Source organism: Koromonas soli, from assembly GCF_059726265.1.
Genome location: NZ_AP040872.1, coordinates 2,872,352 through 2,987,694 on the forward strand (window position 1 = coordinate 2,872,352; position 115,343 = coordinate 2,987,694).

General features: G+C 55.9%; 77 protein-coding genes and 2 tRNA genes (2 of these 79 running past the window's edge). 40 read left to right on the plus strand and 39 right to left on the minus strand.

The annotated features are described in order from the left end of the window. Positions 1-142, minus strand: the 5' end (the start) of a protein-coding gene (locus AC6IY8_RS12635; RefSeq protein ID WP_497774853.1) for a threonine aldolase family protein. Its footprint begins 911 nt before the window's first position; the window shows 142 of its 1,053 coding nt (coding positions 1-142); its start codon is at positions 140-142; the stop codon falls past the left edge of the window. Positions 143-182: 40 nt separating this feature from the next. Continuing rightward, positions 183-1,373 carry a radical SAM family heme chaperone HemW gene (hemW, locus tag AC6IY8_RS12640; protein WP_497774854.1) on the minus strand — a complete coding sequence of 397 codons (1,191 nt, stop codon included), beginning with the start codon at positions 1,371-1,373 and terminating at the stop codon, positions 183-185. A gap of 106 nt (positions 1,374-1,479) precedes the next feature. On the opposite strand from hemW, the gene AC6IY8_RS12645 reads away from it, so the two are divergent. From AC6IY8_RS12645 to AC6IY8_RS12655, 3 genes are all read left to right on the plus strand, one after another. Further along, positions 1,480-3,384 (plus strand): ABC transporter ATP-binding protein, encoded by a 1,905-nt coding sequence (locus tag AC6IY8_RS12645; protein WP_497774855.1) that lies wholly within the window; start codon positions 1,480-1,482, stop codon positions 3,382-3,384. Between the two features lie 48 nt (positions 3,385-3,432). Then, positions 3,433-4,632, plus strand: a complete 1,200-nt coding sequence (gene lpxB / locus AC6IY8_RS12650) for a lipid-A-disaccharide synthase (RefSeq protein ID WP_497774856.1) — start codon at positions 3,433-3,435, stop codon at positions 4,630-4,632. Between the two features lie 98 nt (positions 4,633-4,730). Further along, a complete protein-coding gene (locus tag AC6IY8_RS12655; protein WP_497774857.1) occupies positions 4,731-6,851 on the plus strand; it encodes a M1 family aminopeptidase in 2,121 nt (706 codons plus the stop codon). Positions 6,852-6,922: 71 nt separating this feature from the next. On the opposite strand, the gene AC6IY8_RS12660 is transcribed toward AC6IY8_RS12655, so the two are convergent. Together AC6IY8_RS12660 and AC6IY8_RS12665 are read right to left on the minus strand one after the other, a co-directional pair. Next, entirely contained in the window at positions 6,923-7,486 is a 564-nt protein-coding gene (locus AC6IY8_RS12660) for a 3-hydroxyacyl-CoA dehydrogenase NAD-binding domain-containing protein (protein WP_497774858.1), read from the minus strand. Next, positions 7,486-7,665, minus strand: coding sequence for a hypothetical protein (locus AC6IY8_RS12665; RefSeq protein WP_497774859.1), 180 nt, complete (start codon positions 7,663-7,665; stop codon positions 7,486-7,488). The genes AC6IY8_RS12660 and AC6IY8_RS12665 overlap by 1 nt, the downstream gene beginning before the upstream one ends. 239 nt (positions 7,666-7,904) lie before the next feature. Here AC6IY8_RS12665 and treY point away from each other — a divergent pair, with 239 nt between their 5' ends. Beyond that, complete coding sequence (gene treY, locus AC6IY8_RS12670) at positions 7,905-10,883, plus strand: malto-oligosyltrehalose synthase (protein WP_497774860.1); 2,979 nt, start codon at positions 7,905-7,907, stop codon at positions 10,881-10,883. On the opposite strand, the gene malQ is transcribed toward treY, so the two are convergent. Beyond that, the gene (gene malQ / locus AC6IY8_RS12675; RefSeq protein ID WP_497774861.1) at positions 10,833-12,374 is read right to left on the minus strand and encodes a 4-alpha-glucanotransferase; all 1,542 of its coding nucleotides are present in this window, start codon (positions 12,372-12,374) and stop codon (positions 10,833-10,835) included. The two genes, treY and malQ, sit on opposite strands and share 51 nt — an antisense overlap. Before the next feature lie 128 nt (positions 12,375-12,502). Then, positions 12,503-14,467 (minus strand): peptidyl-prolyl cis-trans isomerase, encoded by a 1,965-nt coding sequence (locus AC6IY8_RS12680; RefSeq protein WP_497774862.1) that lies wholly within the window; start codon positions 14,465-14,467, stop codon positions 12,503-12,505. A gap of 205 nt (positions 14,468-14,672) precedes the next feature. On the opposite strand from AC6IY8_RS12680, the gene AC6IY8_RS12685 reads away from it, so the two are divergent. Together AC6IY8_RS12685 and AC6IY8_RS12690 are read left to right on the plus strand one after the other, a co-directional pair. Continuing rightward, on the plus strand, positions 14,673-15,704 hold the full coding sequence (locus AC6IY8_RS12685) for a radical SAM protein (RefSeq protein ID WP_497774863.1): 1,032 nt from the start codon (positions 14,673-14,675) through the stop codon (positions 15,702-15,704). 244 nt (positions 15,705-15,948) lie between these two features. After that, a tRNA-Lys gene (locus AC6IY8_RS12690) sits at positions 15,949-16,024 on the plus strand. A 205-nt stretch (positions 16,025-16,229) separates the two neighbouring features. Here AC6IY8_RS12690 and AC6IY8_RS12695 read toward each other — a convergent pair. From AC6IY8_RS12695 to AC6IY8_RS12770, 16 genes are all read right to left on the minus strand, one after another. Next, positions 16,230-18,134: a polysaccharide biosynthesis protein gene (locus AC6IY8_RS12695; protein ID WP_497774864.1), complete on the minus strand. Its 1,905-nt coding sequence runs from the start codon at positions 18,132-18,134 to the stop codon at positions 16,230-16,232. A gap of 84 nt (positions 18,135-18,218) precedes the next feature. Next, a complete protein-coding gene (locus tag AC6IY8_RS12700; RefSeq protein ID WP_497774866.1) occupies positions 18,219-19,448 on the minus strand; it encodes a DegT/DnrJ/EryC1/StrS family aminotransferase in 1,230 nt (409 codons plus the stop codon). A gap of 86 nt (positions 19,449-19,534) precedes the next feature. Further along, positions 19,535-20,188, minus strand: a complete 654-nt coding sequence (locus tag AC6IY8_RS12705) for an LbetaH domain-containing protein (protein ID WP_497774867.1) — start codon at positions 20,186-20,188, stop codon at positions 19,535-19,537. Between the two features lie 12 nt (positions 20,189-20,200). After that, positions 20,201-20,857, minus strand: a complete 657-nt coding sequence (locus tag AC6IY8_RS12710) for a sugar transferase (protein WP_497774868.1) — start codon at positions 20,855-20,857, stop codon at positions 20,201-20,203. Further along, a complete protein-coding gene (locus AC6IY8_RS12715) occupies positions 20,857-21,981 on the minus strand; it encodes a glycosyltransferase family 4 protein (RefSeq protein WP_497774869.1) in 1,125 nt (374 codons plus the stop codon). Before AC6IY8_RS12715 ends, AC6IY8_RS12710 begins: the two co-directional genes overlap by 1 nt. A 52-nt stretch (positions 21,982-22,033) precedes the next feature. Then, the gene (locus tag AC6IY8_RS12720) at positions 22,034-22,600 is read right to left on the minus strand and encodes a glycosyltransferase family 4 protein (protein WP_497774871.1); all 567 of its coding nucleotides are present in this window, start codon (positions 22,598-22,600) and stop codon (positions 22,034-22,036) included. 629 nt (positions 22,601-23,229) lie between these two features. After that, positions 23,230-24,714, minus strand: coding sequence for an O-antigen polysaccharide polymerase Wzy (gene wzy / locus AC6IY8_RS12725; protein ID WP_497774872.1), 1,485 nt, complete (start codon positions 24,712-24,714; stop codon positions 23,230-23,232). After that, positions 24,715-25,851, minus strand: a complete 1,137-nt coding sequence (locus AC6IY8_RS12730) for a glycosyltransferase family 1 protein (RefSeq protein WP_497774874.1) — start codon at positions 25,849-25,851, stop codon at positions 24,715-24,717. It lies immediately after the preceding gene. Next, positions 25,818-27,086, minus strand: coding sequence for a lipopolysaccharide biosynthesis protein (locus AC6IY8_RS12735; protein ID WP_497774875.1), 1,269 nt, complete (start codon positions 27,084-27,086; stop codon positions 25,818-25,820). The genes AC6IY8_RS12730 and AC6IY8_RS12735 overlap by 34 nt, the downstream gene beginning before the upstream one ends. Then, positions 27,079-28,356 carry a GumC family protein gene (locus AC6IY8_RS12740; protein ID WP_497774876.1) on the minus strand — a complete coding sequence of 426 codons (1,278 nt, stop codon included), beginning with the start codon at positions 28,354-28,356 and terminating at the stop codon, positions 27,079-27,081. The genes AC6IY8_RS12735 and AC6IY8_RS12740 overlap by 8 nt, the downstream gene beginning before the upstream one ends. A gap of 11 nt (positions 28,357-28,367) precedes the next feature. Beyond that, positions 28,368-30,458, minus strand: a complete 2,091-nt coding sequence (locus AC6IY8_RS12745) for an SLBB domain-containing protein (protein ID WP_497774877.1) — start codon at positions 30,456-30,458, stop codon at positions 28,368-28,370. A 496-nt stretch (positions 30,459-30,954) separates the two neighbouring features. After that, positions 30,955-35,382, minus strand: a complete 4,428-nt coding sequence (locus AC6IY8_RS12750; protein WP_497774878.1) for a hypothetical protein — start codon at positions 35,380-35,382, stop codon at positions 30,955-30,957. 868 nt (positions 35,383-36,250) lie between these two features. Beyond that, positions 36,251-37,249 (minus strand): 4-hydroxythreonine-4-phosphate dehydrogenase PdxA, encoded by a 999-nt coding sequence (gene pdxA / locus AC6IY8_RS12755; protein WP_497774879.1) that lies wholly within the window; start codon positions 37,247-37,249, stop codon positions 36,251-36,253. Between the two features lie 9 nt (positions 37,250-37,258). Further along, entirely contained in the window at positions 37,259-38,497 is a 1,239-nt protein-coding gene (locus AC6IY8_RS12760) for a four-carbon acid sugar kinase family protein (RefSeq protein ID WP_497774880.1), read from the minus strand. A 105-nt stretch (positions 38,498-38,602) separates the two neighbouring features. Then, on the minus strand, positions 38,603-39,907 hold the full coding sequence (locus AC6IY8_RS12765) for a nickel-dependent lactate racemase family protein (protein WP_497774881.1): 1,305 nt from the start codon (positions 39,905-39,907) through the stop codon (positions 38,603-38,605). Further along, positions 39,907-40,926: a 2-keto-3-deoxygluconate permease gene (locus tag AC6IY8_RS12770; RefSeq protein WP_497774882.1), complete on the minus strand. Its 1,020-nt coding sequence runs from the start codon at positions 40,924-40,926 to the stop codon at positions 39,907-39,909. The genes AC6IY8_RS12765 and AC6IY8_RS12770 overlap by 1 nt, the downstream gene beginning before the upstream one ends. 475 nt (positions 40,927-41,401) lie before the next feature. Between AC6IY8_RS12770 and AC6IY8_RS12775 the strand changes: the two genes are divergently transcribed. The 14 genes from AC6IY8_RS12775 to AC6IY8_RS12840 all read left to right on the plus strand — a co-directional run bounded on the left by AC6IY8_RS12775 (position 41,402) and on the right by AC6IY8_RS12840 (position 58,759). Continuing rightward, on the plus strand, positions 41,402-42,769 hold the full coding sequence (locus AC6IY8_RS12775; RefSeq protein ID WP_497774883.1) for a sigma-54 interaction domain-containing protein: 1,368 nt from the start codon (positions 41,402-41,404) through the stop codon (positions 42,767-42,769). 287 nt (positions 42,770-43,056) lie between these two features. Further along, positions 43,057-44,505 (plus strand): form I ribulose bisphosphate carboxylase large subunit, encoded by a 1,449-nt coding sequence (locus AC6IY8_RS12780; protein WP_497774884.1) that lies wholly within the window; start codon positions 43,057-43,059, stop codon positions 44,503-44,505. A 17-nt stretch (positions 44,506-44,522) separates the two neighbouring features. Beyond that, the gene (locus AC6IY8_RS12785) at positions 44,523-44,933 is read left to right on the plus strand and encodes a ribulose bisphosphate carboxylase small subunit (protein WP_497774885.1); all 411 of its coding nucleotides are present in this window, start codon (positions 44,523-44,525) and stop codon (positions 44,931-44,933) included. A 15-nt stretch (positions 44,934-44,948) separates the two neighbouring features. Further along, complete coding sequence (locus AC6IY8_RS12790; protein ID WP_497774887.1) at positions 44,949-45,875, plus strand: AAA family ATPase; 927 nt, start codon at positions 44,949-44,951, stop codon at positions 45,873-45,875. A 63-nt stretch (positions 45,876-45,938) separates the two neighbouring features. Next, on the plus strand, positions 45,939-46,958 hold the full coding sequence (locus AC6IY8_RS12795; RefSeq protein WP_497774888.1) for a phosphoribulokinase: 1,020 nt from the start codon (positions 45,939-45,941) through the stop codon (positions 46,956-46,958). 115 nt (positions 46,959-47,073) lie between these two features. After that, entirely contained in the window at positions 47,074-48,753 is a 1,680-nt protein-coding gene (locus AC6IY8_RS12800; protein ID WP_497774889.1) for an FAD-dependent oxidoreductase, read from the plus strand. A gap of 118 nt (positions 48,754-48,871) precedes the next feature. Continuing rightward, positions 48,872-50,482 (plus strand): DHA2 family efflux MFS transporter permease subunit, encoded by a 1,611-nt coding sequence (locus AC6IY8_RS12805; protein WP_497774891.1) that lies wholly within the window; start codon positions 48,872-48,874, stop codon positions 50,480-50,482. Positions 50,483-50,741: 259 nt separating this feature from the next. Next, entirely contained in the window at positions 50,742-51,197 is a 456-nt protein-coding gene (locus AC6IY8_RS12810; RefSeq protein ID WP_497774892.1) for a hydrogenase iron-sulfur subunit, read from the plus strand. 4 nt (positions 51,198-51,201) lie between these two features. Further along, positions 51,202-52,074 carry a hypothetical protein gene (locus AC6IY8_RS12815; protein ID WP_497774894.1) on the plus strand — a complete coding sequence of 291 codons (873 nt, stop codon included), beginning with the start codon at positions 51,202-51,204 and terminating at the stop codon, positions 52,072-52,074. Further along, positions 52,071-53,141: a 4Fe-4S dicluster domain-containing protein gene (locus tag AC6IY8_RS12820; RefSeq protein ID WP_497774895.1), complete on the plus strand. Its 1,071-nt coding sequence runs from the start codon at positions 52,071-52,073 to the stop codon at positions 53,139-53,141. The genes AC6IY8_RS12815 and AC6IY8_RS12820 overlap by 4 nt, the downstream gene beginning before the upstream one ends. After that, positions 53,138-53,968 (plus strand): FAD/NAD(P)-binding protein, encoded by an 831-nt coding sequence (locus AC6IY8_RS12825; RefSeq protein ID WP_497774896.1) that lies wholly within the window; start codon positions 53,138-53,140, stop codon positions 53,966-53,968. Before AC6IY8_RS12820 ends, AC6IY8_RS12825 begins: the two co-directional genes overlap by 4 nt. 34 nt (positions 53,969-54,002) lie before the next feature. Continuing rightward, positions 54,003-55,823: an FAD-dependent oxidoreductase gene (locus AC6IY8_RS12830; protein ID WP_497774897.1), complete on the plus strand. Its 1,821-nt coding sequence runs from the start codon at positions 54,003-54,005 to the stop codon at positions 55,821-55,823. Positions 55,824-55,870: 47 nt separating this feature from the next. Beyond that, positions 55,871-57,022, plus strand: coding sequence for a 4Fe-4S dicluster domain-containing protein (locus AC6IY8_RS12835; protein ID WP_497774899.1), 1,152 nt, complete (start codon positions 55,871-55,873; stop codon positions 57,020-57,022). 15 nt (positions 57,023-57,037) lie between these two features. Then, a complete protein-coding gene (locus tag AC6IY8_RS12840) occupies positions 57,038-58,759 on the plus strand; it encodes a CoB--CoM heterodisulfide reductase iron-sulfur subunit A family protein (RefSeq protein ID WP_497774901.1) in 1,722 nt (573 codons plus the stop codon). Between the two features lie 36 nt (positions 58,760-58,795). On the opposite strand, the gene AC6IY8_RS12845 is transcribed toward AC6IY8_RS12840, so the two are convergent. Continuing rightward, positions 58,796-59,602, minus strand: coding sequence for an NUDIX hydrolase (locus AC6IY8_RS12845; RefSeq protein WP_497774903.1), 807 nt, complete (start codon positions 59,600-59,602; stop codon positions 58,796-58,798). A 533-nt stretch (positions 59,603-60,135) separates the two neighbouring features. Here AC6IY8_RS12845 and AC6IY8_RS12850 point away from each other — a divergent pair. The 7 genes from AC6IY8_RS12850 (at position 60,136) to AC6IY8_RS12880 (ending at position 71,037) form a co-directional block, all read left to right on the plus strand. Beyond that, positions 60,136-62,418, plus strand: a complete 2,283-nt coding sequence (locus tag AC6IY8_RS12850; RefSeq protein WP_497774904.1) for a chemotaxis protein CheW — start codon at positions 60,136-60,138, stop codon at positions 62,416-62,418. Next, entirely contained in the window at positions 62,415-62,870 is a 456-nt protein-coding gene (locus AC6IY8_RS12855) for a chemotaxis protein CheW (RefSeq protein ID WP_497774905.1), read from the plus strand. Before AC6IY8_RS12850 ends, AC6IY8_RS12855 begins: the two co-directional genes overlap by 4 nt. A 32-nt stretch (positions 62,871-62,902) precedes the next feature. Continuing rightward, positions 62,903-65,359, plus strand: a complete 2,457-nt coding sequence (locus tag AC6IY8_RS12860) for a methyl-accepting chemotaxis protein (RefSeq protein WP_497774906.1) — start codon at positions 62,903-62,905, stop codon at positions 65,357-65,359. 73 nt (positions 65,360-65,432) lie between these two features. After that, complete coding sequence (locus AC6IY8_RS12865; protein WP_497774907.1) at positions 65,433-65,798, plus strand: response regulator; 366 nt, start codon at positions 65,433-65,435, stop codon at positions 65,796-65,798. Further along, positions 65,795-66,955, plus strand: coding sequence for a protein-glutamate methylesterase/protein-glutamine glutaminase (locus tag AC6IY8_RS12870; protein ID WP_497774909.1), 1,161 nt, complete (start codon positions 65,795-65,797; stop codon positions 66,953-66,955). The genes AC6IY8_RS12865 and AC6IY8_RS12870 overlap by 4 nt, the downstream gene beginning before the upstream one ends. Beyond that, positions 66,945-67,766: a CheR family methyltransferase gene (locus AC6IY8_RS12875; RefSeq protein WP_497774910.1), complete on the plus strand. Its 822-nt coding sequence runs from the start codon at positions 66,945-66,947 to the stop codon at positions 67,764-67,766. The genes AC6IY8_RS12870 and AC6IY8_RS12875 overlap by 11 nt, the downstream gene beginning before the upstream one ends. Before the next feature lie 319 nt (positions 67,767-68,085). Beyond that, a complete protein-coding gene (locus AC6IY8_RS12880) occupies positions 68,086-71,037 on the plus strand; it encodes a beta strand repeat-containing protein (protein WP_497774911.1) in 2,952 nt (983 codons plus the stop codon). Between the two features lie 66 nt (positions 71,038-71,103). On the opposite strand, the gene AC6IY8_RS12885 is transcribed toward AC6IY8_RS12880, so the two are convergent. After that, positions 71,104-71,403, minus strand: a complete 300-nt coding sequence (locus tag AC6IY8_RS12885) for a YciI-like protein (protein WP_497774913.1) — start codon at positions 71,401-71,403, stop codon at positions 71,104-71,106. A 49-nt stretch (positions 71,404-71,452) separates the two neighbouring features. After that, positions 71,453-71,662 (minus strand): hypothetical protein, encoded by a 210-nt coding sequence (locus AC6IY8_RS12890; protein ID WP_497774914.1) that lies wholly within the window; start codon positions 71,660-71,662, stop codon positions 71,453-71,455. A gap of 347 nt (positions 71,663-72,009) precedes the next feature. Between AC6IY8_RS12890 and AC6IY8_RS12895 the strand changes: the two genes are divergently transcribed. Both AC6IY8_RS12895 and AC6IY8_RS12900 read left to right on the plus strand, forming a co-directional pair. Next, positions 72,010-72,492 carry a CcdC family protein gene (locus AC6IY8_RS12895; RefSeq protein ID WP_497774915.1) on the plus strand — a complete coding sequence of 161 codons (483 nt, stop codon included), beginning with the start codon at positions 72,010-72,012 and terminating at the stop codon, positions 72,490-72,492. 182 nt (positions 72,493-72,674) lie between these two features. Further along, entirely contained in the window at positions 72,675-74,459 is a 1,785-nt protein-coding gene (locus tag AC6IY8_RS12900) for a glycoside hydrolase family 2 protein (RefSeq protein WP_497774917.1), read from the plus strand. Between the two features lie 59 nt (positions 74,460-74,518). Here the strand turns inward: AC6IY8_RS12900 and AC6IY8_RS12905 are convergent, their stop codons facing one another. Both AC6IY8_RS12905 and AC6IY8_RS12910 read right to left on the minus strand, forming a co-directional pair. After that, positions 74,519-75,565 (minus strand): NAD(P)-dependent alcohol dehydrogenase, encoded by a 1,047-nt coding sequence (locus tag AC6IY8_RS12905; protein ID WP_497774918.1) that lies wholly within the window; start codon positions 75,563-75,565, stop codon positions 74,519-74,521. A gap of 102 nt (positions 75,566-75,667) precedes the next feature. After that, positions 75,668-76,435 (minus strand): Crp/Fnr family transcriptional regulator, encoded by a 768-nt coding sequence (locus tag AC6IY8_RS12910; RefSeq protein ID WP_497774919.1) that lies wholly within the window; start codon positions 76,433-76,435, stop codon positions 75,668-75,670. A 7-nt stretch (positions 76,436-76,442) separates the two neighbouring features. On the opposite strand from AC6IY8_RS12910, the gene AC6IY8_RS12915 reads away from it, so the two are divergent. Both AC6IY8_RS12915 and poxB read left to right on the plus strand, forming a co-directional pair. Further along, on the plus strand, positions 76,443-77,186 hold the full coding sequence (locus AC6IY8_RS12915) for an SRPBCC family protein (protein ID WP_497774921.1): 744 nt from the start codon (positions 76,443-76,445) through the stop codon (positions 77,184-77,186). An 88-nt stretch (positions 77,187-77,274) separates the two neighbouring features. After that, the gene (poxB, locus tag AC6IY8_RS12920) at positions 77,275-78,999 is read left to right on the plus strand and encodes a ubiquinone-dependent pyruvate dehydrogenase (RefSeq protein WP_497774923.1); all 1,725 of its coding nucleotides are present in this window, start codon (positions 77,275-77,277) and stop codon (positions 78,997-78,999) included. A 14-nt stretch (positions 79,000-79,013) separates the two neighbouring features. Here the strand turns inward: poxB and AC6IY8_RS12925 are convergent, their stop codons facing one another. Next, positions 79,014-80,147 (minus strand): pyridoxal phosphate-dependent aminotransferase, encoded by a 1,134-nt coding sequence (locus tag AC6IY8_RS12925; RefSeq protein WP_497774925.1) that lies wholly within the window; start codon positions 80,145-80,147, stop codon positions 79,014-79,016. A 187-nt stretch (positions 80,148-80,334) separates the two neighbouring features. On the opposite strand from AC6IY8_RS12925, the gene AC6IY8_RS12930 reads away from it, so the two are divergent. The 7 genes from AC6IY8_RS12930 to selD all read left to right on the plus strand — a co-directional run bounded on the left by AC6IY8_RS12930 (position 80,335) and on the right by selD (position 89,218). Beyond that, positions 80,335-80,916: a hypothetical protein gene (locus AC6IY8_RS12930; protein WP_497774927.1), complete on the plus strand. Its 582-nt coding sequence runs from the start codon at positions 80,335-80,337 to the stop codon at positions 80,914-80,916. Between the two features lie 12 nt (positions 80,917-80,928). Then, a complete protein-coding gene (locus AC6IY8_RS12935) occupies positions 80,929-83,604 on the plus strand; it encodes a molybdopterin-dependent oxidoreductase (RefSeq protein ID WP_497774928.1) in 2,676 nt (891 codons plus the stop codon). Beyond that, a complete protein-coding gene (locus AC6IY8_RS12940) occupies positions 83,601-84,449 on the plus strand; it encodes a 4Fe-4S dicluster domain-containing protein (protein WP_497774929.1) in 849 nt (282 codons plus the stop codon). Before AC6IY8_RS12935 ends, AC6IY8_RS12940 begins: the two co-directional genes overlap by 4 nt. A 2-nt stretch (positions 84,450-84,451) precedes the next feature. Continuing rightward, on the plus strand, positions 84,452-85,468 hold the full coding sequence (gene nrfD / locus AC6IY8_RS12945) for an NrfD/PsrC family molybdoenzyme membrane anchor subunit (RefSeq protein WP_497774930.1): 1,017 nt from the start codon (positions 84,452-84,454) through the stop codon (positions 85,466-85,468). Positions 85,469-85,580: 112 nt separating this feature from the next. Next, a complete protein-coding gene (selA, locus tag AC6IY8_RS12950; protein ID WP_497774931.1) occupies positions 85,581-87,029 on the plus strand; it encodes an L-seryl-tRNA(Sec) selenium transferase in 1,449 nt (482 codons plus the stop codon). Further along, positions 87,026-88,120: a transglutaminase-like domain-containing protein gene (locus AC6IY8_RS12955; RefSeq protein ID WP_497774932.1), complete on the plus strand. Its 1,095-nt coding sequence runs from the start codon at positions 87,026-87,028 to the stop codon at positions 88,118-88,120. The genes selA and AC6IY8_RS12955 overlap by 4 nt, the downstream gene beginning before the upstream one ends. Before the next feature lie 51 nt (positions 88,121-88,171). Continuing rightward, positions 88,172-89,218 carry a selenide, water dikinase SelD gene (gene selD, locus AC6IY8_RS12960; RefSeq protein WP_497778631.1) on the plus strand — a complete coding sequence of 349 codons (1,047 nt, stop codon included), beginning with the start codon at positions 88,172-88,174 and terminating at the stop codon, positions 89,216-89,218. A gap of 2 nt (positions 89,219-89,220) precedes the next feature. On the opposite strand, the gene AC6IY8_RS12965 is transcribed toward selD, so the two are convergent. From AC6IY8_RS12965 to AC6IY8_RS12975, 3 genes are read right to left on the minus strand one after another with little or no spacing between them, the layout of a single operon-like run. Continuing rightward, on the minus strand, positions 89,221-89,493 hold the full coding sequence (locus tag AC6IY8_RS12965; RefSeq protein ID WP_497774934.1) for a hypothetical protein: 273 nt from the start codon (positions 89,491-89,493) through the stop codon (positions 89,221-89,223). An 18-nt stretch (positions 89,494-89,511) separates the two neighbouring features. Then, positions 89,512-93,075 carry a BadF/BadG/BcrA/BcrD ATPase family protein gene (locus AC6IY8_RS12970; RefSeq protein ID WP_497774936.1) on the minus strand — a complete coding sequence of 1,188 codons (3,564 nt, stop codon included), beginning with the start codon at positions 93,073-93,075 and terminating at the stop codon, positions 89,512-89,514. Between the two features lie 48 nt (positions 93,076-93,123). Then, the gene (locus AC6IY8_RS12975) at positions 93,124-94,923 is read right to left on the minus strand and encodes a hypothetical protein (protein ID WP_497774938.1); all 1,800 of its coding nucleotides are present in this window, start codon (positions 94,921-94,923) and stop codon (positions 93,124-93,126) included. Between the two features lie 293 nt (positions 94,924-95,216). On the opposite strand from AC6IY8_RS12975, the gene AC6IY8_RS12980 reads away from it, so the two are divergent. Further along, a tRNA-Sec gene (locus tag AC6IY8_RS12980) sits at positions 95,217-95,315 on the plus strand. 74 nt (positions 95,316-95,389) lie between these two features. Beyond that, the gene (selB, locus tag AC6IY8_RS12985) at positions 95,390-97,285 is read left to right on the plus strand and encodes a selenocysteine-specific translation elongation factor (protein ID WP_497774940.1); all 1,896 of its coding nucleotides are present in this window, start codon (positions 95,390-95,392) and stop codon (positions 97,283-97,285) included. A 67-nt stretch (positions 97,286-97,352) separates the two neighbouring features. Here the strand turns inward: selB and AC6IY8_RS12990 are convergent, their stop codons facing one another. The 8 genes from AC6IY8_RS12990 to AC6IY8_RS13025 all read right to left on the minus strand — a co-directional run. Further along, positions 97,353-99,797, minus strand: a complete 2,445-nt coding sequence (locus AC6IY8_RS12990) for a glycoside hydrolase family 94 protein (RefSeq protein ID WP_497774943.1) — start codon at positions 99,795-99,797, stop codon at positions 97,353-97,355. 20 nt (positions 99,798-99,817) lie between these two features. Further along, on the minus strand, positions 99,818-101,725 hold the full coding sequence (locus AC6IY8_RS12995) for a sodium:solute symporter family protein (RefSeq protein ID WP_497774945.1): 1,908 nt from the start codon (positions 101,723-101,725) through the stop codon (positions 99,818-99,820). Positions 101,726-101,785: 60 nt separating this feature from the next. After that, complete coding sequence (locus tag AC6IY8_RS13000) at positions 101,786-104,245, minus strand: glycoside hydrolase family 44 protein (RefSeq protein ID WP_497774946.1); 2,460 nt, start codon at positions 104,243-104,245, stop codon at positions 101,786-101,788. A gap of 29 nt (positions 104,246-104,274) precedes the next feature. After that, entirely contained in the window at positions 104,275-105,264 is a 990-nt protein-coding gene (locus AC6IY8_RS13005; RefSeq protein WP_497774947.1) for an endo-1,4-beta-xylanase, read from the minus strand. A gap of 115 nt (positions 105,265-105,379) precedes the next feature. Further along, complete coding sequence (locus AC6IY8_RS13010; RefSeq protein WP_497774949.1) at positions 105,380-106,891, minus strand: hypothetical protein; 1,512 nt, start codon at positions 106,889-106,891, stop codon at positions 105,380-105,382. 102 nt (positions 106,892-106,993) lie between these two features. Continuing rightward, positions 106,994-110,740: a TonB-dependent receptor gene (locus tag AC6IY8_RS13015; RefSeq protein ID WP_497774952.1), complete on the minus strand. Its 3,747-nt coding sequence runs from the start codon at positions 110,738-110,740 to the stop codon at positions 106,994-106,996. Further along, a complete protein-coding gene (locus tag AC6IY8_RS13020) occupies positions 110,740-114,210 on the minus strand; it encodes an Ig-like domain repeat protein (RefSeq protein WP_497774954.1) in 3,471 nt (1,156 codons plus the stop codon). The genes AC6IY8_RS13015 and AC6IY8_RS13020 overlap by 1 nt, the downstream gene beginning before the upstream one ends. Positions 114,211-114,763: 553 nt before the next feature. Then, a protein-coding gene (locus AC6IY8_RS13025; protein WP_497774955.1) for an alpha/beta hydrolase fold domain-containing protein crosses the window boundary here: on the minus strand, positions 114,764-115,343 show its 3' portion. Its footprint extends 362 nt past the window's final position; 580 of the gene's 942 nt are visible here — the last part of the coding sequence; the start codon falls outside the window, past its right edge; it ends in the stop codon at positions 114,764-114,766.

Genomic DNA, 115,343 nt, shown 5'->3' on the forward strand with positions numbered 1-115,343 from the left:
CGGCGCGCGACTCCAGGCGATTGACCGTTGGGTCCTCGCTATAAACATCGTCGCCAACTTCGGCGGATGCCATAGCGCGACGCATCTCGTCGCTGGGCAGGGTTACGGTATCGCTGCGAAGATCGATGCAAGGTGTACTCATGAGTGCTCCCAAAAAGATGTGGAATAGATCAGTTTAAACGCTAGTCGCGCAGGAATGCAGTGAAGACTTCATTGGAAAGCAATCGCCCACGTGGTGTGAGACGCACACGGCCATCGCCCGAAGTGAGCAATCCTCTCTCTACAAGCGCAGAAATGGTGGGCCGATAAGATTCGAGAGCATCAGGGCCGAAGTCGCGTTCGATGGCCGCCAACTCTACTCCACGATTCATGCGAAGACCGAGGAACCAGGTTTCTTCCAACGCCTGTTGCCCGCTGATGAGCGTGCGCTCGGGAGCACCTCCGGTGAGCAGGGCATCAAGCGAGTCTGGGGTGGCGAGGCGCACGGCGCGATGAGGATCGGACCCGGTCGGCGTGGCGAACATGGAATGCGCATCGACGCCGAATCCGAAATAGGGCAGGCGCTGCCAGTACCGCAGATTGTTGCGCGACCCGTGGCCGGAGCGTGCGAAGTTGGATATTTCATACTGGGTTACACCAGAGGCGTTCAGGCGTTCGCAGGCGCGCTCGTAAAGCGCAACTGTCAACTCCTCGTCGGGCACGTGGTGGGCGTGGTAGCGCGTGCCACCCGCGATGAGTTCGCGGCCAAGGCGCGAGTCATCGTCGATTTCGAGCATGTAAACACTCACATGCGGAACATCGAGCGATAGAACAACGTCGAGCGACTGCTCCCAGCTTTCTATTGTCTGGTACGGAAGTCCGGAGATCAGGTCGATGCTGATTTCGCGAATGCCAGCACGTCGAAGGCGCTCAACGTCGCGGATTGCAATGTCTCGGGTGTGCAGGCGCCCAACCGAACGGGTCTCCTGATCGGCAAACGACTGAACGCCGAGCGAGACGCGATTGATGCCGAAGCGAAGCAGAACATTAAGAACTTCGTCGGAGAGCGTCCCCGGGGCGACCTCGACCGTGAACTCGGCAGTGTTGGACGCCTCGAAGGTATTTGCAATAGCGGTGAAGAGGCGCTCGAGTTGATCGGGAGCAAGGACGCTTGGAGTTCCTCCGCCGAGATACACGGAATCGAGAACCGGATCAAACTTTGACCCTATTGCCGCTGTGAGCGCTGGAGCATTGCCGATTTCGCGTTCGAGGTGTGCAATGTAGCGGTCGAACCGTTCGCGCGAGAAAACGCCCGAGGCAAAGTTGCAGAACGAGCATTTCGTCCGGCAGAACGGGACGGAAACGTAAATGGCGGAATGGACTTCGGAGGTCATGCCCTGCTCAAGTGTATCGCCGTCGCACATCTTGGCCCAGCGCGCAGGATTCGAGAACCAGGCGGTGAAGCGCGAACGGCGCAGCTTCCATCTAAAATAGGAGAACATGGCCGCAGAGGAAGAAGTACTAGGTAAAGCTTACGACCGCCGGATTGTGCGCCGGTTAATTGGGTATCTAAGCCCTTACTCGCTGCAAGTCGCGGTGGCGCTGATCGCTATCGTCCTGAAAGCAGGGGCTGACGTCCTTGGGCCCTACCTGACGAAGGTCGCTATCGATAAGTACCTGTCGTCGCACGCTGGCGGGCACACGTTCCTTGACCGCTTCCTGAGCGCGGAGCCGATGGTCGGAATTGCCCAGATCGGCGGAATGTTCCTGGGCGTGCTGCTGCTGGGGTTCCTGTTTGAATACACGCAGACATACCTGATGCAATGGACCGGTCAGAAGGTAATGTTCGATCTGCGGAGCCAGATCTATCGCCATCTGCAACGGATGGATATCTCGTTTTTCGACAAGAATCCGGTAGGTCGGCTGGTGACACGCGTAACGACCGACGTAGATGCCCTGAACGAAATGTTCACCTCAGGCGTGGTGTCGATTGTCGAGGACGTCTTTGTTCTGGCTGGAATCCTGTGGGTGATGCTGTCGATGAGCTGGCGGCTGGCTTTGATCGCCTTCCTTGTGCTGCCGATCATCATCATTGCGACTCAGATTTTCCGCAAGGCGGTGCGCGACAGCTATCGGCGCATTCGCGTGGCGATTGCTCGTATCAACTCGTTTTTGCAGGAGCATATCAGCGGCATCATCCCTCTGCAGTTGTTCAACCGCGAGCGCAAATCGTACGAGGAGTTTGAAGCTGTAAACGAGCAGCACATGACCGCGTTCAAGGACGCAATCCTGGCTTATGCGCTGTACTATCCGATTGTTGAAACGCTATCGTCGATCGCAATCGCCTGCGTGCTCTGGTATGGCGGTCATAGCGTGCTGTCGGGGGTGACAACGCTTGGCGTGCTGGTGGCCTTCATGCAGTATGCGCAGAGGTTCTTCCGTCCCATCCAGGACCTGAGCGAGAAATTCAATATTCTTCAGTCGGCCATGGCCGCTGGAGAGAGGATTTTCAAGCTGCTGGACACCGAGGCGAAGATTCAGTCTCCCGAGGCGGCTAAGGAACCGCAGGGCCCGGGACGAATCGAGTTCGACGACGTGTGGTTTGCCTATCGGCACATTCCGGTCGAGAAAGACGGGAAAGCCGTGCCGGGCGAGGAATGGGACTGGGTGCTGCGCGGTGTGTCATTCACCCTGGAGCCAGGCGAAACCGTCGCGATCGTAGGTCATACGGGAGCAGGAAAAACCACGCTCATCTCACTGCTGCTGCGCTTCTATGACGTGCAGAAGGGCGCGGTGCGAATCGACGGTGTGGATGTTCGCGAGATGAATTTGCAGGAATTGCGGCGACGGTGCGGAGTGGTGCTACAGGATCCGTTCCTCTTCAGCGGCACGATTGCAGACAACATCAAGCTCGGCTCGGCGCACGTAACAAGAGAAGCCGTGGAGCGCGCGGCGGAGGAAGTAAACGTCGCAGACTTCATCCAATCGCTGCCCGAGGGATTCGATACGCCATTGCAGGAGCGCGGAAACACGCTCTCGACCGGCCAGAAGCAGCTCGTTTCGTTTGCGCGGGCGCTGGCACATAATCCGCGAATCCTGATCCTGGATGAGGCGACCTCGAGTGTGGATACCGAGACCGAATTCCGCGTGCGTGACGCACTGACGAGGCTCGTGGAGGGCCGCACATCGCTGATCATCGCCCACAGGCTATCAACCATCCAGCGGGCTGACAAGATTATCGTGATGCACAAGGGCAAGGTCCGCGAAATGGGCACGCATCAGCAGTTGCTTGCGATGAAGGGCGTTTACTGGAAGCTCTACCAGTTGCAGTACAAGGATCAGGAGCTGGGTGCGGCAATGAGCGCCGCCCCCGTACAGACGGCTCCGGAGGCGGGTGCTGACTAGCCTGGCACTCTCCTCAACGCTCCGCGCCTGATATTCTGGTCGGCGCACATGTCCAACGAAATAAATCCTGATTTGCGGCGAAACCTGCGCGTGCTGATCTCGGCCGGAGAGGCTTCCGGCGAGATGTATGGGGCGCAGTTGATCGCTGCGCTGCGCCGTTTGCACCCCGGGGCCGTCGATTGCTTCGGCATGGGCGGCGAGCGCATGCGCGAGGCGGCATGCGAACTGGTGGTGGATGCCCGGGATGTGGCCGTCGTTGGACTGTTCGAGGTATTGAGCCACCTGCCCGGAATTTACCGTCAATTTCATAAGCTACTGGCGGAGGTGGACCGGAAACGCCCCGATGTGGCGGTGCTGATCGACTTCCCCGACTGGAATTTGAGGCTGGCAAAGGAACTGCACCGGCGCGGGATTCGCGTCGTGTACTACGTGAGCCCTCAGCTTTGGGCGTGGCGCAAGGGGCGTTTGCAGCTCGTGCAGCGTTATATCTCGGAAATGCTGGTCATATTTCCCTTCGAGCGCGAGTTCTATGCAGAGCATGGCGTCGAGGTCGAGTTCGTCGGACATCCCCTAAGCGAGTTGGAGCCGCCTACAGTGACGCGCGATGATTTTGCCGCGCGCTGGGGACTGGATCGCTCGCGGGAGTGGATTGCCCTCTTGCCCGGGAGCCGACGCAAAGAGTTGCGGTTAAATCTTCCCGCTATGCTGGGGGCGGCGGAGCGATTGGGCGATGGATTTCAATACGTGATGCCGGTGGCCAGCACGCTCGACAAGCATTGGGTCGAGGAGCAGATTCTCCTTCATAAGCGGAAAGTAAGAATTAAGCTGACCGACGATGCTCGGGCAAGTTTGTTGCATTCACGGGTCGGAATCGTCGCAAGTGGCACGGCCACGGTGGAGGCCGCGCTAATTGGGACGCCATTTGTCATGGTGTACCGCGTCGCCGGGCTCACGTGGACTCTTGGCAGGCACCTGGTAAAACTTCCGCATTTCGGCATGGTGAACCTCGTCGCTGGCCGGAGGGTGGTTCCGGAACTGATTCAGGACGGATTTACGCCGGAGAGCGTGGAGCGCGAAGTCCGCACATTGCTGGCAGATGGCGAGCCTAGGAATAACATGATGTTGGCGCTGGCCGAGGTACGGGCAAAGCTGCGCGGCGAGTTGGGCGCGGACGATGAATCAGCAGGCAAGCAGGTGACTTCTGCGGACCGAGCCGCACAGGCGGTATTACGTGTTGCGGAATTGTGATCCTAAAGTGAAAACCGTAGGTAATTCGGAGAAGCCGCCCAACATCTTTTATAGGATTTTTTACATCAACTAGAGTTGTGCTACTCAGCAGGAGCGATATGGCAATGCGATTGGCAGGACGGGCGGTAAGGCGAACCGTTCTAGCGACCTTGATGGGACTGATTTGCCTGGCGACGACGGCGGTGAGCGCCGCTGAGAAACCGAGGATCCAGGCAGAGGATTACACGATCGAGGCCAAGGTATCTCCGCAGTCGCACAAGCTCTCGGCGCGCGCAAAGGTCAAGTTTGTCGCGCTCGATGACATCAGCATCGCTACTTTCGAACTGCACAATGCGCTACGCGTGACCCAGGTGATGGACGATAAGGGTAACGCCCTGCCCGTGGAGCGCGTATCGCAGGATTCGACAGTGCGAGTGTCGCTGCCGAATGGAATGAGCAAGGGGCAAGAATCGACGCTAACCTTTGACTACGAAGGAAACGTTACCTCGGCCGATGACAGCCCCGTCCCGGGCCTGAAGCTTGCCTATGTGGGAGACCCGATCACTTATCTGCTGTACTCGGGGCGCTGGTTCCCGGTGACCAACTACGGAATTGACCGCTTTACGGCGCGGTTAAAGATTTCGGCCCCTCAGGAATACGCAGTGATCGCCAGCGGAGGCGCGGGCAGCGCTCCGACCACTGCCGAAACGGCAGCGGCCAAGACCCCGAGCGAAAGCGAACCGGACACGCCAAAACTGAAAACACGCGAGACCAAGCCTCCGGCAAAGAAAGCAAAGACCGCGGCCACAGCCAATGCATCTTCCCCGGCCAAGTCGGAACCCGGGATGAAGACGACAAGCTTCACATGGACGAACCCAAGCTTCCCGGGAACCGTGGTGATCGGTAAGTTCGTGGATACACCGGTCAGTGAAGCCGGCATGACGGTGCACGTGTTTTTCCTGAAGGACAAGCAGGAGTTCGCACAGCAGTATGGTGAGACGGCGGCGAAAGAGCTGGGATTTTTCATCACCATTTACGGCGTGCCGATCAGCTCGGAGCTGAAGCTGGTGCAACTGCCGGATGATTCCGTGCCCACCGCGTGGGCTCCGGAGATGGTGGGGATTGCGGCACGCAACATCAACGCCAAGGTGAATTATCGTCTGCTGGCCAACGCCGTGGCGCACCAGTGGTTTGGAACCATCGTAAGCCCGGCAACGCGCAACGATTGGTGGATTCAGGACGGTGGCGCGCGCTACAGCGAGAGCCGCTATATCGAATACGCTGCGGGAACCGCCGGCGCGCAGGAAGCCGTGAAGGACATGGCAGTGGGCGCACTCGCCTATGACAGCGTCCCGCTGGGGCAGATCGGCACACTGGATACGTTCGACCCGGTGTTCCAGTCGATGGCTAACGACAAAGGCGGCATGGTGTACCACATGCTTCGCTGGGTGATGGGCGAACAGAAGTTCGACAAATCCATGCGCACGCTGTTCCAGACCTATGCGGGCAAGCCGGTGGGACTCAAGGACCTGAAGAAAGTGACCGAGGACGTTCAAGGTGAGCAGTTGACCTGGTTCTACTCGCAGTGGCTGGACTCGACGGGCGCGCCGGAGTTCAAGAACAAATACACGGTTTTCCGCGTGCAGAAGGGCTTTCGTGTGGTGGGACAGGTAAAGCAGGACCTAGACCTGTTCCGCATGCCGGTGCAGTTGAAGATCGATACTGACGGCAAAACGGAAGACAAGACCATCGACGTTGTGGGGACGGACTCAAGCTACACGATTGAGACTTTCGGCAAACCGCGCCGCATCACCATCGATCCGAACAACTGGGTGCTGAAGAATTCGGGCGATCTGAAGCTGCGCACGGCCATTATGCGCGGACAACAGCTGGTGCAGCAGGGAAATCTTGCCGAATCGCTGAAAGAGTTCCAGAAGGCAATCGAGGAGAACAAGAATAGTTCGCTGGCGCACTATCGCATTGCTGAAGTCTTCTACCTGCAAAAGAACTACCAGGCGGCGGCCAACGCATACCGCGATTCGTTGAATGGCGATGGCGAGCCGAAATGGACCGAAGTTTGGAGTCACATTCAGCTTGGAAAAATCTTCGATATCACAGGACAGCGTCAGCGAGCATTGGGCGAATACAAGCAAGCTTTGCAGACAAACGACAACACGCAGGGAGCACTCGACGAAGCCCGCAACTATATGGCCACGGCTTTCGAGAGAAAAGAGCAGTAGCCAACGCTAGATGAAGATGAAAAGCCGCGCTTTCCACAGCGCGGCTTTCTTATTTGTCGATGCAACTGAGCTCAAACACCGGCAGCCGAGATTTCCTCTCCCGTAATCGTGTAAGTGGATGCCATTCGCGCTGCAAGTTCCTTAGCAACCTCCATGGCGCGTTCGCTAGTAAAGGCCGAGCGATTGATCTCCGCATGATCGCCAGAGAAATACATACCCACGATGGAATCCGCCTTGGCGGAGGTGTCCGTCAGATCGAGCATGCGGCAGTTACTGACAATGACCGTGTTAGGAAGACAGATGCGGTCGAGCAAGCAGAACATCTCCAGCTTGGACTCCAGTTCGTCAGGCCCGGTTTCCATCACGATACGCGCCTGCCGAGCCGCATCCTCAATTGTGGTGACGCAATCGATGCGTGAGTATGCAGCCTCTGCCACCTGCTGCGGCAAGGCGCCGGAGCTCACGTCCTGTTCGAGTGTCTGCCGTATCTCGCGCCGCGCCGCCTCCAGGGACATAGGAAAGAGATCTTCGAGAACCACATGATATCCGGCTACTGCCGCGCGACGGGCCAAGGCCCGTCCCGTTTTACCCGCACCGATTACCGCGATGGTCTCCGCATTGGGAGCCGACATCATTATTTCTCCAACTGTTCGACCATCTTGGTGAAGTTCGGGTCAGAGTTGCGCATGTATTCAGCCAACTTTTTGCGCTCATCGGGCGTGATGAAGCCGCTGCCGACCACAATGCGCCGAAGAGTTGTTGCGATGTCGTCCACGTAATTCATCATTCGAATCAGTTCACCGCTTTGAGCCATGATGCCTCCTGAAAAGTTGGTTGTGCTTTGAATTTCGAAAGCGCAGCAAACCAGTATTGTCTGCGTTCGCAGCGAGTTCGTCAAAGGGGGTTCGCGGACGCAGCAACACACACCAGCGCAGTCGCCGCATCTAATCGAATCGGATGCAAGTTTCGCGAACTCCGAACGGCCTCAAGATGCGCTTACAGACACTTCCCTCCTCTGAAACGGCGAATGATACTTTGGAGTTCCTGCGGCAAGTGGCAGAAGGCCAGCGAGGTATCCGGCCGGGGTCTGCCTATCGTCTCCAGTTCAATCACAGCTTCCGATTCGTGGACGCAATTCGCCTGATTCCCTATCTGCACCGCCTCGGAGTCACCACGCTATACGCCTCGCCGATATTGGCCGCACGCGCCGGCAGCATGCACGGTTACGACATCACAGACCACAATCGAATCAATCCCGAGATCGGCACGGAAGAAGAACTGCAGCAGATGCTGGCGGAGCTTCGCGACAACGGGATGAGTCTGCTGCTGGATGTGGTGCCGAACCACATGGGGGTCGGCTACGGGGCGAATTTGTGGTGGCGCGATGTGCTCGAGAATGGCCGCGCTTCTGAATATGCGAACTTCTTCGACATCGACTGGAATCCCCTGAAGCCGGAGCTGCGCAACAAGGTGCTGCTCCCGGTGCTTGGGAACCAGTACGGTGAGGAACTTGAGGCCGGTCGGATTTGCCTGGTGTACGGCAACGGAAGCTTTGCAATCCATTACTACGACAAGGTTCTGCCGATCGATCCGCAAACGATTCCACTGATTTTCCGCAGCATGGGAGAGCTGCGGCAGCCGGAGGACACGGGGCGCGAGCTACTGGCCTTACTGGCAGCATTTGGAGAGCTGCCTCCACACAGCATTCCTGAGCCAGAGCGCACGGCGAGACGCCAGCGCGAGATGCCATACCTGCTGCGACGTTTTGAGGACCTTGTCGAGCGCTCGCAGCCGGTGCGTGATTTTGTAAAGGCGGCGGTGGAGCGCATCAACGGCAAGCCGGGAGATCCACACAGCTTTGACGCGCTGCATGAATTGCTGGAAGCCCAGGTGTATCGTCTCGCGCACTGGCGGGTCTCAGCGGAAGAGATCAACTATCGTCGGTTTTTCGATGTGAATGATCTTATCGGGCTGCGAATGGAGGACCCGCAGGTATTCGCTGCGACGCAAAAGCTGATTCGGCGACTGCTGGCGGAAGATGCGGTGATTGGGCTGCGGATTGACCATCCGGATGGAATGTTTAACCCGCCGCAATATTTCATGCGTCTGCAGATGCTGTTTGCGGCGGCGAAGCTCTATGGCGCAACGCCCGTCGGAGAGCTGGCCGAGAACGGAATCGAGATCAGTGTTCAGAATGCTTTTGGGCAGTTCACGATAAAACCAGGGCAGGAACCGTTCTATGTCGTAGTCGAGAAGATCCTCGAACCCGGAGAGTCGCTGCCGCGTGAATGGCCGGTAAGTGGCACCGTAGGATACGAGTTCGCCAACGCGGTGAACGGAATCTTCATCGATGCGCGCAATCGAAAGAGCTTTACAAACCTGTACCACCGTCTGATTGGCGAAACGCTGAGCCTTAATCGGCTGATCTACCAGGCGAAGAAGCTTGTGATGCTGACGGCGCTCTCGAGCGAGGTCAACGTGCTGAGCCATATGCTTGACGAGATCAGCTCGACAAATCGGCGGGCACGCGACTTCACGCGCAAGGTGCTGCGCGATGCAATCCGAGAAACCATTGCCTGCTTCCCCGTGTATCGCACCTATGTCGATGAACGCGGCAACATCAGCGAGCGCGACCGCGGGTTCATTGCAGAAGCAATCAATCGCGCGAAACGAATGAACGGCTCCATGGCGCCGCAAGTGTTCGAGTTCCTGCAGGACATTCTGCTATTGCGCGAGGACAGCGGTGGCACACCCATCCACGGCTATCGCAAGCAACTGTATTTCTCGTTGAAATTCCAGCAACTGACAGGGCCGGTGATGGCCAAGGGTCTGGAGGACACGGTCTGCTACGTTTACAACCGCTTCATCTCCGTCAATGAGGTTGGGGGCAATCCAGGCTCTTTTGGGGTGAGCGTCCAGGATTTCCATCGCGGCAACCGGGAGCGTGCATCGGTGTGGCCGCACGCGCTGCTTACCACCTCAACGCACGACACCAAGCGAAGCGAAGACGTGCGGATGCGTCTGGACGTGCTCAGCGAGATGCCGCGTCCGTGGGCCGCACAAGTCATGCGCTGGCGGCGAATCAATCGCGCAAAGCGCAAGACGATTGAAGGCGGCCAGATCGTGCCTGATAACAACGAGGAATATTTCCTGTATCAAACGCTGGCAGGAACGTGGCCGATGCCGAGGAAAGCGTCGTTCACGCCGGGCGACTGGGGCCTGAGCGGCGAGGAGAAAGCGACCTACATCAGTCGCATTCAGCAATACATGGAAAAGGCCGTCCACGAAGGAAAGATCAATCTGAGCTGGATCAATCCGAACCAGGATTACACGGATGCGCTACGCACCTTCATCGAGCGCATCCTGACACCTGGCACCGAGGCGAAGCCTAATAACTTCCTGCGATTGATGCGCGAATTCATTCCGCGGCTGGCGTGGTTCGGGGTGATGAACTCGCTCTCACAGACTGCACTGAAATTAACGTCGCCGGGTGTTCCCGACATCTACCAGGGTCAGGAATTGTTCGATTTCAGCCTGGTCGATCCTGATAACCGGCGACCGGTAAATTTCGATGCAATTCAGAAACGTCTTGACGAACTGGAGAATGGAATCGCCGGGCCGCAACTGATCCGGGAGATGATCGACAACTGGACTGACGGCAGGCTGAAGCTGTGGACCACTCACCGCATTTTGCGCCAGCGATGCCAGAGCGATGAACTGTTCCGGCACGGCGACTACATTGGCTTAACGACCGAAGGGACGCGCCGCGAGCACGTAGTCTCCTTTGCGAGAAATCACAAGCAGAACCTCGCATTGGTTGCCGTTCCGCGGCTGACGTTCACCATGCTGAGCGGAGAGCCCAGGCTCGTGACCGCTGAAGACTGGGGAAACACAAGAGTGTGCGTTCCCCAGGAGTTCAATGGCCGCGAGCTGGTAAACGTGCTCACAGGCGAGAAAGTAACGGTTGAAGACGGCGCAATTCTATGCAGCAAAATCCTCGCCAGCTTCCCAGTGGCTCTGCTGGTCAACTAGCGGACGCCGGTCTGTAACCTCGGCAAGCGTCGAGAGCTTCTGCGCCAGCTCCTGCTTCAAAGCACCACTCGAATAGCGCCATGACCAGTTGCCGTTTCCCTGGCTGGGGACGTTCATGCGAGCCTCAGTTCCGAGGCTGAGAACATCCTGCAGAGGAACCACGCACAGATTGGCCGTGGAGCTTTGCGCCAGGCGAATCATGGCCCAGTTGACACCATCACTCGATTCTCCGAGCAGCGAGGATGCAAATCTGCGTTCGTTTTCCGAGCAGCTCTTCCACCAGCCCAGCGTGGTGTCGTTGTCGTGAGTTCCGGTGTAAGCAACCGTGTTGGGAGCGTAACGATGCGGCAGGTAAATATGTGCGCCGGGATCGCCAAACCCAAATTGCAGCACTCGCATGCCGGGCATTTGCAGGCGGTCGCGAAGAGCGTACACATCGGGCGTGATCATGCCCAGGTCTTCGGCAATAAATGGCAGATCGCCAAGTTGTTCGCGCAGTTCTCGGAATAGATCGTCGCTTGGGCCATCTACCCATCGGCCATGAACGGCGGTGGGCTCGTTGTTTGGAATTTCCCAATACTGCTGGAACCCGCGGAAGTGGTCGAGACGAATGATGTCGCAGCTCTGCAGCGCCCAGCGCATGCGCTGCACCCACCAGTCGTAGCCTCCCTGTTTCAACTCCCACCAGCGATAAAGCGGATTACCCCACCGCTGTCCCGTTTCGGAGAATGCGTCCGGTGGAACGCCGGCAACGCACTCGGGCTCAAGCGTCTCGGCATTGAGCTGGAAGATCTCGGGATGAGTCCATACATCGGCGGAATCGTAGCTAACGAAAATTGCAACATCGCCAATGACTTTTACGCCTTTGCGGCGGCAGTGAGCATGTAATGCGCGCCACTGTTCGAAAAACGCGAACTGCAAGAAACGAGCGCGATCGAGTTCGTCACGCAGCTCTTCGCGGATGCCTGCGATTGCCTGCGGGTCGCGGTGGGCGAGCTCGTACGGCCATGTGTTCCAGCTCCGCTGCTGGTGACGCAAGCGGAGTGCGTCGAACAACACATAGTCCTCAAGCCACCACGAGTTCTCGGCGACGAAGCGATCGAAACGGGCGCGGTGTTCGCCAGTCGCATTGCGCAGAAAACTTGCCGCAGCTTCCTGCAGCAACGGCACCTTTTGTTCGATCACCTTTAGATAATCAACACGGCCTTCGGGCTTCGAAAGCGAGCGAACACGCTCGTGGGAGGTGTATCCCCGCTCGGCGAGGCGCTCGAGGCTGATGAGCAGCACGTTGCCGGCGAAGGCCGACGTGGACGAATAAGGCGAATTTCCAATGCCCACAGGGTTCAGCGGCAGTATCTGCCAGAGGCCCTGATGCGCGGAGGCAAGGAAATCGACAAACTCGTATGCCGCCGGACCGAGGTCGCCGATGCCGCCGTGCGAGGGGAAAGATGTGGGGTGCAGTAGGATGCCAGAGCTTCTCTTGTCGAGCATGGGTTCCAGAGTCTTGAAATTCAGCAGCTGAAGTTTCGTTTAGTAGGATGCGCAGACAGAGTACGCGGTCCAAACATAAAAGGGGGGAGAGTCGCCCCTCCCCACAGTTTGCATAAGTGTAGTTGGTTTTAATCCTTGAGTGTGCTGATCTGTTCCATCTTCTTCTTGTCGATCACGATGCGCCCTTCCTTTTCGAGACGGTCGCGCAATGCGGAAACGAAGACTTCTTCCGCTTCAGCACGCTTGCGTTCGAGCAGCGAGGCCTTGATGCGATCTTTGATGGAATCAAATTCAGCGTCCGAGGGCTGCTGCTTTTCGAGCAGCGCGACGACAATGCCCTTCTGACCAAGATTGATCGCCTGGCTGATGTCTCCTGGCTTCATTTCGAATACCTGCGGAGCCGACGACGATACCGAACCAATATCGGGCACCTGACCGTCAGGAGCAACCAGATCACTGGTCTTTACCGTGGCACCAACTGCCTTGGCAGCCTCGCGCAGATTGTGGCTGGCATGAGCCTTATCGCTGAGCTCCTGCATCTTCTGTCCGAGCATTGCCTGGGCCTTCTGCGATTTCAACTGCGCCGAGATGCGATCCTTTACCTGATCGAAGCTCGGCGTAGCGGGCGGCTTCACTTCAGTAACCTGAACTACAGCCGTTCCCTTCGGAAGAGGAACCGCCGTAGCCGGAGCGTTGGGCTTCAGACCGAACACCGCATCCATGAACTGCGGAGCGGCACCGATCGCGGGCACAGCGTCGTTGCGAGTAACGTAACCTGTCTCCTGAACCTGCAGACCATTGCTCGCGGCAGCCTTATCGAGGCCGCCCGACTTGGCCTGGTTCTCAACCGTGCGAGCCAGTTGCTCGGCTGCCTTCTGGTTCTTCTGTGCTGCGACGACCGGCTCAATTTCCGAGCGCACTTCGTCAAACGAACGCGCGTGGGCCGTAACCTTGTCATCTACGCGAATGATTTCGTAACCATAGGTCGTGGTGATGAGGTCGGAGGTCTGCCCTTTATTCAAGCCGAAGGCGACCTTCTCGATTTCCGGCGCAGTGCCAGAGCCCTGAATCAACTGCCCCACGGAACCGCCCTGGTTGGCAGTCGCCGTGTCGTCCGAGTACTTCTTTGCGAGCGCCGCGAAGTCAGCGCCCTTCTTCAGCTGATTCAGCACATCCTGCGCCTTCGCCTTGGCGGCCTCGGCCTGCTTCGCATCCACCTGACCATTGGGTCCGGGCAGCGGCAACTTAACAAGGATGTGGCGAACTTTCACTGACTCAGGAACGCGGAAATCGGAAGAGTGCTGGCGATAATAGCCTTGCAGCTCGTCATTCGATGGCTTCGCCGGATTGGGCAGGCGCGATGCGTCCACCACAACGTACTTGAACCTGCGCTGCTCGGGGATCAGATTCGCAAACTGCTGCTGATTCTTCTCGTAGAAGGCATGAAGTTCAGCATCATCAACTTTGACCGACTTTTCGAGATCGGATATGCTCAACACCGCATAATCGAACTTAACCTTGGTCTTGAATCTCAAGAAGGCATCGTGCACTTCAGAATTCGAAACGAACACGCCTGCGCCGATGACCGAACGTACTTTCCGCATCGTCAGCTGATTGCGTAGCTCCTGTTCAAACTGAGGCACGCTCATGTTGAACTGCGAGGCGATCAGATCGCGATACTGGTCAGCACCGATGAAGTTTCCATTAGGATAAAGAGCCTGCGACAGGCCGCCGTGCTGCATCTCATAGCGCAGATCGTCGTCGGTGGCTTCAAGCTTCAGCCGCTTTGCCTCGCGCAGGTAGATCTTCTGCAACACGACCGCATCGACGGCCTGGGGCATGATGTACGGCTTGAACTGCTCAGGGAAGTGGCGCTGTTGCATGATATTGCGCGCTACCTGGTCAACTTCCTGAATGGTGACATCCTGGCCGTCAACTTTGGCGACCGAATTTGCGCTAACTCCGCGGCCACTAACGTCGTTGAGGATACCGCCAGGGACAAGGGTGACAACCATCATGATGCAGACGATGGAGAGGAAGCCGACGAGAAGCACTCTTTGAACGCGGCCTTTTGTTTGTAGGAATCGAATCATCTTCCAACTGGCTCCGGATATTTGAAGGGCGAATACAGATTATAAACCAGCAGGTTGCATCGGTCCGCATCTCTTATAAACAGAACAAATCAACCCCGGAGTTACCGCCCAATGAGCAAGGTTGCGCTTCGATGCCTGAATTGCCCCTTCTAACGTGCACGACTTTGCCTGTGAGCGGGAACGCGTGGTGTAATGAAATTGACCTATGTCCCAGAAGAAACAGGGGTTTCGTCGTAACTTGATAGCCGCGAAACGGCGCCTGCGTGAGTTGGGCATGATCGCCCATGGATTAGTGGATACCAACCACGTTGTGATGGCGCACATCATCCCCATGCGGCGATGCAATCTCGCCTGCGCGTACTGCAACGAATTCGACGCGACCAGCAAGCCTGTTCCGCTTGAGACTATGTACCAGCGCCTCGATCAACTGGCCCGTCTCGGCACCTCGATCGTCACCATCAGCGGCGGCGAACCCATCTTGCATCCTGATCTCGACGACATCATCCGCCGCATCCGTAAGAACGGCATGATCGCCGGCATGATCACCAATGGCTATTTGCTGACCGCCGAGCGCATCGAGCGACTCAACAAAGCGGGACTCGATCACATGCAGATCTCGATCGACAACGTGATGCCGGACGACGTCTCGAAGAAAAGCCTGAAGGTTCTGGACAAGAAGCTGCAATTGCTGAGCGAGCACGCTGAATTTCACGTGAACATCAACAGCGTCGTTGGTGGCGGCATTCACAATCCACACGATGCACTTGTAGTAGGTCGTAGAGCGCGCCAACTTGGTTTTACATCGACCATCGGGATCATCCACGACGGAGATGGTCAGTTGCGTCCGCTGAACGGCGACGAACGTGAAGTGTTCTTCAAGATGCACAACCTCACGCGCCGCAATTATTCGCGGTTCAATTGGTTCCAGAACAACATTGCGAACGGAAAACCCAATGACTGGCGTTGTCGCGCAGGAGCACGTTATATATACATCTGCGAAGACGGCCTAGTGCATTACTGCTCGCAACAGCGCGGTTATCCCGGCGTTCCCTTAATGCAGTACACCAAGGCCGACGTGCAACGCGAGTTCCGCACTGCCAAAGGCTGCGCGCCGAACTGCACAGTCAGCTGCGTTCATCAGGTGAGCTACATCGATTTCTGGAGAGCACCCCAGACCTTACAGCCGCAGCCGCGATCCAGCGACGTGGGTGAGCTGATTCAGATTCAGAGCGACTAGCCGACGGAGAGTATCTGGTAAAGGCAGACTTGAACCCATAGCTGCTGAAAAGCTGGCGTGAGAGTTTTGGCTGTTCACGCTGTGGATCAAAAAAGCAGCATCTTTCCACAGCTAGTACTTGCGAACGCGTTGCACGATCTAAACACGTTTGCTAATATCAAAAACGTTCCTGAGCCAATCAGTAACGCTGTACAAGTCGGTCCAACGCAACCTCACTCGTTCGGTCCGCTGCAACATTCCAGAAGGGCGCGTAGCTCAATTGGCAGAGCAACTGACTCTTAATCAGTAGGTTGAAGGTTCGATTCCTTCCGCGCTCACCACCTTTTCATCACCGCCATGTCATACTCTACTTGGAGCGAGCCTACTACTTGTGTCAGTGGCGAAGTTTGCTGATACCGGTGAGCCTTCCGCATTCGGCCAGATGCAGTGACTTGGTCGTGCGAGGCTGGGCGGCTCTCACCTGCAGTTCTGCTTCTCTTCCCTTGACGTGAGTGTGTCTTCTACCCTCCATTGAACGCTGAAAGCTCATACCTCAGCCACGCCGCAAGCAGCTGCGTACGCGCGAGGCGTTCTATACTTTAAGCTCATCTCTGGAGGAGTAACCGGCTGTTCTGTGATCGGTTCACCAGTTTCGAACACATATTCTGGGACTATTTCATGAACCTTGCTACGAATTGAGAACTCAGAACCAGATTCCACGAGTAATCTCAACTGCTGAAGCTGGAGGAGCAGTTGCGGCCAGCTCGTGATTGTTCCGCGTGCGCGCATGACTTTGGAATTTGTAGTCTCAAGACGCGCTTCATCGCCGTAGAACAATTCCTCGTAAAGTTTCTCTCCAGGACGAAGTCCGGTAAATACAATTTCAATGGTTTCGTCTGGTTTACCAGATAGCTCGATTAGGGTCTTTGCCAAATCAAGAATGCGGATCGGTTCTCCCATGTCAAGAACAAGCAGGTCTCCGTGCTCTCCGACTTCAAACGTCTGGAGCACAAGAGACACGGCTTCGGGAATCGTCATGAAATATCGGCTGATCTCCGGATGTGTGATGGTGACGCGACCTGTGGTGCGAATCTGTTCTGTAAAGATTGGCACGACGCTCCCCTGAGAACCTAGTACATTGCCAAATCGCACCGAACAGGACCGCATGAACTTGGACGGCCTAGCTGCGACGATGAGTTCTCCGAGGCGTTTAGTACAACCCATCAGGCTAGTCGGATTCACCGCTTTATCCGACGAGATCAGCAGAAACTCTTCACAGCCGCACTCGTCTGCGATCTCCAGCAGAAGGAGTAATCCGAATACGTTGTTTCGTATCGCTTCTTGCACGTTGTCTTCGACCAGCGGCACGTGCTTATACGCGGCCGCATGAAAGATGATGCGAACACCGTCTTGTTCAATGATGCTGCGCATGCGTGAGCCATCTGTAATGTCGGCAATAACGAACCGTGTCTCCACTTTCGAGGACGCAATAGACTGTTGCAGGTAGAAAAGTGGAGTTTCCGCCTGGTCCACGCAAACGAGCTTTGCGGGCAAGTAGTGTAGAAGCTGATGACACAGTTCGGCGCCGATTGAGCCAGCTGCCCCAGTTACCATAACAACCTTTCCGGCAATCGCTTTGCGTACTGAATCGAGATCGAAAGTAACTGGAGTTCTGCCGAGCAGGTCCTCGAGTCTTACCTCTCGCAGCTGATCCGGGCTTACCCTGCCATTGATCAGGTCGGCTAAACTGGGGATCCTGCGGAACGGCAAGCCGGTTTTGTGGCAGCTCGCGGAAATGCGACGCATTTGCTCGCGCGTTGCGGTTGGTATCGCAATCAAGAGTTCGTCTGGATTGCGGCGTTCCGCGATAGAGGGCAGATCGTCAACTGTGCCTTCTACACGTACTCCGTGCAACATAACGCCTGCCTTGGATGGATTGTCGTCCACTAAGGCACTCACGGTATACCCATTTCTGCGTAACTCTGAAATCAGCATTGAGGCGGCGCAACCAGCGCCGATTACAATCACCCTTTTGGGATTGAACTTGCGAGAATGGTTGGTCACTGACTGGAGCACGGTCCGCGACATCATCCGCACCCCACATAGCGTGCCTGTGGTGAGGATCAGTTCAAGGATGTAGACGGAAAGCGGAAACGACTCTTGACCCAATACCCAGCGCTCTACGATGAAAAAAGCCAATGTTCCTGTGATAGCTGCTTTCGTGACATCTACAGCATCATTGATTCCTGTATAACGCCAGTAGCCATGAAACAAACTGAATCGCGCCATGGCGCTGAATCGATACAGAATGAGAATAGGTATCGCAGAAATTAATACCGTAAGATGCGGCAGTTTGAAATCGAACCGAAGAAGCCATGCGACCGCGACAGAACAAACGATCAGCATGAGTTGCAGAAAGACGATCAGATAAGTGCGCAACTTTAGGAACACTGCCAACTCCTTACAACCGGTACGAATACAACCGTAGCCGCCGCATAGAAAAACGTGTGCCAATCAACCATTAAGAGCCATCCATTAGGGTCTGGCGAAGCCGTGAGCAACTGAAAACATCGAGTTTCGCGTGGCCTCAGAGACAACAGTTTCTACCGCCGAGCAGGTCGCTTCGATTTGCTCCTGCGACAATGTCGGGTGGACAAGGAACATCATGCTGGTCTGCCCGAGTTCACGCGCGCAGGGGAGAGGCTGCGTCGGCCGCCACTCAGCCGGAAAAGCCTTTTCCAAGTAGATTTCACTGCATGTTCCGCTGAAGCACGGAATTCCGATGGCATTAATGCCCTCGATAATACGGTCGCGAGTCCAACCTGCTCTTAAAAGCTCTGGCCTGATGAATACATAGAACTTATAAAAGGCGTGCTCGACGTACTCGGGAGGAGTGGTTACCCGTAATGCCGGGAGTGCTTGGAAGCGTTCGGCCAGAGTGCGCGAGAATCTTCGGCGCGTCGCGAGCCAGCCAGGAAGCTTACCGAGAGCAATCCTTCCAACTGCAGATTGCACCTCCGATAATCGCCAGTTCGTTCCAAAGGATTGATGCAGCCAGCGAAAGCCGGGAGCGTGATCACGGTTGTAAACTGCGTCGTAGCTCTTGCCATGATCTTTGAAGGACCATGCGGCGTTCCACACGTTTACGTCATTGGTGGTGACCATGCCGCCCTCACCAGCGGTGGTCATGATCTTGTCTTGGCAAAACGAGAACGCAGCAACGTCGCCGATGGATCCTACGGGGCGGCCTTTGTAAGTGGCGCCGTGAGCCTGCGCGCAATCCTCCACTACTTTCAGGTTTCGTTCGCGCGCTAATTGCATGATTTCATCCATCTCGCAAGGCCACCCTGCAAGATGTACGGCTATGATCGCTTTCGTGCGCGGGGTGAGCGCCTTTCGTATGCTTTCCGCGTAGATGTTCTGACTTTCTCTGCTCACATCCGCAAACACCGGACGAGCGCCCAGCATCACAGCGCAACTAGCAGACGCGATGAAAGTGCGACTGGTGGTAATCACTTCATCCCCGGCTTTGATGTCCAATGCACGCAATGCGCATTCCAGGGCTACGGTGCCATTCGCTACAGCGATGGCGTACCGGCATCTTACGTAGTCTGCGAATTCCTTCTCGAACTGACGCCCTTCCTGGCCAGTCCAATAGTTCACGTTTCCTGACTGGAGTACACGAACAGCGGCTTCAACTTCGTCCTGCGAGAAGAACGGCCAAGGCCCAAACGGCAGTGCGGTATTTTTCGTCGCGATACTCATTCCATCATCCTTTTCTCTCGCATGATTCTGCTGGAGCACTACTCCCGGCTGCACGCAGCAACCGCTCCACGCTGCTCAGCTAGGCTTCACTTCTGCACATAGAGAGGCCTCGCGGGTACTCCAATCACAGTTGCATTCGGTTCGACATTGCGCGTGACCACGGAACCAGCACCCACTGTGGCGTTATCGCCAATGCTGAGGTACTGCAAGATTTGAGATCCAGTACCGATCAACGCACCTCTTCCAATCTCAACCCCGCCGGAGACGTTTACAGATGGATTGAGCACGCTTCCCTGCCCGATCTTCGCCTCGTGCCCTAGCGTGCACAAATGTCCAACCAGGGCGAAAGCTTCGACGACGAGATTGACAGTACCGACGACTCCCGAGCAGATGATTGCGCCTTCTTCAACACAGCAGGTTTCGCGGTCAAAGTGAACCGAAGGATGCATCAGCACCGGATAGTCAAGTTCGGGGAATTCGGCCTTCAGTTGCTGCGCGACGTCTCGTCTGGCTGCGGGTGTTCCTATTCCAATTGCCAGTGCGTCCACGCTATTGCGCTTAAGCCAGTTGTAGTCACCCAGAACCGGACTGTCCCTCGGGCCTAATCGGTTCCGATCACTAACGATGTAGCCAGCGAATTCGAACCTCTCCTGGGCTCCGGGATGGGTGCCTATCTCCGACAACAGCCAGCGTATTTCGCGTGCACATCCACCCGCGCCAATGATTGCGATGCTTCTCATAATTTCCCTTCCTCATGCCTCTCGCGTAAACGAGGTGTCGCCAGGGAATTCTTCGGCGGTCACACTTCCAGGTTGCGAGATTCCCTTGCGGGTCACGACCATTCCGAGCGTCTTGCTTAAAATGAGAATGTCCAGGCAGAGATTCCAATTGTCGACGTACCACACATCCATCCTGAATTTCTCTTCCCAACTAATTGCGTTACGTCCGCACACCTGAGCCCATCCAGTGATGCCGGGTACTACCTCATGGCGGCGGGCCTGCTCCGGCGAATAACGTGTGAGGTACTGCATCAGCAACGGACGTGGCCCAACAAGGCTCATGTCGCCACGCAAAACATTCCAGAGTTGCGGTAACTCATCGATGCTGAATGACCGCAACAATCTTCCCAGCGCCGTTAGTCGCTGTGCATCGCCAAGCAGCACTCCGTCTGAGTTTCTGATCTCTCGCATGGTTCGGAACTTATAAATCGTGAACGGAATCCCATGGAGGCCCGGACGTAGCTGCCGGAAAAGAATCGGGCGGCCTAGCATCAAGCGGATCGCGAGAGCCGAAGCAGCCCACACTGGGGAGAACATTGCGAGCAGGATGGCGGCAATGGTGCGGTCCAATGTGGACTTTACCAGCTTGCGCCAGCCGCAATGCCGAGATTTCCCTAAGTCTCTGCTCACTATAGAAGTCCGTTGTAGATGTTGTCGTGATAGCTGAGAACGTTCTGAATGTCGTATCGTGATGCTGCCCTGCGACCGACTTCTCCGAGTTGAACCCGCAAATCACTATCTTCGGCAAGCCTGGTCATCGCATTCGCGAGATCATCGATGTTTCCCGCTGGGTACAACAAACCACATCCATGCCGCAAAAGATCGCGTGTCCCTCGTATGTCAGAGCCGATCACTGGCTTACCCGCAGCCATGGATTCCAGAATGCATCGCGGAAGTCCCTCGCGCAGCGACGCCAGAACAACCACGTCTGCCAGGCGCAACAGCGCAGGGATATCTTTTCGATAACCCAAGAAACGGACTCGCTTTGCGATGCCTAACTTTGTCGCTAAGGCTCGCATCGGCTCGAGTAGATTTCCAACACCGACCAAAAGGAGCGTAGCGCGTGCGCGGCACGCAGCGAATGCACGGAGGACGTCAGAGTGCCGCTTGTTCGCATTGAATTCGGCAATTTGCAGAAAGATGGTACCCGTGCCGCCGTCCAAGCACATTTCGTCTCGAAGGCTCTCATGCTGTTCCGGATTTGCGCTTTGCGCGAACTGCGGGATGTTGAGACCAATGCCAGGGACCAGATGAATTTGACTGGTAGAGACGAGATTAAGCATTCTGGCGGCTTCGAAGTCCTCGCGATTGATGGTAATGAGGAGATCTGTCCAGTTCCCGGCGAACTTTTCAAGTGCGAGGTAAGGCAAGTTTTGAATGCGAGAGCGGCCACCATGGAAATGAAAGCCGTGCGCCGTATAGACGATCTTGGGGCGCCTGCGATGATTCCGTAAAGCGGCGCGTAATACGAACCCGGCAATCGGAGTGTGAACGTGTACGATATCGTAGTCATTTTCGGCCACGATGGATCGAACTTGTTTCATTGAGGACAGTATGCCGACAATGTTCGCGGGATTGCGCGACCAATCTACATTCCACGTCTTATCAAAGGCTCCCACCCACTCTTCGCCGCCGGAAATTCCGGAGGCAAGCGCGTCCACACGCCACCCCTTGCTCCGGTAGTGTCTGCCGAAAGGCAGCAGAAACGACCAGATCGTCGTGTGAACGGTAGCGGCGATGAGAAGTCTTGGCATACAGTTTCAACTCTTTTAGTCTGTTCTGGCCTTGCCACACACGCTTGCTTAACTACTTGCCTTGCAATCCAGATCTCCAGGTCAGTGCTCTTTCGGTTTCACAACGTACCATTCGGTAAAACGCCAATCGCTTCCCTGCGAGTGCGGCCTCTTCGTACTCATGCGCCTTCTCCAGATTCTGGCGCGACATAATAGATAAGCGCTCTGCATCATCGATAATCTGCTGGATCTTCGCCGCCAGAGCCTCAGCATTGCCGACTGGGCAAAGGTATTGCCGATCCAGTAGTTCAGGAATGCCGCCAACATCGGTCGCGATGCATGGAAGGGCACGGCCCATCGCCTCGACCATCGCTCGCGGCAGGCCTTCCTGAAATGAGGGCATGACAAACAAGTCCGCACCGTCAAGCTCCTGAGTGAGTGCAGCTCTGCCCTGCACATGTCCAGCGAAGCGGATGCGGTCGCGAACATTCTTTCGAATCGCTCTCTGCTCGGTAGCAGTCCGAACGGGCCCATCCCCGACAAGAACCAGGTCAAAATCGAATCCCCGTGAACTACATATCTGCATCGCATCCACAAGGATGTCGTGCCCTTTGTATCCTGCGAATGCGGCGACGTTCACGATTGTCCTTCTTGCGGACCTTGTGTACGTTCGAGGAGCGAGAGCAAGAGAGTTTGCGGGCAACACCACGTCCGAGACACCAGTCGAAAATCCTTTACAGGGATATCGTTTTTGCAGATAAGACCGCGTGACATAGCAAACAGCGCAGGCTGCGACACACTGGCGTCGAAGAGTGTTCCTTAACAAGCGTCGGAATACAGGACGCAGCGTATGCCGCACCGCGCCCGGTTGAAATGTATCCCAAGGATCCCCGAGTACCTCTAAGGCGAAGGGATACTTGCGCTTGTGCAGTTCACGGTGCAGCACCGTGCCAATGCCACCCGGTCCGAGAAGGATGACGGCTGGGTGTTCCTTCAGAGTTTCAAGTCCGACCTTTAAAATTTTCCGCCGATTGCGCACAAACCCTGCAAAGCCTTGCCAGTTGGGCAGCGGCAGAACTCGAACTCGTGATCCCTCGATAGTGCTTGCGTGGTTGCACTCATCAACGTCTTGCACCCGGGACAGGATGGAGACGGAGTCAAATACGTTCAAATAGCGCGCTTGAAAATAGTCGTAATCGTACGCTCTGTCGGAGAAAATCCGCCCGTGAGGGCAGCGAAGAAATCTCTGATCGTAAGGAAGGAGTAGTTTCACTGCGCCACCTCAGTAAGACCGGTAACAGGATGGCTGGTATCGTCAAATGCAGCTAAAAACTTGATGCAAGCCAACCCCAGAAGGACTGTGACGGCGCAAAAGATCGATTCAAGATAAAGCGTTCGAAAGTCAATGCGGTTGACGTTGATAGCTTCCTGCAACAGTGTGGAAGAAAACAGAATGCCGGCAAGTGAGGCCCGGCGCACATATCCAAGCACCAAAAACATAAGCGACCAACCCGCCATCATGATGGGTACGCCGACAACGCCGAAGTTCTCATAAGCTTCCGCAACTGGGCTATACCCCCATCCGGGAGGAAACGGATTCCCGGGGCTCATCGCCTCGGAAAGGACATCGGACGGTGCCGTGGACTTGTTCCCCGGATAAAGAGCCTTCGGTATAAAAGTGGGCAGAGTGTTGAAATAAGATGAGCCGATCCTAAGTGAAGAATGCGTCGCTGTGGCTTGGAGAACCGCGACATACGGCCCTGCTAACTCAGTGTTTTCAGGCAAAAACCAGTTACTGACTTTTACCTTCCCGGACTGTGCAACGACCTCGCTGAAGGAGGAGTCGCGGATATACTCCACACCGATCCCGCGCACTTGGCCAATCACAACGCCCAGGATAATCAGCGCACAAAGGGTACCGAGTGTCTTCTTATTCAAGGACAGTAGGCGCGGGCGAAGTAAGCTTAAAGTTCCAGCTACCGCTAGTAGCATCTGCAACATTATGCGTCGATCACTCTGCATGGTGAGAAGGAACATCCAGACACAGACGACGCCCCACGCCAAAGCTCTCTTTCTTCGCGAAGCTTTGCTCCCAAGAAATAGCAGGGGTAAGCCTGTGACCGCAAAGGAACCGAAGGGCAAGCTAATAACATCGCGTTCCAGTTGGAACCTCTGTACCCGATCAAGCGCAAGCAGGGCGGAGAGACCACCCATCTGGTGTGCGTGGACAGAGTACATCGCAAATGCAACCAGCGAGAAAACGACACCAATCTGAAACACATGCACTCGCATCACTGCATCAACCGCAGCGTCGCGAATAACTCGCATCTCGTTTTTCCTGAAAAGCCATGCGAGGACAATCCCAAACGCTCCAAGAGCGCTAAGAGCGGAGGCATGAAGCAGTGTCTCGCTAGTGATAGTGATCGGATACGGAAAATCACTGGGCTCGAGGAATGCGTACCGCATCAGCAGAATGCCGTTATACGCGCAATATACTCCTGAAAAAAGAGCGAATGGGTGAACAGCCGAGCCGTAGCGAGCAGTACGCACCGCTACCACAACTGTGGGAACAGCAGAGAATAAGCTGGCCCCAAACAGCAGCTTGTTAGGAGCGAAAACAAGACATCCGATGAAAGTGACAAGACAGAAGGCATAACTCAGGGAACACCAAACCACATCAGAAATACGCGCCGCCGTCGGCGCGTAGGTCGCGCTGCCGATTCGGCTGGAAAGAGAGATGTGATGATGTTCCATTTATCCATTCCATCCCGAATACAGTTTGCACAGACGATCGACAGATGCTTCAATCGTGAAACTTTCAGGGAAGGACCATTCCTTTCCTGTGCGGCTTGAAGTCAATATCGAGGCGGCCCACTCTGCGGGAGAGCTGTCCAGCGGCAATGACCTCACCGCTCCGTCCACAACGGAGGCTTGGCTGGTGACCGTCTCGGAAACAACGCACGGCAGCCCCGCCGCTTGTGCCTCCAGAAGAACTAAAGGCAGCCCCTCATAGAGCGAAGGCAAGAGGAAGACATCCATTGCACCACGCATAAGTTTCGGGACATCGCTACGAAGGCCGAGAAATCTCACGTAAGAGCCAAGCCCCAGACGACGGACTTCCGTCTCTATTTCGGGCCGAAGAGGCCCATCTCCTACGAGCAACAGCACAGTGTGCGGTTTTCGAGCTACGAGTTCGGCGACAATGTCCAGCATCAGGCGGTGATTCTTCTGATGACTAAACCTGGCCACATTGCCCACGACAAAACTCTTGTCCGCGATGCCGAGAGAACGTCTGATTTCAACCGGGTCCACCTCGGAGAGAAATGGCTTCGCATCGATTCCGAGGAACGAAATCGAATATTTTGAACTCCGGTTCCATTCCTTTCCGAAAAGGTCCGAGGCGGCGAGATCACTCACTGCAACGCCATAGGTTGCGCACTTACAGATGAGTTCCGTCATCATCAACAGGTAGGCTTGACGAGCGTGGGAGCGCCCTTCTTCTACTGATCTGGTATGGCAGTGGCTATGCGCGATTCTGCATGGCACTCCCATCACACCTGCCAGCGCCAACACGTATCCGCTGAAGTGGTGTACATGACTGTGGATAACATCGTAAGGTCCATGCTCGTGCAGCACGCGGAAGAAATTGATCGCATAACGCGCTGGATCCGACGGTGATAAGCATGGCAAGATGCGCGCGCCCATCGCACGCACCTCTTGATCGTAGGAGCAAGGATCAGATGTGTGCACGAGAAAATCGAATTCATACTTAGTGCGGTCTATATGACGCATTGCCTGCACCAACCAGGTCTCGACACCTCCTTGATTGAGTCCACCTAAAACGTGGAGAATACGCACTAGCGAGCCTCCATCGAACGGAGGATGCGCCACAACACAAGAGCAAAAGCCAGCAGATTGAGAAGAGACGAGACCAGTAAGGCGTTAGCAGCTCCGAGCATGCCGAATCGTGGAATCCAAATGAAGGAGAGTATGCCGGTCGAAAGCGTGCAAACGGCGGTGATTGGCATCTGTACAGCAAAGCAACGGGCGGCGGTCACCCCGTATCCGAGAAATGAGACAATTGCCCCCACACCGGCGGTGGCGACCATTACTACGAAAACATTTAGGTAAGGCGAGTACTCCGGACGATACACCCATGTAAGCAAGGGTGAGCCGAATACAATCGCCGCCGGAATACCTACAATCAAGATCGGAGTCGCGATGCAGACCAACTTCGTCATCATCCTGATGAACTCACTTCGATCATGCAGGACAGCCAACACAGATAAGCGAGTGGTCGCGGACTGCCCAAGAGCATTCACGACCAGGTTCAGTGCTACGAGAAGATACGCAAGAGAGGCGAAAATGCCCAACTCGCTTTTTCCCATGTACCGTTCCAAAACATAGCGGGGAAGATTTACATTCAGAGACATCAATGCGAGGGTGATGCCTAGTGGGGCGCTAAGCCATGCCAGTTTATGGAGCCGCATGCCTCGGAGTGCAAAGAATGGTGCACCTGCTTTGAGTAGAGCTCGGGCACAACGCACATCGTAAACGAGCAGCATGATCGTCCAAACTGCAATCAACGCCATTAAAGCCGCAATCAAGCTCTGCGAGGTTCTAAAAACGATCCCAAACGCCGCTGCGGAAAACACTCCACGCAGAATCAAGCTTTTTGAGACCTGATCGAGGCGCTCCTGTCTTTGCAGAAATCCAGCAATGACATCGCTCATGGATTCAATGAGCTTGGAAATTCCTACGAGGATGAGAACGTATCCAGTCAACCGATCTGAGCCATATTGGAAGCTGATCAGCACGACCGCGAGAAGACCTACCAGCGAAGCCATGAGACGTAAGCCGAAATAGTCCGCGAACTCGAACTCCGCTGTCACGTCGGTGGCCTGAACTCCGCGTAACTGCAGGTTAGTAAACATGAATATTGGAGCAGCAACAGCGAGGCCGAGTGCTAATTGTCCAACCAATGCGGCGCTTCCAAGCTTGGCGAGCATCGAGAGCATGCTCCACTGACAAATCGCATAAATCACGTTGCCGGCCAAGGTCCAACTGAAGTTGCAGCGCAACGATGGCGCTGTTACAACCTCGTTGATGGCCACCGAATCAGTCACGCTTGGTCTCCGAAGCAAATCGGGGAGACAGCGATGAATACAACGTCTGGAGTAGTCGCGCGCGAGTGGGGTCGCTCATCGACTGACGCAGCAACCTCTGGGCTGCGATGATAGCAATTGCAGACACAAAACCTAATGCCGCGCAGAGCAATACAATAAGCGCTCGCTTGGGTGAAGATTTCCGGTCAGGTTCGGTGGCAGAATCCACCACCTGAATAAGTGCGGCGTCTTTGACTTCGTCCAGTCTAGCTGCCTCGAGTTGTTTTGCTAGAAGCTGATATACGTTTTCAGCGAACTTCAGATCGCGAACCCTGCGCATGTAATCGATGCCCGCATCTGGCATCTTGCCCATCGGAACTTCGAACTGAGTGTCACCGTTGGTTCGCTCCATCTTGGCAAGCTGATTACGAAGAACATTGAGTTCGCGCTGGACCATCTGAATATCGAGGTTTTTATCCGTGGCATACGCCTTGGTAGCATTTAGTTCTGCCTCCTTCACCACGATCTGAGCGCGTAACGTCGCCATTCCCTCAAGAACGGCTTTAGCCTGTCCATCCATCTGCACAAGTCCCGTCTTCTGCTGCATTTCTTTCAGCGCAAATTCGGCGTGTGACAGATCATCCTTCGCCTTTTCCAGTTGACCCTCAAAGAAGATTCGTCGTTGTGAAGCTTCGGTTACTGCAAGCACCTGCGTGAGATTTCGAAGTTCTTGAACGTAGGCATTCGCGATATGGGCAGCTCTGCTCCGGTCCTTGTCCGTTACAGAAATGGTGATCAAGCCCTCTTTTGACGACGCAATCTCGCTCCAGTCTTCAAGGTCCTTGCGAGCAGTCGTCAGATCTCTGTCACGATAGACTTTCTGAAGCTCGAATCGATTGATAAGCGAATCTTCTATGGTTCGGCTTTTCAATATTCCTATGTAAATGTCATTCGGGTTTTTTAAGCCAAGCTCTTTTGCCGCCACCGAGGGCAAAGAGTTGCCACCCGCTGCACTGGTTAATTGACTGAGAACCATTGCGGCCGATGATTGCGCCTGTTGTGGAGGGAGTATTCGGGTTGTGGCCGAGTATCGATTGGGAAGGATCGCAGCTATCACCAGGCCGAGCACGGCTGCCGCCGTGGTTATCTTCGCAATAGTTCGCTTCTTGCTTACTAACTCGAGAAGTAATTCCAGCGAAGAATAGTCCGGTTCCGTTCTCCTGTTATTCATCAGCGAAGATGAATCCAATACTAACGTCACTGTTCCCGTGTTTTTGGTATCGACAGTCATTTTGCTTACTCTTATTGTCCCAACACCTTGGCCGCCGCTGCCCCCAAAGCGAATTGGCCAAAGATCTGCGACCAATCACGTAGTCCACGCAGGAATCCGTAGCTGAAATCTTTATGCGGCACCAGGATGGCGTCGCCCGGCATTAGGCGCATCGCTTCGAGCTTTGTAGCCCAGGGACCACTATGATTTGTTTTCGCCAGTACCGAGCCATCAGCGCGGATCAAAAACATCCTGCTTGTATCTGCGTCTCGCGTCGGTCCACCGGCTTTGGCAAGGTATTGAGAAACCGTGGCGCGATCGTGGTATATGAGAGCATTCTCGTTATTCACCGCACCGAATACTTCCACGGTTCCGCCCCGGCTGGGTATGCGAATCACGTCATGATCTTCGAGCGGCAGCGGAGGAAGAGCGTCGATGGTGTGCGCCTCCGGGTTAATATCGAGAACGATCCGTCCTGTCGGGACCACTTGAGATAGCCTTTCAAGGTAGGCCTTCTGCTCGGAAATCCAGCTCTGCTCCGCTGCAATATCCTCGGCCGTCGCATTTGGGATACGCTTCGCCATTCTGGCGGAAAGCTCTGATTCCAAGCGAGTGGTCATTCGCTTCAGCTTTGCCTCCTGGTCCAAGCGTGTGGACTCCCGCCGGAGATCAGCAGCGTAGAGATAGGAGTGAGTCGTAAGACCACCGGCCAGATTAATCACATCGCGCAAGTTTTGGTCTGGGGTGACACGGTACAGTCCTGGAGCGTTTACTTCTCCTTCAACTCGAACGTAGCGGTTCTGCTTCTCCACAGATACTGGAATATCGGCCTGCGAGAAGATCGTCACTACATCGCGGGGCTTAAGAACAAGGTTCGCAGATGAGGAGGGATCGGCAATTGCCTGCCCGAGAGCGAAGGTGAGCAAATCCGTCGTAAGATCGTCTGGATTCAAGCGGGAAATCACTGCATAGTCCCAGTTGATTTCGGAAGGGTTTCTTTTGAAATCCGTGGGAGCAACTACGTCTTTCGAGGCGAAGAGGCTCTGGTCGTTTACGACTAGGGCATTCTGATTATTCCAGTAAGAGCGTGATATTAAGGCTTCCCGTGAAGGAATCAGATCGGAAATTCGCATCCCTTCATGCCACGAATATCGGCCCGGCTGGGCGGCGGCTCCACGTAAAGTAACCGCGTTCTCAAAGCGAGGGGACACCGGAAAGATCCGCACCATATCGCCGTCGCGGAGCACGCGGCCACGCCCCTCTTGCAATGTAAATTCGGCAACTTCACGCTCGCGGCGGGAGGCAATCCCTTCAATTGTGAGGCGCTGAGCTCCAGCAACACTGCTCAATCCGCCCGCAAAACGAAGTGCCTGGTCGAGCGTAGTTCCATCGCGAAGTTCGAAGATAGCGGAGTTATTTACGCTACCCCAGATCGCAATCCGAGGCCCCACTGGGGGAATGTATACAACATCTCCCTGCTGCAACTGAGCATCATTCGACTTATCGCCGAAAACTAACAGGTCGTATAGATCAAGTTGCGTCACCAACTTGCCATTGCGCTTGAGTTGAACTTCACGCATGGACCCTATGGAGGAAGGTCCACCAGAGGCGAAGAGCGCGTTAACTAATGTGCTCATGGAGCTAACGGTGTAAGTGCCCGGCTTGCGTACATTTCCCAGCAGGAAGATCTGGACTGAACGGAGCTGACCAATGGTGACGTTCAGGTCGAAATCTTTGAATTGTGCTGAAATCGAGGACTTCAGATACTTGGCTAATTGCTCATATCGAAGACCAGCCACATTCTGCGCCCCGACTTTCGGGAGATAAACCTGACCATTTCGGTCGACAACCACTTTTGCATCAAGGTCGATGGAGCCCCACGCCCTCACCAAGAGTTCGTCGCCGGGCCCGATAACGTAATCGGCCGGAACGGGCACTCGATCGACAGGCGCGAAGGTCGAAGGAACACCCTGAAATAGCTCATTACCGAAGATTGGCAGTAGCTTGCCAGCGGAGGACTCCACAAGTGCCTCAAATTCCGTCTTGGACTCGGTGGGCGGCACGCGTGGCTGTTCAATTTCAGTCCGCTTTGTAGGTTCTACCTTCGCGTCATTCTTTTCCACCAGGACGTTACTGGACTGAGCCTCTACTGAGGCCTGGCAACGACCCTCTGCACAGCGTCTGTCCTGCTTTGGCGTGATCAGTGTGCTTTGGGCTAATGCGCAGCCACAAAGACAGAGCGCTAGTAAGAATGTGTTAAATGATTTCATGAACTCTTTACAAAGCTTCGGTCCCTGTGAGGTCAAGCTAACTGCATAACGAGAGACGTCGAGCTTGAGGCATTTTGTTGGACGAAGTTAAGCGATATGTTTCCCTGAGTACATGGGGACTTCTACTTAGGACGATTGCTATTTCCACCGTGAGTACAACCAATCAAAAGCTAGCCATTCCGCCCACGTTCTAGTACGGAAACGATCTTATTGAACTAAGGCGGACGCATTTCGGCGGGGAGCCAGACATCATCTGGGTAAGCTAACGCTCGCCATGAACGTGAAAAGTCAAAAGTGAAGCGGCACACGGCAATGCCTGCCGTGTGCCGCTTCGATGGCTCTCCAAGACTTAGAAAGCTGTATAGGTGTAGTCAGTGAATGTGTACGCTCCGTTTATCAGGCTGAATAGGCGCACATACACAGTTCCACCGGTGATCGGAAGATTGGTAGCTGTTGCAGAGCTAACCCCAGGTCCTCCAAACGTATCCAGATCATTTCCGCCTGGCGTAGTTCCGATCCAGAGCCACTGCTGCGTACTGCTTCCCGGAGTCCAGGTGAACGTCGCCGTCGCTCCCGGCAACGTGGTTCCCGGAGTAGGAGAAGCAATTGCCGCAGGCGTAACTCCCGTGGAGGCAGTGTAGGTGTAATCAGTTGTAACGTAAGCTCCGTTTACCAGCGAATACAAGCGCACGTAAACGGTGCTGCCGTTTGTAGGCAGGTTAGTTGCCGTTGCTGAGCTAACTCCAGGACCGCCGAACGTATCCAGGTCGTTAGCACCCAACGTAGTACCTATCCAGAGCCACTGCTGCGTGCTGCTTCCCGCTGTCCAGGTGAACGTTGCCGTCGGACCGGGCAGAACACTCCCTGCTGCCGGCGACACGATGCTCGCGGGCGTAGGGCCCGCAGCTACGTAGGTGTAGTCGTTGAATACGTAAGCTCCGTTTACCACCGAATACAGACGGACGTAAACGGTACTGCTGTTCGTTGGCAGGTTTGTTGCGGTCCCTGAGGTAATGCCAGGGCCACCAAACGTGTCGAGATTGTTGCCACCCAATGTGGTTCCGATCCAGAGCCACTGCTGCGTGCTGCCTCCGGCAGTCCAGGTAAACGTCGCCGTTGCGCCGGGCAACACACTACCGGCGGTCGGTGAAACGATGCTGGCAGGTGTGGAGCTTGCGGCTGTGTAAGTGTAATCAGTGGATACAAACGCGCCGTTAACGAGCGAATACAAACGCACATACACAGTGTTGCCATTTGTAGGCAGGTTAGTCGGAGTAGCGGAGCTCACGCCCGGGCCACCGAAGGTGTCCAGATCGTTTGCACCAATGCTGGTTCCAATCCAGACCCATTGTTCGGTGCTGCTTCCCGCAGTCCAGGTGAACGTCGCCGTCGAACCGGGTAAAACAGTTCCGGGCGTCGGCGATACGATCGATGCCGGAACATTTGTCGGCTGGTAGGTATACGTATAGTCGCGATTTGTAGTTGAGGTTGGTGAGAACTGCACGACGAGCCGCACGTAGATGGTTGCTCCGAGTGCGGGTGTCGAGCTTAGCGTAACAGCCTGCGAACCGCCCGTTAACCAGGTGGCACCGCTGTCATACAGATCGCTTCCTCCGACGGTCGTGCCGACAAGCAGCCTGAATCCCGTGGTTCCTACTCCGCGCGTCCAGGTGAAGTTGATCGAAGTGGAACCGAGTGCCGATCCTGGCCAGGGATTCGTGATGTCTCCCGGCGCCGTTCCCGTACGCGAAGCGTTCGGGTAGACGACGATAGGACGCATCATGTCATTTTCTTCGTGACCAAGGATATGGCAGTGCCACACGTATTCCCAACCGAAGTCAGGCAGCTGACCGACTACTCCTGCCAGTTGACCGACAGCATTGTTGGTGTCATACCCAACGACTCCCAAGGGATACGTGTTTGGCGGAGCGGGCGTGCTGGTTGCTCTTGGAGTGTTGGCATCAACGTAGGTCGTGCCCGCCGCTACGTAGCTGGTGAGCGCGTTACCGGTTGCCGGGTCTACCAACCCATTACCTGTAGAGCGCGCATCGGAGTTCAGATCCGTGGAGCGTTCCGGCATGGATGGGTCAACGTACCCGCCCCTGTTCGCCACATATTTGCGGCTGGACGGAATAGAGAACGGCAGAGTGGGAAGCACCGGCTTCATCGCGACGACGATGTCTTCCAGAGGGTTCATACGCACAGTTTCTTTCCAGCCTGACTCGTTCGGGTCTGGCGGACGTATGCTTCCATCCCAACCAACGCGATTAATCACCTGTACGTTGAACAGATGGAAGTGCACGAAGTGCGTATCGACTCCGTTGTGCGTAATCTTCCAAAGTTGGCTGTCGCCGTCATTCATGATTTCGGTTGCAGGGTCCAGGAAGCCCATAGGAATCGTGGTCTGCGTGACGAAATTCGTGAATGGCAACTCAACGCCCAGGGTGGCATTCATGCGGCCATAGTTGAGTTCGAACAGCTCCTGGATCGTCTTCGGCTGCATGGGAACAGTAACGTCAGACTTTGCATCCACCGACGTAACCTTGTCTCCGTTGCCGTTCAGAAGTCCCGAACCGCCAGGAAGTGGCGTGAATGAAATCGGCGACGGGGCGTTGTAGGTCAACCCTGTGGCGCTAATCGCGGCGTATGTATCGGGCAGCGTGTTGCCGAATCCGGCTCCGTACACCGACTCTGGAACGATCGGGGCAGGTTGAGACGCAGCATATGCCAGCGGCAAGATCGATTCCAGAGATGCCAGATCGAACGCCGGGCCAGCTGAGCCCGAAATGCGGAACTGCATTACAGTGCGAGTGTTCGGACCGTAGCCAGGCATGGTGGTTGGTGCACCGCCCGTATCGGTCTGATCCGGATCACCCGTGTAATAGTCGAGTCGTGAATCGAATGCCGGGACAGGAGCCGGCGCGTCGTTGTAGAGGATAAGGTTGGTGCAGCCCGCGGGAGCCTGCGAAAAATCAACGATAATATCGGCGCGCTCAGCAGGTCCAAGCAACAGAGCATGCGTGGAGACATTGAGAACGGTGATGCTCCTGCGGCCATATTCGTAGTTGATCGGCATTGCAGGGATCACTACAGGTTTCGGAAGGAAGCCGCCTTCGTTTCCGATTTGAATCATCGGAGGTCCAGCAGTGGCAGGATCAGGAACGCCACCATCTCTTCCGTCGGTAGGCCAATCCGTCGGGAAGCCAGGTGTTGTCGTTGCCGCAACCATCTTGACTTCCGTAGGAGCGTTCGGGTCGGCGCAGAAAAGAGACAGGTTAAGGGCGCGATCGTCAGAAGCATTCAGAACGCGGAAACGATATGGTTGGGGAGCTACGGTTAGATATGGATACGCAGCGCCGTTCACGACCATAGTATCCATAAAGGCTTCGGGCGTCGCCGATGGATTCGGCAAGCTCGGAATCTGCTTCGGCTGTTCCGGTGTAGCGGTGTCCGAAACGTAGTATGGGTTCGCCTTCAAACCGGCAGGAGGATTCGTCAAAGAGCCGCCCTGAGGGTTGACGCCACTTAAGGAGGCCGGATCCACCGGAGGCCAGAACCACGGTCCCCAATCCCACCTTCCGAATGGGTTGACGCCCTGTGCTGCAGGTGCGGAATTCTGGTTCGGATTGTAGACGTGCGGATACCAGAGATCGCCGGGCAGTCCCCAATTTGCAGTATCCCAGGTCGGATCCTGCGCCGCGAGCTGGCCCTGATTCACCTGACCATCGACAGGAAAAGTTCCTAGAAGGTTGGTATAAGTTCCAGAGTTATTCGGTACAAAGGTCTTGTCCTGAATAATAAGTGGAATGCCATAGTGGTAAACACCACCAAGGTCGGGGATAACCTTCTTTGCGGAAGGATTGACACCCGTTACATTCGTGCCTGAGATCAAGTCTTCTTCGTATTGATCGGTGAGAAGATAACCCGCCGCTTCACCAGCATAGACATTCAGTCTTGTCGTGCCGGCGCTGTGGTCGTGGTAGAACATCAGACGCGAGCTCTGCTGGTTGGTGTAGAAATACGTTCCCATCCCATCGTTCGCAGTGCCCGGCACCTTTCCAAGTCCCGTTCCAATCATGTCTGGAACGTTCTGAAAAGTAGCCCCCTTGCGATACGGGCTGGCATCATTGGCCGGAGTAATCCACTGGTAAGGAGTGCCGTCACTAATCCATGGAGTCGCGCCACCATGAAGGTGCAGAACCGCGCGATTGTCCGAGTACATGCCTCCGGAGGGGCCCATTCCTGCGCCCATAAAGCTGCGGTCAATGGGAAGGAAGAACTTGTTTGTTCCTAAGAGGTTGGTGAACTTTACGCGAACTGGAACGTCCCTCTTCGCGATGATGATGGGTCCAAGGTAGTGATAATTCCCATCCGCACCGGGAGCAAGGTCCTTGTAGCCACGAACTCTAGTAGCCTTCGGCAAGTCACGATGGAACTGCCAGGTGCTATCGACAACTCCGATCTGGTAAAGGTCCGATCCAGGGAATGCGGATGTGTTCTTTGTCGCAATTGAGATATAAGACTGCGGCCCAAGGGTGCTCGCGTTAGCGGGACCCACGCCCGGCAGAGAATCAACAAACTTGCGAATGCCACCGCCGGTTACAACTCCGTTAACAACCGTGGGAAGTGGGCTGTTTGCGTAATTGCCATATAAGCCAAAATAATCCGTCTGACAACCGGGATTCGGAACCGGCTTTCCTGTTGAGTCTGTACAAGACTGCGCTGAAGCGTAAGCGGTCGAGAGCAAAAGGGCGAGTGTAACTATGAATTTCTTCATCGTTGCGCTCCCACTGTGCCAACTCGGGAGGCACGTCCAGTCGAACGACGAAGTTCTGCATAACGTGCAGCGGCTGCCCGGCGTTGCTCTTTAGTTACCCCTCTAAGCTTGTTCGGTTGGGGATTTCCGTGATTTTTTGTTATAACTGGTTCGTTACTCTGTGACTTAACAGCGTTGTCTTGCGCAAATAACGTGTTACTAATCAAGGTAACAACCAGCAGGAGAAAGAGTATTCTTGAGGATATCCGCTGGACCACGATATTCTCCTTCCGAATAGACAGAATCTAGAACACAGGTGTTTCAGGAGGGTGTGTCGACGCCTAAGTACGAGCCTCGACTAACTTCAATCTGCCGCCAGATGCGCCAGAACCGCTGTGCAACTCGAAACTTATCAGAGTTCCTCTTTTTTCGATAAAGAAAAATCTACTTAGAACGCAGGTAATCGAGTTATCACACTCTGGTTAGCCTTTGCCCAATGGGTAGAAAGATGGGTTGCGTTGGGGAGTACAGATCGTTGAGTTTACCTTTGCAATTAGTTACTTAGGCTGGAAAGAGATCGCATCTGCTAGACAGCGTGAGCGCACTGCACCCTCACCATCAAATATGAAAAGTAACTCATGCGATCCAGATAATAAAACTTACCGATCGCTGACAAACAAATGAGTACCGCCGCGATGGGAGATTGGCTCCGGACGGCAACTCCGAGTAACACGCCAACGCATCTTGTTTTCGCTCTGCCTTCCGGGCGGAGGGCAGAGCGTATATCTAGTGGCTTGGAGTTCGAGGAAGTGCGTGTTACCGGCGAAGGTTGCACTCTTATTTGCCGCGGGATGGCTTCGCTGAATTGCTTACGCTCTACTGACCCTCCTCAGTCGTGTTGCTTTGGAGCGAGTTCTATAGCTTGGCGCAGGGCTTCAAGCATACTGCGCTCATCTGCTTTGCCTGTGCCGGCGATATCGAACGCAGTGCCGTGATCGACTGACGTGCGAACGACCGGAAGTCCAACCGTGATGTTGACTCCCGCTTCGATGCCGAGAACTTTGATTGGTCCGTGTCCCTGATCGTGATACATGGCGACAACGCAATCGAAGTCTCCGCGCGAAGCGCGGTAGAAGAGCGTATCGGCGGGCAGTGGTCCTTCGACATTCCAATGGCGAGCGGTGCAGTTGCGAATGGCGGGCTCAATCTTCTCTTCTTCTTCGCCTCGGCCGAAAAGCCCATGCTCGCCGCTGTGCGGATTGATGGCGCAGACGCCGATTCGCGGATTATGGATTCCAGCTTTTACCAGCGTTTGATAAGCGCGCTCGATGGTGCGTTCTACGAGGCCGGGGTTGATCTTCGCTATCGCATCAAGCAGTCCTATGTGCGTTGTCACGTGGATGACGCGCAGCTTTGGAGCCGTGAGCAGCATGGAAACTTCTGGAGTGCCGGTGAGGTGCGCGAGCATTTCAGTGTGTCCGGGAAACTTGTGTCCGGCAGCATGCAGCGCTTCCTTATTAAGTGGAGCGGTGCAAATCGCGTCGGCCTCATGCGTCATAGCCAACCGCGCGGCGCACTCAATGAACCGAAAGGCAGCTTCTCCGGCAGCGGCCGAGAGCTTGCCAAATGGCAGATCGGCAGGAACGACCGCTATGTTAATCACGTCCACGGTGCCGGATTGGTAGATCCCTTCGGCTGGTGTTCCGACTTCATGCAGAAGGAGAGAAGTACCCACGATTTCTCCTGCACGGCGAAGCCGGTTGAGATCACCGATAACGACAGGGCGGCATCGCTCATAAAGCTCGGAGTGAGCAAGGCTCTTCATGATGATCTCGGGGCCTACTCCGGCTGGGTCTCCCATGGTGATGGCAATGATTGGAAGTGACATAAATCGATCCTAACAGCGAAGGCGCTGGAGGCTACGGCACAGGCTTTGAGCGTCGCCGAAAGCACCGGCCTTGGTGACGACAGGAATGGAGACCGCGCCTATCGTGACACCCAGGGGCATGCCCGGCTCAACCTCATCCGACAAGCGTATGCTGTGCACCCCGAGCCGCGAGAGTAGCGCGTAAACTGTGTCTCCGCCTGTGGCGACTAGCGCGCCAAAGCTGCCGGACGCACAGACAAATTCAGAAAGACGCGCGGCAAGAGTAGTGCCGCTGGAGAGATCGGGATGCTCGGCCAGTTCAAGTTCGAGCAAAACGTCTTGGCAGCTGGAGAGATGATGTGCTAGTTTTTGCGAACCCATTTGCCATTCCCGGGCAGTAGATCCAGCGAAAAGTGCCGCGGGTGAGATCACGACGTGACTCACGAGTCCTGATTCGGCAAGCGTGCGTGCCTGCTCGCGCGAGGCCCCAGCCAGCGATCCGACAACGAGGAGTATGCTCTTGCCCGCAAGGTGCGGTACGGCAACGGGTGTTGCGTCCGAGCGTTCTTCGAGTTGTGCAAGGGCAGATGCGAGTCCGGCGGAGCCGACGTAGACAACGCTGTCCGCAAGCGGAAGCGACGCTAAGGCGAGCGTGGCGAGGTCACCTTCGCTCTTGACATCGCAGATAACAGCGTCAAGCCCACGCGTGTAAGCAGCCTCAAGCTGTGCACGAACGACTTCTGCTCCCTGCGCCAGCAGAGACATGGGCAACACCTCGGAGGTTAGTCCGGCACTGGCGAAAGCTTCTGGAAGATATGCGGTGGCGTAAGTATGATCGCGCTCCCAAAGAGCAGTCTGCTCGAGCGGAATACCCTGTACATGGATGCGCCCGTCGATAGTGACACGCCCCATACCAGGAAAGGCGGGAGCAATGATAGCGAGACGACGGCGCGTGCCGGTTTGTGCTGGAGCGAACGCAAGCAGAGCGGCGAGTTCAGCGGCGGGATGTCCGCGAAGCGTGGAATCGATCTTCTTATACAGACGCAGCCCTGGGCGGAAGTGGGCAGCGAGAACCTCGACCTGCCGCGCACCTGCTTCTTTGGCAGAGAGACTGCGGGTCGAGGAGTCAACCGAGAGTACAACAGCGTTGGTGGCTTCGCAGTGCTTGTCCCAAGCGACAACCGATTCGATCCCGCGCTTTGCGAATGCGATCGCGCAATCGGCGGAGCCAGTCAGATCATCGGCAATGATGAGCCATCGTTCTCTCATCGGGATCCCGGGAGGCATTCAATTCAGCGAAAACAAATTCGGAACAGAAGCAAAACACCCACATTTGCCAGTCACGGCAAATGTGGGCGCAGAATCAACGCTTGGCTAGTCGGCCGAAGCGCCTTGCGCGGCATAGACCGGCACGACGTAAGGGCCTTCGGGGACAACCGCCACAGCAGAATCACCATGCTCTTTCACGCTCTGGCGAACCGCCTCTTCGATCGATTCGATCAGCTCGACTCCGGTGATGCGACGCTCTTCCTTGGTGAGTCCGGTGGTGTATAGCTTGACCGACCCGAGGCGCATTGGCTTGAGCTGCATTTCGGTCTGCCATTCGTCCACCTCGGCGAAGGTCTTGGCCTGCAGCATCTCAAGGAAGCGATCGGGACCCATCTCAATGAGTTTCTCCTGAGCCTGTCGAAACTCGGGCGAGCCGAATCCTTCAGAGCACTCGGAGGCGATGATGAGCGTGCCGCCCGGCTCCAGGATATCCATGGGCGTGACCATCCCTTTGACCGTCTGATAGTACGTCTTGTCCAGAGGATATCCGGCGGAAGATGTGAGCACCGTGTGGAACCGACGTGTTACCGGAACTGCCGTCGATGAGGTGACGAACTTCACTGCGTCAAGGTGGCTGGCCTTAATCTCTCCGAAATTTACGTACACCAGCGAGCGGTCCTCATCCAGCACGGTATTGAGCGAGTATATTTCGCCAATCTTGGCGCAGATTTCAAGCTGCTCTTCGTGTAACGGATTGCCGACGAGATTGCACTGTATGGCCTTCGGATCTTCCATGAACTTCGCGGCGTGGAAGGTGCGAATCGTTTCCTGATGCGCCACTCCGGGAGCGATCACCTTGCGTCCACCGGACCATCCGGCCATGAAGTGAGGCTCGACCAGCCCGGTCGCAATGCGCAGATCTGCATTGACGAAGCGGCGGTCAATTTTGATTGGAGTGCCCCGGCTGGTGCGCCCCATGTCAACGTGGTCTTCATCGTTACGAGCGAAGTGATTAGCTACGTTGACGGTCTTCAGCACCCAGCTATCGCCGACGAGTTCTTCGAGCTCGGCGCCTTCGCTTGGCCGATGCAGCCCGGTCGCGACGATGACATTGATATTGGCAGCAGGCATTCCTGCGGCCATGAGATCTTCAATCATCGGGCGCAGGAAGAGCTTGTTTGGCACCGGGCGCGTGATGTCGCAAATAAGAATGCAGGCGCTCTTGCGACCCTTGGCAAGCTCGCCAAAGGGCTTAGCCATTACGGGATGATCGAGCGCATGACGAACCGCCTTGGGCTCATCATCGATCTTGGGTAACGACAATTTGCGAATAACCGTGGGCGTGACATCTGCGGGCAGTGACACTTCCAACTGTTTGCGACCAAATGCGACTTCGACTTTGTTCTCCATCAGTGTTGCTCCTGCATTGCCACAGTAGCGGTCTGCGCCTGCAGCAACTGCTCTCGTTCCATATCCTTCGGATTACCAAACTTGCTGGCGACAAACGCAGTCGCCATGGGTACTAGGATGGCGGTAATCACTACAGAAGCGGCCACAAGAATGGTAGCGCTCTTAGCGGCTTCGGCGTATGCAGGATTGGCCGCGCCAATGATGGCCGGAACGGCGGCGGCATTGCCAGCGGTGCTGGCGGCGGCGACTCCGGCAACCCCGGTTCCACCCGTAAGGCGATCGACGAAGAACAATGCTACACCCGTAATCACTACAACGCCCACGCCAACTCCCAGACCGAGCAGGCCAGCCATCCAAACCTTGCGAAGATCGAGCGCTGCGCCAAGTCCAAAGGCAAAGAACGGAATGAGCACCAACGACGCGCGGCCAAAAAACTCACGCAACTCACCGTCGAGATTGCCGAGCAGCATACCGACGAGTAGGGGAAGAATCGCACCCAGCATGGTAGGCCAGGGGAATGCGGATAATCCGGCAACTCCGAGAGTCACCATCGTGAGAAACGGGCCGGATTCGAGCGACATCACAGAATAGGCGCCCACATCCTTTGAACTGCCGTATTCACCCATGAGCGCACAGTAGAGACCACCATTGGTGTCATTGAATGCCGCGACAATGGCCAGCGTGGAAAGCCCCATGAAGATGCCGCTGTGAATTGGCGCCTCGTGAAGCAGGTGGCCGAAGATAATTCCGAAAACTGCGCCAATCGCTATTTTCGTTCCGAAGAGAGAGCCGCCCTTCTTCAGCACGTAAGGCGTGGCTTGTACATCAATGCTGGCACCCATGCAGACGAAGAAGGCTGCAAGAATCGGCATTCCATTAAAGATGTATCCCGTAAAAGACCCAAAGAACTTTGGAGTATTCGGAAAGAACGTGTTGATGATTGCGCCGGTGAGGAGAGGAACTACCATCATGCCACCGGGAACCTTCTCGATGGCCCGCTTAATCGGAATCTGTTTCACGTAATTTAACCTTCCAGGCCCTTAAACTCTGAATTTGAAGGGTGAGTTGTTCTTGCGCTTTCTTGGACGTACCTGCCCTGCGGCAAATGCGAGTGGAAATCTGACGGGTGACATTCGATGTTGAAGCACGGAATATGTCGTGTCAACAAAAGTTCGCAGCACTGAAAATCTTTAGCAGAGCCGCACCACTATGGTGCCATCCGACAATCGGAGGCTCCCATCAGCAACGCAGGTTGATTGCTCATGTTCTACTCCAGCGGTGAATTTCGGACAACGAAGAAATTCTCTCAACAGCACCCGAAAACACCCTACTTCCAACCCCTGATCACGTAGCCCGAAAGCAATCTGGGACATCTCGAAGTTCCATGATCTTTGCGGAAAGTAGAAAACGAGCAGCCCGGTGACACCTCGTTCGTTCCTACCTCAGCCGACATGCAGCTATGTTGCCGCGATTGACATCACAATCAGCGGCGTTATGACTGAGATCATCCTTATCGGCGCTGGCAATGGCGGCAAGAGGCTGGTCGAACTGTTCTGCGCAGATCCGGCAGTAAAGATCTTAGCGGTAGTAGATAAGAACGATCGCGCACCGGGAATTGTCCTTGCACGCGAAATGGGCATACCTGTTGCGACTGGCTACAAGAAGCTGCTGGCTGGCACACGGGCTGACCTCATCATTGACGTCACGGGCGACCCTGCGGTGGCGAGAGAGTTATGTGCCATCAAGCCCGAGCACACGGAAGTGATCGGATGCAATGCTGCGTTGTTCTTGTGGAACCTGATCGAGGCGCGCAAGCAGACCGAGGCACTCGAACGTAAATATCAGCTCGCAATGCGCGAACTGGAGGCGCATTCCGATAGCGAGTTCATCATCGGGACGAATCCGAAGATGAAAGAAATATCAAACCTGATTGCGAAGGTCGCACCTACACCTACCACGGTTCTTATCCGCGGCGAGAGCGGAACAGGCAAAGAGCTTGTAGCCCGTGCGATCCATCGCGCAAGCAATGTTAGAAGCCAGCCCTTCGTTACTCTCAATTGCACCGCACTTTCCCCTTCCCTTCTGGAGAGCGAATTGTTCGGATACAAGCGCGGCGCATTCACCGGCGCTTTTGCAGACAGAAAAGGTTTGTTCGAAAAAGCACATGGCGGGACGATGTTGCTCGACGAAGTCGGTGATATGTCCGTTGAGACACAGGCTAAGCTGTTGCGAACGCTTCAGACCGGCGAAATACGCGCTGTCGGCGATGTTCACACAAAGCAGGTTTCCGTGCGGATCATCGCTGCTACCAATCGTGACATCGAAAAGGCAATCCGCGATGGTGCCTTTCGCGAAGACCTCTTCTATCGGATCAACACATTCACGATTACCTTGCCTCCACTGCGTGAACGGCTTGAGGACATTCCCTTTCTCGCCGAGTATTTTTTGCAACGCGCAAGGGCGAAGGTGAACAAGCGTGTGGACTCAATCTCGGCCGAAGCCATGAACCTGTTGCGGAGCTACTCGTGGCCGGGAAATTTGCGGGAGTTGGAAAACATCATTGAGCGCGCCGTCGTCCTCAGCTCGACACAGACGATCGATCCCGAACACTTGCCCTTGCATGTGCAAGACGTGAGCGCCGAAAAGACCACGCTCGGATTCAAGCCAGGAAAATCGCAGGTCATCGAGACATTCGAACGTCAGGCAATCCAGAACTACCTGTTGCGAGCGGAGGGCAATATCTCCCGCGCAGCGCTACTGGCTCACATACCCAGGCGAACCTTTCATCGCCTCCTCGCCAAGTATCATCTGCATGCGAGTGAGATGAAGCACCATAGTGACACTGGTGGCACACACCTGTGACCTCTATGTCCCACTACTGCAATGTGAACAATTGAATCGCCCTCAGGGCCAGCAGTTCAGAATCTTCATCACTCCAAACATAGTGGTGGGACACACGTGGCACACCCCATTTGCTTCCCAAAACACATCTATCGCGAACGCGCTTCCCAATCGCTTCAGTAACTCATTCCATTGACAACAGCTTGCATGCAGTTTCTGTGTGCAGGAAAGGCGCACGTGTGCCGTGGCATCTCGCTTGCCTTATGAATGGCAGACACTGGCGTGGCCAGTGATGTTGAGGAGAGAGCATGGCAACGATGGACACATCGCGCAAGAAGGCACGTTGGGCAGCAGGCGTTACTCCGTACGCTGAGATGGGATATTTCAATACAAACTACGAACCCAAACCGACCGATGTCTTGTGCGCGTTTCGGTTTGTACCGCAGGACACGGTAGAGCCAATCGAAGCAGCGGCGGCCGTTGCCGGTGAATCCTCGACTGCGACGTGGACTGTGGTGTGGACCGACCGGCTCACGCCTTACCAGAATTACCAGGCGAAGTGTTATCGCGTAGATCCCGTCCCCGGAACAGATCAGTACATCGCATACATCGCCTACGACCTCGATCTCTTCGAGGAAGGCTCGATCGCAAACCTCACGTCTTCGATCATCGGAAATGTATTTGCGTTCAAGGCACTGAAATCGTTACGCCTGGAAGACATGCGCATCCCGCCACACTATACGAAGACCTTCCAGGGACCTCCGCACGGCATCGTGATGGAGCGCGAGTATCTGAATAAGTTTGGTCGCCCATTGCTCGGTGCTACGGTGAAACCGAAATTGGGGCTCTCCGCCAAGAACTATGGTCGCGTCGTGTACGAGGCTCTGCGCGGAGGACTCGACTTCACCAAGGACGACGAAAATATTAACAGCCAGCCATTCATGCGCTGGCGCGATCGATTCCTGTTCTGCATGGAAGCAGTGAATCGCGCCATGGCCTCCACGGGCGAGATCAAGGGTCACTACCTCAACGTGACCGCTGCAACCATGGAAGAGATGTATGAACGCGCCGACTTCGCAAAAGAGCTTGGCAGTGTGATTGTGATGATCGATCTCACCATCGGCTATACGGCAATCCAGTCGATGGCAAAGTGGGCGCGGCGCAACGGCGTCATTCTTCATCTTCATCGCGCAGGACACGGAACCTACACACGTCAGAAGTTGCATGGAGTCAGCTTCCGCGTGATCGCCAAGTGGATGCGACTTGCCGGAGTCGATCACCTTCACGCTGGCACCGTTGTCGGGAAACTCGAAGGCGATCCCAATGCTGTTCGCGGCTACTACAACACTCTCCGATGTAACACAATTGAAGCCGATCCCATGCAGGGACTCTTCTTCGAACAGGACTGGGCTTCCATGCCTGCTGTCATGCCTGTTGCATCCGGCGGCATTCACGCCGGTCAGATGCATCAACTGCTGCACTATCTTGGCGAGGACTGCATCCTGCAGTTCGGCGGAGGAACCATCGGTCATCCCGACGGCATTGCGCAGGGCGCCACGGCCAATCGCGTTGCAACTGAAGTCATGATCCAGGCACGCAACGAGGGGCGCGACTATCTGTACGAAGGTCCGGAGATTCTCGACCGCGCTGCGCGCTGGTGCCCTGAGTTGCGCAAGGCGCTCGAAACCTGGCGCGAGGTCACCTTCGACTTCCAATCCACTGACGTTCCTGACGCAGTCGGCACGCTAACACTGTAGAGCTATCGCGGAGGAAGATGATGCGCATTACCCAGGGAACATTCTCGTATCTACCGGACTTCAAGGATGAACAGATCCTTGCCCAATTGAAGTATTGCATTGAAAACGAATGGGCCATCTCGATCGAGCACACCGATGACCCGCATCCCCGCAATTCCTATTGGGAGATGTGGAATCTGCCTATGTTCGACAGCAAGGACGCGCTGACCGTACTGGCTGCTGTAAAGGAATGCCGAAAGGAATTTCCGAATCACTACATCAAGGTGAACGGATTTGATAGCAGCAAGGGTCGGCAAACCACGGCGCTGAGTTTCATTGTGAATCGACCTTTGAGTGAGCCTGGGTTCCGTCTGGAACGCAATGAAGGGGCCGATCGGCGCGTGCAATACAGCATTCATCACCGTCACGAAATCGTGATGGAATCCTAAGAGCACCGGACAGATATGGAAACTACACAGACAGGAGAAGTGTGCCCAGTGAGCGAGACGCTGGAGTGCATCGATGTTGGAGCAGCACAACGTGATTCAAATCTCGATGAAATCCTGAATGAGATGGATCGCGAACTCGTGGGCTTGCAATCGGTGAAGGGCTACATACGACGGCTGTCGTCGCTGCTGCTGGTGGCCCGACTGCGGGAGAAGGTAGGGCTCGCGACTCAACGTCCAACGTTGCACATGAGTTTCACCGGCAATCCGGGCACAGGCAAGACAACGGTTGCGAAGCGCATGGGAACGATTCTGCATCACCTTGGATTTCTTCGCCGTGGTCATCTTGTCGTCGCAACGCGCGACGATCTTGTTGGGCAGTTCGTGGGCCATACGGCACCGAAGACGAAGGAGATGATCAAGAAAGCCACGGGTGGCGTCCTCTTCATCGATGAGGCGTATTACCTGCATCGGCCAGAGAATGAGCGCGATTACGGGCAGGAAGCTATCGAGATGCTGTTGCAGGCCATGGAGGATCTGCGCGACGACCTGGTGGTAATCCTTGCGGGTTATCCCGACCGCATGGCCGGCCTGTTTCGTAATAACCCCGGCTTCCGCTCTCGCGTTGCGCACCATATCAGTTTCCCGGATTACTCCGCAGAGGAGCTGCTTGTCGTCGGCGAGGCGATGTTGGCCGAACAGAATTACGAGTTGGACGAAGACTCCAGGCAGGCATTTGTTGAATATTTACAAATGCGAATGAATCAGCCGCACTTTGCCAACGCGCGCAGCGTGCGCAACGCCATCGATCGCGCCAAGTTACGACAGGCGGGCAGAATCGTTCAACAAGGCGGCTGTATTCCACGTCAGGAGCTGATGCGCATCTCGGCCGAAGACATTCGCCAGAGCCGCGTATTTCAAGGCGGAATCGAAGTGGCAAACTAATTGATAGCCATTGCAACTGCTCCCGGGCGGTTGCAAATGTTCATCGAGTGTAAGGAGTCCGTGATGAGAAAGCGACCAATCGTGCTGGGGATCATCGGCGACAGTGCTGCCGGTAAAACGACCGTAACGCAGGGCCTCACGCGCCTGCTCGGACCGGAACGGGTAACCCACATCTGCGCAGATGACTACCACAAGTTTGATCGCGCAGAACGTGCGGTTCGCGGCATCACGCCCCTTCATCCCGACTGCAATTATCTGGACATCCTCGAGTTGCATCTTGAGCGGGCGCACTACGGCGAGCCAATGCTCAAGCCCGTGTACGACCATCGCACGGGATCTCTGGTAAGGCCTGAATACGTGCAACCGCGCGAGTTTGTCATCGTGGAAGGACTGCTCGGCTGTCACACAGCCGCCATGCGCGCGTTCTATGACGTGAAGGTGTTTCTCGATCCGCCAGAGGACTTGCGCAGAGAATGGAAGATCAAGCGCGATACGACGAAGCGCGGATACACGCCTGAGCAAGTTTTGGCCGAACTGGTGAAACGCGAGGACGATTCCAGGGATTACATTCGTCCTCAGCGAGAACACGCCGACATCGTCGTACGCTTCTATCCCGATATGCATGCGAAGCAGGATGGCACTGACAGCCATCTGAACGTGCATCTCGTGTTGCGTCCCACGATCCCACATCCGGACCTCAGTTATTTGTTCGAGCAGAGCGTGAAGGACTCGGCGATTCGTCTCGTCATGGGTCGCGACTGCGGACGACCCGTAGATTTTCTGGAGATCGATGGCAATGTCGATCGGGAACGCGCCGAGAAATTGGAGAGCGAAATTTGGCGACATCTCCCCGGGCTTCGTTCGCTGCGCGGAGATCAGTTCGGCGAGTACAACGATCGAGGCGAAGTTCGTCACAGCGACCCGCTCGCATTGACACAGTTGCTTATTACCTTCCATTTATTGCGAGCGCATTCCGGTGATGCGCCACAGGTTTTTGCGCGTCCTATCGCGGCACTCAACCGTTTGCGAACCGTGCAGTCAGAGGAGATACGAGAGCTGGCGCGAGAAGTAAAGGTCAGTTAAAACCGCAGCTCACAAGTGAAGCCTGATTTCCAGAAGCGAAAAGCGACCCTGGAGCATCCATAGAGTTCACCTAGCAGTCTATCTGTCTGTGAATCTGCTGAAGGAGAACCAACGGATGTCCACTTGGCCCACCGCAAGCGCGCTCGACGCCAAAACTCAGGCTTTCCCGACTTTGACGCCATCGCAAATCCAACGGCTTCGCGCTGTTGGGACTTTGCGCCACTTTGAACCTGGAGACATTCTGTTTCGCCCCAGCGACAGCGGAGTGCCGTTTTTCGTTCTGCTGTCGGGAGCCATGGAGATCGTTCAACCAGACTTCAGGGGCGAGCGCTTGATCACAACTCATTCGTCTGGCGGATTTACTGGAGAAATCACGATGATCTCCGGCCAGCGCTGCCTTGTGCTCGGGCGAGTCACCGAGGCAGGAGATTTTATCGAGATCAGCGGCGACGGTCTGAGGACGCTTGTTGCCACCGACGCCGAGCTCGGTGAAGTTTTCATGCGCGCATTTATCCTGCGGCGCATCACGCTCATCAGCAGCGGCATGGGCAACGTGGTCGTGATGGGCTCGCGGCACTGTGCGAATACGTTGAAAATACGCGAATTTCTTGGCCGCAACGCGCACCCATATACATACATTGATCTCGACACAGATAAGACTTCACAGGAATTGCTGGACCGCTTCGAGGTAAAGACACACGAAGTGCCGGTGGTCATCTGCAATGCACGCACGGTGCTTCGTAATCCTACGACGCAGCAACTCGCCGACTGCTTGGGATTCAATGTCAATATCGATCAGTCGCTCGTGCGCGATGTCATCATAGTGGGCGCGGGGCCTTCGGGGCTGGCAGCCGCTGTTTATGCGGCTTCGGAGGGCTTGGACACGCTTGTGATCGAGACGCACGCTCCGGGAGGCCAGGCGGGGTCGAGCTCAAAAATTGAAAACTATCTTGGATTCCCCACCGGAATTTCAGGGCAGGAGCTTTCAGGACGCGCGCTGGCGCAGGCGCAGAAATTCGGCGCGCAGATGATGGTGGGACATGAAGTAGTACAGCTCAACTGCAAGCAGCGTCCCTATCAGATCGTTCTCGACAACGGAAGCACAGTCTCCGGACGCTCGATCGTCATCTCTTCCGGCGCCCAATACAACCAGCCCCCTATTGCCAATTTGAAGAGGTTCGAGGGGCAGGGTATTTACTACGGTGCCACCTACATGGAATCGCAGCTCTGCATTAACGAAGAAGTAATCGTAGTGGGTGGCGGAAACTCGGCGGGGCAGGCCGCCGTCTTCCTGTCGCAATCCGCCAGCAAGGTCCACATGCTCGTTCGCTCCGGAGAGCTTTCGGACACCATGTCGCGCTACCTGATCAAGAGGATCACGGACAATCCGGCGATTGAACTTCACTTCCGCACGGAGATTGTCGCCTTGCAGGGTGAAAATCAACTTGAGTGCGTCACCTGGCTGGACAAAAACACGAAAGAGACTTCGACGCACAGGATTCGACATGTGTTCATCATGGCGGGGGCTTCTCCCAGAACCGACTGGCTGCAGGGATGTGTGGCGCTGGATGAAAAGGGGTTCATCCTGACCGGGAAGGACATGGATCTATTCTCGCCCAAGGTGCTGCAGTTTCCTTGGCCGCTCACTCGGCCTCCGCAGATGCTGGAGACGAGCCTTCCGGGAGTTTTTGCTGTGGGTGATGTTCGCGCCGGCAATGTGAAGCGCGTGGCGTCAGCGGTGGGCGAGGGTGCGATCGCTGTGCACCTTGTTCATGAGACTCTGGCGGAACTTTAGGTTCCGCCTTTCCTCGAAATAGCACATCCTAGAACTGCCTCCGTAACACACTTTCGTGCCGTGCGTCACAGCTTCGCGCTTTTGTCCGCGATAAGCTTCCCCGTTCCAGGCGAATGGCATGAAAACAGCAGATTCCCGCCCACTGGTCAATCCGTGGATCGTTACCGTTGCCGTGATGCTGGCGACATTCATGGAGGTGCTCGACACAACGGTCGTGAACGTGTCGATTCCTCACATCTCAGGAAGCCTGAGTTCCACGTATGAGGAAGGGACCTGGGTTGTCACTTCTTACCTGGTGGCGAACGCCATCATTCTTCCAATGGCTGGATGGCTGGCCAGCTACTTTGGACGACGACGGATGCTGCTGGTGTGCGTGACGGGGTTCTCGATCGCTTCCCTGCTGTGCGGCGTAGCCACGAGTCTTACCCAGCTCATCATCTTCCGAGTGTTGCAGGGGCTGGCTGGTGGAGGGCTGCAGCCTTTGTCGCAGGCGATTCTATTGGAGTCGTTCCCCAAGGAAAAACATGGGCAGGCGATGGCTGCGTACGGTCTGGGAATCATTGTTGCTCCCATCATTGGCCCAACTCTAGGCGGGTGGATTACAGACAATTACACCTGGCGCTGGATCTTCTACCTCAACATCCCGGTCGGGACGTTCTCGCTGATGATGATGGCGCGATACATCCACGATCCTCCATATATAAGACGCAATCGCGATGCGGATGTGGATCTGATAGGCATGGGCTTGCTTGCGCTCGGACTCGGGTCGTTGCAGATCCTGCTCGATACAGGACAGCGGAAGGATTGGCTCGGTTCGCCGGACATTCGATGGGAGGTATTCATCTGCTGCTTCGGTCTGCTTGCGTTTCTGATACGCGAGTTGAAGGTGCAGCATCCGATTGTCGATCTAAGGGCACTCAGGGACAGATCGTTCGCGATCGGCGTGCTGCTGATGTCAGCGATTGGTTTCTGCCTGTATGCCAGCCTGGTGCTGCTGCCGCAGTACCTGGAGACATTGCTGGATTACCCCTCGATGCAAGCGGGACTGGCGCTGTCACCGCGCGGTCTGGGCGCGTTCGGGTTGACGTTTGTGGTAGGCGCAATTGCGAGTCGCATGGATGTTCGCAAGATTCTAGTGGTTGGGCTGCTGGTCGGCGGCGTAACGATGTTTATGTACTCCGGCCTGAATCTGCAAGCGGGCTATTGGGACATCTTCTGGCCGCAGATATTGCAGGGAGCTGGAATGTCGTGCGTGTTCATACCGCTTTCGGCCGCAGCGATGTCGCACATACCAAAGCAGCAGATGGGAAATGCGACCAGCATCTTCAACCTGATGCGCAATATCGGTGGTAGCGTCGGGATCGCAATGATGACGACATTCCTGGCACGCCGCCAGCAGTTTCATCAGAGCCGACTGATCGAACACATCCGCGATGGCCAACCCTCGGTTATGTCGATGCTGCACCAGTTCACGCAATACTTCGTGCTGCGCGGTTCTGATCCTGCGACAGCATCACGACGGGCATATGGTGCGATCTTCCGGCAGGTGCAGCAGCACGCCGCAATGCTTTCTTTTGTGGAAGCGTTCAAGATCATGGGATTGGTCTTTCTGGTCATGATCCCGCTGGTGTATCTGCTGAAGGATCCCAAAAAAAATGGGGTTTCCGCGAAACCGGAAAGCGCAGGCGCTACGGTCGAGGAGAATCAACCGGAACTCATCCATGCATAAAAGCCGTCCGTTTCCCTTCGCTTAGCGGTGGGAAGGTTGTGGCCCACGGGGGTTACGGACTTTAGAACGCGCGGATTGTGCGGCTGATCACATTTTTACGCAAGACTTGGCGATATGCTTCCTAACAGAAGCTAGCAGCGCTTTAAGATCACGCATTTGCCCACTCCTCATTACGAGAGCAGGCAAGCCTCCGTCGAGGCATGTATCGTCCGCGGCGGGACGGCGTGGAGATCGAAAAGAATGGTAGATGAGGCCTGTCATGCCAGATGAGGTAAAGAACGGGGCCGATAGTAGCTGGACTCCGAAGATCGTAGCGTTCGTTTGTAACTGGTGCACCTACACGGGAGCGGATCTGGCAGGAACCAGCCGTTTGAAGATGGACCCGAACGTTCGGGTCATCCGCCTGACCTGCAGTAGCCGAGTGAACCCTCTCTTTATTATCAAAGCTTTTGAACGTGGAGCCGATGGCGTAATCGTCAGTGGCTGCCACACGGGCGACTGCCACTACAGCACAGGCAACTACTATGCCCGCCGACGCTTCGCCGTTCTGCACGATCTGCTCGACTTCATGGGTGTTGAGAACAATCGAGTCACCTTCTCATGGGTCTCCGCCTCAGAGGGCAACAAGTGGCAGGAAGTCGTAAATGAGACAACGGTGCGCGTAAAGGCGCTGGGGCCATGCAGCACGGTGCAATGCCAGAAAGGCGGTGAGTAGTCCAATGAAGGAGCTACAGGAGCTCTCCCGCAAACTGCTGGGCGATGGCACGGTGAGCGTGGTGATCGGCTATGAAGAAGGGCCGCGTGGTGTGCGTCCGGCTTTCATCACGAATCCCGCGCAGGCCGACAAACTGGTATTTGATAAGCGCTGCGTACAGAACCTCGCGACGTATCTCAATCCCCGGCGCAAGCATGTGGCGCAACTCGGCAAGGCAGCAATCGTAGTAAAAGGATGCGATGCCCGCTCCGTGGCAGGACTGATTCGCGAAAAGCAGGTGAACCGCGACAACCTAGTGATCATCGCCATGCGATGCGGTGGTGTGCTGCAGGACGCTGCGGCGGATTCCGAACTGACGAGCGAGACTGTTTCAGTGCGGTGCGCAGGGTGCGACGTGCGCGAACCGAAGCTCCACGACCATTTGCTTGGTGAACTGCCGCCAGCGCCTCCGGTGAATGCGAAGCGTGCAGAGCAGATTGCGGCGCTGGAGAAGATGACCTCGGAAGAGCGCCGAAAATTCTGGGATGAACAACTGGAGCGCTGCATTCGCTGCCACGCCTGCCGCGAGGCTTGCCCCATGTGCTTCTGCGTACAGTGCACGGCAGATAAGAGCCAGCCACAGTGGATCGATCCCTCGCCCACGCTGCGCGCCAATCGCGCATGGCAGACGATGAGAGTGCTGCACCAGGCCGGGCGCTGCGTCGATTGCCTAGAGTGCGAACGCGCGTGTCCTGAGCACATTCCGCTGGGATTGCTGGCGCGCTATGTGGCCGACTCGGTGAAGACGCGATTTGATTACGCAGCCTGCGAAGACCCATCTGTGCCCGTGCCATTGGGCGTTTTCCGCACAGATGACGACGAGGAGTTCATCCGGTGACGCGCAGATTCCTGACTCACGAAAACCTGGCGCAGTTGGTGGCCAACCTTGTCGCTTCAAACATTCGCGTGATTGCCCCGGTGCGTGCTGCCGATGATGCGGCGGCGACCGATTACCACCGGATTGCAAAGCTGGAGGACGCAGCGCTGGGAGTCCGGCTGACGCGGCGTTCGCTGAAAGAGTTCTTCCTGCCCCCGAGCGAAGTGCTGCTGCAATACAAGCAGACGAAGAACGGTGTGGAGATTCGCGAGGTTTCCACCGCCGCCGCGCCACAGGTGATTCTGGGCGCAACGCCTTGCGACGTCGCCGGATTGGAAATCGTGGACAAGGTGATGAACTGGGACTATCGCGACGAGCTATGGTTCGGTCGACGCGAGGCTACCACGATCGTCAGCATGCTATGCGCAGTAATGGACAAGACGTGCTTCTGCACCGCAGTCGGGTTGGGGCCGGAGTCGTCTCGCGGTTCCGATGTGACGCTTACGCCGGTTGAGGGCGGATATGTGGCCGATGTGGTCACGGCAAAAGGCGAAGCGCTGATGCAGCGATGCGCCAGTGCTGAGATCGCGACGGAGCAAAGCGTCGCGGCGGCCGAAGCGGCACAGACGGAAGCACGCGGAAAGGTGGAGAAGAATCTGGCGGCGATTCCCGCAGAGTTCTCTACGTGGCTTGCCACACACTACGAAGATCCCGTTTGGAAGACCCTCGCGCTGCGCTGCCATGGTTGCGGAGCGTGCGCGAGTGTGTGTCCCACATGTCACTGCTTCGACATTGTCGATGAGCATGAGACGGCAGGCGAAGGCGTTCGCCGCCGCAACTGGGATTCGTGCCAGACAGGAAAATTTACCGTCCACGCCTCAGGACACAACCCACGACAGACGCAGAGCGAGCGTTTCCGGCAGAGGATCGAGCACAAGTTCTCGATCTATCCGACGCGCTTTGGCGAAATTTTGTGCACAGGCTGCGGCCGTTGCGCTCGGGTATGCCCGGGCGGGATGGACCTTCCGGAGATCGTCGGCAACCTGGTTGCTCTGTCGAAGGCTGAGTCTGAGGGGAGCGCGCAATGAACATTTACCAGCCCCATCTGATGAGGATTCGCGAGATTACCGACGAGACGGTCGATACTCGCACGTTGAAGCTCGAGTTCCAGGACGCCGCCACGGCGGAGCAGTTCAAGTTCGCCGCCGGACAGTTTGGCGAGTACTCGGTTTTTGGCGAAGGCGAGAGCACGTTCTGCATTGCTTCGCCGCCAACTCGCTCGGGGTACATCGAGTGCAGCTTTAAGGCGACAGGAAAAGTCACGCAGGCGTTGCGCAGGCTGGCGGTGGGCGACACGCTGGGCTTCCGCGGGCCGTATGGGAACCACTTCCCTCTCGAAAAGATGAAGGGACACTCGATTGTCTTCATCGCAGGAGGGATTGGACTGGCGCCGGTGCGCTGCGTCATCTGGAATGTGCTCGATCTGCGCGATCAGTTCAAAGACGTAACCATTGTGTATGGCGCTCGGAGCGTGGGCGACCTGGTTTATAAGCGCGAACTCGAAGAGTGGTCGAAGCGCTCGGATGTAAAGCTTTGCCTGGCGGTCGATCCGGGAGGCGAGACTCCGGAGTGGAAAGGCATGGTTGCTCGCATTCCTACGGCGGTGGAACAGACGCTGGCGACCGCCGAGGATACGTTCGCAGTCATCTGCGGGCCACCGATCATGATCAAGTTCACGTTGCCGGTCCTGACGAAGATTGGATTCCCCGGCGAGCGAATCTATACGACGCTGGAAAACCGCATGAAATGCGGCCTGGGCAAGTGCGGGCGTTGCAACATCGGTGCGACCTACGTGTGCAAGGACGGCCCGGTGTTCACGGCAGACCAGATTAAGGCTATGCCGCAGGAGTTCTAATGCGACGCACGGTGCGCGGAGACGAAAGGTTTTTATGAACGGCGAAACGAAACATCCAGCCGACGGAATCGAAAGAACCATCGCCGATTGCGTTGGCGTGTACATCATCGCTCCGGAACAGGACTCCTCGGTCGCGATTGACTACGACGGCCTTGCGGAACACGCGAAGACATTGGCACCCGTCAAGATTGTGCGCACAATGAAGGCGAAGTCAGTCGATCCGGAGTCGCTCGCATCCGAGTTTCGCAAAGCCAAGCTGAACTCCATTGTGGTGGCGGCGGAGCATCCGGGATTCTACAAGGCGGCGTTCACGCGGGCATTGGTGCTTGCCGGTGGAGATGCAACCCGAGTTCGGCTCGCGTCTTTTGGAGAGCGCGGGGTTGCGGCAACCACGGAGTCGGCGAAAGCAGTGCTGTCGTCGGCGATTACAGGAAAGCTTGAGGCCGCTTCGCCGGCGGTGCAACAGAGCTCGTTCAATCCGGCAACGCTCGTGGTGGGCGGCGGTGTCGCGGGAATTCAGGCGGCGCTGGAAATCGCAGAATCAGGCAACAAGGTTTATCTGGTCGAGCGCACGGGCACGATTGGCGGCCGCATGGCGATGTTCGATAAGACCTTCCCCACGCTGGATTGCGCAGCATGCATTTTGACGCCGAAGATGGTCGCCGTCGGACAGAACCCGAATATCGAGCTCATGGTGCTGTCGGAGGTTCAGGAAGTAAGCGGTAACGCTGGAGCATTCAAGGTAAAGGTGCTCAAGCATGCCACGCGCGTCGATGCCGCGGCGTGTGTCGCGTGTGGCGATTGCGCGCACTGGTGTCCGGTGACGACCACAAGCGATTTTGACATGGGAATCGCGAGCCGAAAGAGTATCTACATTCCCTTCCCCCAAGCCGTGCCAAACGCTTATATGGTCGATCCCGAGCATTGCACGTGGGTGCAGAGCGGAGGCAAGAAGTGCGGAGCCTGCGTGAAGAAATGCTCGAAGGGAGCGGTTCATCTCGACGCCCAGGATGAAGTTGTGGAGGTCGAGGTAGGCAGCATTATTGTAGCCACAGGCTATGACACGCTAGATGCGACGCGCATTGAGCGCTATGGGTATGGCAAGTATCCGAACGTTTTGACTTCACTTGAGTTCGAGCGCCTGACAAACGCTTCCGGCCCGACCGGCGGCAAGATCGTGATGAAGGCGAAGAAGCTGAACAAGCGCACGAAGACCGAAGAGTGGGTTTTCGAGCCAGACGGCCCTAAGCCGAAAGCTGTTGCCATTGTGCACTGCGTGGGTTCGAGAGATCGCAATTACAACCCTTACTGTTCACGCGTGTGCTGCATGTACTCGCTGAAATTTGCGCACCTGGTGCGCGAGAAACTTCCGGAAGCGCAGTGCTACGAGTACTACATCGACATGCGCGCCTTTGGCAAAGGGTACGAGGAGTTTCACGAGCGCATCCGCGAAGAGGGCGTTCACCTGGTGCGCGGACGCACGGCAGCGGTGCAGGAGATTGACTCGCAGCTTTACATCCATGGCGAAGACGTGTTGGCCGAGCACCTGATGACGGTTCCGGTGGACATGGTCATTCTGTCGGTTGGGCTGCAGCCCTCGCACGGCGCAGACGAGCTGGCGAAGAAGCTGGACATTCCTTGCGACGCCGATGGATGGTTCCGCGAGCTGGATTACAACGCTGAGCCGAACTCTACTTCGCGCGCTGGAGTGTATGTCGCGGGAGTTTGCCAGGGACCAAAAGATATTCCAGACACGGTAGCCCAGGCATCCGCCGCTGCGGCCGAAGCACTGCGAGCGATTGTCGGCAGCAAGGGCAAGCAACAGGACAAGAGCATTCCACAGAAGGGCGCTTGAGCCAAGCCGTCTTGCCCCCTTAGGGGCAAGACGAATAAAGGAAGAACATGGCGGTTCGCGTAAATCCGAATCTGATTGATGAACTGGAGCTCTTCGGGGCCAAGGACGTCGCCAAGTGCTACCAGTGCGGCAACTGCAGCGCTGCATGCTCGCACTCCGATGATCCATACGTTTTTCCACGCAAGTCGCTGCGCTTTCTGCAAATGGGTCTTGAGAAGCCGCTCCGGTCGGCGCTCGATCCATGGCTTTGCTATTACTGCGGCAAGTGCTCGGAACAGTGCCCGCGCGGGGCGGAACCCGGCGAGACAATGATGGGACTGCGTCGCTGGCTCACGGCCAAGTACGATTTCACCGGTCTGTCGGGGATGCTCTATCGTTCGTGGAGTTCCGAACTGGTAGCGGTTCTCGCGGTCGCACTGCTGGCCGGCGCGGGGTTCTCGATCTTCGGATTCTTCTTTGGCGGCGGCGCCCTCGCTGTCTATGACGGACCGGGTGCGTTTCTTCCGGTACACGCAATTCACACCTTCGACTGGATCATGGGTATCACTCTTGGAGTGCTGTTGTTCATCAACTGCGCTCGCATGTGGAAGTTCACCATGCGAAGCGAGCAGGCGATTCCGGTGCCGCTGGCGATGTACCTGCGTTACCTGCCTCTGCTGCCACTGCATTTCTTTACGCAGAAGAAGTTCAGGCATTGCGAAAACAAGACGCCCTGGACCAATCACCTAGTGCTGATGCTGAGCTATTTGACGATGCTTGTGCTGATCATGGTCTTCCTGCGGCAGATGCAGGCTGGGCCAGAGGTGAACTGGTACGCCCACGCATTCGGATATCTGTCGGCTATCGGATTGATCTCGACTGCCAGCTACGCGGTTTACGGGCGATTGAAGCGTGATGCCGCTTATCATCGCCACTCTCACGAATCGGACTGGATGTTCCTTGGGTTGCTCCTATTTGTCTCGATCACGGGAGTGGTGCAACACGTACTCCATCGGACGGGATTTGATGCAGCAGCAAACATCACGTATATCGTGCATTTGATGGGCGTGGTCCCGATGCTGGCTCTTGAGGTGCCATTCAGCAAGTGGTCGCACCTTGCCTACAGGCCGCTGGCAATTTACTTCGCGCAACTGCAACAGGCTGCTTACACGGAGCGGTTGGCGCATCGCGAATCGGTAGAACTGCAGCCAAGGGCTTAGGGGAACGGAGCAGATATGGCAGAAGAGCGAGTTGGCGTTTACGTTTGCAACTGTGGAACGAATATCGGCAAGATTGTCGATGTGGCAGCGGTGGCCGCGTCGGCTGAGACGATTCCGGGCGTTGCCATCGCCCGCTCCTACAAGTACATGTGCTCAAACCCGGGACAGGAGATGATCCTGCAGGACATACAGGAGCACAAGCTTACGCGCGTCGTTGTGGCATCCTGCAGTCCACGTATGCACGAGGCTACTTTCCGCGGGGCGATCAAGCGCGCGGGTCTCAATCCCTACATGCTCGAGATGGCAAACATTCGCGAGCAGTGCAGTTGGATTCACGACGACACGGTAGCCGCAACGGAAAAGGCCAAGGCGCTGGTTCATGCGGCGATCAGGCGAGTGAAATTCAATGAGCCATTGGAGAGCCGTTCGGCTCCGATGTGCGCCTCTACCCTGGTGCTTGGCGGTGGAGTCACGGGACTGACGGCAGCGCTGGAGTTGGCCGACGCCGGACAGCAGGTCTACCTGGTCGAGAAGCAATCGCAGCTTGGCGGCAATGTTGCGCGGCTGGACGTCACCGCGCCGTACCTCGACTCGGCACAGGACATTCTGCGCGTGTGGATTTCGCGGGTCGAACGCCATCCGTTCATTCGCCTTTTCCTGAACTCAGAGTTGATCGAGCTGAAGGGTTTCAACGGCAACTTCAAGCCTCGGGTGAGGACCGAAGACGGAGAAGAGCTCGAACTCGATGCTGGGTCCATTCTCGTCTGCACCGGATACAAGGAGTTTGACGCATCGCCGATCGAGCAGTATGGGTACGGACGACTTCCCGACGTGATCACTTCATTTGAACTCGAGGCTATGCTGCGCGAGGGCAAGCTGGAAACGAAGTCGGGCAAGACGCCTCGATTCGTTTCGATCATTCATTGCGTGGGATCGCGCAGCGAGAAGTACCACCGCTACTGCTCACGCGTTTGCTGTACGACGGCACTGAAGTACGCGTTTGAGATCAAGTCGGCTCTCCCCGATGCGCGCGTTGCGAATCTCTACACGGATATCGAGACGTTCGGGAAAGGGTGCGAGGATTTCTATCGCAAAGCCTCCGAGGCGAGAACTTCGTTTGTGATGTTTGCCAAGGGGGAACTGCCCACGATTCGTCAGGCGACACCGCAGGATGGATGCAACATGCTCATCACGCTGAAAGAACAGCTCTCCGGCGAAGAGATCGAGATGCCGACAGACCTGGTGGTGCTGATGGTGAGCATGGAACCTCGCGAAAATGCAACCGACGTTGCGCGGCTCGTGAATATCAGTTGCGACAGGGAGGGATGGTTCATTGAAAGCCATCCTAAGCTCGACCCCGTGGCGACGACTACGGATGGTGTGTATATCGCGGGAGCCTGCCAGTTCCCCAGGGATATTCCGGAGTCGATCACGCAGGGACGCGCCGCCGTAGCACGCATTCTGGCGAAGGTGGCGCAAGGTAAGATTGCGGTCGATGCGGTGTATTCGGAGGTGCAGGACAAGATCTGCGCCGGGTGCCGCGCCTGCAACTCGCTGTGCCCGTATGGCGCAATTGAGTTCAACGAAGACAAGCACGTGAGCCACATCATCAGCGCCGTCTGCAAAGCGTGCGGATGTTGCGCGGCAGCATGTCCGGCAGGGGCCATCAAGGTTCGCCACTTCACAGACGAACAGATCTATGCCCAGATTGAAGGCGTGCTGGAAGAGATGCAGTAGGATTCGAGGGGAGAGGCGGCGAAGAACGCGCCTCTCCTAACCCGACGTGACAATCAGATATTCCTCAAACGCCAGCCCCACGATACGAACCTGCTGAGGCTGAACCTCAAGCAAGTTGACCTTTGGGACCGAGTCGGACGGAGCCGCGAATGCGGCAATGACACGGTCAACCGGAATGGCCCCTTGCACGACGGCAACCTTTGCCATGGGACCATCCACCTCAGCCGGGCGCGAAACGCGATCGGTCCAGCCGCTAACTACTCTCAAGCCGTGCGATTGCAGAAAACTCAGGATGTTGCTTGCGACTTCGAAGCCGGCGCGCTCATCTTCGTCGGGAAGCAATCCCAGCCAGCTTGTGCCCAGCCTGTAGGTGAATCCCCATAGCGGCATCCCCTCGAGATCGATGGCCGGGAACAACGATCTTCCACCAAAACTGGGCACTGGGCGCAAGGAGTGCCGCGCTGGATCGGTCCAGGCACGAATGGGAAGCCAGACAGACTCGACGGCTTCACGAGGATCAAGACGCGTGGGTAACTGGTCCGGCACGCGAAAGACATAGGGAGCTACGAGAACGAATGGTCCGGTGCGCCGCCGGGCGATCACATGCGGCAGGGCGGATTCCATGTGCTCTCGTTCGAGGCGGAGTCCGCACTCTTCTTCGAGTTCGCGCAGTGCGGTGTGGAGAAGGTCCGGGTCTTCGGGATCGCGGCGGCCGCCAGGAAAGGACCAGTGTCCGGACCAGGAATCTTCCTTCCGCTCCGAGCGGCGGATGAGCAGAACGGAATCACTCGGGCCCTGAGCCCTGACAATCGCTACGGCAGCAATCGGTTCAGATAACGCCATGAATAATTGATTCGATGCACGATCAGTTTGCACGTTTCCACATCAGGTCGTCGTTGTCCTCGAGAACCGAGACGTTCTTCACCAGCCGGACGCGGACGGTGTCATCGACAACCTCAACGACGGGATGCATTTTCGCAGAACACACATCACAGAGCCAAATATACGACGTTTTTCGCTTTGCAGTGCCCAGCCTGCTCCCGATGTCTACATCGAGACGAAACAGTTTTCCAGTCTGACGAGAGAGATTCGTACAAAATTTGTTCGCACATTTGGATGCCATAGCACGCCCCTCGCCTTGGCGTTCCAATGTAGCCGAGTGCGAAGCTGCGTGTCTGCTCCATTTGACCTTTCCTCGCGTGAGTTCCCTCACATCTGAGTTCAGCCTGTCGAACAACGTTAAAGTTCCTGCGCCAACGTCCGATGTGCAAAGAGAAGTGACTGCGCGATATCCGTGCACGCCGGAGACCGTTTGACGATGAAGCTTTCTGGTCTTCGTTGACGCACACTGCCGCGCACAGGTCGGAGTGGTGGCGATGGACGAGTTTATTCAAGAGTTTCTGGTAGAGGGCGGTGAGCTTCTCGACCAACTGGATCGGGATTTCATTGAATTCGAGAAAAATCCCGACTCGAAAGAGCTGATCGCAAGAATCTTTCGCGCGGTTCACACGCTGAAGGGCACCGGCGGAACGGTAGGACTGAAGAAACTCGAGTCCGTGAATCACGTAGGAGAAAGTATTCTCTCTCGCGTTCGCGAGGGCAAACTCGCGATGACCGAGGCGATCACTTCGGCGCTGTTGAGCATGATCGACGTCGATCGCCAGTTGCTGGCGTCAGTCGAGAAATCGGGAGAAGAAAGCGCTGTGGGGATGGATGAGGTGATCGAGTCACTGAAGAACATCCTGAATGCTGAGACCAATGATGCTTCGATTGCAACGGCAAGCACGTCGACGGCAGCTCTCGCGACTACGCCTGACCTATTGGGAAAGATTCTGATCGAACAACATGCGGTCAACTCCAGCGCAGTCGCCGCGGCTGTGAACCTTCAGCAGGAAGGCGACTCGAGAATGATTGGGCAGATCCTTATCGATAGCGGGACTGCGCAGAACAGGGCTGTGCAGGATGCATTGCAGACACAGTCGGAAATGCGCGAAGACAACGCCAGCAGCAACATAAGGGTTGACGTGAATCTGCTGGACAAGGTGATGAACCTTGTAGGTGAACTGGTGCTCGCGCGCAACCAGATTCTGCAGTTCACAGCGAGCCAGAAAGATCCGGCATTTCTGAACACGGCACAGCGCCTGAACCTGATCACAACCGAATTGCAGGAAGGCGTGATGAAGACGCGGATGCAGCCAATTGGAAACGTTTGGAACAAGTTTCCGCGAATCGTGCGCGACCTCGCGAACTCGACGAACAAATCAGTCCGCTTGGAGATGGAAGGAAGCCAGACGGAACTCGACAAGACAATCATCGAGGCAATCAAAGACCCGCTCACGCACATCGTTCGCAACTCGATCGATCACGGCATTGAAACACCGGCGGATCGCGGACGAGCAGGAAAATCACGTCAGGGATTGCTCTTCCTGCGAGCGTTTCACGAAGGTGGTCAGGTCAACATCGAAATCTCCGATGACGGTGCAGGACTGAATCTCGCGGCCATCAAGGCCAAGGCGGTTGAGCGCGGCGTTGTGCCGGTGCAAGAGATTGTGAAGATGTCGGATCGCGAGATTGCGAACCTCATTTTTATGCCGGGTTTTTCCACGGCGAAGCAGGTGACCAACATCTCGGGACGCGGCGTGGGTATGGATGTGGTGCGAACCAACATCGAGAAGATCGGTGGAACGGTCGATGTCTCAAGCGTGCAAGGGCGCGGCACGACGCTGAAGATCAAGATTCCGCTCACGCTGGCAATTATCCCCGCACTGATTGTTACGACTGGCGACGAGCGCTTCGCGATCCCGCAGGTGAATCTGGTGGAACTGGTGCGACTCGAAGGCAACGCCCTGGAATCGGGCATTGAAACGATACAGGACGCGGCGGTGTATCGCCTGCGCGGGACTCTGCTGCCGCTGATTCACTTGAAACGAGAACTGAAGCTCGGGGCCGACCAGGAGAGAAAGGATGACAGCGCTCTGAACATTGTCGTTCTGCAGGCTGATAACCGCCAGTTTGGGCTGGTGGTGGATGGCATCAACGACACGGAAGAAATTGTGGTGAAGCCTCTGTCGAAGCTGCTTCGGAGCGTGGCTTGTTTTGCAGGCGCAACGATCATGGGAGATGGGAAGGTCGCACTGATTCTTGACATCCTGGGACTGGCGCAGCGAGCTTCGCTGGCAAAGGATTCTGCGTCGCGGCACAGCGACAACGCCGAAGAGAAAACCGGTGCGAGAGCGCAGCAACAGGATTCGTGGCTGCTCTTCAGAGTGGGCGAAAGAGGCAAGCTGGCGCTGCCGCTCTCGATGGTTTCGCGTCTGGAGGAGATTTCACCCAGCCTGATCGAGTACTCGGGAACACGCGAGGTGATTCAGTATCGAGGCGAGATCATGCCGCTTATCAGCGTCGCGGACGCGTTGCGCATTCCGAAGGTCCCGCATACAGAGGCTCCGTTGCAGGTGGTGGTGCACTCGGCGAATGGAGAGAGTGTCGGTCTGGTGGTGGACGAGATTCTCGACATCGTCGATCAGGAAGTCTCGATCACGAGAGAGTCGAGGGATCAACACCTGCTGGGGTCGGCGGTCATTCAGCAACACGTGACAGATCTGCTCAATGTGCCAGAGGTGCTTGCTTCATTGACGCATGACGGGAGTATCGCATGATTGGAAGCCATCAACAGTTCTGCACCTTCTTCATCGATGACCTCATGTTCGGAGTGGAGGTTGAGACCGTACAGGAGGTGATCCGACACCTGGAAATGACGTGCGTTCCACTCGCTCCGGATGTAGTCGCGGGATTGATCAATTTGCGCGGGCAGATTGTGACCGCGGTTGACCTGCGACGCCGGTTCAAGTTGGCTGAACGGACCGGCGGAGATTTGCCTATGAATGTGGTGGTGCGCACCGCCGATGGAGCAGTGAGTTTGTTGGTCGATGAAATCGGCGACGTTGTCGAGGTGAGTAGTGACGCTTTCGAATCAACTCCAGAAACCCTATCGCCGGTGAATCGAGAGCTGATTCGTGGCGTTTACAAACTGAAGGACGAGTTGCTTCTGGTGCTTAATACCCAGAACGCAATTGATATTGGAGCGCTAACCGGCGCAGAGATCCACTAAACAGAAATCAAAAGACTGAGAGGATGCGAGGCATGGCAGCGAAAGGATTAACGGGTAAACGGCAAGCCAGCGGAACTTCAAGGGCGACGAGCAGCACTCGCCACGTCGCCTTTGAATTTGAACGAACCATGAAAAAGGCACGCTATATCGACGATGTCCCAGTGCCAATCGTGGTGATGGATTGCGATCACAATGTCGAGTACATCAACGCCGCTGCCGCGCAGATGGCGAAGACTACGCCGGAGTTCTGCATTGGGCTTAAACTCTACGACTTGTTTCAGAACGACGCATGTCGCAATGGTACGTGTTTCACGGTTCGCGCCATACGCGAACGTCGCGCTGTAGGCGGCGAAGCCGTTTGTTCGGTACAGGGCGAGCAAATCCCGATTCGCACATCCGTATCTCCGATCTTCGGAGAGGACGACAGTGTCGTTGGCGTGTTGCAGGTGATTGAAGACAACACGCAGCACTCGCGACTGCTGGAGGAATTGTCGCGCCTGACACGTGCCGCGCGTGAAGGAGACATGACCCAGCGCGGCGATGCAGGTCAGTTTGAGGGCCGGTCGCGCGACATTGTGACTGAAGTGAACCAGATGCTTGAAGCATTTGCCGACAAGCTGAACTGGTACAAGTCCATCATTGATGCAGTGCCACTCCCCATCCACGTGCTTGACACGGATATGAAGTGGGTCTTCCTGAATAGAGCGTTTGAGAAGCTGATGGTGGAGAACGAGATTGTCAACAATCGCGGCGACGCCATGGGAAAACCGTGCTGCAGTGCCGATGCAAATATCTGCAACACGCCGAACTGCGGCGTCGTGCAACTACAGAAGGGTGTCGGCGAGAGCTACTTCGACTGGCATGGCTCGCATTGCAAGCAGGAAACATCGAAGCTTTTCAACACCAAGGGCGAGCACGTCGGTTACGTCGAAGTGGTGCAGGATCTTACGTCGGTGGTGAGAGCGAAGAACTATACGCTCGTCGAAGTGGACAGGCTGGAAAAGAACCTGACGAAACTTGCGGAAGGCGATTTCAACCTCGATCTAAGCACCGAGGCGGCAGACAAGTTCTGCGAGGACGCTAGTGAGCAGTTCAGCAGAATCAACGAGATCCTGTCGCGGGCAAAACAGTCGCTCGAATTAGTGGCTTCCGATACGCAGTCGCTGACGAATGCGGCCTCGGAAGGACACCTCTCAACCCGCGTAGATGCAGCGAAACACCAGGGACAGTTCCGGGGAATCATCGAAAGCGTAAACAGCGCATTTAACGCCATCGCACGCCCGCTGGGCTTGTGTGTGGAGCATCTCGACAAGCTAAGCCGAGGAATCAATGGCGAGCAGATCACTCGCCCCTATAAGGGCGATCTTCAGGCCCTGCGCGACGGATTCAACCGACTGTTTAAGACGATCGATGAGCTCGTTGCGGATTCGAGCATGCTGGTGGAAGCAGCCCTGAAGGGAGATCTGTCAACGCGAGCAGACGCGGGCCGTCACCAGGGAGATTTCCGCAAAATAGTGGGAGGAATGAACTCGACTCTCGATGCGGTGGTTGGACCGATGCAGGATGTGAGCGATGTTCTTACGAAGCTTGCCGGGGGCGATTTCACGACCAACATCAGCAAGCAATATAACGGAGATTACGAGCGGCTGGTAAGCACGGTGAACACGGTGTCACAAAGCGTACGCTCGGCCCTTGAACAGATTGGGCACAACGTCTCGGCCCTGGCTGACGCGTCGGAGCAACTGAAGAGCGTGAGCGAGTCGATGGGCGCCAATGCGGATGAAACTGCGACGCAGGCGGGAGTGGTTTCGGCTGCGGCCGAGCAGGTGAGCAACAATGTTCAAACTGTTGCGACCGGCGCGGAGGAAATGAGTGCAAGCATCAAGGAGATCGCCAAGAACACAGCAGAAGCAACACGCGTTGCAAACTCCGCGGTGCGTACGGCAGAGGGAACCAACGTAACGATCTCAAAGCTGGGACAGAGCAGCGCGGAGATTGGGCAGGTGATCAAGGTGATCACTTCCATCGCACAGCAAACGAATCTGCTGGCACTGAATGCAACGATCGAGGCCGCGCGTGCCGGCGAGGCGGGCAAAGGGTTTGCCGTGGTAGCAAACGAAGTGAAAGAACTTGCGAAGGAAACGGCCAAGGCGACGGAAGACATCAGCCGAAAGATCGAAGCCATACAAGGCGACACGAACGGCGCGGTGTCGGCAATCAGCCAGATCAGCCAAGTGATTGGGCAGATCAGCGACATCCAGACAACGATTGCCAGTGCCATTGAAGAACAGAGTGCGACGACGAACGAGATCGGGCGCACCCTGGCGGAAGCTTCCAAGGGCAGCGCCGAGATCAGCAAGAACATAGGCGGTGTGGCCGAGGCGGCTCGCGCAACGACGGCGGGCGCGAGTAACACGTCGAAGGCTGCACATGATCTGGAGAAGATGGCTACCGACCTGCAAGCGCTCGTTTCACAGTTCCGCTACTAACAAGCGATGAGCACGGTCGTGGAAAGTGGCTCCTCTGCGGCTGTGCTCTCCAACCACTGCAAAAGGACAGAGTATGCACGCGCTGGTCGTGGACGATTCCTCAACGATGAGGAAACTTCTTAAATCCATTCTGCTCAGCTTGAACTTCGAGGTGATGGAGGCGAGCAATGGGGTGGATGCTCTCGCCCGTCTTGAACATGAGCGGTTTGAACTGGCATTGCTCGACTGGAACATGCCACAGATGACCGGCCTTGAACTGCTGGCCAGGGTGAAGACCGACCACGAGTTGGCGGGGATGAAAATCATGATGGTCACCACTGAGTCCGAGCAGGAACAGATCAGCCGCGCACTGGAGGCTGGAGCCGATGAGTACGTCATGAAGCCGTTCACTCGCGACGCAATCGCCGAAAAACTGCAGATGCTCGGATTTGCCGCATGAAATGCCGAGTGCTGATTGTGGATGATTCGGTTGTGATGCGGCGCATTATCCGGCAGTCGCTGGAATGCGATCCTGAAATCGAAATTGCGGGAGTCGCCGCCAATGGCAAGATCGCGCTGGCAATGGTTGAGCAGAACACGGTGGATGCCATCACGCTCGACATCGAAATGCCGGAGATGGACGGGTTGCAGACCGTTCGCGAATTGCGGGCACGCGGAATCCGCACACCGGTAATCATGTTCAGCACGTTGACGGAGCGCGGAGCGCTCGCAACACTGGATGCACTCGCTGCAGGAGCAGATGATTATGTGACGAAGCCTGCGAATCTGGGAAGCGTGCAGGACAGCATGTTGCGTGTTCGGCTTGAGGTAATTCCGAAGATTAAAGCTCTATGCTGGAAGCCTTCTTATCGCCCTCAGCTTCAGCCGAGTGCGGCAGCCGCGAAGGAACGCGAGAATCGAGTAGTCCTGCAAGCAGGTGGAATCGCATCGGAGCAGCATTCGCGAGTCGAGGTGGTGGCAATCGGAACATCAACGGGCGGACCGAATGCACTGGCCGAAGTTATCTCGAAACTTCCGGGAGACCTTCCTGTTCCGGTGGTGATTGTGCAACACATGCCGCCAACGTTTACTCGATTTCTCGCCGAACGACTGACGGCAGCATCGTCGCTGCGCGTGCAGGAAGGCAGGCAGGGAGCGTTGCTGGAAGCAGGAGAAGTTTGGATTGCGCCCGGCGACTTCCACATGAATTTACGGCGCGAGGAGCACGACGTGCGACTTGGAATCCTGCAATCAAAACCGGAGAACTCGTGCCGGCCCGCGGTGGATGTGCTGTTCCGTTCAGTCGCAGAGGTTTTCAAGGGAAACACGCTCGCAGTGATTATGACGGGCATGGGACAGGATGGACTGCGCGGCTGCGAACACGTAAAACAAGCAGGCGGACAGATCATAGTTCAGGATGAAGCCACGTCGGTGGTGTGGGGAATGCCGGGGTTTGTGGCGAAGGCCGGATTGGCCGACCGCATACTCCCTCTATCGCAAATCGCAGACGAAATCGTAAGAAGAGTAAATCAGGGGCGCCGGGGGCGGACACAGTCTTCTGCCGCGAGCGCCAGCAACGTGCCGGAAAGCTCAGTGCGCGGTGAGTATGGGAATTGAATCTCAGGAATTCGAATACCTGCGAAACTTTCTGGCGCAGCACTCCGCCATGGTGCTCGACGAAGGCAAAGGATATCTCGCTGAGTCGCGATTGACGCCGCTGGCATATCGCGAGGGTATGAGTTCTGCCCAGGATCTTGTGTCCTGGATGCGGAGGACCGCGTTCTCGGGACTGCATCGCAAGGTTCTCGATGCGATGATGAATAACGAGACATGGTTCTTCCGCGATCATCTTCCATTCGAAGCATTGCGGCAGGTGATTATTCCCGACCTGATGCAGGCGCGCGCCTCTTCACGCCGACTTAGCTTCTGGAGTGCAGCTTCATCGAGTGGACAGGAAGCTTACAGCATCGCAATGCTGATTGCAGATCAGTTCGGCGGGCTGCCGGGTTGGAACATTTCGATTGTGGGCACAGACTTATCTACGACGATTCTGGAGCGTGCAAGGGCTGGAAGGTACAGCCAGCTTGAGGTGAATCGTGGCCTCCCGGCGAAGTATCTCGCGAAGTACTTTACGCGCGAAGGTTCGGATTGGGTTTTATCACCGGCCATTCGGAAGATGGTTGAGTTTCGACAACTGAACCTGACAGAGGCTTGGCAGTTCCTGCCGAAATTCGATACGGTCTTCTTCCGCAATGTGATGATTTATTTCGAACTGGAAACAAAACGCGAGCTATTGAATCGGCTGGTGCACACGATGCAACCAGACGGGTATCTGCTGCTCGGCGCGGCGGAGACCACTTATGGGCTCAGCCAATCCTTCATTCGTACCGCGTGGGACAAGACCGCGTTTTATCGATTGAAGATGTAAAAGTTCGTTGTCGAAACGGCGCGAATGGTTCGCTCCACTTCTCGCGGTACAAGCTGGTTACTTTCCACTGGTAACCAGCAACTTTCCTTCTGCTGTTACCCTGCTGACCCGAGTAACACTCCGACGATTTTGAATCGAGTACTACGCAGATCGTTTTAAGCATCTTCAGCTACTCTGAATTCATCATAATGCTTGTAGCACAAGTGCGGATTGGCGCCCCTCCCCTTCCTTTGCGCCCTGTATAGCTACGAAGGTCCGCGTTTTTATTGAATGTTCACGTTGTCCGATGGGATAGCCCATCGCCGCTCAGGAGGGCTGTATGAAATATGTTGCGACAATTCTCATCGTTCTGATCTGCATCGGCGCGATCTCTTGTGGTGGAGGCGCTGCTAAAACAGCTTCCACCCCCTCGCAGAACGCCACTGTATCCAGCATCACCGTTGGTGCCAGTTCTTTGTCCGTCGTGGCAGGACAAACTGTGCAACTGACCGCGGTTGCCACTTATAACGACAACACCACGAAGGACGTAACGGCGAGCGCAACGTGGAAGACGTCGGACAGCACGGTCGCCACGGTCAGCGCCTCTGGTCTGTTAACGACGCTGAAACCCGGCCAGATCACCGCCACTGCGACGTTCGGCAATATGTCAGGAAGCTCGAAGACGATCGCCGTCACAGCGGCCACGCTCGCTTCCATCACTATCTCTCCGAGTTCCGCTTCCCTCTCTATAGGACAGACCAAACAGTTGAAGGCCACCGGCACATACAGCGATGGCTCCACGAAGGACCTCTCAAGCACGGTGACTTGGTCCTCGAGCAGCTCGAGTGTTGCATCGGTGAGTTCTTCGGGACTCGTTACCGGCGTAGCCGCAGGAACGGCAAACATCAGTGCCGCATCCGCGGGCGTTAATGCCTCGGCGGCATTCATCGTAACCTCGACGCCAGCTCCGGCGCTCTCCTCGCTGCTGGTCACGCCAGCATCCTCCTCCATTGCCGCGGGCGCGACGAAGCAGTTGCAGGCGATCGGAACCTTCTCGGATGGTTCGACGAAAGACCTGAGCGGCACAGTTACCTGGAGTTCCAATGCACAGAGCGTTGCCACGGTAAGCGCCGCAGGCTTGGTATCGGCTGTCGCTGCCGGAAACGCCACGATCACGGCCGTCTCTGGCTCGCTCAGCGCAACTGCCGCGATTACCGTAACCTCGTCCTCACCGACGCTTGCTTCGCTGGCGATTGTGCCGGCCTCCGCGACACTCGCCATCGGCGAAACGAAGCAACTGAAAGCTACCGGCACATACAGCGATGGCAGCACGCAGGACGTGACGGCATCGGTTTCCTGGACTTCCAACAATCAGACGACGGCAACGGTTGACGCAGTAGGAGTAGTCACCGCGGCCGCAGCAGGACAGGCAACTATCACAGCCACGTCGGGCACAATCACAGCGACGGCAAGCATCACGGTCGCAAGTGCGGTCCCGAATTTGACCACGATCATCGTTACCCCGGCAACCGCATCGATCGCAACCGGTCAGACGCAGCAATTCTCGGCTAACGGCATCTACTCCGATGGCAGCGCCGTGGATATCACGAACGTCGTCGCTTGGGGATCGGATGTGCCGGGTGTCGCCAGCGTCAACGCTACGGGATTGGCAAGCGGCGTCAGCGCCGGAACAGCCAATGTCACTGCTACCTCTGGAAGCGTGGTGGGCACCGCCGCACTGGTGGTAACGCCCGCTGTGCTGCAGACGATCGACATCTCGCCGGACGATCAATCGGTTCCGGTCGGTGGCCAGGTTCAGTACATGGTGACCGGCACGTTCAGCGATCAGTCCACGCAGAACCTGACGAATGTGGTCTTCAGTTCGTCCGATCCGACTATCGCGACGATCGATCCCGCAACGGGCATCGCAACCGGTGTTCTGTCCAGCTCGACTGCGATCACGATTACCGCTTCGGTGGGCAACATCACTAACAGCACAACTCTGAAGGTGCTTCCGCCAACGCTGCAGGAACTGAGCCTTGCGCCAGTCACGCTTGCAGTGGGAACCACGCAACAGCTAGTGCTTACGGGTGTGTTCAGCGATGGCAGCACGGAACAGCTTACGGCGGGAGTGACCTGGAGTTCTTCGGACACTTCGATCGCCAGCGTTGACCTTAGCGGCTTCGTGAAGGCGAATGCTGCGGGTCAAGCCACAGTGACCGCTGCTTACAACGGGAAGGCGGCTTCGACTACGGTGACGGTAATGGCTCCGACGCAGGTCTCGGTCACTCCGGGCTCGGCAAATATCGGAATCAACGGCACGCAGCAGTTCACTGCGACCGCGGTCTTCCCTGACGGCAGCACGCAGGACGTGACGGCGCAGGCTGAATGGGTCTCCTCCAAGGCGACAGTTGCCCTGATCAGCAACACCGGCCTGGCAAACGCACTGAGCATGGGAACGACGGACATCAGCGCGACTTTCCAGGGCGTTACCGGGGCGGCGAGCCTAACGGTGACCTCGGCGAAACTGGTCTCCATCACAGTGTTGCCGAATAACCCCATCGCTCCGACACATGCGAAGATTCAGTTCACTGCGGTCGGTGTGTTCAGCGATAACACGACGCTTCCGTTGGCGGGCGTTTACTGGCGCAGCTCTTCGGCCAGCCGCGCCAATATCACCGGGTACGGACTGTCGCGAACCAAGAAGTCTGGAACGGTGGTGATCTCGGCGACGCTGAACGGAATCACCGGCAAATCGACGATAACGGTTACTTCATCCGCGTTAGTCTCGGTCACTGTGACACCGGATGCTGTCAAGATTGCAGCCGGAACGGCCCAGCAGTTCACGCTGATCGGGACGTTTGCGGATGGAACGCAGGTTGATGTTTCGAAGTCGGCCTATTGGCAGACCTCGGATTACCACGATGCAGTCATCTCGGGTTCTGGCGTGGCTACGGGCGTCGCTCCTGGACAGGTGACGATCACGGGAAGCTTCCACGAGTTGACGGACACGACGCCGTTGACGATTTCGAATGCGACAATCGTAAGCGTCGGAGTGTCTCCAGCGTCCGCATCGATCCCGTTGGGCTACTCGCAGCAATTCGCCGCTGCGGGGACGTTCAGTGATGGGTCAACGCAGGACATCACTTCAGTGTCGCAATGGAGCTCTTCGAATCCGGGCGTCGCGGTGGTAAACGCAACAGGCCTGGCGACCAGCGCCGGACGCGGAACAACCAACATCAAGGCCAGCTTCAAATCAGCGAGCGGAACAGGCTCACTGACGGTAAACTAACCTCCTGAGTAACTCGGCCCTCCCGGTGGGAGGGCCTTTTCTATTGCTCGCTGACTGTCGATGAGATTACCTGGAAGAAAGGGGTGTTGAGTCGTCACCGATTACGGTGGCCCATTTTCGAACACGCCAGGATTTTACGAGACCATTTCTGACGTATGGATCGGATTTTGCGAAGGCTTCGGCAACGGCGGGGCTGTCTCCTTTGAATACCAGAATCGCTGTGTCTGCAGGATCGACGAGCGCGCCACCGAGAACCAGTTCGCCTCGCGCATTTGCCTCCCGAGCTAATTTCAAATGAGCTTCGCGAAACTCCGCTCGTCGTTGAACATAGTCATCGACTACATCGTAGAAAAGAATGTGATGCATGGCGAGATCTCCCCCTGGGATCTCTGCCATTTTACCGCTGGAAAAACACCTAGCCCTGACAGGTTAATGCGTTGAGGATTTGCGTAACCCGGCTGGCTACTTTCGGGAAGTCCACTCCGCCACCGTGGATGGTGGGTCCTTCGCCGCGCATGTCGCGGACCTGGAATTCAAACTCACTCTCACGTGTACGCACGATGCCTACGTAGTCCCCTTTGTACAACCGAAAACCATCAATCTCAGCCTGCAGCAACGCATCCATATCGGGCTCCTCGCTCAGTGCCAGGCAAAACGGCGCTCTGAGCCAACGTCCAGGAGATAGGCACGAGGCCTGCCAACTCAAGCAGCAGCGGCACGCCCCAGCCACACAGCTAAGGGTAGTGTTTGCCGCGTGTCCCGCAGCCTTGCCTTAAGCACCTCCCGTTGCGCAGCTTGCGCGAGGAAGATTTACATTCCCCTCTATGTCAAATGGTGTGTGGAAGGGGCAGACAACAGCTCTGAATCGCGGATCAACTCTCGTGAATCTAAATTGGATAGAATAGAAGCATACTGGCCGGTGGTGTCGCCGTTGCGCGACAGTTCTCACCGACGTTGATCTGGATTTCCGCAATGACGAGTGTTCCTCTAAATGTAGCGTCGCTCATCAGCTCGATCGTGGGCGCAGTTGTAGTGATGATCTGGCGTGTTCGCGAATCGCGCACCGCAGTTTCGGCAAGGAAGATCATCATTCCTCCCCTGGGAATGGCGACGGGCTTCATGATGTTCGTTGTGCCTGCGTTCCGTGTGCCATGGAGCTGGGCCGGAGTAGCGTTCCTGGGCGGAGCGATTGGCTTGGCGTATCCGCTGCTGCGCACGTCACGGCTTGTTCGTGAAGGCGACACGGTTATGGCTCAGCGTTCGAATGCATTCTTCGCTGTGGTCATCGTTCTGGCCGGAATTCGCGTTGCCGCGCGCGGGTATCTGGACACGGTGCTTACGGTTCAGCAGACCGCCGCGCTGTTCTTCATTCTTGCGTTCGGAATGATTCTCCGCTGGCGAACGCAGATGTTCTTGCAATATCGCGCGCTCATGAGCGAGCCGCACCTTTCCTAGACAGGCCTCAGAACTGTTCGACTACCGCCGCACTCCACGTGCGGCGTTGTTGTTTCAAACCCGAACACGGTGAGCCTCGGGCAGGACGATTACGCTGGATCAAAGCTGGCTAAAGCGCTTTAATAGGTTTGTACAATCTGCTCAGGCCAAGACAGGAACGGTCCTTGGCCTTCAGGACAAACATGAAGCGCCTAGCACTGCTGTTGTTATTCGTAGCATCATGGGCTGCAGCAGAAACGCAGCCTGCAAACCTGGTCGCAAATATCCCAAACCGCACAACCATAAGCCTGAATGGCGCATGGCGCACAATCGTCGATCCGTATGACACGGGCGAAGGCGGGCAGTTCTATAAGAACGCCAAGCCTAAAGATAATCGCAGCCTGGTGGAGTATGAGTTCGACGCTTCTCCGTTGCTGAACGTGCCCGGAGACTGGAACTCCCAACGCGAAAGTCTCTTCTTCTACGAAGGCACGGTCTGGTACAAGAAGTCATTCCTCTATAAGACGCGCGAACATGTGCGCACATTTCTCTACTTCGGAGCAGCGGCAACTCGCGCCAAGGTTTATCTCAATGGAGAAAAGTTGGGACAGCACGAAGGAGGCTATACACCCTTCAACTTCGAAGTGACGGGCAAGATCAAGGATGGCGACAATTTCGTCGTCGTCGAACTGAATAATCAGCGTCGCAAAGACGCGATTCCCGCCACAAACACGGACTGGTGGAACTATGGCGGGTTGACCCGCGACGTAACGCTCGTCGAAGTTCCTGAGCAATTTGTTCAAAACTACTTTGTGCAACTGGCAAAGGGATCGACGAACGAGGTTGCAGGCTGGGTGCAACTCAACGGCGCTACGAGCCCACAGCAGGTGACTATCGCGATTCCAGAGGCTCAGATCAAGCGCGTGGTGACAACGGACGCGAAGGGCCACGCTGAGTTTCGTTTCCCGGCAAAGCTCGCGCTGTGGTCGCCGGAGAATCCGAAGCTGTATGAAGTCGCGATCTCGTCGGGTAAGGATGAGGTGCATGACCAGATTGGGTTCCGCACGATTGAGACGCGCGGGAGCAAGATTTATCTAAACGGCAAGCCTATTTTTCTGCGTGGGATCTCGATGCATGAAGAGGCTCCGTATCGCGGAGGACGTGCATTCTCGTCAGAGGATGACAGAACGCTTCTAGGGTGGGTAAAGGAACTTGGATGCAACTACGTTCGCTTGGCGCATTATCCACACAACGAGGCGATGACGCGGATGGCAGATCGATTGGGCCTTCTGGTCTGGTCGGAGATTCCGGTGTACTGGGATACGGCGTGGACGAACCCGACGACACTGGACGATGCGCGGGGACAGTTGCGCGACAACATTACGCGAGATCACAACCGTGCTTCGGTGGCGTTCTGGTCCATTGCAAATGAAACGCCGATCAACACGGAGCGGACAGAGTTTCTGAGGAATCTTGCTTCGTATGCAAGATCGCTGGATGGCACTCGCCTGATCACGGCGGCACTGAATCGAACTTCGCACCCGGAGCCCGGGACGCGTGTATTGGAGGACCCGATTGGGCAGGACCTGGATGTGCTCGGCATCAATGAGTATCTGGGCTGGTATGAAGGACGCTTGGAAGACACGGACAAAATCGTATGGAAGAATGCTTACGATAAGCCGCTGCTGATCAGCGAATTTGGAGCAGAAGCGCCAGCGGGGCTTCATGGGGATCAGGACAGCATTTGGACGGAAGAGTTTCAGGCGAACTTCTACGAGCACCACATTGCAATGGTCTCGAAGATTGACTCGCTGGCAGGAATGTCACCCTGGGTGTTGATGGATTTCCGTTCGCCACGCAGGCTGCTTCCGGCGGTGCAGGATTATCGCAATCGCAAGGGGCTTGTTTCGGACAGAGGCGAACATAAAAAGGCGTTCTACACGCTGCAGGAGTTCTACAAGAAGAAAGCGGCGGATACAGCGAACTAAGAAGGTCTCGCCGAGCCCAGATCCAGTGCAACAAGGACAAGGGCTCGGCGAAGTTGTCTCTACTGAAGAGAAGCCATGTCGATGACGAAGCGATATTTCACATCGCTGCGAATCATGCGCTCGTAAGCCTCATTGATTTTATCGATCGAGATCATCTCGATATCCGCGACAATGTTGTTCTTCCCGCAGAAATCAAGCATCTCCTGTGTTTCCGGAATGCCGCCAATGAGCGAACCGGCAAAGTTGCGGCGTTTGAAAATCAACTGGAAAACGGCAACAGGCAAGGGCTGGGGCGGTGCTCCAACCTGCACCAGCGTGCCTTCGCGGCGCAACAGATTCAGGTACTCATTGATGTCGTGCGGTGCGGAGACGGCATCGAGGATGAAATGGAAGCTGTTCGCCGCCTTGGCCATCTGGTCTTTATCTTTGGAAATGATGACCTCATGGGCGCCAAGGCGCTTGCCATCCTCTACCTTGCTGGGCGAGGTCGTGAAGAGCGTAACGTGCGCGCCCATCGCGCGCGCGAACTTCACACCCATGTGGCCGAGGCCTCCGAGACCGACGATCCCGACTTTCTGCCCGGGGCCAACGTTCCAGTGGCATAGCGGCGAGTAGGTCGTGATGCCTGCGCAGAGCAACGGCGCAACGGCTTTGAGATCGAGATTCTCAGGCACGCGCAATACGAAGTCCTGATCGACTACGACGGTCTTGGAGTATCCGCCAAAGGTGTGGCCGCCGGTCTGCTTTTCTGGACTGTTGTAGGTGAGGATCATACCGTTCTCGCAATACTGCTCGAGTCCGGCCTTGCAGCTGTCGCAGATGCGGCAGGAGTCAACGAGGCATCCGACGCCGACGAGGTCGCCCTCTTTGTGTTTTTTGACTTTGGAGCCTACAGCCGAAACGCGTCCTACGATCTCGTGTCCCGGCACGCACGGATAAATGGTGCCGCCCCACTCATCGCGAGCGGTATGAATATCAGAATGGCAAACTCCGCAATAGAGAATTTCTATCTGTACGTCGGTGGGACCGGGGTCGCGGCGTTCAAAGGAAAACGGCGCCAGCGGCGTAGTTGGGGACTGTGCTGCATAACCTTTCGTCTTGAGCACTGGAGATCTCCTTGCAGTTGTGTTGGATAAAAGATTGGATGTAGCCGCTGACGTGAGGGTGCAAACGCGAGGGAATCGAACCTTCTCAGGGTGAACTCAGTCTCAGGAATTCTCCAGCACCGACGCAAGAGCGCGCATGTTCTTCACTACGACTTGCCGCGCATCCACTTCAAGCAGGCCCTCGGCCTGCAGGCGCGTCAGATTGCGGGAAACGAGTTCGCGAACAGTGCCAAGCTGGTTGGCTAACTCCTGATGACTGACCGGCAACTGGAACTCAACTCCACGCGCTGTCTGCTTGCCTTCGGTCTGGGCCAACCTGACGAGCATTGAAATAAGACGCTCGCGAATGGTGGTGAACGAAAGCTCTTCGATGATGCCGACCAGACGCCGCAACCTGGCTCCGACTTGAGCCAGCACCTTGAGCGCAACCTCGGGATGCTCCATGCAGTAGGCCTGGAAGTCACGACGCGAGATGAAGGCGATCTCCGCGTCTTCGACGGCGATGGCCGACGCAGGATAGGGGCCTCCATCGAAAACAGGCAGCTCGGCAATGGTGCCGCCGGGACCATCGATGGAGAGCACCTGTTCCCTTCCACTCGCGGACGTTTTGAAAATGCGAACCTTGCCGAGAGCAATGATGTGGAGTCCCTTGCAGGGCTCTCCCTCGGAAAACAAGAGCTCGCCCTTCTCGAACGTCTTCCTCACGGTGCGAACGGAGAGGTGGTCGAGCTCTGAATCAGAAAGGTTCGAGAGTAACGCTGATTTCTTGAGGACAGCCGCCAAACTAATCCGGTCCGTTTTCATCAGCAGAATTCTATCAGGCGCGGTTGCGTGAAACGGACGGTACTCCCGTTCAATTCTGGTGGACATTCCTGCTTTGGTTCACCAGCGTGCCGGTCTGGCGGATGGCAACTCGCCGGTTGTCGGTTGGCTCAAAAAACTTATGGTACAGCGCAGCTTTTGGAGTGGATTCGCGACGGGAGCAGCCGTTTCCCTGGCTGGTTTCTGGGCATATGGGCTGATGGGACGCGGTGGGGACAGCCGCATCATCCGCTTGGAAAAGAGTGTTCAGATCGGCCGCCCCGTGCACGATGTCTTTGATGCATGGAGTGATCTGAGCCGCATTCCCCAATTCACTGACATTATCCAAAGAGTGAGCGTGTCTGGCAATCGCTCGACGTGGAGTGCCGTGGTCGGTGGCCGAAATTTGGAATGGGAGGCGGAACTGACTCAGGTTGTCCCCAAGCAAGTGTTGGGATGGAAGACTGTTGGCGGAACACAGCTCACAGGCCGCGTGGTGTTTTCGCCTGTCGCGGACGACACGGTCATGCATGTGCAGATGAACTATGTGCCACCCTCCCGCGCACTGCGGCCTTTGTTCTCTCCTGTGACTGGACAGTTGGAAGGTTATATCGAACAAGTTCTCCGGGATTTCAAAGCCCACCTAGAGGGCTCGCGTGCCGGACATGTATCCAGAGAAGAAGAGCGGCGTGCCACCGGGACGTACGGCCCCGAACTCGCTTCTCCCAAGCAGAACGTGGAGTTTGGGCCTCCTGATACACCGGTCGAGTACACACGTCCGACCGAACCCACGTTCATGAACAAACGTCAGAACAAGTAGGACCGGACCCCCTTTTCGCAGGCAGGTGGTTTTTTCGTCCACGAACACTGGCTTCAGCGTGATCCCATACACATCTCCCGAGGACAACATGGCAAAGAGTGCTGCACAGGTCATCATTGAAACTCTGATCGAATCCGGAGTGAAACGAATCTATGGCATACCGGGTGACTCGCTGAACGGGATCACCGAGGCGATCCGTAGTTCGGGAAAGATCGAGTGGGTGCACGTGCGGCACGAAGAGGAAGCTGCGTTTGCCGCCGGAGCTGAAGCGCACATCACCGGGAAGCTAGCGGTGTGCGCTGGTAGCTGCGGACCGGGAAATATGCACCTCATTAATGGTCTCTACGACTGCCATCGGAGCCGTGTTCCGGTGCTCGCGCTCGCCGCACAGATTCCGAGTGATGAGTTGGGCAGCGGATATTTTCAGGAGACTCGTCCACAGCAGATATTTCGCGACTGCAGCCACTATGCGGAGATGGTGGGCTCGGCGAACCAGGTTCCTCGATTGCTGGGAATTGCCATGCGCAGCGCGGTTGCACAGCGCGGCGTATCGGTGCTGATCGCTCCGGGCGACGTGCTGCTGGGAGAATGTTCAGAGCCGATGCACCCGATCGCCATCAGCGGGACAGCGCCGTGTTCGCACCCAGAACAGGCTGACGTAGAACGGGCAGCGGAGATGCTGAACCGCGCAGCTAGGGTCACGATTCTTGCTGGGATCGGCTGCGCCGGAGCGCACAGCGAGCTGATCTCGCTCGCGGGGCATCTGCAGGCTCCTATTGTGCACGCGATGCGCGGAAAAGAAGTGGTCGAGTACGACAATCCTTATGATGTAGGGATGACGGGACTACTGGGGTTTTCGTCGGGCTACTACGCGATGATGAATTGCGACACGCTGCTGATGCTGGGAACTGATTTTCCGTATCAGCAGTTCTTCCCGCAGCACGCAAAGGTTCTGCAGGTCGATGTGAGGGGAGAACAGATTGGCCGGCGCACGCGAGTGGACCTGGGCCTGGTTGGCGACGTGAAACACACGATTGAAGCTCTGATGCCGATGCTGGAAAAGAAACGGGACTCGGCTCACTTGAGCACTTCGGTGGACCACTATGGTCGCGCGCGCAAACAGCTAGATTCGCTTGCGGTGGCGGAGAACGACCGTGTGCCGCTGCATCCGCAGTACGTGGCGAAGATGATTGATCAGCTCGCTGATGATGACGCGATTTTCACTTGCGATGTGGGGACGCCAACGATTTGGGCAGCGCGCTATCTGCACATGAATGGTAAGCGCAGGCTAGTTGGATCTTTTACGCATGGCTCGATGGCGAACGCACTGCCGCAAGCAGCGGGCGCGCAGGCGGTGGACAGGAAGAGACAGGTGATTGCGCTGGCAGGAGATGGCGGCGTGGCCATGTTGCTGGGAGGACTGCTGACGCTGCACCAAATGAAGCTTCCGGCGAAAATCGTGGTGTTCAACAATGCCTCACTGGCTTTCGTGGAAATGGAAATGAAAGCAGTGGGCCTGCTGGACTTCGGAACGGAACTGCGCAATCCGAACTTTGCGAAGATTGCGGAGGCGGCGGGAATACTGGGCGTGAGGATAGAGAACTCCAAGGATCTCGAGGGGGGATTGCGTGAGGCGCTGAAGCACGACGGACCAGCCGTGGTGGATGTGCTGGTACACAGGCAGGAGCTGTCGATGCCTCCACACATCAACATGTCACAGATGGCGGGCTTTGCGATGTATCTGGCAAAGGCCGTGCTGAATGGACGCGGCGACGAGATCATCGATTTAGCGAATACGGAGCTGTTCCGGTAGCGGGAGCAGCTACTTCAACGCTTGCGGGATGCGTGCGCTTTTTCGCGGAGCTTAGCGAGGCGTTCCCCGGCGGCGAGGAGCGTCTCGGAACGCTTGGCGAAATGGAAGCGGATGAGGTGGCGGACAGGTTCATGGAAGAAGCTGGAACCGGGCACTCCGGCAACACCGACTTCGCGCGCGAGCCACTCGGCAAAGGCGACATCGTCGTCCCATCCGAACTCTGAAATATCGACCATCACGTAGTAAGCACCCTCGGGACGCGAGTAGGCGAGTCCGGCCTGATCAAGGCAATTCAGGAAGAGATCGCGCTTTTCCGTATAGATGGCAAGCAGATCGCTGTAGTAGCTGTCTGGCAGCTCGAGCCCAGCAATTGCGGCGGATTGCAAGGGAGCAGCGGCTCCCACGGTGAGGAAGTCGTGGACTTTGCGGGCTTCGTTGATGACGGCGGGTGGGGCGATTACGTAGCCGAGACGCCATCCAGTGATGGAGTATGTCTTGGAAAGTGAGCTGCATGAGATGGTGCGCTCGAACATTCCTGGTAATGTGGCGAAGTAGGTGTGGCGGTGAGGCTCGTAAACGATGTGTTCGTACACTTCATCGGTCAGAACAAAGCAGTCGAACTCCTCGGCAAGAGAGGCGATGTAGAGTAGCTCTTCACGGGTGAAGACGCGGCCTGAAGGATTGGCAGGATTGCAGAGGACCAGAGCTTTTGGACGCTGCTCGAAGGCGCGTCGCAACTCCTCCGGGTCGAAGCGGAAGTCGGGCGGATGTAGGGTGACGTGGATGGGCTGAGCGCCGGAAAGAATGGCATCAGCAGCATAGTTCTCGTAAAAGGGCGAGAAGACGATGACCTTGTCGCCCGGATTGCAGGCGGTCATCATGGCCACCATCATGGCTTCCGTGCTGCCGCAGGTGATGACGAAGTTTTCGTCAGGATCGAGCGGCATGCCCATGAAACGGGATTGCTTGCGGGCCAGGGCAGTCCGGAAATCCGGAGCTCCCCAGGTGACCGCATACTGGTGCGGACCGCGGCGGGCGGAATGCTCCAGCGCTGCAATCAGCGGCTCGGGTGGATCGAAATCGGGGAAGCCTTGCGACAGGTTGATCGCCCCGCACTCGTTGGAAACCCGCGTCATCCTGCGGATCACGGACTCTCCAAATAGACTGGTTCGATGGCTGGTCTTTGGCATGAGCGTTACAGAAACCCACCTCTACTGTACGACAAAGCTGTGAGGGACAGACAACCGGCCGTGAGTTCATGTCGCGGATTCCTTTTGAAGATAGGTTGTTGAAGGGCGGACAACAACTTTCAAATTCAGAACATCCCACCGCACTATGAAAACGCCCGGCCGAATTCCCAAAGCTGGCAAAACTGCTTCAGCTCCGAGTCCAGAAACCTCAGCACAACTAAGAGCAGTCGAGCGGCAGCCATTTAGTCCCAACTCAGTTCAGAAAAAAGCGCGAATCGATGGTGCCGCCAAGGTGGTGAGTGTTTGCCCATATTGCGCAGTCGGCTGCAGCCAACTGGTGTATGTAAAGGGCGGCAAGGTCATCGACATCGAGGGGAATCCCGATAGTCCAATCAACGGCGGAACGCTGTGCCCCAAGGGCGCGAACACGTTCCAGTTGAACATTAATCCTCACCGCATCACTGAGGTGATGTATCGGGCACCGTATTCGGATCGATGGGAGAAGAAGCCGCTGGATTGGGCGATGGACCGCATTGCGCAGTTGACGAAAGAGACGCGCGAAAAAGGCTTCATCGAGAAGAACGAGAAAGGCGACGAGGTGAATCATGTGCGCAACATGATGAGCCTGGGCGGCGCCACGCTTGATTTGGAAGAAAACTACCTGATGAAAAAGCTGTTAAATGCAGGATTGGGCATTGTTTCGATAGAAAACCAGGCCCGTATTTGACACAGCGCTTCTGTGCCCGGTCTGGGCACTGCGCTGGGTCGCGGAGCGGCCACCAGTCTTCAGGAAGATCTACAGAACAGCGATTGCGTTCTGATTATGGGTTCGAACATGGCGGAAGCTCATCCGGTTGGATTCCGCTTCCCGATGAAGGCACGCGAGCGAGGAGCTCAGCTCATACACGTCGATCCGCATTTCTCGCGGACGTCGGCAATGTGCAACCAGTATGTGCCGATTCGCACAGGCACCGATATCGTATTTCTCGGTGCGCTGATCAACTACATTCTTCAGAACGATCGCTGGTTCAAAGAATATGTAATGGCGTACACAAACGCGCCGACCATTATCAATGATGAGTTCCGCGACGCCGAGGATCAGGGTGGGTTCTTCGACGGCTACGACGAGAAGACTCGTACGTACGATCCAACGAAGATCAAGTGGAACTACGCTTCGGATGATGGACAGCCGAAAACGCACGCACACACGGATGTAAAGGCAGAGTCATTCAGCGAACGCGCCGGTGCGATTTCCACGCACAAGCCGGAAACCGATCCCACGCTGCAAAATCCGCGCTGCGTGCTGAACATTCTGCGACATCACTATGAGCGTTACACGCCAGAGATGGTGGAGAAGGTCTGCGGCTGTAAGAAAGAAGAGTTCCTGAAAGTGGCAGAGACCGTGTGCGCCAACTCTGGACGGGAACGCACGACCTCGATTGTGTATGCGGTGGGCTGGACACAGCACAGCACGGGCGTGCAGATCATTCGCGCTGCGACCATCGTGCAACTTCTGCTTGGCAACATTGGACGCCCGGGTGGCGGGATTATGGCAATGCGTGGGCATGCCTGCATTCAGGGCTCGACCGACGTACCTACGCTGTACGATCTGCTGCCGGGCTACCTGATGCAGCCGACAACGCTGCGGAAACACACGACTTTGGCCGAGTACCTAAAGAAAGAAACAGTTGAGTTTGGGTACTGGGCGAATTTTCCGAAGTTCATGATCAGCCTGCTGAAGGCCTGGTATGGCGAGGCGGCAACCAAAGAGAATGACTACGGATTCAACTGGATTCCCAAGCTGGACGCCAACTACTCGCACCTGGCGCATTTTGTTCGTATGGCAAGGGGAGAAGTGGAAGGCATGTTCCTGATGGGGCAGAACCCGGCAGCAGGGGCTCCGAACGGCAACCTGCATCGCGAGGGACTGCGCAAGCTGAAATGGCTGGTAGTGCGCGACTGGTTTGAAATTGAGAGCGCCTCGTTCTGGTATTTGGGGCCTGAGCATCCGGATCCAAAAACGATTGGGACGGAGGTGTTCTTTATCCCGGCAGGTTCAAGCGCGGAAAAGGAGGGTACGTTTACCAACACGCAGCGCCTGCTGCAATGGCACGACAAGGCCGTCGATCCTCCGGGCGATTGCCGCTCGGATGCATGGTTTATGTATGAGCTTGGCAAGCGCCTGAAGAAGCTATATGCGGGCTCGAAGCTGAGTCGCGATCAGGGTTTGCTGAACCTCACATGGGATTACGATCAGGATCATCCGGAGATGCTGCCGGATGGGACGATGAGCCGGATTGAGGGTGAGCCCTCCGTAGAGAAGATCCTGAAAGAGATGAACGGCTACACGGTCGCAGACCGCAAGCAGGTTCCGAACTTCAACAGCCTGAAAGACGATGGCTCGACGGCGTGCGGCGTGTGGATCTATAGCGGCGTTTTCCCGAGCGACAACAACAACCGCGCCCGCTCGCGCAAGACCGATCCGAACAATTACGTGAGCCCGGAGTGGGGATTTTCATGGCCGGCAAACCGGCGCATCATGTACAACCGCGCCTCGGCTGATCCCGAGGGCAAGCCGTGGTCGGAACGCAAGAAGTACATGTGGTGGGACGAGGAGAAGAAACGCTGGACGGGCTTCGACATACCCGATTTCGAACCGGATAAGCCACCGTCGTATCGTCCTCCGGACGGTGCCAAGGGAATGCAGGCGATTGCAGGCGACACGCCGTTCATCATGAAACCGGATGGAAAAGGATGGCTGTTTGCGCCTACAGGCACGAAGGATGGTCCGCTGCCAACGCACTTCGAGCCCATTGAGTCGCCGGTTCCAAACCTGCTTTACGCACAACAGGACAATCCTACGGTCGAGCTTTATAACGTTCCGGGGAACGATAAGAATGGGGCGCTTGATCCGGACTTCCCGATCGTAGCGACTACTTATCGCCTGACGGAGCACTACCTGAGCGGCCCGATGAGCCGCTTTGATAGCTGGCTCAACGAACTGCAGCCAGAGATGTTCGTGGAGATCAGCCCTGAGCTGGCGGAGGAGAGAGGAATTGAGCATGGCGGCTGGATGACGGTGTGGAATCGTCGCGGCACGATGGAAGCAAAAGCCATGGTGACTCCGAGGATGAGGCCACTCACGGTGAACGGCCAAACACTGCATCAGATCGGACTGCCATTCCACTGGGGATATTCGGGCGAAACACCGGGAGGAATCGCAAACGACCTCACGTCGATTGTGGCTGATCCCAATGTGAGCATGCACGAAGCCAAAGCCTTCACGGTCAACATTCGCCCGGGGAGGTTGCCGAGACCGCAGACGGTCACGGATATGCGTCCCGCTCCGTGGCCTGAGCATGGGCCATCACCAGACACCCGGAACTCCGACCAGCCAGAAGGTCAAATGCTATGAACGAGCTTGTGCAGATAGCGAACGAAGTGCAGAACGCTTGGAGCCGGCCTGCTCCTCCTGAAGCGCGGGAGCAAACAGGATTCTTTACGGACACAACGCTCTGCATTGGGTGCAAGGCTTGCGAAGTTGCATGCAAGCAGTGGAACCAGCTTCCATCCGACGGAATGCAACTGAGCGGCAACAGCTACGACAACACGCTGATGCTGAGTGACACTACGTGGCGGCATGTCGCCTTCGTCGAGCAGTTTGATCGCTCGAAGGACGGCAATGGTGATGGCGCAGCAGGCCGCTGGCTGATGATGAGCGATGTGTGCAAGCACTGCGAAGTGGCTCCGTGCCAGGAAGCGTGCCCCACGGGCTCGATCGTTTACAACGAATTCGGCAATGTTTATGTGCAGCAGGATATCTGTAATGGGTGCGGCTATTGTGTGGCGGCGTGTCCCTTCGGAGTGCTTGCGCGCAACAAACTCGATGGACGGGCGCACAAGTGCACGCTGTGCTACGACCGACAGAAGATCGACATGACGCCTGCGTGCGCAAAAAGCTGTCCCACTGAGTCGATTCAGTTCGGTCCTCTGAGCAAGCTGAGAGAGAAGGCGAAAAAACGCGTTGAAGAACTGCACGGCCGCGGCGAAACCGATGCGTATCTGTATGGCGCGGAGACGAATGGTGAATATAGCGCGCTGAATTCTTTCTTCCTGCTGAAGGACAAGCCGATTAGCTACAACTTGCCGGAAGCGCCACGCCGTCCGGTGGCTCACATGAAGCGCAACTACATCTTCAGCTTTGCCGTGTCGCTGGCGCTAACCGCCATGTCGGCCGTGCTCTTCCACCGAGGAACCTAAACGTGGCCGATCGAGGACTTCTGCCGCAACCTGAGCAGTTCGAGAAAATCACTCCAACCCTGGAACTGGTTCGCAAGGTAAAACCTCGCGGGGACGCCACGCGAGGTTATGAAGATGTTCCTATCCTGAAAAGGCCGGTATGGGGATGGGAAATTGCCTTCTACTTCTTTGTCGAAGGCGTGAGTGCCGGGATGTATACGCTGGGCACCGTGGCCGACCTGGTAGGAGTAAAGCGGCACCGCGACACGATCGGATATGGCCGTCTGACAGCTCTATTTGCCATGATGCCCGCGCCGGGGCTGCTGATCCTTGACTTGGGCAGGCCGGAGCGGTTTCATCACATGCTGCGGGTTTTCAAGCCGCGCTCGCCGATGAATCTGGGCACATGGGCACTGACTACCTATGCGCTGTTCACGACGCTGCGTGCAGCTCACGGACTCGCACACAAACTTCCCCATATACCCGTCATTACCCGCTTGCTGGAACGCATCCCCGAACGCGCGGCAAGCGTGCTGGGACTCCCTGCAGCCCTTACCATGCTCAGCTACCCGGGTGTACTGCTTGAGAGCACAAGCACTCCTGTGTGGGCGCACACGCCATATCTCGGCCCGCTGATTGCCGCCAGTTCGGTTGGGAGTGGTGCCGCAGCCCTGTCGCTGGTAGGCGAGTTCACGGGGGATGAGTTGGCCATCCGGCACATGCTACGCATGGAAAATGCAGCGGTAGTTGGTGAAGGCGTGTGCCTGGGAGCGTACTTTGCCACGGCCAAGAGCGCGGCGAAGCCGCTGATCTCGGGCGGACAGTCGAAGCTGTTCTGGATTGGGGCGGTTGGGCTGGGCATGATCGCGCCAGCGATTCTGCGAAGGAGTAAATCACGCACGGCACGAATCGCCAGCTCTATCCTGACGCTCGTCGGCAGCCTGGCACTGAAGTGGGCGATCACGCATGCGGGAGGAGAGTCCTCGCAGGACCGTGGGCTCGCAGACCAGAACGCCAATCGCGGTAGCTGGAAACCATGATCTAAGACGGTTATAGCGTCACCCTTGCACAAACCATGCCGCCGAAGCATACTGAATCTGGGTGAGCTTTCAGTGTGCGCATGCGACGTGTGTCCGTGCATTGATCGACGGCATGACTCCATCTTCTAATTCCGACATCTTTCGCCGACTGCCCTCGGTCGATGAGTTGCTGAGGACTGCGTCGCTGGTAGCAATTACGGCTGAGTACGGCAGAGCCACAGTGATCGACGCAGTGCGGGCCGAACTGGAGCACCTGCGCGCAATGATTTCACGCGGGACGATGACGGAACACGATCTAGAACACGCCACCACCACCCTGCCGGAGCAAGTTGCCGAAAGGCTGGAGCTATCCACGGCTCCCTCGCTGCGTCGCGTGATCAACGCGAGTGGTGTGGTGATTCATACGAATCTTGGTCGCGCACCTCTGGCGCCTGAAGCGATCGCACGAATTGTTGAGACCGCTACAGGCTACAGCAACCTGGAATTTGACCTGGAAAAAGGCGAGCGGGGCCGTCGCGACAAGCATGCGGAGCACCTGTTTACGCAGTTGTTCGCGCGGGAGGGCATCGAGGGAAAGTCGGCGCTGGTGGTCAACAACAACGCCGCCGCGGTCTTCCTTGGGCTCTCGGCATTGGCGGCGGGCGGCGAAGTGATCATCTCGCGCGGAGAACTCGTGGAGATCGGCGGATCGTTCCGCGTCCCGGAGATCATGGCGCAGTCGGGAGCGATCCTTCGCGAAGTGGGTACGACGAACCGCACGCGATTGGAAGATTACAAATCGGCAATCAACGAAAACACACGACTGTTGCTGCGCGTCCACCGATCGAATTTTGAGATTGTCGGTTTTACAGAGCAGCCTGCGTTGGCAGAGCTAGAGGAGCTTGCGCGGCAGAGCAATATTCCGCTGATGGAAGATCTTGGCTCGGGAGCGTTGGTGGACCTTGCTTCCTATGGCATCGCGGATGAGCCGGACGTCTATGCTTCGCTGCGCGCGGGAGTTTCCGTCGTGATGTTTAGCGGTGACAAACTGCTCGGCGGTCCGCAGGCGGGAATCGTTGCTGGAGAGCCCGTCCTGGTAGGGCGCCTGCGCAAGCACCCGCTATTTCGCGCACTGCGCGTGGACAAGATGTGCTACGCCGCGCTGGAAGCAACGCTCTCGGCGTATCTGCGCGAGCGGTACGATCAGATTCCGATTCTGGAGATGCTGAACACGTCGGCCGACGAGATCCGCAAGCGTTGCGAGTTGCTCGCGTCGTCTCTGGTTGGGTTTTCGGTGACGGTGCAGCCGACGAAAACGATGATTGGTGGCGGCGCTGCCCCGGGCAAGTCTGTTCCGAGCTTTGCGGTGTCGCTGCAGGCGGAAGGTATGAGCGCTTCCGAGCTGGCTCGCCGATTGCGAAAGCAGAAGACGCCTGTGGTGGCTCGAGTAGAGAACGATCGCGTGCTGCTCGACCTGCGCACGGTCAATCCACAGGACGATATAGAGCTTGGCCAGTTGCTTGGACACACGATAGGCGCAGACCAGAGCTGCTTGTTACCGAGATTGGGAGGGGTACGATGAATCGACGCGACTTCTTGCGAGCCGCCGGAGCGGTCTCGGCAGGCTGTTTGCTTTCGGATGCTTCAGAGCTCTTTGCAGACAGTTCTGCTGCCGGAGATTGGCGCACGTTTTTAGTCACAACAAAAGTAGAAGTCGCGAAGCCGGTCGGCGCCACTCGCATCTGGGTTCCAGCCGCTTTGATTCGTGAGACCCCGTTTCAGAAGACTCTATCGAACAGATTCGAATGCGATGGCGGCCAGGCATCGCTGGTGAAGAACAAGGAAGATGCAATGGGAATTGTTGCAGCGCAATTTCCTGAGGGAGTGAAACCGGTGCTCACGGTCACCAGTGAAATCACGACCAGAGACCACTCGGTGAACCTGTCGAACCCAAAGCGCGGCAAGAAACTGAATCACGACGAAATGGCCTATTATCTGCGCTCGACGAAGTTTGTGCCCACGGATGGCATCGTTCGCGAAACGGCGATGGAAGTCACCCGCGGGCAAAATACGGACATCGACAAGGCTCGCTGCATCTACGAGTGGATCGTTGACAATACGTTCCGCAATCCAAAGACTCGCGGCTGCGGAATTGGGAACATTCGCGGCATGCTCGAGACAAAAGATCTTGGAGGCAAGTGCGCGGACCTGAATGCCTTATTTGTCGGCTTGGCGCGAGCTTCGGGTGTACCGGCACGCGATGTTTATGGTATTCGTGTGGCGAAATCCAGGTTGGGATACAAGTCTCTGGGTCCTGCAACGGAGAACGTGACAAAGGCACAGCACTGCCGCGCTGAAGTGTACCTGAGCGAATATGGCTGGGTGCCGGTGGACCCTGCAGATGTGCGTAAAGTTGTTCTGGAAGAGCCGCCAGGACTTTTGCCGTTGAGCGATGACAAAGTGAAGCGTGCGCGCGCGCGTCTGTTCGGTTCGTGGGAGATGAACTGGATGGCGTTCAACTTCGCGCATGACGTGGCATTGCCTGGCTCTGCCGGGCCGACGGTTCCCTTCTTCATGTATCCGCAGGCCGAAACGGCAGAGGGACGACTGGATAGCCTGGACCCGGACAGCTTCAAGTATGAGATTACGGCACGCGAGATTGAACGCTCCTAAAGCGCCGGATTAGGGAAACGGCGGATCGCAACGAGTAGTACGATGAAAACGATGCTGCAGGACAAGCGAGTTCGATTGACGGAGACGGTGAAGGCTGCGGGTTGAGCAAGCAAGCTAAGTCCGGCGGTGCTGGACTCAGTGCTTGGGAGATTAGCCCGGCAACATGATCCGAATGTTCTTGTCGGCTTCGACAAAGCTGACGACGCCGGAGTGTATCTGCTGACTCCGGAGCTCGCTATCGTTCAAACGGTCGATTTCTTCACGCCCATTGTTGACGATCCGTACACATTCGGACAGATTGCCGCAACAAACGCTCTGAGCGATGTTTATGCAATGGGCGGCAAGCCTGTCTCTTCGCTGGCGATGGTTTGTTTCCCTGAAAAGGAAGATCCCTCCATACTCGAGCAGATTCTTGCGGGCGGACTTAGCAAGATGGTGGAGGCCGAATGTACGGTGATCGGCGGACACAGTATCCGTGATCCTGAAATCAAGTTCGGCTACTCCGTGACGGGAACGATCAATCCACAGCGCTTGATGACGAACTCTGGCGCACGCGCGGGCGACAAGCTGATATTCACGAAAGCCCTCGGAACGGGTGTGATCTCAACCGCTATCAAGCGCGGCGAAGCGCGCCCGGAGTGGATTTCGGCAGCGACCGAGGCAATGACAACGCTGAACAGGCGCGCAAGCGAGATCAGCCTCAAGTTCGACATTCACGCGATCACCGATGTGACTGGGTTTGGACTGATTGGGCATGCGCGTGAGATGGCGATGGGAAGCGAGGCAAGCTTGCGAATATCTGCCTCCGCGGTTCCATTGCTGGCCGGCGCGTTGGAGTGCATCGAGCGAGGATTCATCCCAGGCGGGCTGAAGAATAATCGCGAGTTTGCCTCATGCTGCGTTGAAGTTGACGAAGCCGTACCGGATGCACTGCACGCTCTCGTGTACGATCCACAGACGGCGGGTGGTTTGCTGATCTCGGTGAGCGCGCAGGATGCGACAGCACTGAGCAGCGCGTTGCAGGCCGAGAATATCGATGCGAACATTATCGGCGAAGTCCTGCCAAAGACGAGTCCGCTGATCAGGCTGGAACACTGAGATTACACGCACACTCCGCCTAATTCGGACTCGAGTTGCTCGTCGGTGAACAATTCCCCTTCGTTCAATCGAATAAGAACGCTGTTCACGATTGATTTCGCATGTTCACGATCACGATGCAGCAGGTAACCGGAAAACACATGCTTTCCGTTCATCGCATCGGAAAGCGCATCATCCTTTTCATGCTCGCCAAGTTCGGTGAAGTACACGACGCGGTACTCGCCGCCCTGGCGCTCGCGGAAGATCTCAAACATAATCTTCTTGCCATCCAGCATATTCGTTCCCTTCGATCACTAGACCGCGATCTGCTGCCGCATTTGCATTCGTAACCGCGCTTCGAATTCTGCCATGTGCTGATCGATCTCCTGCATGGCCGCCTGACGCTTAACCATGTCTTCGCGGTAGCGCTTGAGAAAATAGTCGATGGTTTCAACACGAATCTTAATGGAGCCCGTGGGCTTGTTCTCATCGAGATCCTTGAATGAGAAATAGGGCGTTCCTGAGTTTTCGATGATCTGCTCGATTGCGGTGTAGATCGGAGCATCGTGACCACACTTAAAACTCGACATCTCAAGCGCTACGAGGTTGGGATGCCGAGCGGTGAACTTAGCAGCCCATATCTTATGATTGGTGCTCGCGGAGTAGGCATTCTTCCAGACATCGCTGATGTCGAGCGCATGCTTCACCCTGCCGGATGCGACATCTTCAGCAAAGAGCCGGTCGAGCAGATCATCATCGAGCGGCAGAAAACTTTTCGAGAAAACTGGATACCCGAGTTTCTGAAATTCATCCATGATCTCGTGATTCACTCCGGGGTCGTGGTGATACACGCGCCCGAGCATTACGATGCCAATGCGATTTTCGCGCTCGAGTTCTTCAAGTGTCTGTCGCGCACGGCTGCGAATCGAAGACTCGAACTCTTCTTGCACCTGGAATCCTGCGTCGATGGCGCGCTCGTTTTCCTCTTCTGAAAGACCAAGCACGTCTTGCCATGCGCGGAACATCTGGAGTCCGAACAGATTGCGATCGGCCATGTTCAGGATGGGATCGAGGTACTGGATTCCATTCTGCGCGAAGAGATCGCCCTCCTTTGTGAATGCAGCCTTCACCGCATTCGGAGTGGCTGTGACGGTGGGGCACGCGTTCGATCCAGTGCAGACCTTGAGCGTCGTGGTAAGCACGTCGATCATGGGGAAGAAGATGATGTCGAGCGGCTTCTTCGCGTGTTTCGCGTAGAGGAGGTTGTAGATGTGCGGGATGCCAATCTTCGATGGGAAGCATGGGTCCACCGCTCCGCGGTTGGCACCGGCTTTGTACATCTCGCGATTGGTGAAGTCCGAGTACACGATGTTCTCACCCGGAATTCCAAGCGCTTCCATGTATCCGCTGAAGAGCGGTGCATACGAGTACATGTTCAGCACACGCGGCATTCCGACGCGGAGGAATTTGCGTTTCTGCATCAGCTCGGCACGGCGCTTGACGGCCGTTGATGTCCACGGACGAAGGGAGGGTATAGCATCGGCCACCACGGCAGGATTACGCGGCTTCCAGACTTCGCGCGATGCAATCTCAACATAATTCGGATTTGCGTTCTTAACCGCGTCCAGTCCGGCCTTGATGCCACGCATGGCATTCACATCTTCGACCTGACCCTTTTCACAGGTAGAGATGATCAGCCTGCGTTCGCCTGCTTGCAGTGGCACCTTCGATTTGAATACCGGCAGCGGGTTTTCAGCAGACTGTATGTTATCGACATGAACGTCGATAAACGTTCGCAGACAGTTGTTCTTGCAGAAGTAGCAGCGCGTGTCTTCATTGCGAGTGGTGCGGTAGGCGATTTTCTGAACGGCCTCGATGCCGATGAACTCCGTGCGATGGCCGTTGTTGTACAACCGCATTGCCTCGACTGCGGCACCGATGGCGCCCGACTCACCGCAATGTTCGTGCACGATCACATCCGGCTCGCCATTTCCGTGAAAGTGGGATTTCACAAAATCGACTTCTGCTTTGACGGCAGCGAGGTTCTTCTGCGTACCACCCTGCAGGATGAAGCGCGAGCCCAGCTTCGAGAGATTTGGAATGGCTGCGACGTACAGGAAAATATTCTTGGGAAGAACTGCTGCGAGCCCGGCAAGGATTTCTTTGGGCTGCCATCCCTGGCGCTGGAAATTAACAATGTCGGACTGCATGAAAACGGCGCAGCCGTATCCGAACACAGGCATCGTCTCAGCGGAGAAAGCAAGGTCGGCGTAGTTCTCGACTTCGATGCCAAGCGACTCGGCGGTGGATTGCAGGAAGTATCCGTTGCCTGCGGAGCATTGTGTATTGAGCTTGAAGTCTTTTACGCGGCCGTCCTTCAACACTATGAGCTTGATGTCCTGCCCGCCGACATCGACGATGCAATCAGGATGCTCGTAGAAGCGCATTGCCGATTCGGTGTGAGCCACGGTTTCGACCAGTGCGACGTCGGCACGAAGAACGTCCTTCAATACGTCTTTTGCATAGCCGGTAGTTCCGACGCCGAGAACATCAATGCTCGCTCCCTGTGACTCGACCTGCTCGCGCAGGGCGGCGAACATGTCCACTGTGTCTTGTATGGGATTGCCATTGGAGAGCTGATACGCCTTGCAGCGCACATTTCCCTCTTCGTCGATCAGGACGGCTTTGGTGGAGGTCGATCCTCCGTCCACTCCGACGAAGCCTCGCACGACAGAAGCGGGCTCGAAGCGGGCGGGAACGAACTTATTGACCGTGTACTTGCGTTTGAAATCGTCCAGCTCTTCATCGGATTCGCTGAGGCCCTCGGCTCCAGAAGCGGCTTTCTCCTGTTCGCGCCCGACCTGAATGTAGTCTTCGAGGCATTCGGTTCCGCGGTACACACCAATCTCGGGCTCTTCATCCTTGCCGAATTCAACGGCCCCGATCGCGGCGAAGTACTGCGCATTCTGCGGAACCTTGATCAGGTCTTCGGGCTTTGCGCCTTCGGGTAGCTCGACATTTCGCTCCTGCCACATGCGCGGGATGTTCTGCTGCCAAGCCTCGCGCATGCCACGTATGAAGCTGTTCGGACCTCCGAGAAGCAAGACACGCGGGCGCAAGGTGTGGCCCCTGGTCAGCACACTTAGATTTTGCAGAACAATGGCGTCAAACAGCGAGGCCATGAGTTGATCGGAAGGAATTCCCTGCTTTTGCAAACCATTGATGTCGGTTTCTGCAAAGACACCGCACTTACCCGCGACGGGATGGAGTTTAATGCCGTGATATCCCAGGTCGCACAACCCATTGACAGGAATCTTCAGCTTTGCATTGATCTTGTCGATGACAGCGCCAGTGCCACCTGCGCACTTGTCATTCATCGATGGAATCTTCTTCTTGCGCCCGGTACTCTCGTCCTCCTTGAAAACAATGATCTTCGCATCCTGCCCGCCAAGTTCGATGACGGAGTTCACTTCGGGATGCAGCTTCTCAACGGCGAGCGAAACGGCTGTTACTTCCTGAACGAACTTGCCTCCCATGAGATTTGCGAGCGAGCCTCCGCCAGAGCCAGTGACGAAGATCCGCGTATTGCCCGGTGCGATGCCAACCTCGCCCTGCATGCGCAGCAAGAACTCGAGAACCTTCTCTGGTTGCTTCGTCTCGTGGCGTTGATAATCCTGCCAAAGAATTGCGTCGGTTGCAGGATCGATTGCGACCGCCTTTACGGTGGTAGAACCGACGTCCATGCCGACGAGATACGCGATATTGCCGGGCGGCTGAGGCGTGGTAATCAAGCGCGGCTCCGCAAAGGCACTGCGCGGACGTCCTACGAGCGATTGGATGGTGACGTCAATACCCTTGACGTTCTGCTGATGACTCATGGGAACTCCTAACCACCTCTACACGAAACACTCCGAACCAGTGCTCGGTCAGGCTGCAACCGGGCGCGATACGGGCCAAAGTCGTGTGCGATGGCGCATCAGATCTCCAACATGGAGCACGAAGTTGGGGGCCACCCCTGCAACCCCTGAGTGTTGCGGGACGTGATAAAAGATATTGCGCAACTTCGGATGCTCGTCGACATATTCGCGAATGTCTTCGAGTCTTTGTCCCGATTTCGCAAGCGCTTCTTCGAATTCCAGGCGTGCTTTGACCTTCGCTTCTCCAAGTGCCATCTGCACGCGGCTGTGCGCGTTGATTTCGCCTTCTCCAGAGGTTTCGATGGGGAGAAAGATCATTTCCTTGTACTGGTTAGCCACTGCCGATTGCACGGCATCGGACTGCGTTGAGGGCATGCATCCGAAGGGCTTCAAGGCAAGCACCATGTGGCATAGGCGATTGGTGGTGTAATACACGTTCTTGCCCACCTCAAGGTGCCCTTCGCCTCCGCGGGTGAACTGGTTGTAGAAGGGATCGGCGAAATCCGCGAGTTCCTTCTGCGGGATCAATTCGTGAGCAATCTCGCCTAGACCTTCCACCACGCGACTATATTGACGGTTGTAAATCCTCTCGCCGATGGTCATCATCAGCCACTTCTTGCGGTAGCTGAGTTCATTGGCCATGATCTTCTTTGGTTCATACCAGTGAGCATTGCGGTAGGGGACGTCGATAGCACGACGGAAGCGAGCGCGCTCTTTGACCTGGTACATCATGTACATCACCCACGTGCCAATAGGTTCGACGAGGACCTGCGCACCTTCGCGCTCGAGGAAAGCAAACATATTGAAGTTTCCATCGCCCTCGGTGATCTGGGCCCAGAATTCGCCGATGATCTTCACGACTGGCTTAACGCGCAGACGATTGACCTCGATGGTTTCTAACTGCGCGCGAACTTCGCTAAGAGCCTGTTTATACGGCTCGCCGTAGAGGTTCTCCCAAACCTTACCCAGAGAGTTGGTCGTTCTGTACCACTTCCTGTCGGTCTTGGTCGCAAGGCGATCTCGCAGGATAGGACTACGTTCCGCAAACTCATACGGCGGTCGTTCGCGAAGCATTCTGCAGAGCGTGTCCAGAGCGGACTGAAATACCTTGTCAGTCTTCCCTTTCTCGACTTCAAAGGGGCGAATGCGATGAATCATCTCGTTCATGACATCGCCGATGTTTAATGCGTTGAACATGCCCATTCCGAAATCGACAGAGAACTTGAGTCCCGCCTCCCCGGATGCGGCCTTTACGCCATCATTTTGCTGAAAGAGCAGAACACGGAAACCGTCGAAGCCGGCATTTTGCAGGGCGAGACGGTACTCGGATTCATACATGCCGAAGCGGCAGGGGCCGCAGGAGCCCGCGGTAAAGAAGACGTAATTGTCGATTATCTCCTGCCGCGTCTTGCCGGTTGACTCCAGGTACTTGAGGTATTGAACGAGATTGCCAACGGTGAAGTACGTGGGATTGCACTGCCCGTTGTTGCCGTACTCTTTGCCTAACTGAAATGCGGAAACGTTGGGCACGGGAAGAATCTCGCATTTGTATCCGCTTCCATGAAAGACCGCCTGGATGACTCGCTCGTGTTTCCATGTGAGGCCGCCAAAGAGAATGGTGACCTTGTTGCGTTCATCGCCAGTGAACGGGCGCTCCAAAGGCCTTGCAAAATGTGTAGCTGCTTCCGACGTCAATCCACGCTCGCGTAGCAGGCGCTCGCGCTCGGCTGCAATCAATTGGAAGATCTCTTCCTCGGATCGGGGGCGTAGGTTGTCAACGGAAACATCGACACGAGATGTTATGGCCATTTGCACTCCTCGGCAGAATCGCACCATCTAACGATGGAATGAGTTAGGTTTGGCCAGCCCGTCAGGATGTGGCGAGGGCAGTTCAGGGATACGGCATTGGACTGAACACTTCCGGCACTGGTTGCTCAAAATTTGAGAAAAAAGAACTGTTCCGAGATGCTGGGGAATGATGCGCGAGCAGCAAGCATTCATCGCTGAGATTGATAAACTGTAAGTGGCGTTCAATCAGTGTCTCGAAGCGGACAATTTGCGTCACAAATTCGGAGGACGATACAATCTGAGTTCGGCCTTACGGAAGCGAGTAGTGTCTGGTGATGCTCCCGGTCTTCAAAACCGGTGAGAGGCAGGTACACCCTGTCTCTGGTGTGTTCGACTCACACGCGCTTCCGCCAATCTTCACGTCATGCGGTTCTCGAAACAATCTCTCAAACTTGTGCAGGCGCACAACTTGGCTTAAGTTAAGCTCATGAAATCTGTCATCGTCGGCACAGCCGGGCATATCGACCATGGCAAGACCGTACTGGTACGAGCATTGACCGGTATTGACACTGACCGCCTCGAAGAGGAAAAACGGCGCGGAATTACGATCGATCTCGGCTTCGCGCACATGGACCTTACCACTCCTCACGGCAATGTTCGTCTAGGTTTTGTGGACGTGCCCGGACACGAACGGTTTGTCCGAAATATGCTGGCAGGAGTTGGCGGAATTGACGTACTGATGTTCGTCATTTCAGCCGAGGACTCGATTAAGCCGCAGACGCGCGAGCACTTCGACATATGCCGCCTATTAGAAGTGCCACGAGGAATCACGGTTCTGACCAAGAGCGACCTGGTGGATGAAGAAACACTTCAGGTAGTTCGGATGGAAGTGGAGGAGTTTGTTCGCGGATCTTTTCTGGATGTGAGCCGCTCGCCGATCATTGCCGTTAGCGCAAAGTCCGGAGCAGGTATTCCGCAGCTCAAGCAGGAACTAGCCCGGATTTCGTTGGAAACCGCCGCTAAAGACGCAGATGCGCCGTTCCGGCTGCCCATTGATCGTGTGTTCACGATGAAGGGTTTTGGCACGGTAGTCACGGGAACACTGATTTCTGGCCAGCTTAGCAAGGAGCAGGAGATCGAAGCTCTGCCCTCGGGCAAGCGGGTTCGCGTTCGCGGACTCCAGGTCCATGGTAAGGATGCACAAGCCGCAGTTGCTGGGCAACGTACTGCGCTGAACATTGCCGGAATTGCACAAGAGCAGTTGGGGCGAGGCATGATGTTGACACAACCTGGCCTGCTTCGACCTACGCGCAGGCTCGACGTTCAGCTTTCACTTCTCTCAGGAGTGAACTCGCTGAAGAATCACGCTGAAGTTCATCTGCATGTTTTTACCAACGAGGTCATTGCGAGAGTATCTCTCTACGACGGGGACGAGCTGCCCGCCGGTAACACAGCATGGGCGCAGCTTCGAACAGATTCACCTGTGGCATGCGCTCCGGGAGACCGCTTCATCGTCCGACAGTTTTCGCCAGTAATCACCATAGGCGGAGGCGTGATAGTCGACGTAAATCCCGTGCGGCGGGTGAAACCCGATTCTCGGATGCAGATGCTGAAGCAGCTTACGCAGGCGGACGATGAGGGCACGCTGGAGGTTCTGGTCACCCGTCGCGAAAAGCGAGGACTGCTTATCGAAGATGCCATTCGGGAAACTGGTTGGAGCATGGACCGGCTGAAAAGAACATGCGACAAGATGGCTGAGAAAAAAGTCGTTCGATTCAAGGACGTGCTGATCGCGCCAGGCGTATTTCAGCGCATCGCAGCTGAAATCATCGCCGTTGTACAAAGTTTCCATGTGAAAAACCCACTTGCTGGAGGTATCAGCAAAGGAGAGCTGCTGGAACGGAGCAAGCTTGACCGAGAGGTTTTTGCCGCGCTTTTTGAACAGCTGCTGGCAACGAAGAAGATTTGCGCTACGGGGGAACAAGTAAGTCTTCCGGGTCACCGCGTGCAGATGAAAGACGACGAAGCGGAGTCCAAGCAGAAAATTGAGCATGCATTCGCCTCTGCCGGGCTAAAGGTGCCGACACTGAAAGAGGTGCTGGCGGGATTGAAAATAGATTCGACAAGAGCCCGGCAGATTGTGACGATTTTGCTGCGAGACAAGGTACTGATCAAGATCAATGAAGATCTAGTGTTTCACAATAAGGCATTGGAAGAACTTAAGAAGACAGTCACCACTCTAAAGGCCCAGTCGGCCAAGATCGACGTGTCTCGATTTAAAGACGTGACCGGCGTCTCGCGGAAGTACGCGATTCCGCTGCTGGAATACCTCGATCGTGAGCATGTCACTAGACGCACTGGAGATGAGCGCATCATCCTGTAATCTGTGCCGGTTATGCGCTTGGACCTGATAAGAAAAGGACCGCATTACGTGCGGTCCCTTTTAGCAATTACGATAAAGCAACTTTAACCTCGACTTGTTTCTTCCCGTTGGTTGGGGGCGGCACAATGTCGCCTAAAAAGGGGATCCCATCGACGGTTATTTCGACGTTGTTGCCGGCACCCTTGCGCTCAACTTCGATGTTGTAGGTCACTCCACGGAACTTGCGGGTTGCCTTGAATTCGTTCCACGAGGTTGGAATAGCAGGAGCAATCTGCAATCCGTCGAGCGACGTGCGGAGGCCGAGAATCCACTGCACGATGGCATAGTAGTTCCAGGCTGCGGTGCCGGTGAGCCAGGAGTTCTTGGCTTCCCCGTGCGTGGGTGCATCCTTACCGGCGATCATCTGCGCGTACACGTAAGGCTCGCAGCGGTGCAGATCACTGATTGTCTCGCGGGCAGATGGGCAGATGCGGGTGTAGTAGTCGTGCGCCCGATCGCCATTGCCGAGCCGCGCTTCAGCAATCATCACCCATGGATTGTTGTGGCAGAAAATTCCAGCGTTCTCCTTGTAGCCCTCCGGATAAGAGGAGATTTCGCCCCACTGCACGTAGTACTTCGAATATGCTGGTTGATTAAGAACGATGCCGTGCTTCGTTGCGAGGTGTTTTCGCACGGATTCCATGGACTTCTGCGCCATGCCGTCTTCAAGACCGACCCCCGCCAGCACACAGAATCCCTGGGACTCGATGAAGATCTTGCCCTCTTCGCATTCATGCGAGCCGATCTTGTTTCCAAAGTCGTCATATGCGCGGATGAACCATTCACCGTCCCAACCGTGTTTGCCGATGACGTCCGTCATCTTAGCGACCTCAGCACGATATTTCCGGGCTTCATCGCCGAGCCCACGATGGCAGGCTAGATCGGCGAGTTCCTGTCCGGAGAGCACGAAGAGGCCCGCGATGAATACGGATTCGGCGACCCTGCCGTCCTTGTTGGTGGTGCATTGGAAGGACTGGCCGGGAGTATCGGAGAAGCAGTTGAGATTCAGGCAATCGTTCCAGTCGGCACGACCGATGAGCGGAAGTCCGTGGGGTCCGAGGCGGTCGAGTGTGTACTGGAAGCTACGCTGCAGGTGATCGTAGAGAGACGTTTCGGAACCGGGCTCGTTGTCATAAGGCACAAGTTCGTCGAGGATGCTCCAGTCACCCGTCTCCTTGATGTAAGTGCTGACGCCAATAATGAGCCAGTGCGGATCGTCGTTGAAATTGCCGCCGATATCGTTATTGCCACGCTTGGTGAGCGGTTGGTATTGGTGGTAGGCACCTCCGGAAGGCAACTGCGTGGAGGCCAGATCCAGAATGCGCTGGCGCGCGCGTGACGGAACCATGTGCACGAAGCCTAGCAGGTCCTGATTGGAATCGCGAAACCCGAGGCCGCGTCCGATGCCGGACTCATAAAACGACGCGGAACGCGACATGTTGAATGTCGCCATGCACTGATAGGGGTTCCAGATGTTCACCATTCGGTTGGTGTGAATGTCCGGCGTTTCGACTCTGCAGATGTCGAGCAAGTCGGTCCAGTAGTCCTTCAACTGGTTGAAGGCAGCATCGACGTTCTCCTTATTGAGATACTTCGCAATGACTGGCTTCACCGTCGTTTTATTGATGGCTTGTGAGTTGGGCGGATCAAATTTCTGATCCTTTGGGTTCTCATGGTAGCCGAGCAGGAAAATGATTTGCCTGGTTTCGCCCGGATTGAGTTCGAGCTTTATGTGATGCGAACCGAAGGGCGCCCACCCGTGAGCGATGGAGTTGAAGGACTCTCCGCGCTCGACCGCAGCGGGGTTCGCCCATCCACGATAGGGGCCGAAGAAGGTGTCGCGCTGCGTATCGAACCCGGCCGGCGTTTCTGAACAGGCGAAATACGCGAAGTGATCCCGGCGCTCGCGGTATTCGGTCTTGTGGTAGATCACGTCATCCACGACTTCTACCTGTCCGGTGCTGAAGTTGCGCTGGAAATTCGTGGCATCATCCTGCGCGTCCCAAAGACAGAATTCGATTGCGGAGAATGCAGAGAGTGATGCAGCGGCGTCGCGAGTATTGGTGATCGTGAGATGCCAGATTTCGAGATTCTCGCCGAGCGGGACGAAGTAACGTGTGCTTGCTTTGATTCCGGCGTACTTAGAACCGATTACCGTATAACCCAATCCATGACGGCAGACATAATCTTGAAGCTCTTTCTGCGTCGGCTGCCATGATGGCGACCAGAATTTTTTCGAATTGTCGTCGCGAAGGTATATATAGCGGCCGCCGAGGTCGAAGGGCACGTTGTTGTAACGATAGCGCGTGAGGCGGCGAAGACGTGCATCGCGATAAAACGAATAGCCACCGGCCGTATTGGAGATGATACCGAAGTAGTCTTCACAGCCGAGGTAGTTAATCCACGGCAACGGTGTGTCCGGCCGGGTGATCACATATTCGCGATTTACGTCATCAAAATACCCGAATTGCATGATAGCTCCAGTAATATCCGTCACACGGTCGCGACGGATACGGCAGGCTCAGACTGCTTTATGTCGTCTGAAGAGTCATCCAGTTTGCTGAGACGGTCGTACCAAGTGAATTTGAGAATGAATGATGTGAAAGCTACGATTGCGAGCGTCACCATCGCGGACGTGAACTTTTGGATGACGATATAGATCGGCAACGCGACAAGCGCAATCTGCCAGACGACGCCGACAATGATGTTGAACATGTCTATCCAGAACTCGCCGTTCGGCTTGAAGGAGGGGTCTTCGGCTTTAACCTTTTCGAGCACAGGTCCCCAGAATCCCCAAGGGCGGACGCGCCGGTAGAAGTCCATGAGAACTGCTTCTTCTTCTGGTTTTGTCAGCAGAGTGCCGAGAACGCAGCCGATGCCAGAAATGAACAGCAGCATCGGGAAGGCATAGAGTGGCAGGACGGCTGCATCTGGTTCAAAACCACGCGCAGCGAAGAAAGCTTGAACAGCGCTCAACCGCAACACGATCGGCACAACCAGTGAGCCCACGATTCCGGAAACCATTCCCCAGAAGTACCCGAATCCATTGAAGCGCCACCAATACCACTTCAGTACGTTCGACGCCATGTAGCCGCCCCAAAGCGCGGAGACGATCCATACGACGACCGAATTGATCGAGGCAACGAACCATCCACAGGCGATGCCGAGAACTACAACGACGAATGAGCTGAGATAACTGAGACGCATGTAAGTGCTGGGACTGGCGCCTGGATTGATGAACTTCTTATAGATGTCATTCACAATGTACGGCGGCGCGGCATTGACCGTGGCCGCGAAGTTCGACATGAACGCGGCTAGTAGTCCGGCAATGAGGAAGCCAAGCAGTCCGGCGGGAACAAAGCAACTCAAAGCCTCGGGCAATACCATTTCGAGATCGCTAATCTTGATGCTCGAGCTGTAGAAAACGAGAGCCAGTACTGTAAGTCCTGTGATCAGGAAGTATCGTGGGAACGTCAGAACGACATTGACCCATGCACTCATCATCGACGCTTCGCGCGGACTTTTCGTAGAGAGGATGCGCTGCATGTCATAGTTTGGCGCCGGGCCCGCCATACTGACCAGCATGCCCTTGAACAGCAACATCATGAAGAACAGGCCGAACAATTCGTAACCGTCTTTACTGATCTGGGTTGAGACCCCGCTCACGATGCCATCCCATCGGAGGTTCAAGTGCCAGCCGAAGAAGATGCTGTCCCATCCTGCGGGTACGAACCGGTGTAGTGTGGCGGGCGAGACCTTCACCATTGCAATGATTCCGACAGCAATTGACGCGATCGAGAGAATGAAGAACTGGATGACTTCCGTGATCACTACACTGAACATGCCGCCCTTGATCACGTAAAACGTGGTGATACCCATCAGGATCAGCGCATAGAGATTGGCATTCGTCAGCGGGTCAGCACTCAACTGCCAGGGTAAGAACTCGGTAGCAAACTTCCCAATCGCCTTAAAGGCGTATGTCAGGAATCCGATAACGCTCACCAAGGCATAAATCACAACAATGAAATGAGAGAGGTGTGCGCCGCGCGTGTCTCCGAAACGGGTCTTAATCCACTCCGCCCCGGTCATCACGTTGGAGCGACGCAGCCAACGTGAGAGATACACCATGAGGAAGATCTGGTTGAATGTCGGCCAGAGCCATGGTATCCACACGCTCTTTAGGCCATATACGAACATCCATGTGACCAGCAGCATCGTTCCGCCGATGTCAAACATGCCAGATGCATTCGATATTCCAAGCAGGTACCAAGGCATCGTGTTTCCACCGAGAAAATAAGCCTTCATGTCGCGTGAGGCTCGGTGCGATACCCAGTAGCCCACGAGAACGGAAGTCAACAGGTATGCCAATATGATCGTGATGTCGATTGCGTGTAGATGCACGTTACACCTCAGCTCTCAGATAATCGTGCGGTTCGCGGATCACCTTCGTGCAGACTATGACTATTTGGGTACGACAAACAGCGTGATCGACTGAGCCGGAAAGACTTCAGTGATCGTGCGAGTGGTCGCGTCCTTGGCAGACAGTGTCACCGCGACGTCAGGCCGATGGACAATCTGCGTGAGATCGCCATTGCTGTAAAGAAATTCCTGCGCGGAGCTTGCTGCAGTGGCGAAATTGGCAAGCGATAGCGTCGATGTTAGATCACCAAAACTTTTATTGATGACGATCATCGTCAGTGCCCCGTCGGAGCTGCGCAGAGCACCGTAAACTGCGAGTTGGCCCTGGCCATCTGCGCTCGAAGACGTTGTGCTTGTACTGCTTAGTGCGACATCGCCGAAGTTTGAATTGTTGCCGTCATAGTTTCGGTAGATGGCGAATGCCATGAGCGCGGGAGGTTGGGTGCTGTAAGTTGTCGTCGGCCAGAAAGCGGCCATGTCCAAGCCCTGCCTCCCGAAGATTCCCAGAATGTCAGCTTGAGCTACCGCGCCGTTGATCGATTCGAGACCACCAAAGTTGTATTCATCAATCCCAACCTTGGTACCAGGGAAATCCTTTGCTACCCATCCCTGCAACATCGGGATCAGTTGAGGAGCCTGCGCGGGCGGGGTGCAACTCGAAGTGTAATTGGAGTCGGTCGAGTAATTGGGTTGCGGGAAGGTGGAATCCGTATAGGTGGGATCCCAGAAGACTCGTGTTCCATCCAGACGTAGCGCTTGCTCAGCGGTGTCACCGGCTGTTGTCAGTCCTACCGAGCTGCCGTTGTACTTCGGCGCAAAGTAACCGTGAACGTCAAGATAGTCGAGCAGCCGGACGCCGTACTTCTGCGAGTAGGTATTGAACTGCTGCAAGTAGTACTCGAGCATGGGCACACCGGCGTGCGCTGCGCGATCTGTGGGATTACTCCATGGCTTGTAGCAAGGCGCTTTAGCATAGCCTTTACTTACATCTGATTGCGAGTAAAAGAACGTCCACCAGTTATCGATTACGGGACCGGTCACAAGCGCCGTGGGATCAGCCGTCTTGATGGCAAGAGCCGTTCCAATACCACTGTTCGTAACTTCGTCATAAGTGAAAGAATTCGGATGTACATCCCGATGGACACTGCTCCACCAGGTTGGTTCATTATCCAAGTCCCAGATGGCAACGCTAGCGCCACTATTTGCAGCGCCAAAAGTCTGCTTTATGGAGTTTATCCACGCGCCTGACCAGGTGGACGTTGCCCACGACCACAATGATGACGATCCCGGTGCAGGGGTGGATGTGGCCGTGATATCGGGTGGAGTTTTCTGAATGCTGGTAACGGTTGCGGCGACTCCAGTGATATTGCAACCGGAAGAACTGGTACACCCATTCACTCCATTTGCGTAGTAACCTATGCCACACTGTTGTGCGCCAGAGTTATACGTGCTGTACGACGCTTGATTGGGATACGTGCTTTCAGGGTAACTGCACGCGTATCTTCCACTCGAGACCCAGCCAATCAATGGAACCGTGCCGAGAGCCACTGCCCCGGAACCGATCGTGCTTGATACAAATTGAGTGAACGTAGTTCCGCCACTCACATTAGGAAATCTGCTCAGGGCACCCGCGGTGTTCTTAAAGTAATCGTCTTTGCCGTCGTTGCTCCAGGCGTTTTGATAGTTGTAGCGCGAAGTGTCATCGCCGCCCCAGCGGATGAGACTTGGGTGAATGGTTTTCGCTGATTGCAGATCGAGTTGAAATCCGTTGATTCCGTATATCAATGGGCTGATGGTGTGAGTCTGGCTTGCGGCATCCACGTGAAGCGCGGGGCCTGCAACTTTTGTTGGCGGCTTCAATGCGACAGTGACAGAGCCACTCTTGGTCGGATCTTCAGTGCTTGTCGCTGTTACGCTCACGCTGGACGGGGCAGGATAAGGTGTTGTGTACAACCCGCTCGAGCTGAGCGTTCCGGGGCTGAGCTTTCCACACGAAGGGCAACTCAGACTCCAACTTACTCCGTTGCTGAAGTTAGCAACGCCTGTGACCGTAGCAGTGAATTGCTGCTGGGTTCCTATGGTTGCAGTGTTGGGCGACACAGACACTGCAGTGACGCCCGGCTGCGCATAGGTCGCCGTCACAGTCGCATTGGAGTTCAAAGTTACGCTACAAGTCGTGTTGTTACTGGTATTGCATCCTGACCACGAAACAAAATAATTGCCGCCGGAGGTAGCAGGAGCGGTAAGCGTCACTGTCGTTCCCTGGGTATAGACGCGCCCGAAGCTGGTGGATCCATCAGATGCGCCATTCATATCTGCCGGAGCTACGCCGATTGAGACACCTGACGTGGGATTGGAGGAGTTGACGGTGATTTGGTAGTTCGTTGGCGTTGGAGCGGGAGCACCAGTGCTGCTCGCAACATGCCCGCCTGCGCAACTACATATCAAGGCAAACAACAAGCCTGCCACGCTCAACTTGATAAGCCGCACTAAGTTTCCCATCTTCTTCCCGCAGTTTGCTTATGTTCTGATTACCGTTGCTCGCGCGCGCGTTCAAAGGTATGCGCAACAGAGATTGCAGCGCGCTTCGGTATTCCGGAAGCGCCAAACAGCAAAGGTCGCTGGGCTTTCGGGCCGGAAACAGCTTCCGCGCCGGTGGGTCTTGGAATATCCCACACGCCCCAGGTGATGACGACACGAACTGCTTTACTATCAAGAACCAGGTCGAGATAACGCTTGTACATATCTGCAACTGCATCATCGCGTTCCTGCTCGTCTCCAGTGAAGCGGCTGTCATCTACATCTAACTCGGTGATGAAAACCTGCATTCCGAGATCGTGCACGGCATCGATGAAATCCGGCAATCCATAACCGAATTTTTCCCCAGTTCCAGCACGAAGGTGAGATTGCAGCCCAACGGCATCAATCGGAACGCCGCGCTTCTTCAGATCGCGCAGCATCGCAAGTACGGCTTTTCGCTTGGGATTATCAGAATGATTCTCGTATTCGAGTCCCCAATCGTTATAAGTGAGGATGGCGTCTGGATCTGCCGCTCTCGCCGCTTGATAAGCGATGTCGAGATAGGCGGGCCCAAGCGTCCGATACCAGAAGGAGTTTCTCCATGCGCCTGGCTGGTTATCCTTGATATGGATCGCTTCATTCACGACATCCCACGAATGCACTTTTCCTTTGTAGCGACCTGCCACCATCGCGATGTGTTGCCGGAGCACCGTTTCCGCATTGGCGTTGGTGACGGTATTGGTAACCCACGCCGGTAAGGCACGGTGCCAGCAGAAACAATGGCCTCGCACTTTCATGGAGTGCCGTTGGGCGAATGCGACGATAGCATCGGCGCGATCGAAGGTGAATTGGTAGGGCGCGGGATGGACAGCTTCCCACTTCATCTCGTTTTCCGGGGTAAGGATGGAAGCTTCACGCGACACCAGATCTGCATAAGCAGGATCCGCAAGGCGCTTCTGATTCACTGCGAAACCAAAGAAGACATTCTTCTTCGCGGCCAATCGTGCCAGCGCATCCGGAAGCTCAGGCTGCTTTGTTTTGAATGCTCCCAGAGCGGTAGAGGAAAGCCCCATCCCAAGCAGACCCGCGCCAACTGTCTGCATAAACTCGCGGCGGCTATGCATTTTTCTTCTCCACAGGAATGGACAGAAGTGCAGCGCTGTAAGGCGCAAGGTGAAGTAAAGCTTCGCCGTTACGGAAGCGCACTACTTCATTTCCTGCTGGTTGGAATAACCCCTGCGGAGTAACAGTGGAGTTTGCAAGCGTCACACCGATCTTGCTCGAAACGGACGGTGCCTCCATTCGCCAAACATTTCCACTCGCTGTTTCAGACACACCGGAAGCATTCACATGGTATGAGAGAGAATCCTTGCTACGATTAATCGCGCAGATTCTAAGCTCGTCACCTGACTTCGCGGCGTAAACAGAACTGTTCTCTGCAGTTGGAACATCTGTGCGAAGAAGCGTCCCGCCCAAAAACGGCCGAACGAGCAACATTCCGTAGTAGATCGGACGCGCCGTGTATCCGTCGCGGGGTGACCCGGCAATCGGCGTGTAGAAGCCATTAGCTCCGCCGTGGAGATTCACGCCACTCGCTCCTGCCTGAGCCATAGTGAGCATGAAATCGGCCACCCAGAGTGCCGAACCAAATGTGTTGCTGACGCCTTCTTTTCCGGCGCCCCAGCAACTGTTGCCTTCGGCCATTCGGTACGGTACTCCGCATTTTCTCGAGAGTGAGATTGCATCGGCGGCGAACGAGTGCAGTCGTTTGCCCGAGTTGAGCAGATAGTCGATCGTCATCTGAGGATCGCTCGGAGGGCCCTCTGGATAAAAATGGCTCGTCTGAAGTGCGAGTTTGTCGCCTACATCCCGGACAAATTGCGAATTCCACTTGGGGTTGGAACTGTCCGGACCCGCGATAGGAACGGTCGGCAGTTGCTCGCGAATCGCGGAGAAGAACTCCTTCCACTTGGCGATGAACTCGTCATACGTCCACATTTTGGTTTTGTCGCCACCATGTTTGAACAGGTCAGGTTCATTGCCAAACTGTAGGGCGATGAGTCGGTCGCCAATCACGCTGGATACGTACTTCGCTTCGTCCACGGCCGAAGCGGCATCTCCACGCGCAAGGTTCAGGCCGTAGATGAGTCTCCATCCAGTCGATCTTAGGAAACCAGCAAGGTTGTCGATCGACTTCCGGCTTACGGGAAAAACACGGTCTGAGCCGAGTCCAGGATCAGGACCTTCAGTCTCGCCGGGAATGTCGTCGAGTGAAGCATCCGGCGTCCACTTGGTGAACTCGCTCATGTTGCCGCCAAGACGCAGCACGCCGTGATCCCCGAGAGTCCTGAAGAACTGCACTAGGTTGTGGTTCTCTGCATTAAAGAACTGCGGGTGTGACAATTGCGATGACTCGTAACTCAGCCCCGTGAACTCGTCTGGTATGCGAGCGATTTCTTCGTTCCATATTCGGATTACAGAATCGTACTGCTTGGCTTCCAGAGCACTAGGGAAAACCCCATGCATGATCATGGCTGCAGCACCACCCAGCATTCCCTTGAAGAGTGTTCGCCGGCTGATCTTGTCAAAGTCGTTCGTGAGGGATTTCTGTTCCTTAGGTGAAAACACGCCTGCTCCTGCCCACTCGGAAATTGTTTAACGAGAGGCCACTGGGGGGAATGGCCTCAGGAGAAAGGTGTGGGACACACGACAATCGTGTGTCCCCATTTCCTAGAAGCTGAACTTCGCGGCGAGTTCGATCACGCGACGTCCCTGCTTATAGCCTGCAAAGCCAAAGCACGGAGACCCGATGACTGAGCAGCCCTCTGTGGGCGCCGCCGCCAGCTTGGGAGCAGCAGTAGTACCGGTCCAGTTGAGGTTTGCCTCGGCTGGGAATCGTCCAGAGAAGCTGGTGATCGGATGGTTCAGGAAATTGAAGCCTGCGAAACGAAGCTGGAGGCTACGTCCATCCATCAACAGGAAGTTCTTGAATAACGTGATATCTGAGTTGAAGTATGCGGGACCATGAATGTAGGGGAAATTGAAGTTTCCATTTACAGTGCCCATCTGCGGCAATGCAAAGCAATTCCCTTTCACGTACTGATACTTCCGCAATCCATCGGTCGGATCGCAGGTAACGATGGGCTGCAAGCTCACGTCGGGAGTTCCAAGGTACGTCGTGTTATTCACCGAGTAGGTCGTACTCGGATTAGCGGCGAGAGAGACATTTCCCTTCATCTTGAAGTTCAGAGCGTAAACAGATTGCAAATTGGGCCCGGACTGGAAGGAGGTAATGCCAGAGGCTCCCCAACCGTTTGCGAGAATCCGCAGAACCTTTTGGTGCGCGAAGTGATGCGTCCCGAAGTTGAGCGAGTACGTTACGTTCACCACGTGAGACCTGTCCGAATTGAGTGGGCCGTAGTTGTTGCGAAGATAGATCGGATCACCAGGCTGGCCGGATACGTTTCGGATTCCGAGGTTCTTCGACCATGTGTAATTGACGCCGTAAGTCACCGCGCCAGAGGTGCGGGTCAACGCGGTCTGGATCGCGTTGTAGTAGCTGTACGAAAGATGGCGGGGTACCTCAACCGCCTGGTACGGCTTATATTTCCGGTAGTCGCCTTGCTGCGCGATTGAGAGCGACGCCGGATAAACGAATGTGCCCGTAATGGGATCTGGAGCAAACAGCGCGCCGATCGGCAAAGCGTTCACGTTCTGCAGGTTTCCCTCAAGCAGAAGATGATGGCTCTGAGATCCGACATATCCGATCTGATAAGTGGTCTTTTTGGGCAGTCTTTGCGTGAACGTCAGATTGTAGGTGTATGTCAGCGGCTGCTGGTTATCGGTCGGATCGAGTCCATAGACGGTTGCGTTGAGCGATCCACATTTCGATGTTTGATTGGCCAGCGTGTGATTTGTGCAGTCCGCAACCGAAGTAACGCCTTTGGCTAATTTACTCAGGTTGATTCCAGAACCGCCGACCGTTGATATAAACACTCCCTGAGCAGTTGCTGCAGCCTGTGCATAAGAGTTTCCGGAATCATGCGAGCGATACGCACCGATGCCTCCGCGAATGACCGAACTACCGTTACCAGAGAGGTCATAAGCGACGCCGAAGCGCGGCGAGTAGAAGAACAGCCTGCCCTGCGTGCCTGAGTTCGGCACTGAAGGATCGATTCCGTGCCAATCCAGACCCGGGAGCGTTTGGCTTACCGGGTGCTCGTAGATCTTAGGACTAAAAATCGCGATTCCGTTGTTATGGCTGTCCTGCCAGGCACCAAGGTGGTCGAATCGCATGCCAAGTGTGAAGGTCAGACGGCGCGAGACCTTCCAGGTGTCCATGCCGAAGAAATCAACAGTCCAGTAGTAGAGGTTGAGATTGGTCTGAAGATTCTGCTGATAGAACTGGGTAACGTCGCCGATGAGAAAGTCCGCAAGATAGTTTGCAGCGGGGTCCGCTTGCAGCGTCTTGCTATAGGTTCCATCGGGATTCTGAATCTGACCGCCATTGGGCAAGTAATACTGAGTAATCAGGCCATTTGTTTGTGGCGTCTGGAGTGTGACATTCGAGGTGGTTCGTTGCACGAACGCACCGACTTTCAGTGTGTGCGCGCCAACGATCTTCGTAAGATTGTCTCCGAACGACGGAGTAAACGAGTGCTGGAAGAAAGGCCCATTCGACAAGTCGGGATAGAGCGCAATGGGAAGCCCGTCGTAACTGTAATCACCGAATTGCGGTATCTGTGTTGTGGCGCTCGGATATATGCCGCTGTAGTTGTAGCCTAGGCTTGAGGCTTGCAGCAGGCTCGGATTCTGCAGATTGAAGTCGTTCTTATTGTAATTCGCCGAAGCAAAAGCTTCGTTCGTCATGGTGGGACCGAAAATATAGGTCGTGTTGAGGCTGAGCGACTGAGTAAGAATTCGCGAGAACGACTTTCCCGGAGTATTCACGCCACCCATAGCCGGACCACCGTTTGCAGGTGAGTAGTACTGCGTTTCCGGAATTCCGGTGATGCGACCGCCCTCGATGCTGTAGCTCAACGTCAGTTTCAGATTGTCGGTTGCGGCATCGTCGATCTTCGAATCCATCTGCCAGAGGTCGTTGTTTTCGAAGTTCGTGGTCGCGTAATTGAAGCCGTTCACGGACGGACGGTTCGGCAGAGGCAACGTATTGATCAGGGCACGAGCACCAGGATCCATGCCGCCGGCGAGATTGCCATTGAGGACTGTCATCCCAGTGTTCGTCACCCCGGTAGGCGTGCCGCACACGTGTACAAATGATGCCAGCCATGCATATCGCGCGGACGCTGGAGTGCCCGTGGTGCAATTAGCCTTCAACGTAGGGGCGTCTACACCCAGATACTTCGCGAGTGATGCTTGCGAAAAATCTCCCGCGCGCATGTCGGCCGTTGGAACTAGAGCAAGGATGGAAGATTGCAGAGCAGATCCATAGGAATAGACGTTTCTCTGCACATAATCTTCAGCACCCACGAAGAAGGTAAGGCGCTTGGAACGGTTGAAGTCGCTAAAAGGAAGCTTTACAGGGCCACCGAAATTCACGCCAGGGTACAGATACCTGTCCTGAGCGTCAGGCAAGCCTTGATTCTTGCTGAACCAATTCTGGGTGTTCATCAAATGGCTTCTTGCGTAGCCGTAGAGAGATCCGTGGTATTCGGTTCCACCAGACTTTGTGATCGCACTCAGTACGATTGGTCCCTTTGCCTGGTCGGCACTGAAGGCGGAAGTTTGGACCTTAACCTCCTGCACCATTTCCTGGTTGATGTTCTGAGTCGTACCACTTCCAGCGGTTGGATCTGTAACGTCAACTCCGTTGGCGGAAACACTGACGCCACCGGTAGGAGAGCCATTGGCTACAAAGTTGCCCAAACCTCCACCAACGGTAACCTGTCCCGGATCATACGTTCCGTTTGTAAGACCAAGAGGAGGAACAATAGCGAAGCCGGGCAGCATGCTGACTAGTTCCGAGACGTCGCGGCCCTGAACGGACAACTGCTCGATGTCGGCTGCCGAGATCAACTGCGATTTCTCGCCGGTGTTTGGCACCTCATCTTCGGCCTTCACTTGCACCGTAGTCGTAACGGCACCTACACGCAGGGTTACATTGAGACTCTGCGTATCCGTTGGATGAAGGACGATCTCTTTTACTTCTGTTGTGGTGAAGCCATCACGCTTCACGACGAGGGTGTAACTTCCGGGAGGCAACGCGGCGAAGTGGAAAACGCCTTCGCCGCTGCTGACCGTCGTACGCGTATCCTTCGTCGTGGTGCTGCTAAGAATGAGATCGGCACCGGGAATGCGCGCACCATCTGGATCCACGATGTTACCCGAAAGTGTTGCCATCGCCGTTTGCGCGTGCAGGCGGCTAACCGTCACCGTGCAGCAGAGCAGCAGAATCGCTGCCATGATCTGCAATACCTTGCCAAACCGAACTAGAGCGAAATGAAGATCTTTGTTCATCACTGGGTCACCGTAAGATTGATCGTCAAACTCGTCGTTGCCTTACTACTTGTCGCAGTTACCTTCACAGGCATGGTGCCAGTGGGGGTGACAAGCGTATGTGGGGTGCTGCAACTGGTGAATCCCAAACACAACGCCAGCATTAGGAGACATCCTGTGACGAGAATTCCGAGGCGCTTGCGCCGAACCAGCGTTAGCAGAGGAAGACCAAACAAAATGCTGCAAAGGAATGGCGTGCTTCGATTAGGACGAGAGCGCCTGGAATTTGCCGAAAGCTTCTCAGTCCCGGGGTCCACGTTCACCTGAACGGACATGGTTACGGTTGTCGGCGCAATCGGCTTAGTCGTTGGCGATTTCATCAACGTGAGGTACTGCGGTGAGAAAATACACGCCGCATAACTTGGCAAACCACTGCAGGAGAAGGTGACAGGAGCGCTGTCAAGCCCAGCAACGGATGCGACTGAAAGAGTCACGCTTCCAGAAAGAACGGCCGAAGTGGTCAGCGAAGAATTGCTCGAGGTCATTTGAATCGCGGGAGCTGAAACGATTAACTGAGCGGCGGCGGAGGTGGACGGACTGTAGTTCGCGCTGCCCTGGTACACGGCTACGACCTGATAATTCCCCGCGGGAACAGAACTGGTGGTCAACACGGCGTTGGAACTTGCATCGAGTGTTGCCGATCCAAGGGTGGTTGAGCCAGATATGAAGTTCACTGTGCCGGACAGCAATCCCTTGACGCTGGGAGTTACTTGCGCCGTCAAGGTCAACGGCGTACCAACTTCCTGACTGACCGGATTTACGTATGTTGTGGTCAGATTCAGCACGATAGTGGTCGCGGCCGGCGCGACGGTGGAGGTGATTTCCGGCGACGTGGTCGGCTGATAGTTCTCATCGCCCGAATAAGTCGCGTAAACCGTGTTGGAACCACCGGAGAGAGCCGTGGTCTGAATGCTCGCCGTGCCGTCGTCCTGAAGTGACGTCGGCTTTTGCGCGACGCCATTGATTACGAAGGTGATCGTCCCGGTCGGATCGGCGATGTTGAAGGTGCTCGGCGTAAGTTTGGCGCTAAAAGTCGCTGTCTGACCGTAGGTAAGCGTACCCGTGGGTGACGTCAGGGATACCGCAAGCGAAGTTGTCGCGAGGAAGCTCCCACGGCCCGACAAGGTCAGGCGCAGAGGCGACATGTTGGTGACGTTGATGGTGAGTGCTTCACTGGCCGCGCGGTTCGCAGTGGGAGTGAAGGTGGAGTCGATGGTGCAGCTTGCGGCCGGAGCCATCGACAGACCTGCAATGCAGGTTCCCGAGGAATTCACCGAGAAGTCAGTCGCGTTTCCGGTGGCACTATAAAGCGGAGTCCCCAAGGTCAGCGGATTGCTGGCCGACGTGAGATTGCCGCTGGAGACTAGTGTGGCAGTTTGTACGGAGCTGCTATCTCCAACGTTAACGTTTCCGAAGTTCAGCAGAGCGGATGTACGGCTCACCTGGTACAGGCTCTGCGTACTGGAATCGGATACAAGCAGGTTTCCCGCCTGGTCAATGGCCACCGCCCAAGGTGAAGTGAAGCTACCGGCTGAGACGGCGGCCGAGCGATTAAGGCTTCCGTTGACGACCGGAATGCGCACGACTTGCGCTGTGCCACTATCCACCAGGAAAAGATCTCCGGCTGGATCAAGGGCGAGCCCTGTGGGATTGGACAGACCGGCTGCGATGCTTTTCGCAGCGTTCGAGCCCTGCGTAAATTCGGTTACCGTACCTGCAGAGGAATCTCCGACATAGACATTTTCCGAAGCGTCCACGGCGAGCGATACCGGGGTTCCGATTGCGGTGGAAAGAATGGCCGTCAGCGCGGTGGGAGAGCCGCGGAAATCGTATCTCGCCAGTTGTCCCGGCTGAGCAATGTAAAGCGTGTTCAGCGAGCCGCAAGCAATCGCAATAGGAGCAGTCAACCCACTGGCGACGGTAGTCTGCGAACTGTTCGACAGCGTGCCGGAAAGGTTCTGAATTCTGACAACGCGAGAGTTACCAGTATCTGCAATGAACAGATCGCCGGCGTAGTTGACGGCAACAGCCGTCGGGGCGTTCAACCCTGTTCCAAGCGATATCGGAGTGCCGGTTCCACCAACAAGTTCGTACACAGTGTTGGCCGCAGTGTCGGCCACAAACACATTTCCAGCGCCGTCAACTGCGACACCTGCCGGATTCTGGTAGCCAGATCCGACTACAGAAGAGGTGCCAGGATCAATTGTGATTTGCGAGCCCTGACCAATTGCGGAATACGCAAACTGTCCTAAGACAGTTCCCGCCGATGTCTGAACCCCCATGATGCCGGAAACTTGCCCGACTTTCGTCGGCGAGATGGTCATGTTCAATGAACAGGACTGAGTCGGCTTATAGGTTGTGCCCGCGACGCAGGTGCCGAGAGTCGCGGTTACTTTCGCTCCATTGGCCTGCGTGTAGATCCCAGAGAAAGTGGCAGTTGTGTTGAAAGAGGCCTGAATCGTGTATTGCGTACTGTTATTAAGAAGAGGAAGTATTCCGGCAGAGAATGTCTGCGTATGTGATGCGTTGATGGAGGTCGTTCCGCTAGCCGCACCGGTATAGTAAACCGTACCGAACGAGTCAACGCCTACGCTGTTCTGCGAGTACTGCGGAGTAAATACATAGAGATCCGCGAAATTAAGAGCCCCATTCTCCAGGGGCACGACAACAATGCGGGAATTGCCGGTGTCGGTAACAATCAGATTGCCCGCTTGATCGACGGTTACGCCTGTCGGACTCTTCAGAGAGGAGGTAATCGGGGTCGGAGTTACGCCCACCGAGCCTGCTGGTATGTAATAAAGGTTGGTCGGAGACAGTGAAGCACTAGATGAAGCCTGCCCCTGTGCATAGTAGAGATTGCCAGCTTTGTCGCTCGCAATTTGAGCCGAAGTCACATGCGGCAGATTGTTGGCAACAATACTTACGGTCCCGTTTGCCGACAGCTCGACGATGCGATTGACAGTGCCGCCACCCGACGCGCTGTCGCTGATGTCCACGAAGAAAAGATCGCCAGCGGCATCGATCGCGACATCGCCTGTCTGCATGTAGTAGCCGACTGCTACCCAGCTCGACGTCGGAAATACACAGGGCACCTGTAACCCTGTCGTACACAAGGTGTTTGCCGTTTTCAGGTCTTTCATGCTGACGTTGGTCGCATACGTCCCGTTCACGAACGGAATCCGCACCACTCTTCCGTCGTAAGCGGCGGCAACGTAAACGTTCCCCGCGCTATCGACCGTGACTCCATCAGGGGTACTGGATGATCCGGCAGTGATCTGGACCAGCAAGGGGACGGGCGTAGCGGTTCCCGCAGGAATCTCAACAATCTGCGCATTCGCCGGATCTTCGAAGAAGACATCTCCTCGTGCGTTAGCTGCTACGCGCGATACGCCCTTGGTCAAATTGCTGTAAACAGTCTTATGAAGACTCATTACTAAGGGGGGAGTTTGGGCTGACGTGACCCAGCAGCTTAGAAGCAGAAACAAGATGAGCAAGACCACATGGGTGGTCATAGACGCACTGCGGACACGAGACATGATCTGGTTCTCCAAGCAAGCGAACAGTTGTCGGGGTGAGTAGATCGTAACCCGATCTGCACCCCGAAGCACTGACTTTCAAGAATCCGCTTATGGCTTAAATAACAAACGCTGATAACGCTAGCGCCGTGGAGAGAGTCACGAAACGTGTTTAACCGTATAAACATGAATCGTTTTGGAGATTTGTTAGAAGTGTCTTTGAATCAGTGACGTACAAGGAAGTGAGCGCCTGTATGATACAGGCTAAAATCAATTTTTCCGCTCACGTGTCGCCAAAATCGAAGGGGAGTGCGCTCGTCTATTGTCGAAAATCGGCAAGGTTCGCTGAGAAACCTATGTACAAGGTTGGGATTCCCGCCGGAGATAGATGGGCGACGTCGCGCGGGTTCGACTTGTTTTCGGAACGACCAGTTGATGAATGCAGGTAAGGTGGTTAACTCGACCTGCATCATCTCGGGAATTCGGCGGAACTTGCCAAACCCTGCTGACGCAAGAACCGGATCATTGCGTCGTTTGTCGCTTGGCGCCAGAGTTCGTTTGCCCAAAACGCATGTGGTCCACCTTCAGCCGTGAAGAGATCGGCCTGAACGCCTGCCTCTTTCAATGCCGCCACCATTTGTATTGCATGTTGGTAGGGGACGGTTTGGTCTGCTGTGCCGTGAAGAATCAGGAAAGGAACGGAGGTCGAGGAAACGTGAGAAACGGGCGAGGCTTGTCCGCACAGTTCTGGGGCCTCCTTGCAGGACTTCCCTAGGAATCCTGTGACCATCCTGGCCTCGTGTTGCATGTGGGTGAGGTCCAGGACCGGATTGAAAGCGATTACATCCGCGATTCTCGATTCGGGGTCGCTGGGAAGAGTTCCAAGCATTGCCGCGAGGTACCCGCCAGCGGAACTACCCACGGCAAAGATTCTATTCGGGTAAACATGGTACTTCGCGGCGTTCCTGCGAAGCCAGCGAACTGCCTCTCGCGAGTCCTCAAGCGCCGCCGGATATCTTGCCCGGGGTGACAACCGATACTCGATGGCC

Bases quoted from the DNA above. Each gene is read 5' to 3' on its own strand.
- AC6IY8_RS12835 (WP_497774899.1), top strand. From the start codon at position 55,871: ATGGCGGTTCGCGTAAATCCGAATCTGATTGATGAACTGGAGCTCTTC.
- AC6IY8_RS12870 (WP_497774909.1), top strand. From the start codon at position 65,795: ATGAAATGCCGAGTGCTGATTGTGGATGATTCGGTTGTGATGCGGCGC.
- hemW (WP_497774854.1), bottom strand. From the start codon at position 1,373: ATGACCTCCGAAGTCCATTCCGCCATTTACGTTTCCGTCCCGTTCTGC.
- AC6IY8_RS12660 (WP_497774858.1), bottom strand. From the start codon at position 7,486: ATGATGTCGGCTCCCAATGCGGAGACCATCGCGGTAATCGGTGCGGGT.
- AC6IY8_RS12890 (WP_497774914.1), bottom strand. From the start codon at position 71,662: ATGGATGCGTTGCTGCAGGCTGAGATTGATGGTTTTCGGTTGTACAAA.
- AC6IY8_RS12965 (WP_497774934.1), bottom strand. From the start codon at position 89,493: ATGCTGGATGGCAAGAAGATTATGTTTGAGATCTTCCGCGAGCGCCAG.
- AC6IY8_RS12830 (WP_497774897.1), top strand. From the start codon at position 54,003: ATGAACGGCGAAACGAAACATCCAGCCGACGGAATCGAAAGAACCATC.
- AC6IY8_RS12825 (WP_497774896.1), top strand. From the start codon at position 53,138: ATGAACATTTACCAGCCCCATCTGATGAGGATTCGCGAGATTACCGAC.
- AC6IY8_RS12700 (WP_497774866.1), bottom strand. From the start codon at position 19,448: ATGAGTATCGCGACGAAAAATACCGCACTGCCGTTTGGGCCTTGGCCG.
- AC6IY8_RS12895 (WP_497774915.1), top strand. From the start codon at position 72,010: ATGACGAGTGTTCCTCTAAATGTAGCGTCGCTCATCAGCTCGATCGTG.
- AC6IY8_RS12865 (WP_497774907.1), top strand. From the start codon at position 65,433: ATGCACGCGCTGGTCGTGGACGATTCCTCAACGATGAGGAAACTTCTT.
- AC6IY8_RS12760 (WP_497774880.1), bottom strand. From the start codon at position 38,497: ATGAGAGAACGATGGCTCATCATTGCCGATGATCTGACTGGCTCCGCC.
- lpxB (WP_497774856.1), top strand. From the start codon at position 3,433: ATGTCCAACGAAATAAATCCTGATTTGCGGCGAAACCTGCGCGTGCTG.
- AC6IY8_RS12940 (WP_497774929.1), top strand. From the start codon at position 83,601: ATGAACGAGCTTGTGCAGATAGCGAACGAAGTGCAGAACGCTTGGAGC.
- AC6IY8_RS12705 (WP_497774867.1), bottom strand. From the start codon at position 20,188: ATGAGAAGCATCGCAATCATTGGCGCGGGTGGATGTGCACGCGAAATA.
- AC6IY8_RS12775 (WP_497774883.1), top strand. From the start codon at position 41,402: ATGACTGAGATCATCCTTATCGGCGCTGGCAATGGCGGCAAGAGGCTG.
- AC6IY8_RS12815 (WP_497774894.1), top strand. From the start codon at position 51,202: ATGAAGGAGCTACAGGAGCTCTCCCGCAAACTGCTGGGCGATGGCACG.
- AC6IY8_RS12780 (WP_497774884.1), top strand. From the start codon at position 43,057: ATGGCAACGATGGACACATCGCGCAAGAAGGCACGTTGGGCAGCAGGC.
- AC6IY8_RS13020 (WP_497774954.1), bottom strand. From the start codon at position 114,210: ATGAGTCTTCATAAGACTGTTTACAGCAATTTGACCAAGGGCGTATCG.
- AC6IY8_RS12645 (WP_497774855.1), top strand. From the start codon at position 1,480: ATGGCCGCAGAGGAAGAAGTACTAGGTAAAGCTTACGACCGCCGGATT.
- AC6IY8_RS12665 (WP_497774859.1), bottom strand. From the start codon at position 7,665: ATGGCTCAAAGCGGTGAACTGATTCGAATGATGAATTACGTGGACGAC.
- AC6IY8_RS12860 (WP_497774906.1), top strand. From the start codon at position 62,903: ATGGCAGCGAAAGGATTAACGGGTAAACGGCAAGCCAGCGGAACTTCA.
- selB (WP_497774940.1), top strand. From the start codon at position 95,390: ATGAAATCTGTCATCGTCGGCACAGCCGGGCATATCGACCATGGCAAG.
- malQ (WP_497774861.1), bottom strand. From the start codon at position 12,374: ATGCTCGACAAGAGAAGCTCTGGCATCCTACTGCACCCCACATCTTTC.
- AC6IY8_RS12740 (WP_497774876.1), bottom strand. From the start codon at position 28,356: ATGACTGTCGATACCAAAAACACGGGAACAGTGACGTTAGTATTGGAT.
- AC6IY8_RS12990 (WP_497774943.1), bottom strand. From the start codon at position 99,797: ATGCAATTCGGGTATTTTGATGACGTAAATCGCGAATATGTGATCACC.
- AC6IY8_RS12975 (WP_497774938.1), bottom strand. From the start codon at position 94,923: ATGGCCATAACATCTCGTGTCGATGTTTCCGTTGACAACCTACGCCCC.
- AC6IY8_RS12685 (WP_497774863.1), top strand. From the start codon at position 14,673: ATGTCCCAGAAGAAACAGGGGTTTCGTCGTAACTTGATAGCCGCGAAA.
- AC6IY8_RS12930 (WP_497774927.1), top strand. From the start codon at position 80,335: ATGAAAACGCCCGGCCGAATTCCCAAAGCTGGCAAAACTGCTTCAGCT.
- poxB (WP_497774923.1), top strand. From the start codon at position 77,275: ATGGCAAAGAGTGCTGCACAGGTCATCATTGAAACTCTGATCGAATCC.
- AC6IY8_RS12840 (WP_497774901.1), top strand. From the start codon at position 57,038: ATGGCAGAAGAGCGAGTTGGCGTTTACGTTTGCAACTGTGGAACGAAT.
- AC6IY8_RS12955 (WP_497774932.1), top strand. From the start codon at position 87,026: ATGAATCGACGCGACTTCTTGCGAGCCGCCGGAGCGGTCTCGGCAGGC.
- AC6IY8_RS12855 (WP_497774905.1), top strand. From the start codon at position 62,415: ATGATTGGAAGCCATCAACAGTTCTGCACCTTCTTCATCGATGACCTC.
- AC6IY8_RS12795 (WP_497774888.1), top strand. From the start codon at position 45,939: ATGAGAAAGCGACCAATCGTGCTGGGGATCATCGGCGACAGTGCTGCC.
- AC6IY8_RS12800 (WP_497774889.1), top strand. From the start codon at position 47,074: ATGTCCACTTGGCCCACCGCAAGCGCGCTCGACGCCAAAACTCAGGCT.
- AC6IY8_RS12790 (WP_497774887.1), top strand. From the start codon at position 44,949: ATGGAAACTACACAGACAGGAGAAGTGTGCCCAGTGAGCGAGACGCTG.
- AC6IY8_RS12810 (WP_497774892.1), top strand. From the start codon at position 50,742: ATGCCAGATGAGGTAAAGAACGGGGCCGATAGTAGCTGGACTCCGAAG.
- AC6IY8_RS12750 (WP_497774878.1), bottom strand. From the start codon at position 35,382: ATGAAGAAATTCATAGTTACACTCGCCCTTTTGCTCTCGACCGCTTAC.
- AC6IY8_RS13000 (WP_497774946.1), bottom strand. From the start codon at position 104,245: ATGGGAAACTTAGTGCGGCTTATCAAGTTGAGCGTGGCAGGCTTGTTG.
- AC6IY8_RS12785 (WP_497774885.1), top strand. From the start codon at position 44,523: ATGATGCGCATTACCCAGGGAACATTCTCGTATCTACCGGACTTCAAG.
- AC6IY8_RS12885 (WP_497774913.1), bottom strand. From the start codon at position 71,403: ATGCATCACATTCTTTTCTACGATGTAGTCGATGACTATGTTCAACGA.
- AC6IY8_RS12845 (WP_497774903.1), bottom strand. From the start codon at position 59,602: ATGGCGTTATCTGAACCGATTGCTGCCGTAGCGATTGTCAGGGCTCAG.
- AC6IY8_RS12655 (WP_497774857.1), top strand. From the start codon at position 4,731: ATGGCAATGCGATTGGCAGGACGGGCGGTAAGGCGAACCGTTCTAGCG.
- AC6IY8_RS12850 (WP_497774904.1), top strand. From the start codon at position 60,136: ATGGACGAGTTTATTCAAGAGTTTCTGGTAGAGGGCGGTGAGCTTCTC.
- AC6IY8_RS12880 (WP_497774911.1), top strand. From the start codon at position 68,086: ATGAAATATGTTGCGACAATTCTCATCGTTCTGATCTGCATCGGCGCG.
- AC6IY8_RS12805 (WP_497774891.1), top strand. From the start codon at position 48,872: ATGAAAACAGCAGATTCCCGCCCACTGGTCAATCCGTGGATCGTTACC.
- AC6IY8_RS12970 (WP_497774936.1), bottom strand. From the start codon at position 93,075: ATGAGTCATCAGCAGAACGTCAAGGGTATTGACGTCACCATCCAATCG.
- AC6IY8_RS13015 (WP_497774952.1), bottom strand. From the start codon at position 110,740: ATGAACAAAGATCTTCATTTCGCTCTAGTTCGGTTTGGCAAGGTATTG.
- AC6IY8_RS12900 (WP_497774917.1), top strand. From the start codon at position 72,675: ATGAAGCGCCTAGCACTGCTGTTGTTATTCGTAGCATCATGGGCTGCA.
- AC6IY8_RS12875 (WP_497774910.1), top strand. From the start codon at position 66,945: ATGGGAATTGAATCTCAGGAATTCGAATACCTGCGAAACTTTCTGGCG.
- pdxA (WP_497774879.1), bottom strand. From the start codon at position 37,249: ATGTCACTTCCAATCATTGCCATCACCATGGGAGACCCAGCCGGAGTA.
- AC6IY8_RS12715 (WP_497774869.1), bottom strand. From the start codon at position 21,981: ATGCCAAGACTTCTCATCGCCGCTACCGTTCACACGACGATCTGGTCG.
- AC6IY8_RS12680 (WP_497774862.1), bottom strand. From the start codon at position 14,467: ATGATTCGATTCCTACAAACAAAAGGCCGCGTTCAAAGAGTGCTTCTC.
- AC6IY8_RS12765 (WP_497774881.1), bottom strand. From the start codon at position 39,907: ATGGAGAACAAAGTCGAAGTCGCATTTGGTCGCAAACAGTTGGAAGTG.
- wzy (WP_497774872.1), bottom strand. From the start codon at position 24,714: ATGGAACATCATCACATCTCTCTTTCCAGCCGAATCGGCAGCGCGACC.
- selA (WP_497774931.1), top strand. From the start codon at position 85,581: ATGACTCCATCTTCTAATTCCGACATCTTTCGCCGACTGCCCTCGGTC.
- AC6IY8_RS12910 (WP_497774919.1), bottom strand. From the start codon at position 76,435: ATGTCCACCAGAATTGAACGGGAGTACCGTCCGTTTCACGCAACCGCG.